This is a genomic window from Lysinibacillus sp. K60, assembly GCF_019731275.1.
Classification (GTDB): domain Bacteria; phylum Bacillota; class Bacilli; order Bacillales_A; family Planococcaceae; genus Lysinibacillus; species Lysinibacillus capsici.
Genome location: NZ_JAASJR010000005.1, coordinates 288358 through 403700 on the forward strand (window position 1 = coordinate 288358; position 115343 = coordinate 403700).

Annotated in this window: 106 protein-coding genes, 1 rRNA gene and 3 pseudogenes (1 of these 110 running past the window's edge); 71 read left to right on the top strand and 39 right to left on the bottom strand. The window is 37.0% G+C overall.

Annotated features, from left to right (window positions below):
* Positions 1–434: the beginning of a Na+/H+ antiporter subunit A gene (locus tag HCH28_RS13275; protein ID WP_221681296.1), read on the bottom strand. The gene continues 1981 nt to the left of window position 1, outside the view; the window shows 434 of its 2415 coding nt (coding positions 1–434); its start codon is at positions 432–434; its stop codon lies beyond the left edge, outside the window.
* A 155-nt stretch (positions 435–589) separates the two neighbouring features.
* Here HCH28_RS13275 and HCH28_RS13280 point away from each other — a divergent pair, with 155 nt between their 5' ends.
* Entirely contained in the window at positions 590–1153 is a 564-nt protein-coding gene (locus HCH28_RS13280) for a DUF5366 family protein (RefSeq protein WP_004228386.1), read from the top strand.
* A gap of 292 nt (positions 1154–1445) precedes the next feature.
* Here the strand turns inward: HCH28_RS13280 and HCH28_RS13285 are convergent, their stop codons facing one another.
* Entirely contained in the window at positions 1446–3296 is a 1851-nt protein-coding gene (locus tag HCH28_RS13285) for a transglycosylase domain-containing protein (RefSeq protein WP_221681297.1), read from the bottom strand.
* Positions 3297–3533: 237 nt separating this feature from the next.
* On the opposite strand from HCH28_RS13285, the gene HCH28_RS13290 reads away from it, so the two are divergent.
* Positions 3534–4121 carry a peptidylprolyl isomerase gene (locus HCH28_RS13290; protein WP_004228389.1) on the top strand — a complete coding sequence of 196 codons (588 nt, stop codon included), beginning with the start codon at positions 3534–3536 and terminating at the stop codon, positions 4119–4121.
* A 22-nt stretch (positions 4122–4143) separates the two neighbouring features.
* Positions 4144–4356, top strand: a complete 213-nt coding sequence (locus HCH28_RS13295) for a hypothetical protein (protein WP_004228391.1) — start codon at positions 4144–4146, stop codon at positions 4354–4356.
* 50 nt (positions 4357–4406) lie between these two features.
* On the opposite strand, the gene HCH28_RS13300 is transcribed toward HCH28_RS13295, so the two are convergent.
* Positions 4407–5834, bottom strand: coding sequence for a magnesium transporter CorA family protein (locus HCH28_RS13300; RefSeq protein WP_221681298.1), 1428 nt, complete (start codon positions 5832–5834; stop codon positions 4407–4409).
* 109 nt (positions 5835–5943) lie between these two features.
* Complete coding sequence (locus tag HCH28_RS13305; protein WP_221681299.1) at positions 5944–7116, bottom strand: MalY/PatB family protein; 1173 nt, start codon at positions 7114–7116, stop codon at positions 5944–5946.
* A 73-nt stretch (positions 7117–7189) separates the two neighbouring features.
* Between HCH28_RS13305 and HCH28_RS13310 the strand changes: the two genes are divergently transcribed.
* Complete coding sequence (locus tag HCH28_RS13310; RefSeq protein ID WP_004228396.1) at positions 7190–7450, top strand: DUF1871 family protein; 261 nt, start codon at positions 7190–7192, stop codon at positions 7448–7450.
* A gap of 76 nt (positions 7451–7526) precedes the next feature.
* Here HCH28_RS13310 and HCH28_RS13315 read toward each other — a convergent pair whose 3' ends face one another.
* Positions 7527–8867, bottom strand: a complete 1341-nt coding sequence (locus tag HCH28_RS13315) for a sodium-dependent transporter (protein ID WP_221681300.1) — start codon at positions 8865–8867, stop codon at positions 7527–7529.
* 199 nt (positions 8868–9066) lie between these two features.
* Here HCH28_RS13315 and HCH28_RS13320 point away from each other — a divergent pair, with 199 nt between their 5' ends.
* From HCH28_RS13320 to yugI, 3 genes are all read left to right on the top strand, one after another.
* Complete coding sequence (locus HCH28_RS13320) at positions 9067–9615, top strand: RNA polymerase sigma factor (protein ID WP_221681301.1); 549 nt, start codon at positions 9067–9069, stop codon at positions 9613–9615.
* Positions 9608–11242 (top strand): hypothetical protein, encoded by a 1635-nt coding sequence (locus tag HCH28_RS13325; protein ID WP_221681302.1) that lies wholly within the window; start codon positions 9608–9610, stop codon positions 11240–11242. Before HCH28_RS13320 ends, HCH28_RS13325 begins: the two co-directional genes overlap by 8 nt.
* 83 nt (positions 11243–11325) lie before the next feature.
* Positions 11326–11703 carry a S1 domain-containing post-transcriptional regulator GSP13 gene (yugI, locus tag HCH28_RS13330; protein WP_004228409.1) on the top strand — a complete coding sequence of 126 codons (378 nt, stop codon included), beginning with the start codon at positions 11326–11328 and terminating at the stop codon, positions 11701–11703.
* Positions 11704–11744: 41 nt separating this feature from the next.
* On the opposite strand, the gene HCH28_RS13335 is transcribed toward yugI, so the two are convergent.
* Positions 11745–13052 carry an AAA-type ATPase lid domain-containing protein gene (locus tag HCH28_RS13335; RefSeq protein ID WP_221681303.1) on the bottom strand — a complete coding sequence of 436 codons (1308 nt, stop codon included), beginning with the start codon at positions 13050–13052 and terminating at the stop codon, positions 11745–11747.
* A gap of 145 nt (positions 13053–13197) precedes the next feature.
* On the opposite strand from HCH28_RS13335, the gene pruA reads away from it, so the two are divergent.
* From pruA to HCH28_RS13360, 5 genes are all read left to right on the top strand, one after another.
* The gene (pruA, locus tag HCH28_RS13340; protein WP_103118703.1) at positions 13198–14742 is read left to right on the top strand and encodes an L-glutamate gamma-semialdehyde dehydrogenase; all 1545 of its coding nucleotides are present in this window, start codon (positions 13198–13200) and stop codon (positions 14740–14742) included.
* Between the two features lie 241 nt (positions 14743–14983).
* Positions 14984–16177 (top strand): ornithine--oxo-acid transaminase, encoded by a 1194-nt coding sequence (locus HCH28_RS13345; RefSeq protein ID WP_004233780.1) that lies wholly within the window; start codon positions 14984–14986, stop codon positions 16175–16177.
* Between the two features lie 83 nt (positions 16178–16260).
* The gene (locus HCH28_RS13350) at positions 16261–17505 is read left to right on the top strand and encodes a Glu/Leu/Phe/Val family dehydrogenase (protein WP_004233781.1); all 1245 of its coding nucleotides are present in this window, start codon (positions 16261–16263) and stop codon (positions 17503–17505) included.
* A gap of 367 nt (positions 17506–17872) precedes the next feature.
* Positions 17873–19036 (top strand): iron-containing alcohol dehydrogenase, encoded by a 1164-nt coding sequence (locus tag HCH28_RS13355; protein WP_221681304.1) that lies wholly within the window; start codon positions 17873–17875, stop codon positions 19034–19036.
* Between the two features lie 359 nt (positions 19037–19395).
* Complete coding sequence (locus HCH28_RS13360; protein WP_221681305.1) at positions 19396–20094, top strand: hypothetical protein; 699 nt, start codon at positions 19396–19398, stop codon at positions 20092–20094.
* Positions 20095–20147: 53 nt separating this feature from the next.
* Here HCH28_RS13360 and HCH28_RS13365 read toward each other — a convergent pair whose 3' ends face one another.
* Positions 20148–21131 carry a cation diffusion facilitator family transporter gene (locus HCH28_RS13365; protein WP_221681306.1) on the bottom strand — a complete coding sequence of 328 codons (984 nt, stop codon included), beginning with the start codon at positions 21129–21131 and terminating at the stop codon, positions 20148–20150.
* 14 nt (positions 21132–21145) lie between these two features.
* Positions 21146–21868 (bottom strand): MgtC/SapB family protein, encoded by a 723-nt coding sequence (locus HCH28_RS13370; protein WP_221681307.1) that lies wholly within the window; start codon positions 21866–21868, stop codon positions 21146–21148.
* A gap of 132 nt (positions 21869–22000) precedes the next feature.
* On the opposite strand from HCH28_RS13370, the pseudogene HCH28_RS13375 reads away from it, so the two are divergent.
* Together HCH28_RS13375 and rrf are read left to right on the top strand one after the other, a co-directional pair.
* A pseudogene (locus HCH28_RS13375) lies at positions 22001–22881 on the top strand (DMT family transporter).
* 460 nt (positions 22882–23341) lie between these two features.
* Positions 23342–23457, top strand: a 5S ribosomal RNA gene (rrf, locus tag HCH28_RS13380).
* Between the two features lie 104 nt (positions 23458–23561).
* Here rrf and HCH28_RS13385 read toward each other — a convergent pair.
* Complete coding sequence (locus HCH28_RS13385) at positions 23562–24233, bottom strand: LytTR family DNA-binding domain-containing protein (protein ID WP_221681308.1); 672 nt, start codon at positions 24231–24233, stop codon at positions 23562–23564.
* A gap of 214 nt (positions 24234–24447) precedes the next feature.
* Here HCH28_RS13385 and aceA point away from each other — a divergent pair, with 214 nt between their 5' ends.
* Positions 24448–25731, top strand: a complete 1284-nt coding sequence (aceA, locus tag HCH28_RS13390; RefSeq protein WP_221681309.1) for an isocitrate lyase — start codon at positions 24448–24450, stop codon at positions 25729–25731.
* Between the two features lie 112 nt (positions 25732–25843).
* Entirely contained in the window at positions 25844–27442 is a 1599-nt protein-coding gene (gene aceB, locus HCH28_RS13395) for a malate synthase A (protein WP_039885193.1), read from the top strand.
* A 274-nt stretch (positions 27443–27716) separates the two neighbouring features.
* Here the strand turns inward: aceB and HCH28_RS13400 are convergent.
* A pseudogene (locus HCH28_RS13400) lies at positions 27717–28124 on the bottom strand (O-methyltransferase); the annotation flags it as partial.
* Between HCH28_RS13400 and HCH28_RS13405 the strand changes: the two are divergent.
* Complete coding sequence (locus HCH28_RS13405) at positions 28039–28236, top strand: helix-turn-helix domain-containing protein (RefSeq protein WP_221681311.1); 198 nt, start codon at positions 28039–28041, stop codon at positions 28234–28236. The pseudogene HCH28_RS13400 and the gene HCH28_RS13405 overlap by 86 nt on opposite strands.
* 328 nt (positions 28237–28564) lie before the next feature.
* Here HCH28_RS13405 and HCH28_RS13410 read toward each other — a convergent pair whose 3' ends face one another.
* Positions 28565–29383 (bottom strand): hypothetical protein, encoded by an 819-nt coding sequence (locus HCH28_RS13410; RefSeq protein ID WP_221681312.1) that lies wholly within the window; start codon positions 29381–29383, stop codon positions 28565–28567.
* 29 nt (positions 29384–29412) lie between these two features.
* A complete protein-coding gene (locus HCH28_RS13415; protein WP_221681313.1) occupies positions 29413–29949 on the bottom strand; it encodes a matrixin family metalloprotease in 537 nt (178 codons plus the stop codon).
* A 314-nt stretch (positions 29950–30263) separates the two neighbouring features.
* On the opposite strand from HCH28_RS13415, the gene HCH28_RS13420 reads away from it, so the two are divergent.
* The 9 genes and pseudogenes from HCH28_RS13420 (at position 30264) to HCH28_RS13460 (ending at position 36062) form a co-directional block, all read left to right on the top strand.
* On the top strand, positions 30264–30662 hold the full coding sequence (locus HCH28_RS13420) for a hypothetical protein (protein WP_288579718.1): 399 nt from the start codon (positions 30264–30266) through the stop codon (positions 30660–30662).
* Positions 30663–30866: 204 nt separating this feature from the next.
* A pseudogene (locus tag HCH28_RS13425) lies at positions 30867–31127 on the top strand (recombinase family protein); the annotation flags it as partial.
* 258 nt (positions 31128–31385) lie between these two features.
* Positions 31386–31547 (top strand): hypothetical protein, encoded by a 162-nt coding sequence (locus HCH28_RS25050; protein WP_231595767.1) that lies wholly within the window; start codon positions 31386–31388, stop codon positions 31545–31547.
* A gap of 54 nt (positions 31548–31601) precedes the next feature.
* Entirely contained in the window at positions 31602–31895 is a 294-nt protein-coding gene (locus HCH28_RS13435) for a LysR substrate-binding domain-containing protein (RefSeq protein WP_231595768.1), read from the top strand.
* A 72-nt stretch (positions 31896–31967) separates the two neighbouring features.
* On the top strand, positions 31968–32363 hold the full coding sequence (locus tag HCH28_RS13440; protein WP_221681315.1) for a GntR family transcriptional regulator: 396 nt from the start codon (positions 31968–31970) through the stop codon (positions 32361–32363).
* Between the two features lie 4 nt (positions 32364–32367).
* Positions 32368–33465, top strand: a complete 1098-nt coding sequence (locus tag HCH28_RS13445; RefSeq protein WP_221681316.1) for a DUF1648 domain-containing protein — start codon at positions 32368–32370, stop codon at positions 33463–33465.
* 73 nt (positions 33466–33538) lie between these two features.
* The gene (locus tag HCH28_RS13450; RefSeq protein WP_221681317.1) at positions 33539–34210 is read left to right on the top strand and encodes a response regulator transcription factor; all 672 of its coding nucleotides are present in this window, start codon (positions 33539–33541) and stop codon (positions 34208–34210) included.
* The gene (locus HCH28_RS13455) at positions 34207–35580 is read left to right on the top strand and encodes a HAMP domain-containing sensor histidine kinase (RefSeq protein ID WP_221681318.1); all 1374 of its coding nucleotides are present in this window, start codon (positions 34207–34209) and stop codon (positions 35578–35580) included. Before HCH28_RS13450 ends, HCH28_RS13455 begins: the two co-directional genes overlap by 4 nt.
* 74 nt (positions 35581–35654) lie before the next feature.
* Positions 35655–36062 carry a hypothetical protein gene (locus tag HCH28_RS13460; RefSeq protein ID WP_221681319.1) on the top strand — a complete coding sequence of 136 codons (408 nt, stop codon included), beginning with the start codon at positions 35655–35657 and terminating at the stop codon, positions 36060–36062.
* 44 nt (positions 36063–36106) lie between these two features.
* Here HCH28_RS13460 and HCH28_RS13465 read toward each other — a convergent pair whose 3' ends face one another.
* Entirely contained in the window at positions 36107–38023 is a 1917-nt protein-coding gene (locus HCH28_RS13465) for an SEL1-like repeat protein (RefSeq protein WP_221681320.1), read from the bottom strand.
* Positions 38024–38262: 239 nt separating this feature from the next.
* On the opposite strand from HCH28_RS13465, the gene HCH28_RS13470 reads away from it, so the two are divergent.
* From HCH28_RS13470 to HCH28_RS13485, 4 genes are all read left to right on the top strand, one after another.
* Complete coding sequence (locus HCH28_RS13470) at positions 38263–38976, top strand: glycosyltransferase family 2 protein (protein ID WP_004233095.1); 714 nt, start codon at positions 38263–38265, stop codon at positions 38974–38976.
* Between the two features lie 84 nt (positions 38977–39060).
* Positions 39061–39321 (top strand): metal-sensitive transcriptional regulator, encoded by a 261-nt coding sequence (locus HCH28_RS13475; RefSeq protein ID WP_004233098.1) that lies wholly within the window; start codon positions 39061–39063, stop codon positions 39319–39321.
* 253 nt (positions 39322–39574) lie between these two features.
* On the top strand, positions 39575–40711 hold the full coding sequence (locus HCH28_RS13480; RefSeq protein WP_221681321.1) for a transglutaminase domain-containing protein: 1137 nt from the start codon (positions 39575–39577) through the stop codon (positions 40709–40711).
* Positions 40712–40801: 90 nt separating this feature from the next.
* Positions 40802–42106: a transglutaminase domain-containing protein gene (locus HCH28_RS13485; RefSeq protein ID WP_274771171.1), complete on the top strand. Its 1305-nt coding sequence runs from the start codon at positions 40802–40804 to the stop codon at positions 42104–42106.
* A gap of 21 nt (positions 42107–42127) precedes the next feature.
* Here the strand turns inward: HCH28_RS13485 and HCH28_RS13490 are convergent, their stop codons facing one another.
* From HCH28_RS13490 to HCH28_RS13520, 7 genes are all read right to left on the bottom strand, one after another.
* On the bottom strand, positions 42128–43075 hold the full coding sequence (locus HCH28_RS13490; protein WP_221681323.1) for an N-acetylglucosamine kinase: 948 nt from the start codon (positions 43073–43075) through the stop codon (positions 42128–42130).
* On the bottom strand, positions 43072–44586 hold the full coding sequence (argH, locus tag HCH28_RS13495) for an argininosuccinate lyase (RefSeq protein WP_221681324.1): 1515 nt from the start codon (positions 44584–44586) through the stop codon (positions 43072–43074). Before argH ends, HCH28_RS13490 begins: the two co-directional genes overlap by 4 nt.
* A 27-nt stretch (positions 44587–44613) precedes the next feature.
* Positions 44614–46320 carry an ABC transporter permease gene (locus HCH28_RS13500; protein ID WP_221681325.1) on the bottom strand — a complete coding sequence of 569 codons (1707 nt, stop codon included), beginning with the start codon at positions 46318–46320 and terminating at the stop codon, positions 44614–44616.
* A gap of 12 nt (positions 46321–46332) precedes the next feature.
* Complete coding sequence (locus tag HCH28_RS13505) at positions 46333–47403, bottom strand: ABC transporter ATP-binding protein (RefSeq protein WP_009371494.1); 1071 nt, start codon at positions 47401–47403, stop codon at positions 46333–46335.
* A gap of 83 nt (positions 47404–47486) precedes the next feature.
* A complete protein-coding gene (locus tag HCH28_RS13510) occupies positions 47487–48593 on the bottom strand; it encodes an extracellular solute-binding protein (RefSeq protein ID WP_221681326.1) in 1107 nt (368 codons plus the stop codon).
* 199 nt (positions 48594–48792) lie between these two features.
* Entirely contained in the window at positions 48793–49707 is a 915-nt protein-coding gene (locus tag HCH28_RS13515; protein WP_221681327.1) for an EamA family transporter, read from the bottom strand.
* Positions 49708–49725: 18 nt separating this feature from the next.
* Positions 49726–50289, bottom strand: a complete 564-nt coding sequence (locus tag HCH28_RS13520) for a GNAT family N-acetyltransferase (protein WP_221681328.1) — start codon at positions 50287–50289, stop codon at positions 49726–49728.
* A 156-nt stretch (positions 50290–50445) separates the two neighbouring features.
* Here HCH28_RS13520 and HCH28_RS13525 point away from each other — a divergent pair, with 156 nt between their 5' ends.
* The 5 genes from HCH28_RS13525 (at position 50446) to HCH28_RS13545 (ending at position 53827) form a co-directional block, all read left to right on the top strand.
* The gene (locus HCH28_RS13525; protein WP_221681329.1) at positions 50446–51393 is read left to right on the top strand and encodes a carbohydrate kinase family protein; all 948 of its coding nucleotides are present in this window, start codon (positions 50446–50448) and stop codon (positions 51391–51393) included.
* 20 nt (positions 51394–51413) lie between these two features.
* On the top strand, positions 51414–51845 hold the full coding sequence (locus HCH28_RS13530; RefSeq protein WP_221681330.1) for a protein-tyrosine phosphatase family protein: 432 nt from the start codon (positions 51414–51416) through the stop codon (positions 51843–51845).
* A 118-nt stretch (positions 51846–51963) separates the two neighbouring features.
* On the top strand, positions 51964–52167 hold the full coding sequence (locus tag HCH28_RS13535; RefSeq protein WP_004233126.1) for a PLDc N-terminal domain-containing protein: 204 nt from the start codon (positions 51964–51966) through the stop codon (positions 52165–52167).
* Entirely contained in the window at positions 52164–53048 is an 885-nt protein-coding gene (locus HCH28_RS13540; protein WP_221681331.1) for an ABC transporter ATP-binding protein, read from the top strand. Before HCH28_RS13535 ends, HCH28_RS13540 begins: the two co-directional genes overlap by 4 nt.
* Positions 53045–53827, top strand: coding sequence for an ABC transporter permease (locus tag HCH28_RS13545; protein WP_221681332.1), 783 nt, complete (start codon positions 53045–53047; stop codon positions 53825–53827). The genes HCH28_RS13540 and HCH28_RS13545 overlap by 4 nt, the downstream gene beginning before the upstream one ends.
* Before the next feature lie 50 nt (positions 53828–53877).
* On the opposite strand, the gene HCH28_RS13550 is transcribed toward HCH28_RS13545, so the two are convergent.
* Together HCH28_RS13550 and HCH28_RS13555 are read right to left on the bottom strand one after the other, a co-directional pair.
* Positions 53878–54531, bottom strand: coding sequence for a GAP family protein (locus tag HCH28_RS13550; protein WP_221681333.1), 654 nt, complete (start codon positions 54529–54531; stop codon positions 53878–53880).
* The gene (locus tag HCH28_RS13555; RefSeq protein WP_312129265.1) at positions 54528–55298 is read right to left on the bottom strand and encodes a MerR family transcriptional regulator; all 771 of its coding nucleotides are present in this window, start codon (positions 55296–55298) and stop codon (positions 54528–54530) included. The genes HCH28_RS13550 and HCH28_RS13555 overlap by 4 nt, the downstream gene beginning before the upstream one ends.
* Before the next feature lie 170 nt (positions 55299–55468).
* Between HCH28_RS13555 and HCH28_RS13560 the strand changes: the two genes are divergently transcribed.
* A complete protein-coding gene (locus tag HCH28_RS13560) occupies positions 55469–56173 on the top strand; it encodes a CBS domain-containing protein (protein ID WP_221681335.1) in 705 nt (234 codons plus the stop codon).
* A gap of 24 nt (positions 56174–56197) precedes the next feature.
* Here the strand turns inward: HCH28_RS13560 and HCH28_RS13565 are convergent, their stop codons facing one another.
* On the bottom strand, positions 56198–56917 hold the full coding sequence (locus HCH28_RS13565; protein WP_202342701.1) for a YetF domain-containing protein: 720 nt from the start codon (positions 56915–56917) through the stop codon (positions 56198–56200).
* A 102-nt stretch (positions 56918–57019) separates the two neighbouring features.
* Between HCH28_RS13565 and HCH28_RS13570 the strand changes: the two genes are divergently transcribed.
* Positions 57020–58225 (top strand): MFS transporter, encoded by a 1206-nt coding sequence (locus HCH28_RS13570; RefSeq protein ID WP_221681336.1) that lies wholly within the window; start codon positions 57020–57022, stop codon positions 58223–58225.
* Between the two features lie 29 nt (positions 58226–58254).
* Here HCH28_RS13570 and HCH28_RS13575 read toward each other — a convergent pair whose 3' ends face one another.
* Positions 58255–58941 carry an adenine nucleotide alpha hydrolase family protein gene (locus tag HCH28_RS13575; protein WP_221681337.1) on the bottom strand — a complete coding sequence of 229 codons (687 nt, stop codon included), beginning with the start codon at positions 58939–58941 and terminating at the stop codon, positions 58255–58257.
* 564 nt (positions 58942–59505) lie between these two features.
* Here HCH28_RS13575 and HCH28_RS13580 point away from each other — a divergent pair.
* The 7 genes from HCH28_RS13580 to HCH28_RS13610 are packed head-to-tail and all read left to right on the top strand — an operon-like array spanning position 59506 to position 65281.
* Entirely contained in the window at positions 59506–61917 is a 2412-nt protein-coding gene (locus HCH28_RS13580) for a Na+/H+ antiporter subunit A (RefSeq protein WP_221681338.1), read from the top strand.
* Positions 61907–62329, top strand: coding sequence for a Na(+)/H(+) antiporter subunit B (locus tag HCH28_RS13585; protein WP_004233141.1), 423 nt, complete (start codon positions 61907–61909; stop codon positions 62327–62329). The genes HCH28_RS13580 and HCH28_RS13585 overlap by 11 nt, the downstream gene beginning before the upstream one ends.
* A gap of 3 nt (positions 62330–62332) precedes the next feature.
* Positions 62333–62671: a Na(+)/H(+) antiporter subunit C gene (locus HCH28_RS13590; RefSeq protein WP_004233143.1), complete on the top strand. Its 339-nt coding sequence runs from the start codon at positions 62333–62335 to the stop codon at positions 62669–62671.
* Positions 62664–64169 (top strand): Na+/H+ antiporter subunit D, encoded by a 1506-nt coding sequence (locus HCH28_RS13595; protein WP_048395766.1) that lies wholly within the window; start codon positions 62664–62666, stop codon positions 64167–64169. The genes HCH28_RS13590 and HCH28_RS13595 overlap by 8 nt, the downstream gene beginning before the upstream one ends.
* A complete protein-coding gene (locus tag HCH28_RS13600; protein ID WP_221681339.1) occupies positions 64169–64651 on the top strand; it encodes a Na+/H+ antiporter subunit E in 483 nt (160 codons plus the stop codon). Before HCH28_RS13595 ends, HCH28_RS13600 begins: the two co-directional genes overlap by 1 nt.
* Entirely contained in the window at positions 64651–64935 is a 285-nt protein-coding gene (locus tag HCH28_RS13605; RefSeq protein WP_004233151.1) for a Na(+)/H(+) antiporter subunit F1, read from the top strand. The genes HCH28_RS13600 and HCH28_RS13605 overlap by 1 nt, the downstream gene beginning before the upstream one ends.
* Positions 64913–65281 (top strand): Na+/H+ antiporter subunit G, encoded by a 369-nt coding sequence (locus HCH28_RS13610; protein WP_004233152.1) that lies wholly within the window; start codon positions 64913–64915, stop codon positions 65279–65281. The genes HCH28_RS13605 and HCH28_RS13610 overlap by 23 nt, the downstream gene beginning before the upstream one ends.
* Positions 65282–65447: 166 nt before the next feature.
* Here HCH28_RS13610 and HCH28_RS13615 read toward each other — a convergent pair whose 3' ends face one another.
* Positions 65448–66161, bottom strand: a complete 714-nt coding sequence (locus tag HCH28_RS13615; RefSeq protein ID WP_009371508.1) for a DNA-binding response regulator — start codon at positions 66159–66161, stop codon at positions 65448–65450.
* 14 nt (positions 66162–66175) lie between these two features.
* Complete coding sequence (locus HCH28_RS13620; protein ID WP_221681340.1) at positions 66176–69184, bottom strand: ATP-binding protein; 3009 nt, start codon at positions 69182–69184, stop codon at positions 66176–66178.
* A gap of 423 nt (positions 69185–69607) precedes the next feature.
* Here HCH28_RS13620 and HCH28_RS13625 point away from each other — a divergent pair, with 423 nt between their 5' ends.
* The 3 genes from HCH28_RS13625 (at position 69608) to HCH28_RS13635 (ending at position 71910) form a co-directional block, all read left to right on the top strand.
* The gene (locus HCH28_RS13625; protein WP_004233155.1) at positions 69608–70402 is read left to right on the top strand and encodes a transporter substrate-binding domain-containing protein; all 795 of its coding nucleotides are present in this window, start codon (positions 69608–69610) and stop codon (positions 70400–70402) included.
* A 133-nt stretch (positions 70403–70535) separates the two neighbouring features.
* Positions 70536–71195, top strand: a complete 660-nt coding sequence (locus tag HCH28_RS13630) for an amino acid ABC transporter permease (protein ID WP_036075291.1) — start codon at positions 70536–70538, stop codon at positions 71193–71195.
* Positions 71188–71910 carry an amino acid ABC transporter ATP-binding protein gene (locus HCH28_RS13635; RefSeq protein ID WP_221681341.1) on the top strand — a complete coding sequence of 241 codons (723 nt, stop codon included), beginning with the start codon at positions 71188–71190 and terminating at the stop codon, positions 71908–71910. Before HCH28_RS13630 ends, HCH28_RS13635 begins: the two co-directional genes overlap by 8 nt.
* Positions 71911–71961: 51 nt before the next feature.
* Here the strand turns inward: HCH28_RS13635 and HCH28_RS13640 are convergent, their stop codons facing one another.
* The 3 genes from HCH28_RS13640 to HCH28_RS13650 form a co-directional block, all read right to left on the bottom strand.
* On the bottom strand, positions 71962–73005 hold the full coding sequence (locus HCH28_RS13640) for a saccharopine dehydrogenase family protein (protein WP_221681342.1): 1044 nt from the start codon (positions 73003–73005) through the stop codon (positions 71962–71964).
* On the bottom strand, positions 73002–73706 hold the full coding sequence (locus HCH28_RS13645; protein WP_221681343.1) for a class I SAM-dependent methyltransferase: 705 nt from the start codon (positions 73704–73706) through the stop codon (positions 73002–73004). Before HCH28_RS13645 ends, HCH28_RS13640 begins: the two co-directional genes overlap by 4 nt.
* 241 nt (positions 73707–73947) lie before the next feature.
* Positions 73948–74259: a hypothetical protein gene (locus HCH28_RS13650; protein ID WP_221681344.1), complete on the bottom strand. Its 312-nt coding sequence runs from the start codon at positions 74257–74259 to the stop codon at positions 73948–73950.
* Between the two features lie 74 nt (positions 74260–74333).
* Here HCH28_RS13650 and HCH28_RS13655 point away from each other — a divergent pair, with 74 nt between their 5' ends.
* The 9 genes from HCH28_RS13655 to HCH28_RS25055 all read left to right on the top strand — a co-directional run bounded on the left by HCH28_RS13655 (position 74334) and on the right by HCH28_RS25055 (position 87423).
* Positions 74334–75386, top strand: a complete 1053-nt coding sequence (locus HCH28_RS13655) for a helix-turn-helix transcriptional regulator (protein WP_221681345.1) — start codon at positions 74334–74336, stop codon at positions 75384–75386.
* 841 nt (positions 75387–76227) lie between these two features.
* A complete protein-coding gene (locus tag HCH28_RS13660) occupies positions 76228–76689 on the top strand; it encodes a GNAT family N-acetyltransferase (protein ID WP_221681346.1) in 462 nt (153 codons plus the stop codon).
* 65 nt (positions 76690–76754) lie between these two features.
* On the top strand, positions 76755–77819 hold the full coding sequence (locus HCH28_RS13665; protein WP_221681347.1) for a hypothetical protein: 1065 nt from the start codon (positions 76755–76757) through the stop codon (positions 77817–77819).
* Between the two features lie 19 nt (positions 77820–77838).
* The gene (locus HCH28_RS13670; RefSeq protein ID WP_221681348.1) at positions 77839–78951 is read left to right on the top strand and encodes a hypothetical protein; all 1113 of its coding nucleotides are present in this window, start codon (positions 77839–77841) and stop codon (positions 78949–78951) included.
* Between the two features lie 27 nt (positions 78952–78978).
* Positions 78979–80097 (top strand): hypothetical protein, encoded by a 1119-nt coding sequence (locus HCH28_RS13675; protein ID WP_221681349.1) that lies wholly within the window; start codon positions 78979–78981, stop codon positions 80095–80097.
* The gene (locus HCH28_RS13680; RefSeq protein WP_320939649.1) at positions 80087–80614 is read left to right on the top strand and encodes a GNAT family N-acetyltransferase; all 528 of its coding nucleotides are present in this window, start codon (positions 80087–80089) and stop codon (positions 80612–80614) included. Before HCH28_RS13675 ends, HCH28_RS13680 begins: the two co-directional genes overlap by 11 nt.
* 199 nt (positions 80615–80813) lie before the next feature.
* Positions 80814–81464: a phage tail protein gene (locus HCH28_RS13685; protein ID WP_221681350.1), complete on the top strand. Its 651-nt coding sequence runs from the start codon at positions 80814–80816 to the stop codon at positions 81462–81464.
* 46 nt (positions 81465–81510) lie between these two features.
* Positions 81511–82161: a phage tail protein gene (locus HCH28_RS13690; protein WP_221681351.1), complete on the top strand. Its 651-nt coding sequence runs from the start codon at positions 81511–81513 to the stop codon at positions 82159–82161.
* A 78-nt stretch (positions 82162–82239) separates the two neighbouring features.
* Complete coding sequence (locus HCH28_RS25055) at positions 82240–87423, top strand: S-layer homology domain-containing protein (protein WP_255601391.1); 5184 nt, start codon at positions 82240–82242, stop codon at positions 87421–87423.
* Between the two features lie 49 nt (positions 87424–87472).
* Here HCH28_RS25055 and HCH28_RS13700 read toward each other — a convergent pair whose 3' ends face one another.
* A complete protein-coding gene (locus HCH28_RS13700) occupies positions 87473–88180 on the bottom strand; it encodes a response regulator transcription factor (RefSeq protein ID WP_221681352.1) in 708 nt (235 codons plus the stop codon).
* 501 nt (positions 88181–88681) lie between these two features.
* On the opposite strand from HCH28_RS13700, the gene HCH28_RS13705 reads away from it, so the two are divergent.
* Positions 88682–89497 (top strand): metallophosphoesterase, encoded by an 816-nt coding sequence (locus tag HCH28_RS13705; protein ID WP_221681353.1) that lies wholly within the window; start codon positions 88682–88684, stop codon positions 89495–89497.
* 14 nt (positions 89498–89511) lie between these two features.
* On the opposite strand, the gene tatC is transcribed toward HCH28_RS13705, so the two are convergent.
* Genes tatC through HCH28_RS13725 form a run of 4 tightly spaced genes read right to left on the bottom strand, consistent with a single transcriptional unit; the run spans position 89512 to position 93075 of the window.
* Positions 89512–90357: a twin-arginine translocase subunit TatC gene (gene tatC / locus HCH28_RS13710; protein ID WP_048390786.1), complete on the bottom strand. Its 846-nt coding sequence runs from the start codon at positions 90355–90357 to the stop codon at positions 89512–89514.
* An 11-nt stretch (positions 90358–90368) separates the two neighbouring features.
* Complete coding sequence (gene tatA, locus HCH28_RS13715; RefSeq protein WP_048390784.1) at positions 90369–90572, bottom strand: twin-arginine translocase TatA/TatE family subunit; 204 nt, start codon at positions 90570–90572, stop codon at positions 90369–90371.
* A 27-nt stretch (positions 90573–90599) separates the two neighbouring features.
* Positions 90600–92312: a GMC family oxidoreductase gene (locus HCH28_RS13720; protein WP_221681354.1), complete on the bottom strand. Its 1713-nt coding sequence runs from the start codon at positions 92310–92312 to the stop codon at positions 90600–90602.
* Between the two features lie 13 nt (positions 92313–92325).
* Complete coding sequence (locus tag HCH28_RS13725) at positions 92326–93075, bottom strand: gluconate 2-dehydrogenase subunit 3 family protein (RefSeq protein ID WP_131522166.1); 750 nt, start codon at positions 93073–93075, stop codon at positions 92326–92328.
* A 329-nt stretch (positions 93076–93404) separates the two neighbouring features.
* On the opposite strand from HCH28_RS13725, the gene HCH28_RS13730 reads away from it, so the two are divergent.
* Positions 93405–95402 (top strand): methyl-accepting chemotaxis protein, encoded by a 1998-nt coding sequence (locus HCH28_RS13730; protein ID WP_221681355.1) that lies wholly within the window; start codon positions 93405–93407, stop codon positions 95400–95402.
* A 282-nt stretch (positions 95403–95684) separates the two neighbouring features.
* On the opposite strand, the gene HCH28_RS13735 is transcribed toward HCH28_RS13730, so the two are convergent.
* Positions 95685–96860 (bottom strand): alanyl-tRNA editing protein, encoded by a 1176-nt coding sequence (locus HCH28_RS13735; RefSeq protein ID WP_221681356.1) that lies wholly within the window; start codon positions 96858–96860, stop codon positions 95685–95687.
* 156 nt (positions 96861–97016) lie between these two features.
* On the opposite strand from HCH28_RS13735, the gene HCH28_RS13740 reads away from it, so the two are divergent.
* The 7 genes from HCH28_RS13740 (at position 97017) to HCH28_RS13770 (ending at position 103574) form a co-directional block, all read left to right on the top strand.
* The gene (locus tag HCH28_RS13740) at positions 97017–97304 is read left to right on the top strand and encodes a DUF6509 family protein (RefSeq protein WP_004233902.1); all 288 of its coding nucleotides are present in this window, start codon (positions 97017–97019) and stop codon (positions 97302–97304) included.
* Between the two features lie 151 nt (positions 97305–97455).
* Positions 97456–98601 carry a VanZ family protein gene (locus HCH28_RS13745; RefSeq protein ID WP_221681357.1) on the top strand — a complete coding sequence of 382 codons (1146 nt, stop codon included), beginning with the start codon at positions 97456–97458 and terminating at the stop codon, positions 98599–98601.
* 13 nt (positions 98602–98614) lie between these two features.
* Positions 98615–99949, top strand: coding sequence for an FAD-dependent oxidoreductase (locus HCH28_RS13750; RefSeq protein ID WP_221681358.1), 1335 nt, complete (start codon positions 98615–98617; stop codon positions 99947–99949).
* Between the two features lie 14 nt (positions 99950–99963).
* On the top strand, positions 99964–100440 hold the full coding sequence (locus HCH28_RS13755) for a glutathione peroxidase (protein ID WP_004233894.1): 477 nt from the start codon (positions 99964–99966) through the stop codon (positions 100438–100440).
* Between the two features lie 150 nt (positions 100441–100590).
* Positions 100591–101358 carry an ABC transporter ATP-binding protein gene (locus HCH28_RS13760; protein WP_221681359.1) on the top strand — a complete coding sequence of 256 codons (768 nt, stop codon included), beginning with the start codon at positions 100591–100593 and terminating at the stop codon, positions 101356–101358.
* The gene (locus HCH28_RS13765) at positions 101345–103213 is read left to right on the top strand and encodes an ABC transporter permease (protein ID WP_221681360.1); all 1869 of its coding nucleotides are present in this window, start codon (positions 101345–101347) and stop codon (positions 103211–103213) included. The genes HCH28_RS13760 and HCH28_RS13765 overlap by 14 nt, the downstream gene beginning before the upstream one ends.
* 1 nt (position 103214) lies before the next feature.
* Positions 103215–103574 (top strand): YxeA family protein, encoded by a 360-nt coding sequence (locus HCH28_RS13770; RefSeq protein WP_004233888.1) that lies wholly within the window; start codon positions 103215–103217, stop codon positions 103572–103574.
* A gap of 96 nt (positions 103575–103670) precedes the next feature.
* Here the strand turns inward: HCH28_RS13770 and HCH28_RS13775 are convergent, their stop codons facing one another.
* Both HCH28_RS13775 and HCH28_RS13780 read right to left on the bottom strand, forming a co-directional pair.
* Positions 103671–105062 (bottom strand): sensor histidine kinase, encoded by a 1392-nt coding sequence (locus tag HCH28_RS13775; protein WP_221681361.1) that lies wholly within the window; start codon positions 105060–105062, stop codon positions 103671–103673.
* Positions 105059–105781 (bottom strand): response regulator transcription factor, encoded by a 723-nt coding sequence (locus HCH28_RS13780; protein ID WP_221681362.1) that lies wholly within the window; start codon positions 105779–105781, stop codon positions 105059–105061. Before HCH28_RS13780 ends, HCH28_RS13775 begins: the two co-directional genes overlap by 4 nt.
* A 191-nt stretch (positions 105782–105972) precedes the next feature.
* On the opposite strand from HCH28_RS13780, the gene HCH28_RS13785 reads away from it, so the two are divergent.
* The 4 genes from HCH28_RS13785 (at position 105973) to HCH28_RS13800 (ending at position 110459) form a co-directional block, all read left to right on the top strand.
* Positions 105973–106587 (top strand): PH domain-containing protein, encoded by a 615-nt coding sequence (locus HCH28_RS13785; RefSeq protein WP_048390761.1) that lies wholly within the window; start codon positions 105973–105975, stop codon positions 106585–106587.
* 84 nt (positions 106588–106671) lie between these two features.
* A complete protein-coding gene (locus HCH28_RS13790; RefSeq protein WP_221681363.1) occupies positions 106672–108030 on the top strand; it encodes an acetamidase/formamidase family protein in 1359 nt (452 codons plus the stop codon).
* Positions 108031–108229: 199 nt separating this feature from the next.
* Complete coding sequence (locus tag HCH28_RS13795; RefSeq protein WP_221681364.1) at positions 108230–108784, top strand: HPP family protein; 555 nt, start codon at positions 108230–108232, stop codon at positions 108782–108784.
* 199 nt (positions 108785–108983) lie between these two features.
* Positions 108984–110459, top strand: coding sequence for a hypothetical protein (locus HCH28_RS13800; protein WP_221681365.1), 1476 nt, complete (start codon positions 108984–108986; stop codon positions 110457–110459).
* Positions 110460–110497: 38 nt separating this feature from the next.
* Here HCH28_RS13800 and HCH28_RS13805 read toward each other — a convergent pair whose 3' ends face one another.
* Positions 110498–111682 (bottom strand): CaiB/BaiF CoA transferase family protein, encoded by a 1185-nt coding sequence (locus tag HCH28_RS13805; protein WP_221681366.1) that lies wholly within the window; start codon positions 111680–111682, stop codon positions 110498–110500.
* Between the two features lie 506 nt (positions 111683–112188).
* Here HCH28_RS13805 and HCH28_RS13810 point away from each other — a divergent pair.
* Complete coding sequence (locus HCH28_RS13810; RefSeq protein ID WP_221681367.1) at positions 112189–113757, top strand: sensor domain-containing diguanylate cyclase; 1569 nt, start codon at positions 112189–112191, stop codon at positions 113755–113757.
* A 356-nt stretch (positions 113758–114113) separates the two neighbouring features.
* On the opposite strand, the gene HCH28_RS13815 is transcribed toward HCH28_RS13810, so the two are convergent.
* Positions 114114–114470, bottom strand: coding sequence for a winged helix-turn-helix transcriptional regulator (locus HCH28_RS13815; protein WP_048390751.1), 357 nt, complete (start codon positions 114468–114470; stop codon positions 114114–114116).
* Between the two features lie 125 nt (positions 114471–114595).
* Here HCH28_RS13815 and HCH28_RS13820 point away from each other — a divergent pair, with 125 nt between their 5' ends.
* Positions 114596–115222, top strand: coding sequence for a nitroreductase family protein (locus tag HCH28_RS13820; protein WP_221681368.1), 627 nt, complete (start codon positions 114596–114598; stop codon positions 115220–115222).
* Positions 115223–115343 lie beyond the last annotated feature (121 nt).

Consider the following 115343-nt stretch of genomic DNA (forward strand, 5'->3'; position numbering starts at 1 on the left):
GATGATATGGATGTTAGCTCCCAGAAGAAATAGAGTGTAATTAAATGATCTGATTGTACTACTCCCAGCATGGCTGACATAAATAACAGTAAGTAAACATAAAAGTTATGTAATTTTTCTTTATGTTTATCTAAGTAAAAAATGGAGTAAAGCACTACTAACGAGCCAATTCCAGTAATGAGTAATGAGAATAATAAGCTAAGTCCATCTAAATATGAGCTGATGGAAATATTAAGCGATGGAATCCAAGGTAGCTCTGCAGTAAATACCTCACCTTTAGCAACTTGAGCAATATATGTTGCATAAATAACAGCAAGCGTAACAGGTACAGCAAGAACAAACCAACCTGTGTGAATATTATTCATGCGTTTATATAATAATGGCACTAATATTGCAACAAGCATTGGAATAAAAATATAAAGTACTTGTAACAAAAAAACCCTCCTTTATGCAGGTAAGTAAATCAATTATAACGTACTTTAATTGAGAATGCATATGTACTATAGGGATTTAGCTTGCGGTCATTGGAGAATTTTCGTTATATTATAAATAGGAAGTTATCAATAAAAATAGAGGAAAAAAATTTTTTATGAAGAACCCATATATCTATGGTTATCTACCATTAATTACAATTTTATTGTTTAGTTTGACATTTGGGATGTATGCTGTTGGTAAATCTTTGCAGATTTTTCAAGCCATCGGTGTGTATTCAGGAATGCGAGAGTTTTTATCAGATTTTGAATTACGTGTATTTCTTCTTATCGTCTTTGCCATTGTTTTTTTTATGTTATTTTCTGCTCTTAAACTTGTAGGCGAAACTATTCATGAAGTAGGAATGCTGTTCTTTTCAAAGGACAACGAAGGAGCCACAGTTAGTCAGGCTCGAGGTGGCTATATTATTTTATTTGTAGGTGCTATGTGTTCTGCATTTGCCATCCAATTTATTTATGTTTTAATAGGTATTTTTGTCATAACGATATTTACCTACTTTATTTATCTGATTTATAAAATGAGCCATTTTATATCAATGGGTGGCACAATCGGACTATTAATCTTTGAGCTTTTTATGTGGACGATTCTTTTAACATTAATTGTTTATGTCGTATTAAAGCTATATAATGGCATTTTGGCAAGTTTGCCATTTGCAAATTAAGACATACTATTAAAATAGTGATGTTAATAGCAGAAAAAGCGAGTTTGCAAGGCGAGGGGTTGATTTCCGTTACGCCAGCTAAGTCCCCTAGGAGTGACGCTGGCTCCACCCCAATTAGTAATGTGTAAAAGTGTCTTTTCTTTATTTTCATACTAGCTGTAGTAAACAAAATAACTCATTATCTGTATGATTAGAGAGGGATAACCTTTCCCAAAAATTTTATTGATCGTTTTGTTTTTTAACACTATGAAAAGGTAATAGTCTCAGTGACTACTACCTTTTATTTGTTTTACTATTCAAGCAACACATTAAATAATTGATGATGAATTTTGTACTCTTCTAATTGCTGCATCGATTGAGGTTTATCATACCCTAGCCATACAGCAGCAGTATATTCATTATTGAGTCCAGCAAGCCAGTAGTCACGATAGTCATTCGTTGTCCCTGTTTTTGCACCAACGTAGCTGCTGTTACTATAGACACCTTGACCCGTACCGTTTGCTACAACATCCGCAAGGAGTTCACGCATGTATTTTACTGTTTTAGGAGACCAAATTTGTTCACGCTGTGAATCCCAACTATAAAGCTCTGTTCCATCTATTGCTGTGACTTTGCGAATACTATGAGCAAGTACATAAGAGCCATCAATAAAACTAGTATAAGCATCTGCTAGTTCTAATGCTGTTACACCATAAGTTAGTCCTCCTAATGATGCGGCATAATTATAATCTTTCTCTACAATCGAGCGGAAGTGAAAGCGATTAAGGTAATGAAAGGCTGTCTCGACGCCAACGGTTTGAAAGAGACGAAGTGCTGATGTATTATAGCTATGTCGAAAAGCAGTACGAATTGACACATCACCATACGTATAGCCCCCATAGTTTTGTGGACAAAACGAGCCCACACAATAACGCCCACCATTGACAATCGAATCAGGTGTATGAGATGTTGTTTCGAAGAATGGTGCATAGACTGCCAGAGGCTTAAAAGCTGAGCCTGGCTGACGTGTTCCTTGGAATGCACGATGGAAATCAAATTTTTCATAGTTTTTTCCTGCATACAGACTGACTATTTCTCTTGATTGGTTTTCAATGGCTGCACCTGCTGCTTGCAATGGGTTAGTACCTAAAATAGCTGACATTTTTTCCTCATCATGCTGCTGTTTAGTAGGATCAAGTGCTGTGTGAATGATGAGTCCATTTTGAAATAAAGTATTGAGTCGATTGTCTAATTGTGCTTTAATTTTTTTCTTTTCTTCCTCATTATCTGTAGAGCTTAGTCTATCCGCATAACCTTCTTTTTCTGCAATAAGCCATTTTAGCTCTTGAAGAACATAAGTGCTATACATTGGATAACTTTGAATTTTATCTTTCACATTTAATGTAATAGGATCAGCTTTATAGTCTTTTGCCTCTTCCTCTGTAATAGCCCCATTTGCTGCAAGGGTATCTAACAAACGCTCTTGCCTTGCTTTAGTTTGATCATAATTCTTTAAAGGATTATAAAGGGAAGGGTTATTTGGGATAGCAGCAATGAAGGCTATTTCAGCTATGGATAATTCTTGGAGTGGCTTTTGAAAATAATAGGTGGCTGCTCCGCCAATGCCATAGACTTGATTACTGAAATAGGACTCATTTAGGTACATCGTTAAAATGGCTTCTTTATCAAATTCTTTTTCTAATTCATATGCATAAAAAAGCTCTGTTAATTTTCGTTCATATGTTTTTTCTTCAGATAAATAACGCATTCGAACAAGTTGCTGTGTGATTGTACTACCACCTTGAGAGGTTGTGTTGCTATTTGAATTGGCTACAACTGCACGAATAATCGCACTTAAATCAAAGCCAATATGCGTATAAAAATCAGCATCCTCACTGGTAATGAATATTTCCTGGGCAATTTGTGGAATTTCCTGTAAACTTAGTGGCTGCCGCCATTCGACATATTCCTCACTAAATGTTTGCCCATTTCGATCAATAAGGGTAACAGGTAGCTGGGCCACTACCTCAGGTAAATGTATAGCATTAGTCATTTGTTCCTCATGTGCTTGTGCAATATTGATTTCTGTTTTAATGTTTGTGCTAATCCACCATAAAGCAGGAAGGGATAGTACTATAATAAAAAAACCAAAAGCCTTTTTCATGTGTGCCTCCACTCTTTCTATAAATCCTTCATCAGAATAACATATTTTGGATTGATTCCAAATACTCGCTCAGACCTATTTACATAGTTTTAAAAATGAATAGTAAAAGTGCAAAAATCGTCAATACTTAGATGGAGAAAACCAGTAGGAAGTATGTTAGACTAAAATGAGGTCAGAAAAGGTGCAAGGGCATCTTTTTCATTGAAACTGAAATTTATCATTAAAGGAGAGACTTCCATGTTTCCACAGTTAACAACAGACGTACAAGCAGGCGAAGTGCTTGTAGAAATGAACACAACATTAGGTGCTATCAAAATTAAATTATTCCCAGAGCACGCACCGAAAACGGTTGAGAATTTTTTAGGTCATGCTAAATCAGGCTACTATAACGGTATTATTTTCCACCGTGTTATTCAAGACTTTATGATCCAAGGTGGCGACCCAACTGGTACTGGTATGGGCGGAGAATCAATTTGGGGTAATTCCTTTGAAGATGAGTTCTCAGAGCAATTGTTTAACCTACGTGGAGCGCTTTCAATGGCAAATGCAGGTCCAAACACAAATGGTTCTCAATTCTTTATTGTACAAATGAAGCACCTTCCAAGTGATATGCTTCGTCAATTACAAGGGGCGGGCTTCCCTGAAGAGATCATCGAAGCTTATGCTCAAAATGGTGGTACACCTTGGTTAGACCATAAACACACAGTATTCGGTCATGTAGTAGAAGGTATGGACATTGTGGATAAAATTGCAGATGTGGAAAAAGATTTCCGTGACAAGCCATTAGAAGATGTGAAAATTGAGTCAATTACAGTCTTTGAATAATACGTATAAGGACGTGTAGAACATGCAGAACTTTATGTATCAATTTTTATATTTCCCAGAAGATAAATCAGGTTATATTCCAGCAGCATTTGAATTTTTAATTATGCTTATTTTATGTATTATCGTTTTTACGCTTTTCAGAAAAATTTCTAAGAAACAAGAATTAAAATCAAAAGAAATTGAAGCACGTATTTTAGCAGAAAAGAAAAACACAAACAATCAACAGAATATATAAGAAAAAGAATCCGCTTGCCACAGAGGGCGAGCAGATTCTTTTTTATTGTATCAATTTTTTTTAAAGCGTCGGATAGTATTTTGCAGGGCCTTGACGGCAGTGAAACAAACCAGTACAAGTGACAAGCCAATCCCACTCAATGCAGTAATAAAGGCTACCCACTCAAAGAGTGTATAACTACCGATGCTATCGAAATCACTGCTATCTTTCCAACCTTCAATGACTAAGTTCATCCCATAAATGCCGGATACCACTGTAAAGACTGTTAAAATAAATAGTAAATTATTACTTCGATTATCGGATTGATCTTCCTGTGTTCGATACAAACTATTCAATGTTTCTTTCGTTTCTACATAATGTTCATTTATACGGAAGAACTTTCGTAACAATTGAGCAATTTCTCTACCTTCTGTTCGTACGATGACTTCTTCAAAATAATAGCGTGCAGAAAATTTTGTAATCAGCTCGATTAGTTCATTGACAACCTGTTTATCTTTGCCCCACTTTATTTCACTATACTCATAGGAAAGCTTTAAGAGCATCATTTTATAAAAATAATGAATGAACAAATTGTAATAGTGTGTACCCATAAATTCTTGAATACTATGTGTACATTTGGCAAACGGCCTATTTGTAATCGTTATTTGTGCTTGTGACGAGGTGATAATATAACTGTTAGGAGCCCAGCGTGTATGGGCATGCTCTTGTACATAATTAGAGATATATGGAGGATTAGTGCTAGAAATAAAAGGTTTGCCAGCAGGAGTCCTACCGTCTACTTGCCCTAATCGAAATAAATGCTCGGGTATAATTTTAGCTTCTTCCTCTGCAATTAAATAAGCTGAGGCAAACATTCTCTCATCTTCAAAGAAAGGTAAGCCTTCATAGCTATGGTCTTGTTGATGTAATAGAAAGGGTTTTAAATAAGGTATAAAATACTTAAATAATAATTCACTCGTAGAAGAACAATGACCAAATGAAAAATGATGACTTGCACCTTTCTCCTCTCTTAGTTTAGCCTCTAATACTCTAAAATAGTGAATAAAATTTAATATATCACTTAGATCATGTGATTGATCTATAATATTTGTTCTTACTGTTATAATCCCATTCCCAAAAGGACATAATGTCACATCAATACTCATCACTTCGTAATCATAATTGATTTGACTTTCTTGAAGATGTAAGGCGCCTTGTGTATAAAAAGCTTTCGAAAAACGAATAAAGTCAGGGTTATTCATATCGTTCGGAAATAATTTATCCTCCAAAAAAGGATAGAAAAATTGGGCAAGTTCCTCATGTATAATCGTCATATCACCATAAAAAGCGTCTTCAAGAGATGTATTTTTTAAGGTGAAAAAGGAAAAGCCCTCATTTAGTAGTACATCACTGATTTTTTGACGATTTTTTTCGGAATAGGCGAAGGGAAATAGGAATGTCATATAAGCACGTTTAATCGTTAATGGGACAATGTCCATGTAAAATCACCTCTTTATAAATCCGATTGATAAGAACCTTTTCCACAAAATTTTGATTTTAAACATAGAAAAAGGATATCTCCAAGGGAGAGATATCCTTTCAACCATTTTATTGCGCAAAGACCTTTTTAAAACGCTCGACTCCATCCTTCACAGTATCAAATGAACAAGCAACATTCATACGTAGGAAGCCACGACCTTCTTCTCCGTATTTTGTACCTGGTTCTAGAGCAAGCTTTCCGATTTCAAGTAAGCGGTTCATGATCTCCTTCTCTTCAAGCGTTAGCTCTCGGTAATCAATCCAGATTAAATAAGTGGATTGAGGAATCGTAACACGAATACCTGGAATCTGCTCTAACTCAGCTTTCACATATTCCATATTGGCAGAAATATAAGGGAGTAATTCATCTAACCAAGGAGCCCCTTCTGTGTATGCTGCATGAAGGGCAACGGAGGCAAATGTATTTAATGAGCCTTGACCACTTGCCATATTGATGGCCTCTAGCTTCAAGCGTTTTTTCTTATCTGTTACGATCATATATGAAACTTGAATTCCTGCTAAGTTAAATGTTTTTGTAGGAGCCATACACGTAACAATGCGATTGATTTCATCACCTGCAACTTTAGCTAAAGGAATATGTTTATCCCCATTGATCATTAAATCAGCATGGATTTCATCAGAGATAATAATGACATCATATTTAGCACAAAGTCGTACAATTTCCTTTAAAGTAGCTTCATCCCATACATAGCCTCCTGGATTATGCGGGTTACATAGTATGTAAGCTTTCACATCTTGAGCTAATGCCTGCTCGAAGGCTTCAAAATCATAGACAAACAACCCGTCTTTTTCTGTTAATGGACAGCTCACAACTTCACGACCATTACTTTTTGGTATGTTAAAGAATGGCGGATAAACTGGAGGTGAAATGAGTACTTTGTCACCAGGGTTAGTTAGGGCAACGACGCTGTTAGCTAATGCAGCCACCACACCATTACAGAATAGGATGGCTTCTTTCTCAATGTGCCAGTTATGGCGAGTATTTTGCCAGTCTATAATGGATTGAATCGCTTCTTCACTCATATAACTATAGCCAAAAATAGTATGTTCAGCATGTTGTTGTAAAGCCTTTGAAACGGCTATTGGAGCAGCAAAATCCATATCGGCTACCCACATTGGCAAGATATCTGAGGCATCGTTTAGGCCATAAACCTTTTCCATTGCGTCCCATTTGACAGAGTTTGTACATCGACGTTTGATAGTTTGATCAAAAATAGACAAGTAAAATCACTCTTTTCTTTTTTTTTTACTATGGTATCATACGAGTATGATCAAAGGATAATAGGTGAGTATTTTGGAAAATATAAAAATGAATCAAGCAGCTGTCCATCTGCTAGAGGAGTGGGATCCATTCCACTTAGGTCCAGACCATTATGATACAGAAACAGCAGATGTAGTTGCAGCACTGCAAGGGATTGATGATCCATCAACACTTGCAAAAGTTATTCAAGAAACATATGAGCATTCGTTTGAGCAATGGATACCGTTTGAAGATTGTGTAGCCATTTCTTACAAACTAATTGCCATTAAATTTGAAGCGAAATGTATTATTTAAAATATTTTGCATATTCCTTATAAAAAAGGGGTTGTCAATGGACAACCTCTTTTTTAATGTATCATGAGGCTAATACTTATTTAAATAAAGGCAAAATCCCCTGGATGAAAATAATAAAAATGGCGAGTGGGGAGACGTAGCGAATTAAAATGTACCAAATATTAAACATGAAGCTAGACGCAGCTAATTCTTTACGTGAAATATCCCTTGTATAATAATAACCTGCAAAAATTGAAATCAACATAGCTCCAATCGGCATACCGATGCTATTAGTCATAAAATCAACAAAGTCAAAAATAGAGCGATCTACTATTTTTACATCTGCTAATATACCAAATGAAAGGGCACTTGGAATACCAAAGATGAAAATAATGATTCCACCAATCCAAGCAATTTTTCTGCGTTTTTCTGTTTTATCACCAATTGCGATTGCCACGACTATTTCTAACATGGAAATGGAAGAAGTGACTGTAGCAAAAAGCAATAGAATGAAGAAGATTATTAAGAATAAGCCACCAAGAGGTAACTGCTCGAATACAGCTGGCAAAATAATGAATACTAAGCCTGGCCCTTGATCAGGCGTATAACCAAGCGCAAACACTGCTGGGAAAATAACAAGTCCTGCAAGTAAAGAGATAATAATATTCATAGATGCTACATTAATCGCAGAGTTACCAATCTTCTCTGTTTTAGATAAATAGGAAGCATATGTAATCATAACCGCAATACCTACACTTAATGAGAAGAAAGCTTGTCCTAAGGCCATTAAAAATGTTTCAGCATTCAAATAGGACCAATCAGGTACAAACATAAATTTAACGCCTTCCATAGCCCCGTCTAAAGTTAGAGAGCGAATAACTAGGACAATAAAGAAAATAAAGAGGAGAGGCATCATCCATGTGCTGGCTTTTTCAATTCCACCCTTAATACCTGCTGACACAATGACCACTGTTAATAACATAAATAGTCCCTGTACAAGTACTGCTTCAAAAGGGCTTGAAATAATATTGCCAAATAAATCAGCGTAGTTGATATCAGAGCCAGCATTCGTTAGCTTAAATGTAAAGGCACGACCCAAGTAGCTTAAAATCCATCCACCAACAACGCTGTAGAATGATAAGATAAGACCTGCGATTACCATACCGCCCCAGCCAATCAAATACCATGGCTTTCCTGGCGCTTGTTCCTTAAAGGAAGTGACAGCATCCTTTTGACCTCGACGACCAATCATGAACTCAGCAATGAGGACGGGTAAGCCAATAAAGAAAGTACATAAAATAAATAATAAAATAAAGACACTACCGCCATTCGTACCCGCCATATAGGGGAATTTCCAAATGGCTCCTAACCCTATAGCACTTCCTGCGGCAGCTAAAATAAACCCAATTTTTGTTGTAAATTGATCCCTCGAAGACACGAAAATAAATCCTCCTTATACTAAAGTATTATTTTACCTCAATATTCTCATAACACAAGCAAATATCAGAAAATTGATGATAGCAAGAAAGACATTTGAAGGAGTAAAAATATAGAGAGATGACATATGAGGAAGGACATTTAAATTATGTAACAATTAGGTAGAATGCTTCGTTTCATTATTAAAAGGGGGGGGAGCTATGACGGAGGTTGAACTAATAGCAAGGGCTCAGCAAGGAGATAAAGATGCCTATATTGAGCTTATCCGTATACATCAGCAAACCGTTGAAAAGTTTGCCTTTCAATGTGGCGTACATACAAATGATTTAGCTGATGTTTCACAGGAGGTATTTGTTAAACTGTATCGCTTTTTACACCAATTTAAACAGGATCGATTTACCACGTGGCTCTATAAAATCACATTAAATGCTACGCGTGATTATTATCGTAAGGAACAACGGCAGCAGGCTAAAGAGGACAAGCTACAAGCCCAACAGCAAAAGACTCATTCATCTGCTGAAGAGGATGTTCTTTTGTTTGAAGAGGACAGGCATCTACATCGTGCTATTCAGGTCCTTGACGAAAAATACCGTTATCCTCTCGTGTTGTATTACTTCCACGAATTAAAATACGAAGAAATCGCTGAGGTCTTAAATATTTCGTTATCGACGGTGAAAGTGCGATTATTACGAGCAAAGGAAAAGCTAAAGGCAGCATTAACGCAAGATGGGAGTGTTGAAAATGGATGATAAGCAATTTGACCAACGTATGGCACTACTGAAAAAATCCTATGAACGAATGGAACCGAAGCTTGACCCACAACGAGTTCTTCAGCAAATTGAAGCTGAGGATAATGTAAGGGAGTCTCTAGAAAGTATGAATACGGTTCGAAAGTCTTCTGCTAGATGGCAAAAATCGGCTGTATGGATCGCAAGTATTGCCAGTGTGTTTTTGGTAGGTATTCTAATTTCGTCTTATATGTTCCATCCTTCAGCACTCGTTCATTCAGATGAAGAAAAAATAGAAAGCAACTATGAAGATTGGTTTTCTAGATTTCAAAAGAAGTATCTTGAAAAACGTGAAAAAACACGCCTTGAGCTCAATATACCTGAGGGAAATTTTAAGAAACTAACATTTGTTGTATCTGCTGATAATATATACAATGATAAAGCTAAAAATAAAAAAATAGTTTTAAATAGAATGGCTGATGATCCAAAATATTTAACACAATTAGAGCAAGAAATATTAGACTGTTTGCAAACACCTCGAGAACTAATAGAGCAAATTGAAACGTATGAAAAACCGATGTCATTTATCGAATCTAGATATTTCTTTAGCAAATATTACTACGCAACGAAAGATGTTTTGGAATATTATACAAAGGAACTTTCCCAATATAATAAAGTACTGTCACAAAAAAAGAAAGATTATCCTAAAGAACTAAATCAATTAATTGCAACGGCAAAAAAACAATATTTCGAGTTGTCTTATGATGGGCAAAACTATAGTTTTAGAACGAATCCGATTTTTATGAAAGATGCACCAGTATCCATTGACCGTCTTCATCCTGATATATTAGGTTATTTTAAATATTTGGCTACAGGCTCTTTATTCAATGGTGAGGATTTACGTTTTTCTGCAGAAGAATCTGCTCGTATTTTAAAATTATACGAAAGAACATTAGTTAACGATTTATCAAATTCATACCTCGATTTCCAATTGCGAAATTTAAACAAAGAGTTTGAAAATACGTGGCTTGTACTTTTGAAAGGTGATCACAAAACTAGATACTCACCAGAACATATAGAGCTATTAAATGATACGGCTAATGGGAAGTATGGGGAATCGATGCGTTTGACCGCACAATTCATCCTCGAAGAATTTAAGAGAGAAGGAACATCCAAAACCATAGACAAACTAACAAGACAGGATATTAGGATGGAGCTTTCATATTTGAGTAATGAAGTCTATATAGAAATATATGATGGTTCAACAGGTTTACAAATTGATAACCGTTGGATTATCCAAACGGAAGGTTTATACAACGCGTATGTATCAAGTAAAGATGATACCATCCTAGATTCATTAAACCCAATGAATGTTGTGAGCCTATTCTTATATGCACAAGGAAAAGGCGATCAAGAAACAGTAAAACAGTTAGTGTCTCAAGCTGTAGATGTGGATAAATTGGTTCAATTTGATGGTATGCAACATTTTACAGTTCTATATGCAACAGATACATCCCAAACAACCATTAAAGTAGGTGTTAAACCAGAATCCATTCAAATGATTGGCCAGCGCTTAACCTTCCAATTAGGTACAGTGACTACAGGAAAAGGTGAAAAACGTTACATCATTACAGCCATTGCCGAATAAGGAGATTTTTTGCCCCGTTTTTACACGTATGTTATAATTTAAGCGATATATACGTAGCAAACAAGAGAAAGTGGGCAAAGGTTATGGTAAAAAAATATGAATTAGGAGACGTGTTGACCGGAAAAGTTACAGGTATTCAACCATACGGTGCATTTGTTGCACTAGATGACAATACGCAAGGCCTTGTGCATATTTCGGAAATCACATACGGCTTTGTGAAGGACGTTAGTGAATTTTTAGCTGTTGGGCAAGAGGTTGAAGTCAAGATTCTTGAGATCGATGAAGAGGCCGAAAAAATTAGTTTATCGATGAGAGCGCTACAGGATCGCCCAGCAACAGTAAGAAAAAAAGATGCACCACCACGTAAATCATTGCAGGACCGTGTAGATGAATCGGATGCCAATGGTTTTAATTCCTTAAAAGATAAATTGCAGGACTGGATTGAACAATCTGGTCAATAAAGAAACGAGGATGCTTTCGAATGAAAGGATCCTCGTTTTTTCTATTGTTTTTTTATTTTACGGATTCGATATTGTAGATTTTGTCTGCTCATACCAAGTGCATTCGCTGCCTTTGTTATATTGCCCTCATATAAATTTAAGACATTTTGCACATAATATGATTCGGCTTCACGCAAATAGGCATCGAGTGGCATGACATTGTGATTTTGATGGAACATAAAAAATTCTGGTTCACGATTATTTGTATCTTGCTGTTGCACTTTGAAGCGAAAATGTAAAGGTAATAAATCTGAGGTAACAGTGGATTCCGTTGTCATAAATGAAACAATTTCATCCAATAGTAGCTCAAGCTCTTTTAGATTTCCTGGCCAATCATATTGTAAAAATAATTCCTGTACATCTGGTGCAAGTTCAGTGACTTGTGAGGCAAATCGTTCTCGATGTCGACTAAAATAATCTTCTACAAATGGAAGAATGTCTTCTTTTCGATCCGTTAAATTGGGAATAGTAATAGCCATTGTTGCAAAGAAATAATATAGAGATTTTGACAGCTTCTTTTCGGCAATCAATGTAATGGGATCACTGCCCACACTGCCAATTAGCATATATTTGGACTGTGGAAGTGAATGTAGTATATCTAAAAGTTGCTCTTGAATGTCTAAGCTTAAAAAATCTATACGTTCGAAGAAGAAGGTGTAATCTTTATCTTCTTCTAATAATTGCTGTAATTTATCAAGCACCGATTGAGCTGAACGGCGACTAACGAGTGTCACAAAGGCATCAGGATCAGGTGAAGCTGCGTGGTGAATTCCCTCTGCTACTAAATCTTTCCCTGTGCCAGATTCACCAATTAATAATACTGGTAATTTTACAGCAGCTGCTTTTTTAGCGTTGTCAATAACCTGCTTCATTGATTCAGAATCAGCTTTAATCATATCAAATGTTAATGGTTCATCGTACCTACGAAGGGGCTGATAAACAAGCTTTTCCAGTGAAGTAATATCACGTGCAAATTCGATTGCTCCAATCAGTTTGCCTTCAACAAAAAGTGGAAAAGTATCATTAATTGTTGTAATTTCATGACCATTTTTATTCCAGTAGGATTGTTTAACATTCATTTCTTTTTTTCCTGTTTGTAAAACACGCATTAACGTACTTTCATGTTGACGGAAGGAAAACATTTCAATAATGGAACGATCCGCAAGTTCATCAAAATGAAATCCTTCAATTTCTTTCATTTTCGTATTGTAAATAATCGTTTTGCCAGATAGGTCTACTGCATGAATACCAACGGATACATTTGTTGCAATAAACTCATAAAAAGGTAGTAAAGGTTCAGAATTTTTCATAAAAATGTGCACCTCAAAAATTTTTTACTTGAAATATGCAACGAAATTTTGCATTATAATAAGTGTAAGAATATTTTATACGCAAAGATATTTTGCGTCAATGTTTTTTGCATACCCAAACACATCTCACAAGGGAGGATTAAGTATGATTCCATACAAACACGAACCATTCACAGATTTTTCACAAGAGGCAAACTACAATGCTTATGTAGAGGCTTTAAATAAAGTTGAAGGTTACTTAGGTCAAGACTACCCACTAATTATCGGTGGCGAACGCATTACAACAGAAGACAAAATCGTTTCGTACAATCCTGCAAAGAAAACAGAAGTCATTGGTCGCGTTTCGAAAGCAAGCAAAGATTTAGCTGAAAAAGCGATGCAAGCGGCAGATGAAACATTCAAAACGTGGAAAAAAGTTGATCCAGCCATTCGTGCAGACGTTCTTTTCAAAGCGGCAGCGATTATCCGTCGTCGTAAACATGAATTCTCAGCTTTATTAACAAAAGAAGCTGGGAAACCATGGGCAGAGGCTGATGCAGATACAGCGGAAGCAATCGACTTCATGGAATACTATGGTCGCCAAATGCTACGCATTAAAAACGGTCAGCCAGTTGAAAGCCGTCCAGGTGAATACAACCGTTATGACTATATTCCACTAGGAATCGGTATTGTCATTTCTCCTTGGAACTTCCCATTTGCAATCATGGCTGGTACAACAGTAGCTGCTTTAGTAACAGGGAACACAGTGTTATTAAAACCAGCTTCCACGACGCCAGTTATAGCGTATAAGTTTATCGAAGTATTAGAAGAAGCTGGTCTTCCAGCAGGTGCGGTGAACTTCGTACCAGGTTCTGGTGCTGAAGTAGGTGACTACTTAGTCGATCATCCAAAAACACGCTTCATCAGCTTCACAGGTTCACGTGATGTCGGCTTACGTATCAACCAACGTGCATCTGTGCTAAATGAAGGCCAAATTTGGATTAAACGTGTCATCGCTGAAATGGGCGGTAAAGATACAATCGTAGTGGATAAAGAAGCAGATTTAGAATTAGCTGCACAATCGATCGTGAAATCAGCATTTGGTTTCTCAGGTCAAAAATGTTCAGCATGTTCTCGTGCTGTCATCGTAGAAGATGTATATGAGCAAGTGGTAAATCGTGTAGAAGAGTTAACAAACGCTTTAACAGTGGGTGACCCAACTGATTACAGCAACTTCATGGCAACAGTTATTGACCAAGCAGCTTTCAACAAAATTACTGAGTACATTGAAATTGGTAAAGGCGAAGGCCGTCTAGTAGCTGGTGGTACAGCGGACGATTCAGTAGGTTACTTCGTACAACCAACTGTATTTGCTGACGTAGATCCTTCTGCACGTATTATGAAAGAAGAAATCTTCGGACCAGTTGTAGCCATTGCAAAAGCAAAAGATTTCGACCATGCGATTGAAATTGCAAACGATACAGAATACGGTTTAACAGGCGCTGTTATCACAACTAACCGCATGAACCTAGAAAAAGCGCGTGAAGAATTCCATGTAGGAAACCTTTACTTCAACCGTGGCTGTACAGGTGCAATCGTTGGTTACCAACCATTTGGTGGCTTCAACATGTCAGGTACAGATTCAAAAGCAGGTGGCCCAGACTACCTACAACTGCATATGCAAGCAAAAACAACTTCAGAAATGCTTTAATTTTCACACTGACGTGAGGGCTATTCAAAGTAAGTAGAAATTAAGGCATTTTGAATAAATTTGTGACACTTCTCCAGGTAACGCTACCCTGGCTAAAACCGTAAACTTTCATGACGTAGTTTATCTTGGAGAAGTTAGCAAATTTCTCGTTTGAATTGTTGCTATATTCTTAATCATTCTACTTATAGTGATACATAGTCCCTTTCTTTTATAATGATGATTAGTAAGGAGAGAATAGGATATGACAAAAACTCAACAAGTTATTGAACAAACACAAAATTTTGGTGCGGCAAACTATCATCCACTGCCAATCGTTATTTCAGAGGCTGAGGGTGCTTGGGTTAAAGATCCAGAAGGTAACAAATATTTAGATATGTTATCTGCTTATTCAGCAGTAAACCAAGGACATCGTCACCCAAAAATTATCGCTGCTTTAAAAGAGCAAGCTGATAAAGTAACGTTAACTTCACGTGCTTTCTATAGCGAAAATCTTGGTGAATGGTATGAGCTAGTAGGGAAATTAACAAATAAAGAAATGGTATTACCGATGAATACGGGTGCTGAAGCAGTAGAAACTGCGTTTAAAGCAGCTCGTCGTTGGGCATATGATGTAAAAGGCGTAGAAGAGGGTAAAGCTGAGGTTATTGCATGTAATGGTAACTTCCATGGTCGTACAATGCTAGCTGTATCTTTATCTTCTGATGAAGAATACCGTCGTGGTTTCGGTCCAATGCTACCAAATGTTAAATTAGTAGATTATGGTAATCTTGAAGCTTTAAAAGCTGCTATTACACCAAACACTGCTGCATTTTTAATTGAGCCAATTCAAGGTGAAGCGGGTATCGTAATTCCAACAGAAGGCTTCTTAAAAGCAGCTCGTGAACTTTGCCGTGAAAACAATGTACTATTCATTGCTGACGAAATTCAAGCTGGTTTAGCACGTACAGGTAAAATGTTTGCTTGTGATTGGGAAGAAGTAGAACCAGATATGTATATCTTGGGTAAAGCTCTAGGTGGCGGCGTGTTCCCAATTTCTTGTGTGGCTGCAAACCGTAGTATTTTAGGTGTATTCAACCCAGGTTCACATGGTTCAACTTTTGGAGGTAATCCTTTAGCTTGTGCAGTTTCAATTGCATCTATTAAAGTATTATTAGATGAAAAATTAGCAGAGCGTTCACACGAACTTGGTGAATACTTCAAAGGTAAATTAAAAGAAATTAACAACCCAGTTATTAAGGAAGTACGTGGTCGTGGTTTATTTATCGGTATGGAGCTAACAGAAGCAGCTCGTCCATACTGTGAAAAACTTAAAGAATTAGGTCTATTATGTAAAGAAACACATGATACAGTGATTCGTTTTGCACCACCACTTGTTATTTCTCAAGAGGATTTAGATTGGTCAATTGAACAAATTGAAAAAGTATTTAAACTTTAACAAAATGTTCACATTTTAATTCGGAAGTATGTTACAATGATGCCGATAACTATCATTAAAAAAAACAAAGAGGCGATTTAATAATGTCTGAAAACTTAAATCTTTTCACATCAACACAAGATGTCATTCAAGATGCTCTAAATAAACTTGGCTATGATGAAGCAATGTATGAATTACTAAAAGAACCGCTTCGCATGCTACAAGTACGTATTCCAGTGAAAATGGATGATGGTACAACAAAAGTATTTACTGGTTACCGTGCACAACATAATGATGCTGTAGGACCAACTAAAGGTGGGGTTCGTTTCCACCCACAAGTGTCTGAGGAGGAAGTTAAAGCGCTTTCAATGTGGATGACATTGAAATGTGGTATTGTCGATCTACCTTACGGCGGTGGTAAAGGCGGTGTCATTTGTGATCCACGTCAAATGTCAATGGGCGAAATCGAACGTTTAAGCCGTGGCTATGTTCGTGCGGTAAGTCAAATCGTAGGGCCAACAAAAGATATTCCTGCGCCAGACGTATTTACAAATGCACAAATTATGGCATGGATGATGGATGAATATAGCCGCATGGATGAATTCAACTCTCCAGGCTTCATCACTGGTAAGCCACTAGTACTTGGTGGTTCTCAAGGTCGTGACCGTGCGACTGCACAAGGTGTTACAATCGTAATAGAAGAAGCAGCAAAAAAACGTGGTATTGATATTAAAGGTGCTCGTGTTGTTATTCAAGGATTTGGTAACGCAGGAAGCTTCCTTGCGAAATTCATGCATGATTTAGGTGCGAAAGTAATCGGTATTTCAGATGCTTATGGTGCACTTCATGATCCTGAAGGTTTAGATATCGACTATTTATTAGATCGTCGCGATAGCTTCGGAACAGTAACTACTTTATTTGAAAACACAATTTCTAACAAAGAATTATTAGAGCTTGATTGTGATATTTTAGTACCAGCTGCTATTGAAAACCAAATTACTGCTGACAATGCACATAATGTAAAAGCAAATATCGTAGTAGAAGCAGCAAATGGTCCAACAACAGCTGAAGCAACTAAAATCTTAACAGAGCGTGGCATTTTACTTGTACCAGACGTATTAGCCTCTGCAGGTGGGGTTACAGTTTCTTACTTTGAATGGGTGCAAAATAACCAAGGTTATTATTGGACAGAAGAAGAAGTGGAAGAGCGTCTATACAAAAAAATGGTCGAAGCATTTGATAATGTATATACAACAGCAACAACACGTAACATCAACATGCGCTTAGCAGCTTACATGGTAGGTGTTCGCCGTACTGCAGAAGCTTCTCGCTTCCGTGGTTGGGTTTAAGTAAAATAAAGATAATGAGTCATTCCTATATTAATGGGATGACTCATTTTTTTCATTTTTATTCGATTGAAGAAGGTGGTCTAGGCGCTGTTCTAGTAGCATCTTTTTTTCGTTCCTTATTTTTTTGATTTTAAAAAATCTTAGCAGAAAAAAGCCCGAAATTATAGTTATGACAACAATTATAATAATAAGCATGTGCAAAAATTCCTTTTATTTTATGTAATGTCTAGTACTATACAACTATTGCCTGAACAAAATCTAAACAACTTGAAAAAACGCCTTCGAAATAGCAAAGTGTTGACAGCGTTTAATCTTTGCTTTCTCTAGCGTAATTATGAGAAAATCCAACTAGAAAGGGGCGAATTAGATGGATTCATTTACTTTTTTTAACCCAGTGAAACTACATTTTGGTGAGGATGCACTTGAAAAATTACCGAAAGAATTAGAGCAATTTGGAAACAAGGTATTAGTTGTATATGGTGGCGGAAGTATTAAATCGAATGGTGTATACGATGCTGTTATCGAGAAATTACAACAGGCGGATAAGACCGTATTTGAATTAGGTGGTGTAGAGCCAAATCCACGAGTGGAAACAGCTAGACGAGGTATTGAAATCTGCAAAACAGAAGGAATTGACTTAGTTCTTGCTGTGGGTGGTGGTTCAGTAATCGATTGTTCTAAATTAATTGTTGCTGGCGCTAAGTATGATGGCGATGCTTGGGATATCGTGAAACGTAAAGTGTTTGTAGAACAAGCTATACCACTAGGAACGGTATTAACACTTGCTGCTACAGGCTCAGAAATGAATGCTGGATCAGTGATAACGAATGCTGCTACTGAAGAAAAACTAAGTTGGGGTAGTCCAGCAGCCTTCCCGAAATTTTCAATACTAAATCCAGCATATACAGTGACTGTACCTAAAAATCACACTGTATATGGAATAGTGGATATGATGTCACATGTATTTGAGCAATATTTCCACAATACAACGAATACTCCTATCACAGATGAAATGTGTGAAGGGGTATTGCGAACGGTTATTTCGACAGCTCCAAAATTATTAGAGGACCTAGAAAATACGAAGTTACGTGAAACCATTCTATTAGCAGGGACAATTGGTTTAAATGGATTCCTATCAATTGGTTCACGAGGGGATTGGGCATCTCATAATATTGAACATGCCGTATCTGCTGTTTATGACATTCCACATGCAGGTGGTTTAGCCATTCTTCAACCGCATTGGATGCGTTTAAATGTACCAGTAAATCCTGAGCGTTTTGCAGGTATAGCAACACGTGTGTTTGGAGTCGAGGCAACAGGCAAAACCGTAGAAGAGGTTGCTTATGAGGGGATTGATCGTTTATCTGCATTTTGGACATCATTAGGGGCACCTAGTCGTTTGGCAGATTACGATATTGATGATTCGAAATTCCAGCAAATTGTAGATCATGCTATGCAAAATGGCCCTTTTGGCAACTTTAATCGATTGCAAGAGGAAGATGTAAGAACTATTTTACAAAATTCTCTTTAATACATTAAGTATGAGACTATGCTTATAGCCTCATACTTTTTTTATTGCAAGGTTAAGAAAAATTAACGATAAATGTAGAATTTTGTCGTAGAAGTTTCTTTAGTCCTGCAATATAATAAAATAGATAGATAATAAAGGGATTGCAAATACATTTTTCTTTATTTTAAGTGAGTAAAGTCATGTTTTTATTGAGTCATTCAACCTATATTGTAGATTGTTTTACTATAAGGTGATTTATTGAATGACAGAAAAGAATGGTTTTTTGTCGTAATCAGTCAATTCGTGTGTCAATGTTCAGAAGTTGTTCAGCCACCTTTACTAAAATAATTACAATATTAAACAAAGAGGAGAGGGATCAAATGTTGAAACAATTGCTACAGGACCGTATTGTTACATTAAGTTGTATAGAAATGCCATTTCAGCAACATGTTTATAAAATGCAAAATTGTGTAGAAGTATTAGGAATTGAAGCGAAATCATTGCAAATTGAAAATGATAAAATTATCACTGGATACATTGTAGATCAAAGTATATTTTTTAAAAGCGTGCGTTTTGGGCAAACGAATGTTATTTTTTCGGATGGTGTAAATAAAGCAATTGTACAATTATTTGTTCGTCCTTCTGGAGAAATTGTTGTAGAAGTTAAGCCGTATTTGGGGGGTGCTGAGATTGTTCCTGTTTATTATCGAACAATTTTAGCAGATACAGCTATTGCAATTGATTTAAAAGGTGCTTTAAAACATTATTTGGTAGCCCATCAATTCATGAATTTAGAAGATTCAATTGCTGAAGTACATTATCAATCCATGCATCCGAATGTATTAAAGGATTCTTTTGCAGGAAATTTTGTGTTGGGTTGTCATGTGGATGGCAGAAATATTCTCAATGCAGAAGAGTATGCATTAGCTAATCGTCAAGCCTCCTTACAATTTTCAAAAATTGTTATTCATCAGAATGGTAAAAGACAAATGATTGCTTGTAATAAATTACTTACTTTTATGATTACAAACCATGTTTATGTAGGTTATGAGGATATTCCTAATTTAAAATTAGTCTAACAAATAGCCAACTGCCTGAAATACGGCAATTGGCTATTTGTTTTTATAAAGTATTAAATGGAGTTATTTGGTTTCTCACCAACGTGTATCCAGCTAGCTTTCCCGTCATCCTCGTCGAATAAAATAGCTACTTTAGATACTCCTTTTTGGCTTAGGATTACCTCTGTTAAATGATCACGTACATCATCTAAAAAGGCTAACGATAAAAGCGGATCTGCTTCAGCTACTAATTCAACATGTAAAAACTCTCCTTCTTTAATCACTTCAAGACGCACAATATCTTTTATATTCGGATCATCCATTACGAGGTGAGCGATATGGTTTAACATCTCTTCATCAGTCTCGCCAATGACGCCACGTGCATTATCGAGGAATACCTTACCAACTACATAAAACATCATGACCCCAATTATCATCGAAACTAGTCCTTCTATTCGACCCCAACCTGTAAAATAAGCAATTAAAATAGCAGCAAAGGCTAAGAAGTTGCCCCCAGTAGCAACTAAATCTTCCATAAAAACTAATTTTGTTGCCGGTTTTGCCCTATTCAAGTATGAGAAAGCTTTGGGAATAGCTGCGATACCTGCCTTTTCTTGACCTGCTTCATGTAACACTTCTGCAGCCGCTTTAGCTAGAACCGTCCCTTCTAAAACAATCCCGATGAATAATACTCCTAGGGCGATCAGTATCCCGCTCGACTCTCCTGCGGGATGAATAAAATGATGCCAACCTTCTTTTATTGTTTCATAAGAAAGGATAGCTACAATTATTACGGCAAAAAGGCAAACTAAATTGACAATACGACCGAAGCCACCAGGAAATTGTTTTGTAGGTGCCTTTTTAGAGAGTGCTGAGCCTATATACACAAATAATTGGTTTGCTGCATCGCCTAGAGAGTGCATCATTTCTGCAAACATCGCCACGTTACCTGTAAAGAAAAAGGCGATTCCTTTAATAATTCCTAAAAAGGCATTTACACATGCAGCCATGAGAGAGGGTTTGTTACCGTCTTTTAGTAGTTTTAATAGTTCTGCCATAAAAAATCCTCCAACTAGTTTAAAATTTCCATTTCGATTTTTTCTATATAAGATAGTGCTCGTAATGAACGATAAAAGGACAACAAATTATCCGAGACGATTAAGGAAAGGCGTAAATCTAACTCATGTAAAACACTATCATTTTTTAAGTGCACATCTTTAATGCGTATATTTTCAATGATAATGTTGTTGTCCTTTAAAAATAATAGAAATGCTTCTGTATGGTTGTCATCATCAATTTGAACTTTTAATAAAATTTCCCGCATACGAATTCGCTTGGGTCCGATTTTCATAAGAAAAGGTGATAGTACTTCAATTCCAAAAACAATGATCACAACAGCTAGTGTTGCATCCATGTAAAAACCTGCACCAACCGCAATACCGATACCAGCGGCTCCCCAGATCATAGCAGCGGTAGTTAAACCCGTAATGCTGTCATTCCCGCGTCTTAGAATGACTCCTGCACCAAGAAAGCCAATTCCACTAACAATTTGTGCTGCTAAACGAAGAGGGTCCATCGTAATATTAATATCTTCTCTAGCGGGGGTTGAGTAGGCTGTTTCAATGGAGATAATCGTTAATAAGCAGCTGAAAGTAGCAATAACTAAACTTGTTTTTAATCCAACTGGTTTTTTCTTTAATTCCCTTTCGATACCGATTACTAAACTTAATGTGGCTGCAATAACTAATTTTATGCCAACTTCATATGTAATCATATTTTCGAATAATGTTTCCATACACAACCCTCCAATGTTATTTCGTATTGCTAAGAGATATGCAAACTGTCATTATTATATGTGCATCACTTTTTTGTATTGTACAACATGAAGTAAGGACATATAAGTATTTTTTTAGGAAGGTGGGATTTTTTGGAGCAGCCAAAAATTCATCCATACATCCCAATTGTGATCGGTGTAATTTCAGTATCGATGTCAGCAATTTTTGTGAAATTAGCATCGGCGGAAGCGGGGATTATAGCATTTTATCGCATGCTATTTTCCGTTTTAATCATGGCGCCATGGTTTTTAAGAGGATATACAAAGGAGTTAGCAACTTTAAAAAGACGTGATTGGCTATTTTCTTCAGTTGCTGGGATTTTTTTAGCTTTTCATTTTATATTATGGTTTGAATCACTCAACTATACTTCAGTAGCAAGTTCAACAGTTTTAGTAACGCTACAACCTTTGTTTGCGTTTGTGGGCACTTACTTTTTCTTTAAAGAAAAAATTACGATGAAAACAATCGTAGCAGGATCCATTGCAATAATAGGAAGTGTTTTAATTAGTTGGGGCGATTTTAAAGTAAGTGGAACAGCCTTTTATGGAGATGTACTGGCGCTCGTTGCATGTGCACTTGCAACAGCTTATTTTCTATTAGGACAGGATGTACGTAAAAGATTATCACTTGTGACCTATACAATGGTTGTATATGTTGTAAGTACCATCACTTTATTTATATATGTAATGGTTAAAGGGGAATCATTTGGTCCATATTCTTCGATGGATTGGTTATGGTTTATCTTATTAGCATTAATCCCAAATTTACTTGGTCAATTAAATATGTTAGTACGAATGTTGTTTCAATTGCTATATTATTTGAGCCTGTAGGAGCTGCTCTTTTAGCTTTGGTGATATTTAAAGAGTATTTAATCATGACACAAATCATCGGTGGATTGATTGTATTAGCAGGAATTCTATTGTTTGTAATAGATATTAAAAAGATTTTTAATTTTTTTATGAAAAATGCTTGATTTTTAAAATGCTATATTATATATTATTACTTGTCCTTAACAAGAAGAAACGCTTGAAAATAAAGTTTTAAAAAGTTGTTGACTTATAGTTAAGAATGAGATAAGATAATAAAGTCGCTGAAAACGACTTGAATAAAATGAACCTTGAAAACTGAACAAGCAAAACGTAATCAATAAAGTTTTAAGTAACTAGTTTAGCTAGTGAACGAAACACAATTTTGGACATCAAACATGATGCCAGCAAAACAATTTGAGCTAATCAAATTTCTTTTGATTTCCCATTACGCAAGTAAGTAAGATCCCTCAAAGACGATGAGGTAGATAGGTTCGAGGTGGAAGTGTGGTGACACATGGAGCTGACGAATACTAATCGATCGAGGACTTAACCAAAAAAGTTTGAAGCATTCAATGCACCGTTTATCCAGTTTTGAAAGAACAATTCTTTCAATTAAATACAAAGTCTAGTGATGATGGCAAAGAGGTCACACCCGTTCCCATACCGAACACGGAAGTTAAGCTCTTTAGCGCCGATGGTAGTTGGGGGCTTCCCCCTGTGAGAGTAGGACGTCGCTAGGCAAATGAAAGATCAGAGAATAAATTCTCTGGTCTTTTTTTGTTGTACACAAATTAAGAAGATAGTTTAAATTAGGCTGTCCCCCGAAAAAGACAGCCCTATATACTTAAAATTCAAGAGCACTCCGAAGATCAGTTAGATAAGATTGACTCACTGGCAACTCACTTCCATCAATTAAAGTGACAATAAAATTTGATGTTAAATCACGTGCCATTTTTTTTATGAAGTGTATATTTACAATGTAAGATCTATGGATACGAATAAAATATGATGGTAATCGTAATTGAAGTTCTTTGAGTGTAATGCTCGTTTTATACTGATCACCCTCTACATAAAACCATGTTTTTTTCTGTAGGCTTTCAATATGAGATATTTTATTAATTGCTACAGGATTCCATTCCTCCTCTTGCTTTCCAGTTAAAAATTGAAATGGTTCTGCTCTTTTTGCTGTAAATGATGACGGTAGGACAATGACGAGAGCAGCAGGCTTATTTTGAATGTATATAGGATAACCAATGCCGTAATATGGCGTATCGAATAGGGAATTATCTAATATAGCATCTGTTCTTTTTTGAGTCTGTAATACTTGGTCCGCAATACTCCCAGGTAAGACTTGTTGACCTATCTCTAAATGAATACTTTGGTGACCAGAGTGAAAATAAACATAAGAATTTTCAACAGCAATCGCAATGGATGAATCAGCAGGTATCCAGTCTTTCAACATAAAAATATATTGTTGTGAAATATCTTTTACGAAAGAATTTAACTCATTGTTCATTGTGAATATCCCCCTTGTTTGTAAACAGTCTTCCAAATTTCATCGTCAAAAAAGGTAGTTTTATCCTTAAAATTTGATCTTTTATCGAAAAATAATGAAAATTCAAATAGTCTGTTATATATTAATTTACAACAAATAAACCTGTTATGGAACAGATAATTAAAAGTTTTTTAACAGAGTATATTGTACACAAAGGGGAAGGTGGAATTTCAATATGTCAACTCGTCAAGAAAGAATCGAAACTTTAGAAAAACAATGGGCTGAAAACCCACGTTGGGCTGGTATTGAACGCACATATTCAGCTGAAGAAGTTGTTAAATTACAGGGAACAGTAGTAATTGAACAAACACTAGCGCAAAAAGGTGCTACTCGACTTTGGAATTCATTACATGAGGAACCGTTCATCAATGCATTGGGGGCATTAACGGGGAATCAGGCAGTACAACAAGTAAAAGCTGGCTTAAAGGCTATCTATCTATCAGGCTGGCAAGTAGCTGCTGATGCAAACCTGTCTGGTCAAATGTATCCTGACCAATCATTATATCCAGCTAACTCTGTACCAGCAGTAGTAAAACGAATTAATCAAGCGCTTCAACGTGCAGATCAAATTGATCATGCTGAAGGACGTGTTGATCAATTTGATTGGTTCGCGCCAATCGTAGCAGACGCAGAAGCAGGTTTTGGTGGGCCTCTAAACGTATTCGAGCTTGTAAAAGGTATGATTGAAGCAGGAGCAGCTGGTGTTCACTTAGAAGATCAATTAGCTTCTGAAAAGAAATGTGGACACCTTGGAGGTAAAGTATTACTTCCAACACAAAATGCTGTTCGTAACTTAGTAGCTGCACGTTTAGCAACAGATGTTATGGGTGTAGATACAATTTTAATTGCACGTACAGATGCTGATGCTGCTGATATGGTTACATCAGATATTGATCCACGTGATGCAGAGTTCATCACTGGTGAACGCACACCTGAAGGCTTCTTCCGTACAAAAGCTGGAATCAAACAGGCAATTGCTCGTGGTTTAGCTTACGCTCCATATGCAGATTTAATTTGGTGTGAAACTTCTAAACCATCACTTGAAGAAGCTAGAGAATTTGCTGAAGCTATTCATGCTGAGTTCCCAGGTAAAATGCTTGCGTACAACTGCTCACCTTCATTCAACTGGAAGGCAAATCTTTCAGAAGAAGAAATTGCAGAGTATCAACGTGAACTTGGTAAGTTAGGTTATAAATTCCAATTTGTTACTTTAGCAGGTTTCCATGCACTAAACCACTCTATGTTCGAGCTTGCTCATGACTATAAAGATAATGGTATGGCTGCATATTCTAAGCTACAACAAGCAGAATTTGCTTCTGAGTCTAAAGGCTATACAGCTACACGCCACCAACGCGAAGTAGGTACTGGATACTTTGATGAAATCTCTCAGGTTATCTCTGGTGGTACTTCTTCTACAACAGCAATGGCTGGTTCTACTGAAACAGAACAGTTTGTATAAGTCGTAGTTTAAATACGTGTTTTCCTAGATTCATAATCATAGAATAGTCTCCTCCGCTCCTCCTAAAGCGGAGGATGACGAAACTAAAATGACAAAGGTGGGTAAACAGCTAATGGAACAAGCAACGACAGGTAAGCTTAAAATTGTTGGAGAACAAAATGAGCAAACTAATGAAATTTTGACACCTGAAGCTCTTGAATTTGTTCTTGCTCTGCACGAAAAATTTGATGCTCGCCGCAAGGAGCTGTTGGAGGCTCGACAAGAACGCCAAAAACGACTTGATGCGGGAGAGAAGCTGGATTTCCTACCAGAGACAAAGCATATTCGTGAAGGTGATTGGGTAATCGCACCACTTCCAAACGACTTGCAAGATCGCCGTGTTGAAATTACAGGGCCTGTTGATCGGAAAATGGTTATTAATGCGTTAAATTCTGGAGCAAAAATGTTCATGGCATGCTTTGAAGATGCATCTTCTCCGACATGGGAAAATATGATTGGCGGTCAAATTAATATGCGTGATGCTATTAATAAGACCATTGAGTTTACACAAGTATCCAATGGTAAAACATATAAATTAAATGATGAGACAGCAGTGCTATTAGTTCGTCCACGTGGTCTACACTTGCTTGAGAAGCATGTCCTGGTGGATGGAGAGCCGATTTCAGGCAGTTTCTTTGACTTCGGTTTATATCTATTCCACAATGCCAAAAACGCACTTGCACAAGGTACAGGGCCATATTTCTATCTACCAAAGCTTGAAAGTCATTTAGAGGCTCGACTATGGAATGATGTCTTTGTGTTTGCTCAAGATTATATTGGTATTCCACAGGGGACAATAAAAGCTACTGTATTAATCGAAACGATTTTAGCTGCGTTTGAGATGGATGAAATTTTATATGAGCTACGTGAACATTCAGCTGGTTTGAATTGTGGTCGTTGGGATTATATTTTCAGCTACATTAAACGTCTACGCAATCAAGCTGATGTTATTTTGCCAGACCGTGGGCAAGTAACGATGACAGTACCTTTTATGAAAGCCTATACATCTTTATGTATTCAAACATGTCACAAGCGAAATGCACCAGCAATGGGCGGAATGGCAGCTCAAATTCCAGTTAAAAATGATGATGAGGCGAATGCAGTGGCATTTGCAAAGGTGGCAGAAGATAAACGTCGTGAGGCAACAGAGGGGCATGACGGTACATGGGTAGCACATCCTGGTATGGTTGCAACAGCGATGGAGCAATTTGATGCTATTATGACAACGCCTAATCAAATTCATAAAAAGCGTGAGGATGTACAAGTATCAGCCGAAGATTTAGTAGCTGTACCAGAAGGAACAATTACAATTGAAGGTCTACGTATTAACTGTAGTGTGGGTGTACAATATATTGCTTCATGGCTTCGAGGTAACGGAGCTGCACCAATTAATAACTTGATGGAGGATGCTGCAACAGCAGAAATCTCTCGTACACAAGTATGGCAATGGATCCGTCATCCGAAAGGAATCTTAGATGATGGACGCGGTATTACATTAGCATTTGTTTTAGAAATATTGGAAGAAGAACTTGTGAAAATTAAAGAGGCTGTTGGGGAACAAGCTTATAACAGTGGTCGCTATGAAGAAGCTGCTGAACTGTTTAAATCCTTAATTGAACAAGATGAATTTGCGGAATTCTTGACACTTCCAGGGTATGAAAAATTAGCGTAAAATACAAGTCTACTATCCAACATATCAAACTTTCCTAATAACTATCTAAGGATTGCACTCGGGTACAATCCAGCCTATTCCACTAACATAACGTGACGGGGTCTGTTCCCCCGTTTAAAGAGATGAGCACGATTGAATTAAAAGGGGTCTATAAATAAAAGTTAAGAGATTTTAAGGGGTAAAGATGTCTTACTAGCTTAGATGGGGAGCAGTAAGGCATCTTTTATATAGTACATCCGTGTAACTGTTTTTTTAGTTACGCGGTTTTTCTATGCTAATTTACTACAGCTAGTACAAAGCCGTCATACCCTTTGACACCAACTGTTTGTATAGCTGTTGCTTCAATTCTCGGGTTTGCTTTTATTAATTCCATAAATTCTTGAACGCCTCTAACACGTTCATCCTCACTATTTTCATCAGTTACCTCACCATTACGTACAACATTATCTGCAATGATAAGAGCGCCAGATTTTGCTAATTTTAAAGCCCACTTCAAGTAAGCGGGGTTATTAGGTTTATCAGCATCAATAAAGATAAAGTCAAATAATAGTCCAGCGTTTTTTAAGTTTGGTAATGTATCTAGGGCATTTCCTACAATGACCTCAACCTTTGGTCCATACCCTGCATTCGCTATATTTTGCTTGGCAACTTTGGCGTACTCTTCATTAATTTCTAATGTCACGTTGCTGCATTTAAAAGATGCTGGGAAAAGTAATCGAGAAATTGCACGATTATTTGGCGTTTCGGAAGCTACCATTCGGAGAAGATTGAAAGAGAATAAAAGTGAATTTTAGACATATTAGCTGTATATATTTTGTATATATACTTCCTGATAAATGGATATGAATGTATATAAAATGTATATCTTTCTTCATTTCATTGATATCACGAAAAAGCTTTGCCCTGCCTAGCCCCCCGACTAGGTTGGGGGCACTTTTTCCTTATGCTCTTTCTAACTTTTCCTGGGGATTTCCAGAAGTATTTTTAATTAAGGATCATCCGTAAATTTTTTTACGGATTTGATTTTACAGATCTTTTTCTGTTTCAGAGGGATAATAATTGAACCTTTAAAAAACACTAATGCCTTCCAATTCTAAACGGAAGGCATTAGTGTTTTGTTTATTATTTACTCTTTAAAAAATTAATCTCTTTCTTTAAATCTTCTAGTGTCTTGCCTGCTATAAAATCAGTTATTTGCCCATTAACTTCATTTGAAATAGAGAGAGTTGTTGTATCACTTATATTTATATCATCTGTAAAATCGTCTGGATTATAATCAATTAGATTACTATTTAATGTAGCAGCTTTATTAACTGTATTGGTATCAATACTAATTAAATAAGGTTCAATTGCTCTTAAGTAGATATTATTGTTGGTATCAAAACTTTTCTTTAAGAATACAATGTATTTTTTGTCATATTCTGGTTCTATGAATGAAGGATCCTTATTTTCTAATTTATGAATGGTCACTTCTGACGGTTCCTTTATTAAAATACCTTCTGGAGAAATGATTTCATCACCAGATGTTTCTTCATAGTCAATTATTTCTGAATATCTATGATTAACTCTTATTTCTTTAGTTTGCAAATCTCCTGCTAATACTTCATCAACTGTAAAGTTATATAATTTTCCTTCGATATAATGATCCGTAGCTTCTTTGTATAGATCATCAGAATTACGAGCCATATTCCATGAAGAATCAAAACTTTTATATGTACCTAAAACAACTACATCAGATTGTTCAACCATATCGGAAAAATCACTTGCTATCGCAAAATCATGCGATACTAATAGACTTTTCTTTTGATTGTGGTTTTGTATAGATTTTGCATTTGAAGAATTAGCCATTTCCTCATCGTTTAGATTATTTTGATATAAGTAAGCACTGCCACCTATTATTAAAAAAGTTGTTAAAATCAATAATTTGTTCTTTTTTTTCATTATTCTCCCTCTTCCTTCTATATCTAATATTAGAATTTAAACCCATAAATAGCTTTTATGCCATTTAAATCATCAGTTTGGGGAGTTGTCATTTTAGTTCTATCTCTGCTGCTATCCATAATAGACTTTCCTGATGAATTGTGGTCTAAACCTAGAGCATGTCCTAATTCATGTACCGCTGTACTTTTTGCGACAGAAGCAGATGCTACTGCATTATCATTTAAATAACCTTTGAATAGAGTTACCCTGTTATTAGGAGCAGTTGTTACCATTTTTCCAAAAAACCCAGTATCTGCATCGGTGAATCTAGTTAAGAAATTTACTGATTTTGAATCATTAAAAAATCGTACGTTCTCCGATGTTGATGTTCTCCACGATGATGCTCCGTCTATCCATCCGGTTTTTATAACGCCATTATTGAGGCTATCTCCCCATTTATACGAAATAAAGTTCGTACTAGTAAAACGCCAACCAGTTAAAGAGTATGCTGAAGCTGTGTTTTGAAATATAGAAAATAATAAAACAAAAGACAGAAGCATAACAGCAAGTTTCGATTTTGATTTCAAGTTAAAACCCCCTAGGTATTTTTCAAACAACACCATTTTATACCAATAATTAAAATATATAAATAGTTTTTTATAAATTAGTTAATTTTAGTAAATTAAGGTAATTCAAAAGTCTTGGCTCAAAAGCAAAATATTTTTTTTTTTTTATAAATAACTCTGCCATGTTTACGAATGTATGGGGCGAATACCCATACTTTCCCATCAGCCTTGATATCAAAACTTAAAGAGTTGCGGAACGGATTCTTGTTCAACTAACGAAGAAATTTAGTTGAATATGTAACTTTTAGGAGATAATAGGTGTCTATATAAAAGAGGTGGGTAAATTGAAAATAAAAAAATTATTCTATGGTTTGATCGCATTAGCTTTTTTCATGATAACAGGATGCAATATTCAAGGGGGAACTACAACAGTATCAATTGACAGTATAGATGCCGAAGAAGTTTTAACATTAGATTCGGATGCTGATATTTTTCAGTATGATGGAGTTATCTACAAAACTAATATTGATTGGGTTGAAGAATTATCTTTAACAAAAGATGTTCAAATCGGTGAAATAAAAACAAGAAATGATGCTAATACAGATTTTAGAGATGAGATGTCGAATAAACTTCCTGTTGGTACAAAGATTTTTTCCACCAAAGAACGGGGAGATATTTTAATTGTTGAATCTGAAGGAGAAATCAAAAAATATCTTGCAATTGTTGAAGGGTAAACAAAATTCCTTGTTCAACAAGCGTGGTGCTTTAATTGAATAGATAGAATGATGTATCCATCTCATACGAGGTGGTCTTTTTTATTTATACAGTGCCAAAACTTAATAGTTTTGACACCAGTGTGTTGTTGCAGTAATATCAAGGTGTAAAAAGGTGTCATAACTTAGGTCGATAAATGTAGTGCAGAAATGAGGTATTTTTCTATGATTTACGGTTATGCAAGGGTATCGACTGTATCACAGGAATTAGAGGTTCAGCTTCAAGCGTTGGAGAGTGAAGGAGCGACTGTTATTTATAAAGAGAAATTCACAGGAACGAAAACAGACCGACCACAATTAAATGAGCTGCTGTCTAAATTAAATAAAGGTGACAGGCTTGTTGTAACCAGATTGGATCGATTGGCTCGAAACACTAAAGAAGGCATCGAGATCATTGAACGGTTATTCGCCAAAGGCGTAAATTTATTAAAAAGTTTCCGTCATCGAAAGCGTTTTGCATCGTTACTACAGCGATATAAAACGCTTTTTTGCTTCAAAAAAGGAGCAACTATCATGAAAAATAAACTAAAAACTACACCAAACCAAGCAGTCTAAACATTTATTACATACGGCAATCAAAAAGGAGATCAGCAACTCAAAGAAGAACGCCTGCAGCAACTAGAAGAAACTTTAGCAGCACAAGGTATTTATCCTGGTGAGAAAGTACATAGGGTGCTAGAAAAATTGATTTATGATTTTACATACAATGGCATTATCAAAGTAAGCCGAGAGCATTTGAGTAACAAATTAGAGGTAGGATTAAATACAATTTCAACAGCTTTTAAGTATATGGAGCAATCTAAGAGCTATTTATCCTTTCCAGAAACAAATCAGAAAGACGGATAGTGGGTGTCGTGTCATTATAGATGCGCAACATGTGAATTTTGAAAGCATTTTAAAATGAGGGAGCATCTTTTCTCATTATGTCAAACATACCAAGTGAGACCACCAAATATCGCACTCCAATTTAATGGTATTCATGAAACCATTCGCTCAGTCATGGCGGGCTATGGTGCAAATTTTATTTCTTCTCTTGCTGTTAGAGAGTATGTAGAGAGTGGGCAATTGGCGAGAGTTTATGTGAAGGATATACATGCCATTAAACATAAAATTGCAATTTGTACAAGGAATAATGAGAAGCAGAATTTACTTGTGCAAAGATTTATTGAAACCATAAAAAATTCCCCTATTTAAAAATTTCAATCTCATGCAAGGTGGAGAGAAATTTGTTATATTAGTTGTATAACAAATATGGAGCTGATAAACATGTTTATTCAAATAGAATTTCAATCAGACGTACCTATTTATGAGCAGGTAACACGTCAAATTATCGAAGGAATTGCTAAAGGAGAAATGAAGCCAGGTGATACTTTACCGTCTGTGCGAAGTTTAGCTGCCGATTTAGGTGTTAATATGCATACTGTTAATAAAAGTTATCATGAATTAGAGGCAAAAGGGATTATTACCATTCGGCCAAAATCTGGAGCTATTATAAGTTCAGCAGAGGAGAGAGCTTTATCACCTGAGCAACTGCGACAAATCGAAAAGAATTTGAAACCTGTTGTGGCAGAAGGAATGGTGCTCGGCGCAACAGCTGAACAAATTGAGCACATGATGAAAAAAGTTTTTGCCGATTTGCAAATTCCAGCAGAGGGAGTGTAGCAAAATGCTACTTGGCGTTTTTATAACCATTTACATCATGACATTAGCTTTGCAAATAGTCGTTCCCTATATTGTACGAGAGACAGTCGTTTTTGGAGTCACAGTGCCTGATCAAAATATTAAGCATCCCATCTTAGCTCAGTTGAAAAAACAGTATGTGCAGTTCGTAGGGGGAACAGGGATAGTTTTTCTAATCATCATGATTATAAGTTACAATCAATTTGCTCCTTCTGAATCTATTCAAAGTATTGTTTTATTAAGCTGTTTGTTTAGTATGCTTGCAGTAAGTATGGCGTTGTATTGGATAAATCATCAAAAGGTATCGAAGTTGAAAAAACAAGAGCAGTGGGGCGCAAATATTAAACAAGTACGGGCAGTGGATTTAACTGCAAGAAGCCGTGATGAAATGCTTCCTTGGTCTTTTTTTGCTGTTCCATTAGGAATATCGGTATTTTTGATCATTTACACATACCTTCATTACGATCTCATGCCAAATGATATAGCAGTACATTGGGGGCCGAGTGGCGAAGCGGATGCCTGGAGAAACAAGACCTATTTTACAGCTATTTCACTGCCACTGGTAATGCTAATGATGCAGTGTATGATGTGGGGAATTACCGACTCCATTAAACGTTCTGCAATTAAATTAGCTGTAAATCGCAAAGAGGAATCGTTGGAGGATCAGCTAAAAACACGAAAATACATGAGTTGGCAAATACTACTGATAAGTTCTGCATTAACAGCTTTATTAACAATTTTACAATTAAGCAACATCTATCCTTCTATGACAGTAGGCTATAAGCTATTACCAGTATTTATTTTGTTCTTAGTTGTTTTGCTGGGTTCATTACTGATATATGTGGTGAAAAAGTATAAACATAAAGTACGCTATGAAGCAAATATAGATTCCCAAGTAATGGATGTGGATGAGGATCGTTATTGGAAGGGCGGCTTAATTTATATGAATCGACAAGACCCATCCGTTTTTGTGGAGAAACGCTTTGGGGTAGGATGGACCATGAACCTTGCCAATCCTAGAGGCTATATTGTTATTGGATTACCTTTTCTCTTATTGCTGTTGATTTCTATATTTTCATTATAAAATAATAGTAATTTATGATGAAAAAATTTGTTCTATATGATCGGTTTTTTTCTTATTAACTGGAGGTGGGCAGGTGAAGATCCTTGTTGTCGATGATGATGTTCATATTTTACAGCTAGTCAATATTTATCTTACAAAGGAAGGCTACCAAGTGCTACTTGCTGAAAATGCAAAGCAGGCACTAGCCTTACTCGAAGGGAGTCTGCCTGATTTAGCTGTTGTCGATGTGATGATGCCAGGAATGGATGGTTTTACACTGACAGAGTATTTAACTCAAGATTATGATATTCCTGTTTTATTATTAACAGCAAAAGGTGAGCTAGAGGATAAAGAACGTGGCTTTTTAGCAGGATCTGACGATTATGTTATAAAGCCCTTTGAACCAAAGGAATTATTATTTCGTATAGCTGCGATATTGAGGAGATTTGATAAAAAAAACCAAGTAACCATCCAAGTAGGTAAACTAGTAATTGACCGACGAAGCTTTGAGGTTGTAATAGGGGAAAATACACTTATATTACCTTTAAAGGAATTTGAATTACTGGCTTTGTTAGCATCACGTCCCCATCAAGTGTTTACTCGTAGCTATATTATGGAACAAGTATGGGGCTATGACTATGATGGAGATGAGCAAACGTTAAATACGCATGTGAAGCGGATTCGTGAAAGATTAAACCGATATGACACGGCTGTTGAAATTACAACAGTAAGAGGTGTTGGCTATAAGCTAGAGGAAGCAACATGAAAACCTTATATAGTAAATTTGTTGTAACAACAATGCTGGTAATGATAGGAAGCTTATGTATGGGCTTTTTGGCAACGAATACCTATTACCATCAAGTTATAAAAGAAAAAAATGATGCAAAAAACGTTAGCATAGCACAGGATATTGTGCATTATATTGAGACAGACAAACCAGAGGATTTAAATAGCTATCTGACAACATTGGGTGAAATCGGCTATCAAATTTATGTGACAACTGGTGAGGAGGGGCAATTTTTTGGCGGTCCATATCGTGATAAAACATTGTCAACGTCTGTGGTAGAGCGTGTTTTAAATGGGGAAACCTATCATGGTATGCGAGATTTTCCTAAAGAAACCTTTGTAACAGGATTTTTTGCTAATGAACTGAATAATACAATTGGTGTGCCATTTACCTATGGAAGCAAGTCCTATGCATTATTCATAAGACCTGATATTCGTTTATTGTTTTCTGAGGTGCATACAATACTTGCAGGATTAATGTTGGTTATGACAATACTGAGCCTACTTGCCATGCTACTATTTGCTAAAGCATTAATTCGCCCCATTACAAAGTTAACAGCAGCCACTCAACAGCTAGCGCATGAAAAATTTGATACAGTTCTAGATATTGATCGTGCAGATGAAATTGGTCAATTAGCATCAAGCTTTAATAGGATGACCGAGAGATTACAGGAAACTGATCGTACAAGGAAGGAATTTATTAGTAATGTATCACATGATTTTCAATCACCTTTATTAAATATTCAAGGGTATGTAGATTTACTGAAAAATCCTTCCCTTACTGAACAGGAAAGACAGGAATATGCAGCAATCATTGAACTAGAAACAAAACGCCTATCTACATTAACCAAACAGTTATTATTATTAACCTCCCTTGACCAATCGACAATAATTGTAAAACGTGAGTCTTATCGTTTAGATGAACAGCTAAAGGAAACTGTACGAAAGTATCGTTGGCAAATGGAAGAGTCACAGCTTCAAATATCATATAAGCTTGAGCAAATTATTTTTGATGGCGATGCAGGGCTTTTACAAAACGTATGGGATAATTTACTGACAAATGCCATTAAATATAATGTAGAGGGTGGGCAAATACATCTACATTTACAAAAAAGATCTGCCTTAGTTGAAATTCTTGTGGAGGACAGTGGGATAGGAATGACTGAGGATCAGTTAGCAAAAGTATATGACCGTTTTTATCGTGCCGATGCGTCTAGAACCAAGCAAGGGACCGGACTAGGCTTAGCGATTGTCAAACAAATTGTTGAGCTACATGGAGGGACCATTCAGATGCAAAGTACGGTGCATGCGGGCACAAAGGTTTATATCCATCTACCAATTTTGTCATAAGGAGTTCATGTAAAGTTCATGTTCACAAGATAAACTGCTACTTAGTTGAAACACGACTAGGGGGGAGTTATCGTATGGAACAAAAGTGGAGCATACGCCTTATTCGATTAGCGGCAATTTTTGCTTTAATCGGCACGTATTTAGGTTCACATATGTCGGGATCAGGTAGTTATGAATATAGACCGATACATGCACATATTTTACTTGTTGGCTGGCTTAGTATGTTTGCCTGGGGTATTTTTTATAAAGCCTTCAAAGTGAAATCACAAAAATTAGTAACCATTCATGGTTGGACAGCTATTGTGGGTGTTCTGGGCTTAACGTTAGGCATGTGGTTTTACAATATAAATCCATTTAATTTTGGTAGCACTTTTACATTAGTCTTCTTTATTGTAGGAGGAACTACGCTATTAATTAGCTTTGCTTTATTTATTGTTGTAACATTTATGATTCAACAACAAAAGGATAATAGCAGTCATTAATAAAACCTACCGTGTCTTATGTGATGCGGTAGGTTTTTTAATATTTATTTAATTTCTTCCAGTGACTTTTTCAGCCATCTTGTCGCCTCTTGATAGTCTTGTGCAACACCATGCCCTTTTTTGTAGAGCATACCAAGCTGGAATTGGGCTTTTTGATGCCCTTGATTAGCAGATAGTCGATAAAGCTGGGCGGCCTTTGCAAAGTCCTTTGGTACGCCCTGTCCATGAATGTGCATTTGGGCTAATTGGTATTGTGCCTTCATATGTCCTTGTGATGCAGCCTGTTCAATCCATTTAGCTGCCTCTGTGTAATCCTGTTCTACGCCTTTACCTTTATCAAATAAATTGCCCAGTTGATACTGCGCACCTGCATGGCCTTGAGTGGCTGCTAGTCGATAACATCTGCGTGCCTCCTCAAGATTTAAGGCTACCCCTAATCCCTGTTCATAAAGTAGGCCTAATTGATATTCAGCTTGAATATGTGATTGATCGGTTGCTGCTCGCCACCATTTAACGGCCTCCTTATAATTTATAGGAACACCAGTGCCAGATGTCAGTAATAGGCCAAGCTCATACTGTGCATCTGCATAACCCTTTTCAGCGGCTGTCCTAAAATATGACATTGCCTTGGCTGGGTCTTGAAGCTGATATGCATATAGACGCCCAAGCTCGAAGCCAGCGCTGATATGGCCATTGTCAGCAGCTTGCAGTAGCCACTTTTCTGCTGACACAAGATTCTGTTCTTTTTCATACAGCAGGCCAAGACAGTATTGAGCATTTAAATGTCCTTTATGTGCCGCTAGCTTGAACCATTTTAAAGCTTCTATATGATCCTTCGTCATTCCTTGCCCAGTATTATAGAGCATGGCCAGTTGAAACTCTGCGTTCACATGGTCCTGTAAAGCAGCCATATGAAACCATTTTGCTGCTTCTTCTTGGTTTTGGGGAATACCACGCCCTTTAAGATGCATATAACCGAGATTGTATTGAGCACTTGCATCTCCAGTTAAGGCAGCCATTTTGAAATAAGCGACGGCCTTATCATAGCTTTGCTCCACACCCGTGCCATTATGATAAAGAAAGCCTAGATTGTTTTGGGCACTTGTATTCCCTTGATTGGCTGCTAAGGTATACCACTTGGCAGCTTCATTAAAATTTTGAGATAGGCCTAAGCCTTGATTATAGAGTACACCTAAATTGTATTGGGCGTCAGCATTCTCTAAATCAGCAGCTATTTGGTAATGACGTGCAGCCTCTAGATAATCCTGTATAACACCTTGGCCTAGATGATAAAGTACACCGAGGCTATAGTGAGCATTTGCGTCATTTTGTGCGGCAGCTCGTTCATACCACATTTTTGCAAGCCTATAGTCCTTTTCTACACCTCGCCCATGATTGTAAAGAGCACCTAAGTTATATTGAGCACTTGCATCTCCATTCTGGGCAGCTACTTCAAACCATTTGACAGCATGTTCGTAAGCCTCTCGTGACTGCTCATGCTGAAGTATATTTTTATCAAATATAGAAGGAAGTTCTGTGACATGAGAAGACAGGCGGTTCGATTTGAAACTACGATCATAGCGCTTCATAAACCATTCAACAATATCGCTAAGATAGTCTAAAACAATTTTAGCTGCTTTGGCTTCTACAATGTCATTACTAGTATGGCTTGTCATTTTATGAATTAGATTCATCAATAAATAAATTCGACGAGGATGAATTTGCGCCACAAAACTTCGATTATTTAATAGCATTCGGACATTTTTGAGTTTAGGTTCGGTATGCATTTCCAATCGATAAATCTCATATAAAATTTCCTCTAATACAAGAAGTGACTTCTGTAAGGATTCTGCTGGGGTTGAAATGGCGAGCAAACTAGCATCCTGTAAATTTTTGGATAATGTTGTGAAGGACAGCTGTCTTAATTTTTGACATTGTTCTTCAAGGTTTTCATAATGCATGACGAAAGAACTCACCTCTTTCAGTTAATTACCTCGGTTTTTATTGCAAGCATTTTACTTTTAAACCTTTTTACAAAGCGCCTCTTCATCTCTTTGTTCATATATCGGAGAAAAATCGATATTATTGATATGTTTTAATGGGATTGATCAGTTGAATTGTTGGTGTTACATGATACTATTTGATATAAGGGAGATTCGTAGCTACGGAGAACCTGTCAGCCTTTAGGTGGGGGATCGAAATGAAAAATATTGCAGCTATTATACCAGCATATAATCCACAACAATCACTCATTACCTATGTACATCAATTATTAGCAACGACTATTACACAAATCATCATTGTCAATGATGGGAGTGATCAAAAATATAAAGATATTTTTGAAAACCTAGATAAAATTGAACGCTGCCAAGTACTACAGCATGATTGCAATATTGGTAAGGGTGGCGCACTTAAGACCGCCTTTGCATATATACGAGAACAACAAGCAAGGTGCCATGGTATCCTTACAGTTGGGGCTCATGGGCAACATACTTTACAAGATGTTAAGCTTGTTTTAACCATGACAAAGGTGTTTTCTGAAGGGATTGTGCTAGGTGTGCGTAACTTTCGTTCAACTGATAGTACATTTCTTTCTTACTGGGGAAATCGTGCAACAAGCTTATTTTTCGAGATACTGTATCATAAGAAATTAATGGATACACAAACAGGTTTACGTTATATTTCCATCAATGAGTTGCCTTGGTTAATGAAAGTAAAAGGTGAACGCTATGATTATGATACAAACATGTTGATTGCTGCACTTAAAAGAAAGTGTCCAGTTTTCGAGGTAGAAATTGGGCAATTACGTATAAAGAAGAATTCAATAATTCAGTACGATGAAATAACAAACGCTGGTACCATTATTACGAGAATGCTCATCAATTATCTAAAACCAAGGAATAGTAATGGCTAGGTTTAAATTTAAAATAATGAGCTAGGATAAAGAATAACGATCACTCATTAGAGCGTAGCGAGTATAAGAGAAGGAGCAATGTATATGGAATATTCAGATCAAGTGAAAAATCGTGTGAAACGGATGGAAGGACAGCTACGTGGCATTTTGAAAATGATGGAAGAGGAAAAAGACTGTAAGGCAGTCATTACACAATTATCAGCAGTACGCTCTGCTGTAGACCGTACAGTTGGGGTTATTGTTAGTACGAACCTATTGGAATGTGTACAGAATGCTGAAGGGGATGGTGAAAAAATGAACGAAGCCATTCAGGAAGCAGTTAATTTAGTGGTGAAAAGTAGATAATTTACTAAACGCCTGAACAATTACAGAATCTAAATCGAAATAAAACTCACTATTAATTAGGTGAGTTTTATTATTTTGCAAAAAAATAGTTATATTCGCTAATTATATTTTATTAGTAGGTATTTTATATTATATAAAATTTAATATATTTTTAGTTAAAAGTCTTAGTTAGTGAACTTGTATGATAGCTTAGTAGGTACATTCTTTGCTATGCTAAATAGTAAAGAAAGAATCAAAGGGAAGGTGATGAGTGATGAAAAAATTATTGTTATGTGGTGCGGCTTTATTGATGTTAAGTCCAACTGCGGTCTATGCAAAACAAACAGAAAATACCTCCCCAATTTATCCTATGGTAGCTAACTCAACAGTAGCAAGTTGGGATCAATTAACAGAAGAACTTGCAAAGCAAATACAAAACTTTGAGACCGATATAAAAATTAAGTATACAGGCAAAATAGGCGACCTAAAAAAAGAAATGATGGACGCACTTGAAAAAGCTAAGCAACAAGCCGTTTATGCAAGTGGACATATAGAAAGTACCATGGTTTCCGCAGATTCTCTAGGGAATGTAACCTATAAAATGAAGTACCTGACAAGTCAAACTCAAGAAGCAGCTGTACAAAAAAAGATTAATCTAATTCTGAAAAATATTATCAAACCTTCTATGACAGATTTTCAAAAAGTAAAAGCTATTAACGATTATATTGTATCCAATACTATGTACGGAACTAAAACTAAGGCAAGTCCACATAGTGCTTATGCTTTGTTTTTTGAAGGACAAGCTGTATGCCAAGGTTATGCATTGGCAGCACATGCTATGTTAGAGCAATCTGGGATAGAGACAAAATATGTTGTAGGCTTTGTAAATGGGAATGAGGCACATGCTTGGAATTTAGTAAAGGTTGATGGGGAATGGTATCATTTGGATACAACGTGGAACGATCCTTTGCCAAATCGCGTTGGTGCGGCGTCCTATGACTATTTTTTAGTGTCGGACAATCAAATTAGCAAAGACCATACTTGGATTAAAGGAAATTATCCTACTGCTACAAGCACTAAATACAGTTATATGCTTAATGTCCATTTCGCACATCAGTTAAATAATATTGTTTATTTTAGTAATACTGCAGATAACGATAAACTGTATAAGCTTGATATGACTAGTGGTAGTAAGTCAAAGGTATTAGATAAACGTTCGTTGTATATTACAGGGACTAATCAAAACCTATATTATAGTGATTACAGTAACGGTGGGTATTTGACAAAGCTAGATTTAAAAACGTTAAAAGCTGAGGTGCTAGTGAAGCAGCCAGTAACAAATTTAAAGGTTAGTGACAATTATTTACTGTATAATGTCCAAACAAAAGAACATAAACTTAAAATTAATTAAGTCAACAAACAAATATTAACAAGCACAAATGGACCCTTAAGTGAGTTCTTTGTGCTTTTTTTGTATATAATGTAAGGAAGACGGTTGGAGGTGAGGAGTTTGTGGAAGAAATTAGCTATAATTGCCATTATTGTTATTTTTATTGATCCTATTTATACAGCTGGTAAGGCAGTTATTCAACAGGTGGTGGATTGGACAAATAATGATGAAATAGAAACGATGCTACTTTCAACAAAGGAGAAGATCGTAGATGTTACTGCAAGACTTTCAGATAATGCCTCAATTGAAACAGCCCTACCTATAGAAGATGTACATGAAGCGGAGGTAGCCCCTACAGCTCCACCTATTCAGAAACCTGAAACAAAGTTAGTCGTGACAAATGCCAAGGAACTGGCTGATGCGATGTATGCGTATTATAATAGCTTTTCACCAAAGTTTGAAATTCAATATAAAGGGAATACACAGAGAATTGAACAAATTGTAGAAGAGGCCTATAACAATGCTATCAAACGCGATGACTATGTTTACGGCCATGTAAGTAAACATTCAATTCGATATGAATATGGGCGAAATAAAGCAACTATTTTTGGAGAACAGAGCTATTTAATGACGCCAGAGCAGGCGGCATATGTAGAGATGAATGTTCAAGAAATTATTGCTAGGATTAGTAAAAAATCTATGACGGATGTAGAAAAGGTACGAGCTGTCAATGACTATATTGTTGCCAATACTTCCTATACAGAACAAACGAACTCTAGCCCACACAGCGCTTATACCGTTCTTGCTGAGCACGGGGGAGTATGCCAGGGCTATGCTTTACTTGCTCACTCTATGCTTCAAAAATTGGGTATTGAAACAAAATATATTGTGGGCTATGTAGGTCAAGAGGGACATGCGTGGAATCTAGTCAAGCTGGATGGACAGTGGTATCATCTCGATACGACATGGAATGATCCAGTACCAGATCGTAAGGGTGCAATACGCTACCAATACTTTTTAGTAGATGACCGTACAATGGCGAAGGATCACTCGTGGATTGCTGAAGACTATCCAAAAGCAACAAGCACACTGTATAGTTATTATCATGATATAGACTTCCCAGCACAGGTTGGAGACCAATTGTTTTATAGTAATATTGCAGATGACAATAAGCTATATGTACTAGATATGAAAACTGGTAAGACGAAACGTGTCACAAATTCCCGGGCGCAATATATCGTTTATTCAGATGGTTGGCTCTACTTTAGTAATTATTCCCGAGGGGCGTATTTAACAAAGATTCGTCCAGATGGTAGTGGAGAAGAGGTACTAAATAGGGAGGATTCGAAGGATTTATTTATAAAGGATGGCTATCTCTATTTTACGACGAAAGAATTGAAGAGACTGGCACTTTAAAAGCAAGAAAAGGGCAATGACTTATAAACAGTCATATGCCCTTTTTGTTCGTTCAATTAAATAAGTAATAGGCTGGTGCTGACAAAGGGTAATGTCCACTTGAGGATACATGAAGGTTATTTCCTCTGTAAAGATCTTTAAAATGAGTGGATTATGCTTGATGGCACCACCATTACAAAAAAAAGTAAATGGTTCATTCTGATAGTCAATATTTTTCAATACAGCGCTTGCTAGAAGGACTAGTTCATGGGCAGCTTGTTGAGATATTGCGATGGCACAAGCATCTTCTTGCTCGACTGCTCTTGCCACAAAAGAGCCTATCTTGGCCAGTTGTGCATTTGTATAGGAAGGTTGGAATAGCCATTCGGCAAGCTCTGTAACATCTTGTATACCTAAAGACTGATAGACAGCTTCCTTTAAGATTGTTGGTTTCCCACGACCATCCTCCATTTTAAATATAGCTCTTACGACTTCCTGCCCTAACCAATACCCACTTCCCTCATCGCCAGCCCGATGTCCCCAGCCCCCTGCACGTACAATTCGCTGCCCATCAAAGGCATAGGCAATAGCTCCTGTTCCAGCAATGAGCAGTGCACCTGCCTGTCCAGCAGTCACACCTAATAGTGTGGCCTCTGCATCATTTTCAATAATCATTGTGTCTATTTGTAGCTGTGTGATCTTAAGAGCATTTTGAACAATAGTCACGACGGCTGCATGATCCTTCGGAGAATCAATGCCAGCTAAAGCAAAGGTGGCTACAGCAATTTGAGAATTAGGATACTTTCGCAAAAATCTTTCAACATTTGCTAAAAGCTCTTGTAATATTGCCGTAGCCGATTCAACACCAATGGCTTGATAATTAGAGCCTTTAGCGGATGTAGAATACTCAATGTCACCAGATTCAGCATGAACAACTGCACATGCTGTTTTTGTCGCCCCACCATCAATAATTAATAACCATTGCTTCATTGATTCCATTCCTCTAGAAAGGCTGTTAGTTCTTTTTCTGCTTCAATAATGGAACTTTCCTTTAAGCGAATCCATTCATAAAAATCATGGGCGTTCAGTTTGGAACGTTCAAGAGCAGCCTTCATAGTGGCTGGAGCGGGACCACCTAGTAATGTTCGCACACCAACAAAGGATTCTGGCCTTAACGTCTTATAAAAATCCTCTTCTGAAATAGTTAATTCCTTGCCCGTGATCAATTTCGATTGTGTATTTGCAAGTCCCCATGTAAGACTAGCTAATGATTCCTCTCCATGAGCAAGTAGAACCTTAATACATTTACTAACAATACTATGTGCTTGACGGAAGGAAATTCCCTCTGAACGGACTAATGTATCAGCTAGCTCAGTGACATTCGCAAAGCTATTTTCAGCGCGACTTTTTAACTTCTTCTTATTGACATCCATTGTAACAACAAGCGAACCAAACAACTTGTAAATACCAATTAAGCGGTCAATGGCACGCCATAAATAAGGCTGCATATCATCCTCAGTGTCTACGATATCTCCAAAAGGTGTATTATGTACCATCTGTAATACTGTACTTGCATCTCCTACAACCGCAGATAGTAATGAGCGTGTATGTTCTATAGAAACAGGATTACGCTTTTGAGGCATAATAGAGCTTATTTGCACATATGGACTTGCGAGTGTAAACGCATTAAACTCCTGAGTAGCCCATAACAAAAAATCTTGAGAAGTACGGCCAAGATTGAGTGCAGCAAGCTGTACAATACTTGCAGCCTCGGCTATATAATCTGCTCCTGCAACTGCATCCCATGCATTTTCGATAATATCATCAAAGGCAAGTAGGTCACGCATACGTTCTCTACTAATATTAAAGCCTGTCGTTGTTAAGGCAGCGGCTCCCATACTGCTACGATTGACCGTTTTATAGACATGCTGCATTCGTTCAAAATCACGCTCTAGCTGGTCGATGACGGCCTTTAAATAATGGGCGAAGGTTGTAGGCTGGGCCTGCTGTGTATGTGTGTAGCCAATCATAATGGTATCGATATGTTCCTCTGCAGCAGCGATTAAATCATCACGTAATGTTAGTAACTCGCGCATTAATAATAATAATTTTTTTCTTAATGTCATTCGATAGATGGCGATACCCATATCATTTCGGCTTCTGCCAATGTGAAGATTTCCAGCAACATCACCAGCAAGCTCTATTAATTTATTTTCAATGCGGAAAAATAAATCCTCATATTGGGGACTGTAATCCTCTAAACGATAATAATTTAAGTCAATTTTTTTTAGAGCTATCCCAATTTGCTTTGCTTCATCTTTTTTTACAAGTCCTTGTTCTTCTAACATTTTTAAATGAGCAATATTGATTTGTAGCATAATTGTTAAAAAATTTTTCTTTGCCTCATCATAAGCTGGCTGTAAAACGATTTTTCGATAGATGTTAGAAGGGAATATCATCCCATCTTCCAGCTGTGTTTTATTGCGAAAATCTTCAAACATTGTCAAGGCCCCCTAATAGATTGGCAGTTAGATGGCTGTACCAGCACTGCCTTTTGATAGTTTTTCAGAAATAATAAGGACAACTAAAATTAAACAAATTTGTAAGACACCATAAGCACAGGCGGTCCCAAATTTAAATGCATATAATTTTTGGAATATCGCTACAGACAATGGAATAGTGGATGTACTGTAAATTAGAATGGATGCAACAAATTCACCAAAGCTTTGCACGAGGGCTAAGAGTGTCCCTGCTAAAATCCCGGTGAATGTTAAAGGCACGACAATACGTCTAAATGTATACCACCAGTTGGCCCCTAAGCCACGTGATGCCTCTTCAATTGATTGATCTAGCTGTACAAGAGAGGCGGATGTTGATCGAAAAACAAGTGGTAAATGTCGAATAAAGTAGGCTAATGGCAAAATCCAAAATGTCCCGATCAATACTTGATTAAAACTAAAGATACTTTCTGTACTAAAGGCTGCAATTAAATTAACAGCAACAACTGTTCCTGGCAAAGCCCAAGGTACCATTATCAAAATATCGAGCAAGGTTTTCCCTTTAAAATTTAAGCGCACCATAGCATAAGCTGCCGCGACTCCAAAGATGATATTGCCCAGTGTTGCAATGACACCCATTTGAATGGAGTTCCAAATAGGTCGCCATGTGCGTTCATCGGTAAAAAGGGCAATATAATGATCGATTGTATAATCGGTCGGGAGAATTTGCGTTTTCCAAGCTCCATCCACAGAAAAAGAGATCAATATCAACACTAAAATAGGCAGTATCAATATTAATGTGCCAACAAAAGAAGCAATGGTTGCTATAATTTTTACCTTTTTTGAGGATACCTCTGAACGATGAACACTAATTCCCTTACTCAGATTTTGATAATTTCTGCGATTTTGATACCAACGCATAATGATTAAAAAAGTGATAGACACAAAAGATAATATCATCGACTGTGTTGCCGCCATCTCAAGATTCCCATTTGTACGTGATAAATAAATTTGCATCGTCATAGTACGCTCCACACCAAACATCAAAGGTGCAGTATAAGAAGCCATAGAAATCATAAACACCAATAAGGATGAGGCGACAATAGAAGGTGTGAGCATCGGTAAAATAACCTTTGTCCATACGCGAATACGCCCTGCACCCAGACTAGTAGCTGCCTCTTCAAGAGCAGGATCAAGCCCCTTAATAGCAGCAGAGGCAGTCAAATAGAAGTACGTATACATTGTGAATGTATGAACAACGATGACGCCCCATATTCCCTTCAAGGCAAAAGGAACGTGATCCAACCCAAATAGATGCTGAAAAATTCGTGGGAAAATCCCGCTATCGCCATATAAAAATGAAAAGGACAAAACACCTACTAGAGGAGGAAGTGCCATTGGAACCAAAACTAAAATAGACAATATCCGTCTCCCAGGGAAATTATAGCGTTCTAGTAAAAAGGCCATTGTTACCCCAACAAGTGCACAGCAAATAACGCTGATAAATGAAATATAAATACTGGTCCACAAGGCCTCTAAATTTGCTGGACTAGCTATATCAAAAAATTTCTTATAGTGGAAGAATGCTTCATCACCAGCAAAGCTTTGGATGAAAGTTTGATAGAAGGGATAAACCACATAGGCGAATAACACTAAAAATAATGGCGATATTAAAACATAGACAAACCAATTGGCATGCAAAATTCGCGTCCACGTACTTTCAGACTGTTTCCCCATATTGGCTTCCTCCTATTCCCCTAAAAAGTACAGTGAATCTTGTGCCATATGGATTGTAATATCTTCACCGATCTTTTTGATTTGGTCATAAGAATTAATAAGCATTACTTTAAGTGAGAACGCAGTAAAATCTACAATGTAATTAACGCTAATACCTGTGAATTCAACAAATGTAATTTTTCCTGTTAATGTGTTTTCACCAGTACCAAGTTGAATCGATTCTGGACGAATAGAAATAAATACTTTGTCTCCAATCATATGCGTTAAAGAGGGAGAGCTTTGTTGCTTTCGCCCAATTAAATTATGTCCATTCACTGTTCGTACTTGTACATTTTCCCCATCAATAGCTTGGATTGAGCATTCAATTAAATTAGTTTCACCAATAAAATTTGCCACAAAACGATCCTTGGGTTGATGATAAATTTCCTGAGGAGTACCAATTTGTTTGATATAGCCATTTTCCATAACCATAATTCGATCCGACATAGACATGGCTTCCATTTGATCGTGAGTAACGTATATCGTTGTGACTCCAAGCTCAGATTGGATTCGTTTGATTTCAATACGTGTTTCCTCACGCAATTTTGCATCTAGATTGGATAGAGGTTCATCAAGCAATAAAATATCTGGCTCTATCACGAGTGCCCTAGCTAAAGCAACACGCTGCTGTTGCCCACCAGATAGCTCATTTATTTTTCTGTTGCCGTAAGCAGCAAGATGTACTTGACCTCTAATTCGATCCACCTTGTGCTGAATCTCAGCTTTTGAAAATTTTCGAACTTGTAAACCAAATGCAATATTCTCATCAACCGTCATATGGGGGAAAAGGGCATAATTTTGAAATACCATGCCGATATTGCGCTTATTGGGCTGAAGTCGAGTGACATCTCGATCATCAAAAAGAATTTTGCCTTTAGTAGGGTAATAAAAGCCTGCAAGCATCCTTAAAGTGGTTGTTTTGCCACAGCCGCTAGGACCCAGAAAGGTAAAAAATTCACCAGCTTTTATTTCAAGATTTAAGTCCTTCACGCTATACACTTGACCAAATTGCTTCGAGACATTTTCGATTCTGACACTTCTCAATCATTAGCTCCTCTCTAACAAAGAATCTAGATGATACAGGAAGGTAAAAATTCGCTGTATAAGCCGAATTTTTACCCGTTCTACTATTTACCGCGCCCTTTAATATTGTTATCCCAGTATTCCATCCATTCTGCTTCTTTGTCAGACATTAGCTGCCAATCAATATCAAATGTTTTTAAATCTAATTCCTGATACCATTCTGGCATGGAGCCTTTGTCGATATCTGAACGTGTAGGAATTTGATAATAATCATTAGCTAATTGTGTTACCATCTCTTTTTCAAATAAAAACTCTACAAAAAGTTTCGCATTTTCTAGGTTCTTCGCATTGTTTACAACTGCTACACCGTCTACTAAAATAGGTGCACCACTTTTAGGATAAATATAATCAAAAGGATAATCTGTCGTATATTTTTTTAACAAAATATCTTGTAGATTCCATAGGGAGACACTGCCTTCTTGACGTGTTAGTTTTAAATACAAAGCATTAGGGTCTTGTGTGTACTCCTTTGTATTGGCATCTAATTGTAGTAACCACTCGTAGCCTTTATCAGGTGAATCCGCACCTTGTCGTACAATCATGGAAGAATAAATCGTACGCATTGTGCCTGACGCCAGTACACCTCTGATTAAAATTTGATCCTTCCATTTAGGATCTAATAAGTCATCCCAGTCCTGTGGACCAGTTTCTTTTGTTAGTAAATCACTATTAATCATAATTACTTCAGGTAACAGCATCTCGCCGAACCAACGTCCATCTACATCTTTGTGTGCGGTATCAATAGCGTCAATAAAGCTCGGCTGCCAAGCATGTAGTAAGTCTTCATTGGCGCCAACAATGAGTGCGGATTGCGTTCCGCCCCACCAAAAATCTGCTTGAGGATTGGCTTTCTCTCCACGAAGACGTTCTAAAATCTGTTGAGCACCCATTGTTAGAAATTCTACTTCAATGTCTGGATATTTTTCATTAAACTGATCGATCACATTTTGCACCATTTCTTCGTCACGTCCAGTGTAAATTACTAGCTTGCCTGAAGGCGACGTTGTTGCTACTTCTGTTTGTTTACCATTCGATGCCTCGTCATTATTTGCTGCATCATTTGTAGAATTTTGCTGATCTTTGCCATTACAAGCAGCTAAAACGACAAGCATTAACATAAGGAAAAAACCAAGAATATAGGCTTTTTTCATCAACTTCCCCTTTCTTAAAGTAAGTTACTTGCATATTGCAGTATAATACCGAAGGGGAACATTAATGTTAGAATTATTAAAAAATTACATTTGCATTCATCATAGCGAAGTGCATAATGGTAAGCAATGGCATTTCATTAAAGTTCAAAAAAACTCCTTAAAAAGGAATCATTCCATTTTTAAGGAGTTTTTTGTCGATTTATAAATGTGCTTCTAATAAGCTATCCTTTTGTTGACGTTGTGCAACAATGGTTGGCAGCATCATGCCAGCAATCACCAGTACAATCCCGATAATTTGTACAGCAGTTAAAGGTTCATGCAAAACAATAACGGAAACAGTAACAGCCACTGGTAATTCAATGGCGCTTAAAATAGAAGCAAGCGCACCACCAACTTTAGGGATAGCAATCGAAAATAGATAAATCGGTAAAATGATACCGAAAAGACCTAGTGCTAGTCCATATTTCCACAGGCCTTGCATGAATAGTTTACCGTTCCAAATAACCTCGGGGCTTAGGAAAATACTGATCATAATAAGGGCTATAGAGGAAACGATTAATACCCTTGATGTGGTAGTCACGCCCTCGACAGGTCGAGAATTAAATTGAATAAAACATGCAAAAGTAACGGCTGCTGTAAAACCGAATAGCCATCCTTGAATAGGAATGTCACTTAAATCTACATTTAATACACCTGCAGCTAGAATCGTTCCGATAAATAAGATGACGATTGAAATAACTTCAGGTCTACTTGGTAATCTTTTATGGAGGGCACAATCAATCAGTAGACCAATCCATGTAAATTGGAATAACATGACTACTGCAAGAGAAGCAGGAAGATACTTTAAAGATTCTCCGTACACGATACCTGTTGTCCCTGTAAAAATTCCCGCACATATTAAAATAAGTAAACCCTTCTTGGACGGTCTTGGTAATTTTCTGTCAGTAAAAATAAAGATGGATATTACGAGTAAAAAGCCAATAATATATTGGCTTGATACAGCCTCTGCTGATGTAAAGCCATGCTGCATAGCTACTTTGACAATAGTCGACAAGATCCCGTAACTACTAGATGCAATAACAATCAAAAGAGGGTAAATCAAATTGTTTTTCATATATTAGTTATTCACTTCCTAAAACTGTTTAACCATATGGTGAAAAGGCTCATCAATAATTGACCAAGGCTCCGTAATAACAAAGCCTAGTCGTTCATAAAGACGGCGAGCTTCTTCTTTTTGGGTTTCAACATTTAATGATAATTTTGTATAGCCACGCTGCTTTGTCAGCTCTTCGGCAAATTGTAATAGCAATGTTCCGATTCCTTTACCACGTGCAGCTGGTGCAACACAAACTGTATCAATGTAAGCCTCGTCTTCATGGGCTTCTTTGTCAATAACAATGGATGGTGCATTTTTTGCTTCAAGCCATTTAACAAGGTTAGCATCCATATGAACAGCTTGTTGACCGTGATAATAAACGAGAATCCCCAAAATCTGTTCACTTTCAGTAGCGACAAAAGTATTTAAATAAGAATGTCGATTGTCTTCTTGTTGAAAAAGAACAGTCAGCTCTTGTATCACAGCCTCCGTTGATTGCTCACCAGTTAACCGATTAGCAATATCGCCAATGGCGTCGATAATTAAAGGCACAACAGCATGGGCATCTTGTGGTTGCGCTTGTCGAATTGTAATACTCATTTTGATAATCCCTACCTTTCTATAGGCAAGTATAACAAAGATAGGGGATGACTCAAGTTATCCATCCTCTCGTAAAGAAATGCCAAAAGTAAAAACCTTTATAGAATGACAATTTTCGTGTTAATCTATAATGACTAGACTTTCAGGAGGACTATCATGACAAAGCAAGAGAAGGATTTTATATTAGTCTATGGAGATGCTTTTATTGACTATATTGCTGATGATGTAACAAACTCATCATTTACTAAATATATGGGTGGCGCAACGGTCAATGTTGCAGCGGGTATTAGCCGCATTGGTGCGCCTTCCGCATTAATTACAATTACGGGTGATGATGAGGGCTCGCAATTTGTGAGAGATGGGCTTGCCCAAGAGGGTGTGAAACTGGATTATGCCGTATTTGATCCAGCAAAACGAGTAAGTGGTGTTTATGTGCATCTAACAGAAGCATGTGAGCGAATTTTTAAGGATTATGTTGATGAAACACCCGATTTACAAGTTGAACCATCACAGCTAAATGAAGCAGCTTTTAAGCATGCCTCTGCTTTAACGGTGTGTTCAGGCACAATGTTCCATCCAACAGCTCTTGCTACAACACGAGCAGCAGTAGAAATGGCTAAGGACAAGGGTGCGATTATTGCAATGGATGCAAATATCCGTCCTTTACGTTGGAGCAGTGAAGAAATTTGTCGAGATACGATTACATCATTTTTCGAGGATGTTGATATTTTAAAGGTGACGGATGATGAGTTATTCTTCCTGACAGAGACAAGTAGCTTAGAAGAAGGTATCGAGCAATTAAATAGCTATTTAGTGCCTATTATTTTAATTACCGTAGGAGAGAACGGGACTTATGCAGTCCTTAATGGTGATGTTATCCATGTACCGACTGAGAAAGTAGTGCCTGTGGATACTACAGGTGCGGGAGATGCATTTATGGCAGGTGTCCTACGTGATGTCCATTATAATGGTTTACCTACAACAAAAGCAGAACTAGTGCGTTGTACAAGCTTTGGCAACAAATTAGGCGCTTTTGCCGCAACAAAAGCAGGTGCTTTAACGGCTCTACCATATTATGAGGATATTAAGCATTTACTAAAATAAACATGTGAGGCGTGGAGAATATGGAGAAAAACTACGATGTTTTAGTAAAGGATCAACTGTTCTTTGGCGGTGCAAAAGATGCAGAGGCTGCATTTACACAAGAATCCGTTGATGTTGTGATAGATGTTCGTGTTCAAGGGCTATCCCTTCAAGAGCAGGAAATAGTTCCTTATTCTTATAAACATATGCCTATAGCAGATGAAGATAGTGAGGTAGCATCATCCATCCAACAAGTAGCGCAAGAAGTTGCTATAGCCTTTGAGACAGGGCAGAAAGTATATGTTCACTGTGGAAGTGGGGGTGGACGTGCAGGTGTTGCAGCTACTGCTATCTTAATGGAGTTGGGAATGGCTGATTCGTTAGAAGCAGCACAGTCAGCTGTCAAAAAAGCTCGTCCAGTAGTAACTATACGCCCTAAAATGGAAGATGCTTTGCAAAAACTTTATAAATAATTGAGAAGATGTACTAATTAAGGTACATCTTTTTTTATGATGTAAGAGATACTTTGTTCTATACATATTAGAACAAAGTTGTTATAGTTAGTGTATAACAAATAATGAGGTGATCTGTATGATGGAGGAATTAGCAAAAGTTCCATGGGCAGTTATAGCACCGCTCATCATCGTTCAAATTATTTTGATGATCGTAGCACTTATTGATTTACGAAAAATTCATGCAACAAACGGCCCTAAAATTCTTTGGGTGTTTATCATTCTATTTGCTAATCTATTAGGGTCAATTGCGTACTTTATAGTGGGGAGAAAGCAGTCATGACAACTTTACTTCAAGTTACAGGTTTGACCAAGCAATTTGCAGAGCACAAAGTTGTAGATGCTATTCATTTCAACTTAGAGGAAAAAACTTCTACGGCTTTAATTGGTCCGAATGGAGCTGGCAAGACAACCACTTTATCTATGTTAACGGGACTTTTGAAACCGACTGCTGGAAATGTAAAGATGCTAGGTAATGATTTACGTGCGAATATAGGTTTTTTACCACAATATCCACAATTTCATCCTTGGCTAACTGCGTTAGAGTTTACAGAAATGGCTGCAAAGTTGAATGGTGTAGCAGCCAAAAAGGCTAAATTAGAAGCCCAAAAAACCTTAGAATTTGTAGGGTTAGGGGATGCCCAACATAAAAAAATAGCCTCTTTTTCAGGTGGGATGAAGCAGCGACTTGGTATTTCCCAAGCAATAGTGCATAAGCCTAAATTACTGCTATTAGACGAACCTGTTTCAGCATTAGATCCAGTTGGCCGTAGAGAAGTACTTGATTTATTAAAAGGACTACAGCAAGAGACGACTATTTTATACTCAACGCATATTTTAAATGATGCTGAAGAAATGACAGATCAACTATTATTCTTGCAAAATGGAAAACTAGTAGAGCAGGGAACATTACGTGAAGTACGGCAACGTTTTGATGAGCAAAATTATGTCATTGAATTTGGCAGTGAAGAAGAAGCTAAGCTTTTTGCAAATCCGTCTAATCATGTAATAGGTTGTAATGTGTATATTGAGATCGTGAATGAGGAGCCGACGATGAAAATGTTGCTTCAACGGTTAAGTGAATGTCCTTATACAATTAGAAAGGTAGAGCGACAGACAGCATCTTTGGAAGAAATTTTCATGAAGGTGGCGAAAAAGGCATGAGAGGATTCAATGTACTTCTGCAAAAGGAATTTAGAGAAGCATGGAGGAGTTGGAAGTTTCTATGGATTCCTCTAGTGTTTGCTCTGCTTGGAATGAGTGATCCACTAACAAACTATTATATGATGGATATTTTAAATGCTGTTGGGAATGTACCAGAGGGCTTTGAAATGTTGATGCCAGAATTAATGCCACTGGATTTAATTCAAGCTTCTATCGGGCAATTTCAAACGATTGGCTTATTGGTGATGATGGCTTCGTTTGTAGGAGCTATTAGTAAGGAACGTGCTAATGGTATGGCAACATTACTATATGCTCGGCCCATTTCATTTGGCGCATATTTTTTAGGTAAATTTGTTGTTATGAGCACCATTTGTTTGGTTAGTATTTTAGCTGGGTTTGCTGCAAGTGTCTATTATACAACTATTCTATATGGAACGTTGGACGTGAGTGCACTGTTAGTAAGCTTTTCTACGTACTATATTTGGTTGCTATTTGTGATAGCTGTTACGTTAATGATGAGTGCCAGCTTTAAAACAGTTATTGCTACAACGTGTGCATTTACAGTGATCTTTGTTGGGCAAATTATCGATATGATTATAGGAATCTTTTGGACAATATCACCGTGGAAACTAGCAAGCTACGGAATTGCAAAATTTCGAGGAACAATAGAGATATCAGATTACTGGTGGAGCTTAGTCATTACGCTAGCATTGACAATTATCTGCATCGGCATTGGTATCGTGATGATGAAAAGAAATGCGTCTATGACAAAAATCTGAAGAGAAAACGGTAAAAACCAACTTATAATGGATTTTTACCGTTTTTTATTTTAAATCATCCTACCATTTATAAGTAAAATCAATCCCACAAAGAACATAATCCAAGAAAGGGTCGAACTTGTTCTTTGATCAAAAAGTTTTTGAATTTTTCTTAAAGGTTTATTCATAAATCGGCGGAATAATAGATGTAAGCATAGTAGGATGATCCCTGGTGCAATCATTACTAAATTGTATCCTGCCAATAAAGGTAACCATTCATAAAACACTATTTGATTACTCGTTAAAATACCTATTGCCGCGAAATAAGGAAGAGCGGTTGCAACTTCTAAAATAGAAGTTGTGAAACCTAAAGCTACCATAGAGCTCACATGTAAAGATTTTGGTTTAGGTGATCCATTTGCCGTTCTTTTTGGTACTAACCAACTGCCAATAAATAAAACTCCTCCTACAATGGTCATGATTAATCGAGCTGAGTAACTATCTAGTAAATTAGAAATAGGGCTGAATATGACACCTAGACCTAACATTAAAAAAATCCCAGTACTAAAGTAAAACAACCCAACAGTCATTAAATAGGTTAATAAAAGGCGGGTCTGCTTTTTTTTAGCCACAAGCAATATATAGACGGATACGCCAATTATAGAAGGACTAAACATGTCTAACAAAGCTAAGGTGCCAATCAGTAGCAACATTTCTATGTTCATGATTGTGACTTTCCTAACGCCTGTTTTTTTGTTTCATAAACATGAAAAGCCTGCTCTATAAAATGTAGAAATTCTTCCTCTAAAGGATATAATCCTATTTGTTCAGATTTATAAGTAGATTTTCTTATCGTCCACATCTTCTCTAAAAATTCATCATTTCCGTTATATTCTACCTTGGCCTTTTCCATCATTCGTTTAATAATAAACTGCACGGAATCGGCTTCAGGGCTTTCCTTATGAAGCTGCTTTAATTGACCTAATAAACCAATCCACTCTAAAGAATTAGGATCATTTTGATTTAAATTGGGTAATTTTCGGAAAAGTTCTATTTCCGTAGCTGCAAAAATCTGCTGGCGGAAGGCTTGCTTATTATCTCGTTCTTGATTTGAAAGCTTAATGTACTTTTGGATAAGGGACTCTGTTAACCCACCTTCGATAGACGAAGCATTCTTTAATCCAAGGATGGTGTTCTTCATCTGCTGTAGTTTCTTTTGCTCTTCTGCTACAAAAGCTAACTGATGGTCTAAACTTGCTTCCCAATTCCATGAATTATGGATAAGTGTCTGAATTTCTTTCAACTTGAAGCCTAATGCCTTTAAAAATACAATCTGTTGTAACTTTTTGAGCTCGTTCTCTCCGTAAATCCTATGTCCTCCCTCAGTCTTTGCTATAGGAAGTAACAAGCCGATCTCCTCATAGTAACGTAATGTTCGAACAGAAATGCCAGTTTGTTTTGATACATTGTGAATCGTAAGCAAAGTAATCACTCCTCCTTTCATGCCATTATATAAAATGACGTAACGTCACTTTCAAGAGGGATTGTAAAACTACTTCCTTGGAATCTCTATAACTTAGGAATATAATGGGTGTGTAACTCGAAATTTGTCAAATAACTCGGAAAATATATAGACTACTATAGAAAGAAGGGACATGAAAAGTGGGAACTGAAAATTCCGATCGTTTCCTGACAGCGTTTAATCGAATAGATCATAGACTGAGAGATATTGTAGGTGCTAAGGATTTTATGCCTTTTTATCGGCTGATTGATCAAGCGAAGAAAAAGGATGTCTTGGTGAAGAAATATGAAGATGATCTGCGCTCATATGCAGACTTACGAAATGCGATTGTGCATCATCGTACATCATTACATTATGTGATTGCAGAGCCCCATACTGATGTTGTAGAACGAATTGAATACATAGATGCTACCCTTGCTAAGCCAACGCTTGTAGGGCAAATGTTCCGTAAAAGAGTATTGATTTTTCAAGAAAATGATTCTTTAAGACATGTTTTAAAAGTGATACGTCAGCGCAAATATACACAATTTCCTGTTTATTATAATAAGCAGTTTAAGGGGCTAATCACAACAGTTGGAATCACAAATTGGCTTGCGTCAAAGATGGGTGGCGATCATTTACCGAAAAAAATACCAACACTGCATGATATCTTATTGCATGAGAAAAATAGAGTGAATTACAAATTTGTCAGTAGAACGATATCCATCTATGAGGCTGAGGAAATATTTAAACAAGGAGTCGAAAGAGGGAGACGCTTTGAGGCATTATTAATAACGGAGCATGGTCAACCACATCAAAGATTACTCGGTATTATTACGCCCTTAGATATTGTCAAAATTGATTAACAAAAAACGAGACTAGACAAGCAATTAAGGGCTTGAATGTCTCGCTTTATCTTTTAAGCTGATGTACAAGGAACCATTTGTTTGGACTTGAGCAAAATAAACTTCTTCTACAGAATGCACATTTTGCTTTTTCAATTTCTTTAATACCCAGTCTTCTGTCAGCTCAAGTTCAACAATATTCTCAGTAATAAGTTGACCATCAGAAATAACTTCAGTAGGAAGATAGGTAGGTGGTGATACATCTGCTTTAACATCCTGCTTTGTAGCCACTTGTTCAGAGGTTTTTTGTAGCACACTGAGCTTTCCATTCGTTTCTAGTAAGGCATACTCAACATCTTGTACGGAGAAAATGGCTTGTTCACGTAGCATCATTGTAAGCTCATCTAGATGAAGACGGTTTTTTTGCAATGCAGATTCTAATATAAGACCCTTTTGAATAACAATCGTTGGTTTATCATCAACGAGAACGCGAGCTTTTTTAGATTTAATCGTAATAACGGTCATCAAATACGTTAAAGCACTCCACCAAACGAGCGAAATCAAACCATCTAAAAATGGTGTTTCTTCCTGAGAGGCAATTTCTGAAGCGATCGAACCAAATGTAATACCTGTAATATAATGGAAGAATGTTAACTGGCCTAGTTGTTTTTTCCCAAGTATACGTGCCAAAATTAGTAAGGCAAAAAACGAAAGTGTTGTGCGTAGAATCATTTCCCAAAAGTGAGCATGAATAAAGCTTTCCATGCATATATCAACTCCTTTTACAGCTGTCGAACTATAGCTTGTGCAAAATGGTCGATAGTATGCGACAATCCTGTTTAAACAAAATAAGAGTGAGGTGGCAACATGAATAAACAATTAAATGTAACAAATCCAATCTATCCAATTATGATTGCAATCGGTGTTGCTCACCTTATCAATGATACGATGCAAGCTGTTATCCCAGCGATGTTTCCGATATTTAAGAGTGAATTAGGATTGACCTTTACACAAATTGGAATGATTTCTTTTGTATTAAACATATTTGCTTCTGCATTGCAGCCTGCGGTAGGCTTTATCAGTGATAAAAAACCAATGCCTTATGCTTTACCTATCGGTATGATTAGTTCATTTATAGGGATTGCTATTATAGCGTTCACAACGCAGTATTGGATTATTATTATTGCAGTATTATTTATAGGCTTTGGGTCAGCTATCTTTCACCCTGAGGGATCAAGGGTTTCCTTTATGGCAGCTGGATCTAAACGAGGACTTGCGCAGTCTATTTATCAAGTGGGGGGAAATTCAGGGCAAGCACTGGCACCATTAATAAGTGCTTACATCTTTGATATTCTTGGACAACGTGGGGCTGCGATCATATTAGTCATTGCTACGTTTGGTATTATTTTATTAAGTAAAATTGCTACATGGTATAAAAAACAATTGGAGCAGGAGCGTACAACCAAGAAAAAGCGTGTACTCGTTTCAACATTGCCTCCATTAACAAAGAAACAAGTTGGCATCGCATTAACATTATTATTTATAATTATTTTTGCACGATCATTTTATACAACAAATATAACAAGTTTTTATGTGTTTTATCTAATGGATCACTATGAGGTTAGCCTTCGACTAGGGCAAATATTAATATTCACATTCATGGCATTTGGTGTAGTAGGTACCTTTTTCGGAGGCTCTTTATCAGACCGTATTGGTAGGAAAAATGTCATCATCCTTTCTGTAGTTGGCCCTATGCCATTTTGTTTGGCATTGCCATATGTACCATTATGGGCGGCTATGATATTTTTAGTTATTATTGGTACGTTGATTATGATTAGCTTCTCCGTAACGGTGGTCTATGCGCAAGAGTTAGTCCCAACAAAAATTGGCACAATGGCTGGTTTAACAACAGGATTTGCTTTTGGTATGGGCGCAATAGGGGCAATGGTTATCGGCGTTTTAATGGATCATAAAGGCATTGATTTTACAATGATTGTTGTTTCATTATTGCCTTTATTATTACTAGTTGCCTTCTTCTTACCGAAGGATAAACCTGCTTCAGCTGCTGTCTAATAAAAAAAACGCGTATCTACGCGTTTTTTTTATTGTCTCAATGGAGCTAAAAATTCTGCGGGCAATTTTTCCTGATCGATTACATAGCCCTCTGAAATATGAACTTCATGCATTTTATCGTTGTAAGTAAACTTAAAGATGCCGTTGTCAAAATCTGTGCCAATTTCTTTGAAGAATATACCTTCAATCGATACATACTTAGGACATGTAAATGCTACTTTAAAGTGCTCATGTTCTTTAATTAAGTAAGCACGTACTCCTTTTTCATATGTTTCATTTGCATCATCGTCTGTTGGGCGTTGAACAGCTACGATATGAAAATCAACAAAGGGAACTTCCTTTAACAGTACGTTTAGGAACGAGCCTTTAGTGATTTCCTCCCAACGGCTTTGTGCGCTTTGCCCTACGATAATTTGCGAAATGCTATAATTCTTTGCTACCTCTGCAATAACCTTTTGTATGGGGCGTTTTTCATTATCTTGCAGAATAAATTTTTCGACCTCAAGTTCATCTGATAACTTTTTCCATTGCTCTATATAACTAGATTTCTCTGCGTCAAATGCATCAAGGGGTTGCGAATCGACTGAAAGAATATAGAGTGGGCAATCAAGCATTGTGGCCATCTTATGACCACGACGAATCAAACGTTCGCCATTTAAGCCGTAGTAAACACAAACTAATATACTTTCATCCAAACGCCCTTTTACATGCTTCATAAAAAATGTACACCTCTTATCTGTTGGTATTTTGTTAATTTCACTGTTGATTTTGAAAAAATTATCCTAAAACAGCTAAAATCAATGCTGTTACAGTGCATTATGCTCATTTATATTGTATACTTAAAAATGTATAAAAGTTAACGAAAATGTATTGGAAAACCCTTGAAGGATTAAGCTTAAATCAATAATTAGAGATTATTTAATTTATGCATTCTGTGCATCTATGCTAATTTGCTTTCATATGCCACACTATTATGCAGTGAGTTAAATAGATAGTCAAGTGTCTTCATTAAGCTGATATTAACTGAGTTGTAACTGTATAAATTATCTGATTTTCCACAAGTTATTTAGGCTTGCATCGGGTTAGAAGTGACTAAATAACTAAAATAACCGTTTTTATAAACAATTAAGCACTTTAACACCCCACCACATTCCATTAAATAATTTCAAGAATACATCTAATATGTTCCTTAGCTTGAACAAATTTCTAAAGTCTTAGCACTTTACATACCCATCACCACAAAAATTTGCTAGATGATTTAGATAGTAGGAGGTTTTCATTTGGTCACAGTTCTCATTGCGATACTTTTGCCATTTGTTTGTGCTGCTCTAATTCCATTGCTTTACAGGCGACTAAGGCGTGTCACACATCTTGGCTGGTTTGTTTTATCTGTTCCATTCATCTTGTTTCTTTTACTCGCTCGCTATATTCCTCAATTAGCCGAGGGTAAAACCGTTATTCATACATATGAGTGGATTCCCTCTTTTAATATAAATTTCACAACTTACCTGGATGGACTCAGTATGATTTTTGGTCTGCTGATTACAGGTGTAGGTAGTTTAGTCATTTTATATTCTATTTTTTATTTATCAACGAAAGAATCTCTTCATCATTTTTACTGCTATTTATTACTATTCATGGGCGCTATGCTTGGCGTTGTTTTTTCAGATAACCTAATGGTATTATACACATTTTGGGAATTAACAAGTGTGTCATCATTCCTATTAATCGCATTTTGGCATCATAGAAAGGCATCTCGCGCAGGAGCTAAAAAAGCGATGATGATTACAGTCTTTGGCGGACTCTCAATGCTTGCAGGTTTCTTAATGCTCTATGTAGCTTCTCATACATTTAGTATTCGTGAAATTGTAGCTAATGTAGAGGTTATACGAGATCATGCCTTATTTACGCCAGCCCTTATTCTAATTTTACTAGGGGCCTTTACAAAATCTGCACAATTTCCATTCCACATTTGGTTGCCTGATGCTATGGAGGCCCCAACACCAGTTAGTGCTTACTTACATTCCGCAACAATGGTGAAGGCAGGTATTTATTTAGTTGCTCGTTTTTCACCAGTTTTTGGAGGAGAGGCAGAATGGTTCTGGCTAGTTAGTGTTATCGGCCTCGTTACATTATTCTGGGGCTCATTTAATGCTGTCCGTCAGACGGATTTAAAAGCATTATTAGCCTTTTCAACAGTGAGTCAGCTTGGTTTAATTATGAGTCTCTTTGGTCTTGGGTCTGTTGGTCATTATTATGGCTATGAGGAAAACTCAATTCTTTACACTCAAGCAAGCTTTGCAGCGCTATTCCACCTTGTGAATCATTCGACCTTTAAAGGAGCTTTATTCATGATGGTTGGCATTGTCGATCATGAAGTAGGTACTCGTGATATTCGTCGTTTAGGTGGCTTAATGTCTTTCATGCCTATCACTTTTACAATCGCAGTGATTGGTAGCTTCTCAATGGCAGGATTGCCACCATTTAATGGCTTTTTAAGTAAGGAAATGTTTTTTGCAGCAGTATTGGCTATTCGTGATGTAGAAGCATTCTCTATTGCTGATATAGGGCTGTTTTTCCCAATAGTAGCATGGGTGGCAAGTATCTTTACCTTTGTCTATAGTTTGATTTTAATTAGTCGTACATTTTTGGGCAAACTACAGCCAGAGAAGATTGATAAAAAACCACACGAGGCTCCACTTGGCATGTTAATATCGCCAATTATTTTATGCTTGTTGGTAGTTGGTATCTTTTTCTTCCCTAATATATTAGGTCATTATATTTTAGAGCCTGCTATGGCTAGTATTTATCCAACATTCCCAACTACAAGTGAGTTAACACCACATATTCATGCATGGCATGGCATCAATGCAGAGTTATTGATGACAGTAGGTGTCATTATTATAGGCATTATCTTATTTAAAACATTAAAAAGCTGGAAGCCACTTTATCGTCTATTTTCACAAAAGTATACGTTTAATACGTACTACAATCGAATGATAGAGATGAGTGAAAATGGCTCACAGAGGCTTACCAATAAATATATGACAGGTAATTTAACACATTATTTTATCTATATATATGTATTTTTTGTTGCACTTATCGCTGGTTATTTTGTTTGGTCAGATGCCATGACCTTTAATTTTGACAAAGATTCCGCTATAGAATCCTACGAGTTAATCCTTGTCTTTGTCATGATCTTTGCTGCTGTTTGGATGATTTTCGCAAAGGGGCGGGTGACAGCCATGTTGCTAAATGGTGTACTAGGCTATTCTATTGCCTTCTTCTTTGTTATTTTCCGTGCACCAGACCTAGCTTTAACACAATTAGTTGTTGAATCGGTCACTACAGCTTTATTCCTTTTATGTTTTAAATATTTGCCAGATTTAATGCCAGAGCTACCACGTAAAAGAGTTCAATGGTCAAAAGCATTGATTTCTATTTTTGTTGGTGCAACCGTAACAATTGTTGGTTTAGCCGTCGTACACTATGATCGCTTTGAACCAGTGGCTACTTACTTCAATGATGCCTATGAATTGGCTGGCGGTTCCAACATCGTTAATACAATACTAGGGGATTTCCGTGCTTTTGATACGATGCTAGAGGTTGTTGTTCTTCTAATTGCTGGCTTAGGGGTCTATGCTCTAACAAAGCTTAAGCCACGAAAGGAGGAAGCAGATCATGAAAATTAATGATGTGATATTAAGGACCGTTACCAAAGCGGTCGTGTTCATTATTTTAACACTCGGCGTGTATTTATTCTTTGCTGGGCATCATGCTCCTGGTGGTGGCTTTATAGGTGGTCTGGTGTTAGCCTCGGGCATTGTTTTATTATATCTAGCCTATGATATTGAAACTGTTCATAAAGGGATGCCTTTCGACTTTAAAAAGGTTGCAGCTCTTGGTGTATTGCTTGCAACTGGAACTGCAATAGGTTCGTTGTTTTTCGATGTACCATTTTTAACACAAGCACATACGTATATAGATGTTCCTATCTTTGGGAAAATGGGCTTTTCAACTGTCACTATATTTGAAGCGGGTGTAGCTTTAACAGTGGTGGGGGTTGTTGTAACAATTATTTTAAGTATAAGTGAGGATGAGTAGCCAATGGAGTCTTTAATACTTGTTTTAGTAGGTATATTAGTAGCTGTTGCGACGTACTTAATCCTCTCAAAGCAGTTATTACGTGTTATTTTAGGAACCGCTGTTTTATCTCATGCTGCCCACTTACTGATTCTGACTATGGGAGGTTTAAAAAAAGGGGATGTCCCGTTATTAGGAGAATCAGAGGGACCATATACAGATGCATTACCTCAAGCATTAATATTAACAGCGATTGTGATTAGCTTTGCTGTCACTGCTTTTGTTCTCGTTTTAGGGTATCGTGCGTACAAAACAAATGGTTCAGGGAATTTTGATGAATTGAGAGGTACGCCTGATGAGTAATATGATTGTTTTACCATTAATTGTACCAGTAATTACGGCTATTTTACTGGTGTTTTTAAAAGAGCATGTGACGCTACAACGTATCATCAGCTTATTGACATTGAGCTTTATTATTATCATTAGCGTCATTTTATTAGTAGAGATTCAAGAACAGGGTGTGATGCGCATTGATTTTAGTGGATGGGCACCACCATTTGGAATCTCATTTGTAGCCGATTCATTTGCGACACTATTAGTGTTAGTTGCAAATATTGTAGCCCTCATTTGTATGCTATATGCAATTTTTACAATGGAGCTAAGATATGAAAAAATGTATTTTTATCCATTTACCTTGCTGATGATAGCAGGTGTCAATGGCTCATTTTTGACGGGCGATATTTTTAACTTATTTGTGTGTTTTGAAGTAATGTTGCTCGCTTCCTATGCATTGATTAGCTTAGGTGGCGAAAAAATTCAGCTACGTGAAGCATTGAAATATGTGCTCATCAACATTGTTGCCTCTTGGATTTTCTTAGTAGCACTAGCTTTTCTGTATGGAACGGTAGGCACATTAAATATGGCACATATTTCAGTTCGTGTAATGGAGGCAGGAGCTAATCCTCTTATTACAACAGTAGCGCTTATTTTCTTAATCGTCTTTAGCTTGAAGGCTGGACTTTTATTATTCTTCTGGTTGCCAGGATCTTATAGTGTACCACCAACTGCCATTGCTGCTTTATTTGCTGCTTTATTAACAAAGGTAGGGATGTATGCACTTGTACGTTCCTTTACATTGCTGTTCCCTAACAATCCTGAAGTCACACACACAGCTCTTGGCATCATGGCTGGACTCACAATTATAGCAGGCTGTATCGGTGCACTTTCAGGTCGTGATGTTAGAACAATAGCCTCTTACAATGTACTAATTGGCGTTGGTTTTATAATAATTGGGCTAGCTGTAGGCACAGAGTCAGCCTTACAAGGTGTTATCTACTATTTAATGCACGATATGATAGCTAAGGCTATGTTGTTCTTAGCTGTTGGCATGATGATCTATCTCACTGGGGAAACAGTAATTGATAAGATGAGTGGACTTATTCGTAACTACCCCTTTTTTGGATGGTTGTTCTTTATAGCAATGTGTTCACTAGCTGGTATACCCCCACTGAGTGGTTTTTTAGGAAAGGTTTTAATTGGACAAGGTGCGATCGAAGGTGGCCATTTCGTTCTATTAGGTCTAGGGTTTTTCTCTAGTTTAATTGTTTTATATTCATTGTTAAGGATATTTCTTTCTTCCTTTTTCGGCGAAACCATTATTAGCTTAGAGGATGAAAAACCTTTACCTAAACGTATATTGTTGCCATTAACATTACTAGCTGTTTGCACATTTGGGTTAGGTATTGGGGCAGAAAAACTGGCACCATTTGTCACAGATGCAGCTGAAACACTTTATACACCATCTATCTATATCGATGCAGTTTTAGATGGCGAACAATGGCAAGGTGAGGTGAATAAATAATGGCGATGCAGTTTATTTTAAATTTATTTATCGCAACACTTTGGTTACTTCTACAGGATGAAGTGACACCACAATTTTCAACATTTTTAATGGGTTTTGTTGTAGGTATGGGTATTCTATATGCGATGCATCGCTTTTATGGTACTCAATTTTACATGAGGAGAGTCTTTTCCATTATCAAGTTATTATGGCTGTTTAACTGGGAACTATTTTTATCAAGCTATAGTGTATTAAGACAAATCACTACACCTAAGCTAAATATTACACCGGGTATTTTCACATATAAAACTGTATTAGAGGGTGATTGGGAGATTACAGCTCTTGCCTTACTGTTAACGTTAACACCTGGCTCTGTCGTCATGGAGGTATCGGAAGAGGGAGATGTCTTTTATATTCATGCTATGGACATAGAAGAGTCAAAGGATGCAGTTATACGATCAATTGGAAAATTTGAACAAGCAATAATGGAGGTGACACGCTAATGATTAACAATATATTACTTCTTGCACTTGCTTTCTTCAGTATTTCCATTGCGCTGTCGTTATATCGTGTTATTCGTGGTCCATCAATGCCTGATCGAGCGATAGCTCTCGATACAATTGGTGTTAATTTATTATCGGCTATTGCGATTGTCTCTATTATATTGAAGACTAAAGCATATTTAGAAGCTATACTTATTTTGGGCATTTTAGCGTTTATCGGAACGATTGCATTTACAAAATATATAGAAAGAGGTGTAATTGTTGAACGTAAATCAAATGATTGAATGGGCAGCAGTTATCCTTATTCTTATAGGTTCCATTGTGAGTGTTATTAGCGCATTTGGAATGATTCGCCTACCAGATGTTTATACACGATCACATGCTGCTACAAAAAGCTCTACATTATCTGTCTTAACCTGTTTGTTAGGAGCGTTTATCTATTTCTGGGTGCATGACGGTTTTGTTAGTGTACGGCTCATTTTAGGTATTCTTTTCGTCTTTGTGACAGCACCCGTTGCAGGGCATTTAATTTGTCGTGCAGCCTATCGTTCTCGCGTTCCATTAGCCAAGGGCTCTGGTGAAGATGAATTAAAGTCAAAACTGTTCCCTGAAGAACATACGATAAAATAGAAGGAGAACTGCTTTGCCCTAAAGCAAACATAGATTGTTCAAAGAGAGCGGGGAAATCCCTGCACAAGAGATGAGAGAGCATTGGCTAGAAGGTAGTAAACATTGGACATTTCATAACATTCAAGTGAAAGGGAAGTTGATTGGTTTAATCAACTTCCCTTTCAAATTATTCTTGAAAAACTAATTGATACCCAGAGCCTCTTACCATAACAATTTTAGCTGTATGACCTGGAATCGTTTCAAGTTTTTTTCTTAAATTGCTGATATGAACTCGTAAGGCTTGTGTTTGTCCAAAGCTATCCTCGTCCCAAATAAGTCGGTACAGCTCGGCAGCTGGAAAAGCTTGATTACAATGCTGTGCTAAAAAGAATAAAATTTGGAATTCCTTTGTTGATAAAGTTAATACAGTATCACCAATTGAAACTTTTCCTGAGTGTATATGGAAGTGTAATGTATGAATAATTTTGGTTCCTTCATTTACAGAAGTATGTTCAATTGGTTGTATTAATTTTTTATGCTGCCTTCGTTCAAGTAGCCGCTCAATTGTTTTTAAGAGTCGGTTGTGGTCAATGGGCTTTAAAATATAATCTATAGCCTGTACATTAAAGGCCTCTAAAGCATAATTTTCGTAAGCTGTAACAAAGACAATATCTATATAGCTTGAAACATTTTCTATTTTAGAAGCAAATTCAAGACCAGTCATTTCAGTCATTTCAATGTCTAAAAACAAAATATCAGGTTTTAACATATCAATATTTACTAAACCATCTTTAGGATTCTGGAAGGTTCCAATAATCTCAATAGAGCCACTTGCCTTTAGCATGGATTCTAATAAACGAATGGCTAAAATTTCATCATCTATAATAACTGCTTTTAACAAGCTGCTCACATCCTCTATAAAGTAATTATTGGAAATCTTATTTCAACAGTCGTTCCTTTGTTTTCGTGGCTATCAAAATGGATAGTAGCGTTGTCGAATTTTTTTAATCTTTTGGAAATATTTAAAATACCAATGCCTTGACTAGCTGTTTTTTCACCATTTTGAATTTGCCTTAAAAGCTCTGAAGATATACCAATGCCGTTGTCAATCAGTTGGAAAATTACCATATGCTCTTCCTGCCTTATAACTAATAGTAGCTCGCTAAGCTCTTTTCTGATTTTCAAACCATGAAGAAGGGCATTCTCTACTAAAGGCTGAAGCAGTAAAGGAGGAATAAGGCATTGGATAGGCTCATCCATGCAAATATTAAATTCTAATTGCTCAGGATATCTAGTGCGATGAATATTTACATAGGCCTCAATAAGACTAAGCTCCTTTTCCAAAGGGACGAGACTGTTGGCATTTTCAAAGGCAAAACTATTACGTAAAAATGTGGCAAAATCTGTAATCATTGCCCGTGATTTATCTAAGTCTAAATAGCTTAGAGACAGAATGGAATTTAAGACATTATAAATAAAATGCGGTTTAATTTGTGCCTGTAAAAATGCGGTTTCCATCTTCACAGCTGTTTCTGCAGACTCCTTCAATAAAAGAAGATTGCGTACCCTTGTCTTTAGCTCGGTAGCATCTAAAGGTTTATGTAAAAAATCATTTGCACCAGTTTGAAAGGCTGCAATCATATCCTCTGGGCGAACCGCCGCAGTCAACATTAGAATAGGTAGCTCTGTAGACGTGTAATTTTGTCTAACTTGTTGACATATCTCATAGCCAGAAATAGAGGGCATCATAATATCTAAAATTAATAAATCGATACTAGGTTGTTGTGTAAGGTACTCAAATACATGATGTCCATTATCAATTGCTATAATAGAATAGTTTTCTTGTGTCAATATATCTATTAGTACCTTTAAATTAACAGCATCGTCATCCACAATAAGAATTTTTTTCTTTCCTATTTTTTCAACAATATGTGGAAATGTTAGAAAAGGATGCTGGTATGTTTGGATTGGGATTGATGGTAATTCCTCATTTGTCGGCTGACCTTTTCGTAATTTGAATGAAAAGGTAGTACCTTGTCCGACAATAGAATCCACAAATATTTTTCCACCCTGCCGCTCGACAAGCTCCTTTGTAATATGTAAACCTAATCCACTGCCACCGATTGAATAATTGAATTGTTGGAATGGGTTAAAAATGGTTTTTAAATTTTCTGGTGCTATCCCACACCCAGTATCCTTAACCTCAATTACTAGGAATGACTGTTTCTCATAACAAGTTATATCAATTTTTCCTTCATTTGTATACTTCACTGCGTTATGAATTAAATTATATAAAATTTGGCGAAGACGGTTTTCATCAGCTTGGACAAAGGTTCCCCGTTCTATATGATTATAAATTTTGACATTCTTGCTAATCGTGTAGGAAAGCACTTCTACAGTCATATGTGCAATGGCATATAAATCTACAGATGTCATCCGCAATGTTAATTCATTCTCCTTCAGCTTTGAAAAATCAAGTAAATCATTGACTAAATAGGATAGACGTTCTGCAATATTGAAAATAAGTGATACTTTTTCTTTTTGTTCGTCCGCTGAGATAGGTAAACTATTATCCTTTAGCATAGACTGCGAAATGCCTATAATGCCATGTAAAGGCGTTTGGAATTCATGAGAGGTTTTAGCGAGAAACTCATCCTTTAATTTATCTACACGTATCAGTGCCTCTGTTAGCTTGCCTTTTTCTAAATAAGAATCTGCAAAACGATGAGAAATATATAGGGAAAGCATTGTCAGGCAAATAAATGGTAACAATGGTGGTAGAGCACTCAGTTCAAGATTAATATTTGTATTTAGCGTTGCAACGATAAAATAAAGCAAAATGGCTAGGGAGCTTAATGTTAAATACATTACTCCAGTCGCACGTTTGTAAATTGCTATAATTTGCACATAGAAAATATAAACAATATTTGCGAATACATACAATGAGTTGATATTCTGAAATAGTGAATTAATGGATGTTGGAAGCAATGCAACAAGCATTAGAAGGGTACCTATTGCGCAAAACACTTTCACAACTAAACGGTTCATATGGTTTATTAGAGCACGGTAAAAATATAACAATATAAAAAGGCCTACAGCTATACTAGAGATCATTTGTATTTTCTGAAATGGAGCATAGGGAATATTTATAAAGTCTAGTAATAACTTTTCCCCATGAGTAAGGGTGTAGACCCCACTTGCAAAACAAAATATAGAGAAGTAAAGCTGTTCTATACCAAATTTTGAATAAAGATATGAGCCAAAAAAATAGATAAACATTGTTAAAAAACCTGCTAGGGTAATTAAATCGTAGAATATGGCACCCTCTCGAAGCTTTGCAATACTAGATTGATCCCCTAAAAAAATGGAGCTAATAATTCCTCCTCCTGGTGCATAATCAAAATTGGCAACATGTACAATCAATTCAAGTTCTTTTTTATCAGGCGAAAAATAAGCGGTATATGGGGTATTGTGGGGTATATAGCTGCTATCCTCAGCTGGCTCTCCACTATGTCCAACTCGCTTTCCGTTAATATACAATGCGTTCGACATTCGAATGTTACTCGTTTTAATTCCTAAAATATCTTCGGTATCATCGATTAAAACCTTGAGACGATAAGTCCCACTTTCAAATACAGGTATTTGTTGCCCATCAATTGTATATTTTGTCCAAGCTGAAGGGACATTAACAAGATAGCTTTGATAGGAATCAAAGGCTTCACCGTCCACTAAATGATTCGGGATAAATTCCCACTCCCCATCTAATTTGATAGGCGTATTATCGTGAAATGAATGATGACGTAAATCCATCACACCTTCAATCGCTTGCGGCCCATGCGACTTAGGTTGAGTTAAGAAAAAGGTAATGCCTGCTATCAGCACTGAGCCAATAATAATTGCGAACAATAACGATAATTTTTTCATCGTAAAAATCCCTTTCAAATGATTTATTTGGATTATACAAGATAACTTACGGCATTAATACAAAATTCCTACTAGCGATGAAATCTAAATATTGCGAGCTTAAAGGATGGCGATAATCTCTATCTCTGAACTGTTGAAATTAAGTTGTTTTTATGATGGAGGAATAAATAATGCTAAAACGGAAAATAGTAAAGTTACTTTGTAAAATGAATGAAAACAAAAAATAAATTGACTTATCAGAAAATTATGCATATAATATTTAGCTAAAATTTTTTTAGTTTATCTTGATTATTATTTCAAAAGAGTATATCTTAATTAGCAGATAGATTTTTTATTCTTCAACATGAATAAATATCCAATCAACTATATTCGAGAAATGTATTCTCATACACAATAAATTATAAATAAAAGGAGTTACAATTTATGAAGAACAAGTTATTCATCATGATGCTGGTACTAGTAATAGGTGTACTTGCAGCATGTGGCACTAAAGACAATAATGCAAGCGATACAGGATCTACTACGGATACAGAGGGTAAGCAAGTATTAAAAGTTGGTACATCAGCCGACTATGCGCCATTTGAATATGTGGATGCAGCAAAAGGCGAAGAAATTATTGGATTTGATATTGATCTAATCAAATTAGTTGGAGAAAAAATAGGCGTTGATATGCAAGTGCAAGATATGGACTTTAACAGTTTAGTGCCAGCACTACAAGCAGGGAAAATTGATGTCGTTATTTCTGGTATGACACCGAATCCAGAGCGTGAAAAAGTGGTAGATTTCTCAGATAAATATAATGAAACAGAGCAAGTAATCCTTGTTAAAAAGGATAGCGGTATTAAAAAAGAAGCTGACTTAGCTGGTAAAAAAATAGGTGTACAAACTGCATCTATTCAGGAAAACTTAGGTAATGAAATTGCGAAAAAGGTTGATGTAACAGTAGAAGGACGTACGCGAATCCCTGAGATTGTGCAAGATATGATGTCTAAACGTTTAGACGCAGGTATTTTAGAGGGTGGCGTTGCGAAAGGCTATTTAAAAACGAATGATCAATTAGAGGCTTTCCCAGTGGAAGAACAGCCTGAAGATTTCAAAGCAATCGCTGTTCCAAAAGGAAGCGATTTAAAAGATAAAATTAATAAAGCTTTAAAAGAGCTAGCTGAAGAAGGCAAAATCAAAGAGTTAGAAGAAAAATGGTTAGAAAAAGTTGAATAATAATTGCGTGCGATAGCTCTACTTTTGGGCTATCGCTTGTGCTTTTCATTATTATCCTTTAAGCCTCTTCTAAATTTGTGTTTGGTACAAAAAACAAAGCTACATCATGATGAAAAAGAAAGGAGGGAGCGCTGTGAATTTAGATTTTACAGCTATCGTTCCCTCTATTCCTTATATTTTAAAAGGGATAGGTGTGACACTTCAAATTGCAATCGGTGCATCCATCATTGGTTTTATCGTAGGTATACTTTTAGCATTATGTAAAATTGGTAAAGTGAATTTTTTACGTTGGTTTGCTGATTTCTATACGTCGATTTTCCGCGGTACACCTCTTGTATTACAATTACTAATTATTTATTATGCAGTACCACAATTACTAGATATCCAAATTGAGCCTATTCCAACAGCAATTATTGCTTTTGGTTTAAACTCAGGAGCATATATTTCAGAGATTATCCGTGCGGGTATCAATGCAGTTGATAAAGGACAAATGGAAGCTGCACAAGCATTGGGTATTCCATATGCAAAAATGATGAAGGATATTATTATTCCGCAAGCAGTAAAAAATATTTTACCATCCTTAGTAAATGAATTTATTACATTAAATAAAGAAACGGCAGTTGTGACAGTAATCAGTGCATTAGATATTATGCGTCGTGCCTACATTGTAGGAGGCTCGACATACCGTTATCTTGAGCCATTACTTTTTGCAGGGGTAATCTATTACATCATGACGCTTGTTTTAACGTTCCTTGGTAAACGAATTGAGAAAGGAATGAGAAAAAGTGATTAAAATTGAAGATTTACACAAATCTTATGGGCAGAATGAAGTACTAAAGGGTATATCAACTGAAGTTAAAGAAAAAGAAGTAATTGCTATTATTGGACCTTCAGGATCAGGTAAATCGACATTTCTTCGTTGCTTAAATTTATTGGAAACTCCGACAAGTGGGAAGGTAACGATTGCAGGGGATGTCCTGACAGATAAAGGGACAAATATAATGAAAATACGTGAAGAAGTAGGCATGGTATTTCAGCATTTTCATCTTTTCCCTCATAAAACTGTGCTTGAAAATTTAACATATGCGCCAATCAATGTGAAGGGTTTGAATAAGGCTACAGCTATCAACAAAGCAGAAGAGTTACTAAAGAAAGTAGGTCTGTTTGAGAAGCGTCAAGAATATCCAAATCGCTTATCGGGAGGACAAAAGCAACGTGTTGCTATTGCGCGAGCACTTGCCATGGACCCTAAAGTTATATTATTTGATGAGCCTACATCGGCACTTGACCCTGAAATGGTTAAAGAGGTATTGGCCGTTATGAAAAACCTCGCAGATTCTGGGATGACCATGTTGATTGTGACACATGAGATGGGCTTTGCTCGTGAAGTTGCTGATCGTATTCTTTTCCTTGATGGCGGCAAGCTCATTGAGGATGCTCCTCCAGAACAGTTTTTTTCAGCGCCATCAACACAGCGTGCAAAGGATTTTTTAGAGAAGGTTTTATAATAAAACAACAGGCATTTAGCTTCTCCGTTAGATGAGAGCTAAATGCCATTTTTATTGAAAGGACATATCAAATTGAGTCTGTAAGGTTTCTAATGTAAATAGTTCCTCAATATGATAGGCTCCTGCTGGATGTTTATTGTTAAGGAGATCGTTAGCTATAAATGCTGCAACTTTCGCTGTTACAAGTGATTCATCGCGATCAAGAAAGTCTAAGGTGAAGCTTGCTTCTTTGTGATGTTTTTTCCCAATGGCTTCTATTTGTATTCCACACACATCAGAACCAATTTTAATTTTTTGAATAAGTGAAGCGAGCATGATTTGTAGACGATTAAATTTTAATAAGCATGCAATTCTACTCTTTTGTAAAAAGGATACAAATTTATTGAGTGGCTCAACATCAAAGCCTAATCTTGTGACGATAGGAATAGAAGGGAAATGCTTTGTTAATGTATGCTGGTCAGAGAAATTAAATTGATACACACTTCGTTTCCCAATCTTTTTAAATTTAACGGTTCTCTTATTAGTAAAATTAGCAACCTTCTGATTCTTGTAGCTACTAAACGGTTTATTTAATTGATGCAATATCCAAAGAATTGCCGCGGTGCCATGTGTATCACCTGCCCCAAGTAAGATGGAAATATGCATCTTCTCGAGGCTGGATAATTGCCTTGCAGCATGCATGACCATTAAGTTGGTCAAACCTGGAGCCATACCAACACTAAAAATGGCTGTAGAATGTTTCTGTACAGCTAGTAAGTGGAGTGCCTCTAACTTTTTAAGGAAGGTATAACTTGCAGTAATATCGATATAGATAATCCCTTTATTTAAGCAAAGCTGTGCAAATGTAGTATCTTTTTGCTCTAGACACATAATGACCAATGATACATTTTCTAATTGCTCTGGGTGCACTTTTGCCAACACATCCAATTGAAGAGGTCTTACTAAGTTTTTGTGCTGGACACAGAAATCCTTAGCCTTTTCTATATTTCTTCCTGCAATCCATATTCTGTTGGGATAGCTTTGCAACAATAATTTTGCAATTTTCCCTCCCACTTCACCATAGCCTCCGATGATTAAGATATTCCCATTTTTCATATAGCAGTTCCTCCCTTAATAGCAACTAAAGCGTCAATCATATGTGTTTTAAAATAGGGAAGGATTGTTGTAAAGCCAGCCTCTTTCAGTAAATTAATAAGCAATTCAAGAGTAATCGGATGGGTTGTTACGCTAAAGGATTGCTCAAAGCGTTGCCAATGATCCTCACTTATTCCGTTATGAAGCATGGAGCTTCGCCAATAACAAAGCTCATGTTTGAACGTTTGTGAAGTTAAATCAGCATTTATTGACGAAATAAATAACACACCATTTTCTTTTAAGCTATCCGCAATCTTTTGAAGCATTGTTCTCTTTCGGTCAAGGCTTTCTATGAAATGTAAAACCAAATGACAACTAGCTACATCGAAGACCTCATTTACTCTTAAGGATAGTAGATCCTTCTCAACCCACATAATAGTAGGTCGTTGTGGTAGCGAGTCAATTTGCTTAGCAGCCAGCTCCAGCATTACCTTTGAGGAATCCACTGCTGTGAAATGGGCAGAAGGAAATGATTTGCCTAATGTGAGTAATTCCTGTCCGCCTCCAGCGCCTACCACTAAAAATTTATTTACAGTAGTAAGATCCTGAAGTATATTGACCATCATGTCATAAATAAGGTTATAGCCTATGATTTTTTGTCGAATGGACTGTTGATAAGTGTTGACAGAAGGACTGTCCCAGCTATGTATAGATCTATTCATTAAAATACCTCCAAAAAAATTATTTTTATGCGTTAAAATTTCGAGAGCAATTCCTTCATCTTTAAGCAATCATTCTGATGAAAGGCTGATGATTGTTTAGTGAAGTCACCTAGTATCTGTGTAGGACTATTCCCTAAAAATATCTGGTGGACCACCTTAACTAGGTATGAAAATAGTTTGATGTGCTAGACCTCCTATAAGTTGTAATGGCAATCTTTTTGCATATAGATTAGCTCCCATATTAAGAGGAAGTACCATAAATTGTGCTTGTTTTTTGTATTTGAGCTAAAAGGGTATCTACTGTTTCCCAGGTAATAAGTTCATTATCCTTCTGTTGTTTTGCCAATAGGATGCTTGGCAAAATAGCAGGCGATTTAGGTGCACGAATAGTAGCTTTAAGAGTTTGCTGTTCTTCTGAGATCTCACCACCCACAATTGTTTGAGATGATTTCTCTGAGCAGTCACTATTAACGGAAGTAGCTAGCAAGACAATAATGAAAAATAATTTTTTATAAAATAGTATTCCTCCTTGTTGAACTTCTGTACAATTCAATTAAGAATTATTCTCAATTATAAACTTTCGAAAAAAAAGAACTATCCCATATTTCTGGGGGGAGGTGGGTGTTTATGAAGGAAACACAATATTGGCAACGAAAATCTGACCAATGCTTAAAGCACAGCAAAAATTCATTTGAATATCGGCAATTGATGATTGAAGCTCTACGGAAACATATAAATTTTGATGCGTATTGCTGTACATTAACGGATGTACATACACTTTTTTCGGTAGGAGCAGTTACTGAACAATCAATAGAGGCGATTCATCAGAAGATTATGGAATTGGAATATACGACAGAAGATGTAAATAAATATGGATTCTTAGTACAAAGTGGGCAAAACATAGGCAGGTTAAGCGATTCCTCAAGTCGAAGCTTTCGCTATAGAGAAGTTTTAATGCCCAATGGCTATAGTGATGAAGTAAGAGCCGCATTAACTTACCAAGGACAATGCTATGGTTTTTTAACACTATTCAAAAGAGCTGAAAATGATCAGCCTTTATTTAAAGATCAAGATGTGGTGATTATAAAAAGACTGATACCAATTATGGGTGAATCATTAAAGAAGTTCTATCATTATATTATTGAGGAGAGGATTCCAGCTGTAGAAGGAGAACAAGGCATTGTTATTTTTGATAAAGAGTTAAAAATTCTTTCAAGTAATACCAAAGCTTGTGAATTGCTATCCATTTTAAGAAAGTATGAAAGTTTAGCAGAAATTCAAGTTCCTAAGCCTATTCAAGCTCTCTGTGCAAAACTACTTGCTGACAAGTACAATTCAAATACTTCTTTAATAGTACCTATCAAAGATACAGGCTATATTGCTATTCGGGCATCACTTTTGCTGACAAGCCAACAAGAACAGCAAATTGCTTTATTAATAAATGAAGCACCATCAAGAGAAATGCTCAATTTCTTAATAACGGCCTATAACCTTACCCCCAGAGAAAAGGAAGTAGTATTTGAAGTTATTAAAGGGATTCCTACAAAAGAGATTGCTTATAATCTTAATATTTCAACCTACACAGTACAAGATCATTTAAAGGTAATTTTTCAAAAAGTAAATGTCTCAAATCGAAATGAGCTAGTATGGAAAATTTTTTCCCGCTTCCAATTAGATTAATAAGTTGAACTAACGAATCTGCTAGCTCTCTAGCAGATTCTTCATGTTGCTGAAAAAAGATGATGTCAACGGCATAAAAAGCGACTTTGCAAGGTGAGCGGATGATTTCCGTTCCGCCAGCGTCCTTTCCAGGAGGCGTCCGATGAGCTGCTTCAATCACTAGCGTTGGCTCTAGGGTATCCACTGTGACGCTAAATCCCTTAGGAGTGACGCTGGCTCCACTCCAATCAAAAGTGTCTTTTCCTTATCTTTCATACTTAGCTGTAGTAAACAAAATAGCCCATTATTTGTATTACTAGAGAAAGGATAGGATTTTTTTCATTGTAGAGAAGTGATGGGTGACAACACTCTTCATAAAGAGTAGTGAAGACCTCCACCTTATTTGAAAACCTTTGCTAAAAAGGTAACACTTTTGTGGGGCGGATTGGAAGGCTACTTGACTCCGGTGGGATAGCGAGACAGGCGAACCCTGCATGGAATGGAAGCGGATCAGCGCTCGCCTACAGGAAAGTAAGTATAATGGAATTAAATCCATTTGATAGTTAAAAAGAAGCCAATAACTACACTTTAGCTACTAGTATCACTAATCATAATAAAAGGTTAAGAAAAATTAACCTAAAAAATGGAATAAATTCATAGTGAAATCTATTGACCTATAATATAATGAAAAAAAGGCTAAAAGCCACAAAATAAATGCAATAACAGACTTTTTATTTGGGTATTAAGTAATATTTATTACTAGGATTTTAAAAATCTGAATTTTGTGATAAATGAAGTATGGGATATATAGGATATGACTCTATAATTAGTAAGCTATTCAAGAAAAGAAGGGGGCGAGAGGATGGAAGTAGAGCTTAAGTCTATTACGAAAGACGACGAGCCATTCCTTTACGAAGTCTATGCTTCTTCTCGTAGGAAAGAAATAGATTCATGGGGATGGTCTGCTGAACAAATACAGCACTTTTTAGAAATGCAGTGGTGCGCACAACAAACCTCATATAGACAACAATTTCCACATGCAAGCCATTGTATTATTACTTCAGATGAGCAATATGTGGGGAGATTGTTAACAGAAGATTTACCTGAGCGACTATATATAATTGATATTTCTATTTTGCCAAGTTTTCAAGGTAATGGAGTAGGATCTTATCTCATTAGCAATCTTCAGCAAAAGGCAAAAGAAGAAAATAAACCAGTGATATTACAAGTTCTTCATACAAATCCTGCAAGAAATCTATATGAGAGACTAGGATTTCATGTAGTGTCAACTGATGAACTCTATTTAAAAATGAGGTGGCAATAAACGTATCAAGTCTTTTAAAGCTGCCTCTCGTCCATTATTAAAAACTAAAGAGAGGTGAATGTGAAGTGCCAATATCAAATTCGGCTTTACAGACATATGAAGAAAATTTACGGCAAACGATTCAGTACTTTTTTAATTTAGAGGGACAAATCGAAAGTGTCATTGTACACATTGACAGCAGTATCAAAAACTATATTCAAAAAAAAGAAAGGAGATTTTTATTAGCAAGTAAAAAGAAAGAGAAACATCTCGAAGAAGTAAGAATACTACAATCGGATTTACAAAAATCTTTAATTGGTATGGCACATATTAAACAGCTACTTGTCAATGAAATAAACACTTTGCAAAAAAATAACAGAGAATTACAGCAAACTTTTAAGGAAATGCTTCCCCTACTTCCATTTGCAGTATCAAGCATCCCTTTTGAGACAAGTTTTTCTTCAAATGTTCAATTCAACATATTGCTGTCCCTCTTAATTCAAAAAGAGATAGTAACAAAATTACCCCTTCTAACTGCAACAATTGAATCGAGTCAAGTAAATGAAATAATAGTAACCCTAGACAAGTTTGATGTGAACATAAAAGAGCAAATAAATGAAGCAAAAAGCAGTGTTGCTAAACTAATGTCAATCATAATGGATACTGAAAATGAATTGGACAAACTATTTGGCGATGTCGTCTCTAATTTAAATCAAAGTGATAAGTTGTCAGAATCGCCCTATACGCAACTTGATTTCATTGCTGAGATTAAAAGCAAAGGTGAGCAGTTGAAAATATGGGCCGATCATTATCAAATGCTTCATACAATGCTTGAAAAAGATATGGAATTCCAAGAAGCTGTACAACTAACGGCAAAAGTATTAAGCGAAAGTTTAGAGGAATCAGCGCAAATCTATCAAAACCAGAGAGTTTTACAAGGAGCTTATCTACTTGAAACAGGCGCGACCTATGTGACATTAGCAGAAGATTTAAAGCTTTCTGAACAACAGGCAAAGCTAATAGTAGCAGCATACTTATTGCTAAACCAAGAGAGCTTAGTAGTAGTTGCTGAACAAGTGAATTTGGAATTGATGGAGATTGAAGCTTTTTATAAAGAAAATAAAGAATTTTTTTCTTTAATTATTTCCTAAACAGAAAGGAGAAAATGCTATGCCAATTTCGGAATACCAATTAGACAATTATGTGAAGGAACTTCAACCCAGTATTAAAAATATAATTGAACTAGAAGACAAGCTTGGAAAAGCCGGTGGAGATATAGACAGTATTTTATCCAAATTAAACGATGAAGGATTTGATCTAGGTGCATGGCTTGGTGACAATCTATTTCGGACAGATAACCCGAAAAGGAAAGAAACAGCTATTCAACTGTTAAATGACTTAAACAATGAATTAAGTAATGCAAAAATTGATTTAAATATTTTAAAGCATGATATTCAAGACGAATTAAATACTTTATTAAAAGAGTATGGGGACTGGAAAACTTACTTTGATAATAGGTTACCATTTATTGCGTTTTCCATAGCTGTACCTAAATTCCAAGCTTTTAATCCCTTTCATCGATTAATGCTAGGGTTTGTATTAACCGTCGTATTGAAAGATATATTACTACCAATATTTGAGGTATTAGGGTTAGGTGTTGTAGGTCTTATTGTTGTTGTGGTGTTAATAGATGGAATAATTCAAGGCGAAAAAAGAATGGAGCTATTTGAAAATATCCAAAAAGAAACAAAGGCTGCAATGGAGGATGTTAAAAAGCTAAGGCAGGATATCAATGATGTGCAGGTGCAAGTAAATGCCTTTTTTGAAGATGTGGCAAAGAGCTTTCAAGAAACAGGCATGTTAACAAAGCCATATACAAACCATCAGGAGCTAGTATCGTTCGTTAAACAACAGGCTGGCACATTAAGACGTTGGTCGGATCAATATGATTCGATGAAGCGAATGATTAATAAAGGCTTAGATATTGAATTTTCAGCAGAAGTGGTTGCTGCAAATCTAGTAAATAAACAAGATGATGAAAATGAATTAGACAATTACAGCAAACTGTTAATGGGTGCCTACCTTATTGAAATGGGAGAGCCCAATAGTGTAGTTTCTCAAAAGCTTGATATGTCCCTAGAAAGAATTAAAAAAGTAAAAGCAACCTACATGTTATTTAAAATGCATACACCAGATGAAATTGCACAAGTCTTGGAAATGGATGTAAACGAGGTCATGACAATTCAAGAGACAAATAGCGATTTAATAGCAATTGTTAGCTAAAAAATAATCTTAGAATGGATGGATAATATGGCGATTACAGAAGCGACATTAGCAACCTATGTAGAAGAATTACAGCCCGCACTAAAAAACATTTATGAAGTAGAAGATAAGCTTGCTGAATGTAAAGAGGGAATTGATAGCATCATTTCTAAGCTATTGGACGAGGATTTAGAAATTAGTGCATGGCTTGGTGATAATCTATTTCGTACAGATAACCCAGAGCGAAAGGCACAAGCAATTAAGCTTTTAAAAGAGCTGAAAAGTGAGTTAAGTGAAACATCAATTGACTTAAATATTTTAAAGCATGATATCCAAGATGATTTAAATAGTTTGCTAATGGAATTCCTCGAATGGAGAAAATGCTTTAAAAATACGTTGCCACTGATTTCTTTATCAATCGTTGTGCCTTCTTATAAAAAAATAGCTTTAGATAAGTATGTGGCGCTTACATTATTTGTAGTTAATCAATGGATTGGAAAAATAAAAGTGCTGGATAGCTTAGTTGCGAAACTAGGTACGCTTGGTGCAATAGCCGCTGTCCTCTACCTTATTACAGGAATTATTCAAGGAGAATTGCGGAAAGAGTATTTTGAAAATATTCAAGCAGAAACGAATAAGGCAAAAGAGGATTTAACGAAGACTAAACAAGAGATTTATCGTGGACAAAGTCAAGTTAATGCTTTCTTTAAAGATCTTGCAATGACATTTAAAGAGACAGAACTTTTACAAGATACTGTTGTAAATCATCGAGAGCTAGTTTTCTTAGTAAAGGAACAAAATTATACATTACGCAAATGGTCTGATCAATTTAATGCGATGAAACGTATGCATGAAAAAGGGATGGATTTATCAGTGGCAGCGAGTATAGCTGCAGAAGCATTATGCAAAAATGCTATGGATCAAAATGAGTTACAAAAAATCACTAATACTTTATTAGGATCGTATTTGATAGAGAACCATACGGATTTAGCTGAAATCTCCAATATTTTAAAAGTTTCTGGAGATCAAGCAAAGAAAATAAAAGCTATGTATATGTTATTTACAAAGCATACACCATCCGAGATAGCAAGAGTTTTAGAAATGGAAATTCAAGATATCGAAGCTATACAAGAAGAAAATAAGGATATTTTAGCGAGTGTTGCTTGATATTGTTTGCAATTTCAGGAAAGAGGTGAGTGGCAAAGCAAAAATGAAAGATAAAGTGAAATTGCAAGTGGCATTAAGTGAAGAGGAAGGTACCCTTTATTCATTATTTGTATCTACAAGAAAAAATGAATTTGCCATATTAGAATTGGATGAGCAACAAATAGAAGGTTTATTACGTATGCAATACGATGCTCAAAAAGCTTCTTATCAGCAACAATTTCCTAATGCTAAATATGAAATCATAATGTACGAAAATTTAGGAATTGGTAGATTGATCACCGAGATACAGCAAGAAGCAATACGTCTGATTGATATTTTTATAATTCCCAAATATAGAGGGAGAGGAATCTGTACAGCGCTATTGAGGGAATTTCAGCATGTAGCTGCTGAATTGAGGTTGCCTATAGAACTTAATGTGTTGATGGGAAATCCTGCACAGAGGTTATATGAGAGATGTGGGTTTGTTGTGACGGGAGAGGTAGGGCCGTATGTGATGATGGCGTGGCATAGGAATTAATAAATGGTTTTTTGAATTTGAACTTGCTAAGTAGTTTTTAGCATTGGAGTTAAAGTGAGGGAATGCTGATTTTTATAAGATCGAATACTAATACGAATTTTTAAGTTAACGTGAGTGTCGGAGAACCTTTTCAAGCATATTTGAATTAAAGGAACTTTCCCACTGTAATAATAAATAAAATTAAAGTGAGGTATAAATTATGGCCGAAATGTATATAGGATCTATTGTGGCATGGTCAGCACCATTTGCTCCAAAGTACTGGGCGTTTTGCAACGGTCAAGAACTTCCAATTCAACAGAATCAAGCTTTATTTGCTGTATTAGGATTTCGATATGGTGGAGACGGACAGAATACTTTTTGCTTACCAAACCTGAATGGACGTGTACCAGTAGGTGCTTGTGGGAAATGGGGAATGGGAGGAACTATACCTCAAGGGGTCACGCCATATAATTTAGTACAGACTGGCGGTGTGGAGAAAGTAACACTTTCTCCATTAAATATGCCACAGCATACTCATAGTGCAACTACGTCTACATCTAATTTAACTGTAAGTAATATGAACGTTGCAATCCCAGCCGCCTCTCAAGGGGGAGGAAGTAATTCACCAAATAATGCAAGTCTTGCAGCTTCTGTAGATCACGGTATGGGAACAGCAGATTTTTATACGACAGGAGCTACGGATACAACCTTGAAGCCATTTCTCATCTCTGGTGGAACAGTAAGTGGGAATGTAACAACTACGATTTCTCCAGCTGGACAATCGGCGCCCTCTGCATTGGATATTCGGCAGCCTTTTCAAGCAATGAACTATATTATTTGTATTCAAGGTTGGTTCCCTACTCCAGAATAAATAAAATCTATTTTTAAATTTAAATAAAATCAAAGTGAGGTATATTATGGCGGAGAATTACACAGGAACGATTGTAGCATGGCCAGCATCATTTGCTCCACAGGGCTGGGCATTTTGCAACGGTCAAGAACTTTCAATTCAACAGAATCAAGCTTTATTTGCTGTATTAGGAGTTCGTTATGGTGGAGACGGAAAGAATACTTTTTGTTTACCAAACTTGAATGGACGTGTGCCAGTAGGCGCGTGTGGGAATGGGGGAATGGGAGGAACTATACCACCAGGAGTCACTCCATGTAATCTAGGACAGACTGGTGGTGTGGAGAAAGTAACACTTTCTCCATTAAATATGCCACAGCATACTCATAGTGCAACTACGTCTACATCTAATTTAACTGTAAGTAATATGAACGTTGCGATTCCAGCCTCCTCTCAAGGGGGAGGAAGTAATTCACCAAATAATGCAAGTCTTGCAGCTTCTGTAGATCACGGTATGGGAACAGCAGATTTTTATACGACAGGAGCTACGGATACAACCTTGAAGCCATTTACTGTCTCAGGTGGAACAGTGAGTGGGAATGTAACAACCACGATTGCGCCAGCTGGTCAATTGGCGCCTTCTGCATTGGATATTCGACAGCCTTTCCAAGCATTGAATTTTATCATATGTATTCAGGGAATATTTCCTAGTCAACAGTAGGTGGTGCAAAATGCTAGATTCGTATACCATTTCTTTATTTGGTACATAGAGGGAATAGTTTTGTTGGAGGAGATATTTATGAGACAACGTTATAAGAAAATAGTAAGTATCCTACTAATCTTTCTATTATTTTTTCAATGGATACCCAGTGCATTTGCTGATTTTACACTAGCAACACCTCCAAGTGTAAACTATAAAGCAGTGGCTTATGGTGATGGTAAATATGTAGTTACTGATACTACTGGTAAGGCTTATTATTCAACAAATGGTTCATCATGGACACAATCAACTATTATAACTGCCTTACAAACAATTAACTCAGTAGTTTATGAAAATAATCATTTTATGGCAGTTGACAATTCATCTAATTTTTATACGTCATCAGATGGGCAAACATGGACAACAGCTACTTCAGTAGATAGTAGTACCCCTCTTCATTCAGTAACATATGGATATAATAAATATGTTACTGTTGGTAATTTAGGTAATATGTATGTTTCAAGCAATGGGGTGACATGGCAAAAAAAAACCCCACAGACAAATCATCTTTATGGTGTAATATACGCTAATAATCAATTCGTCGCAGTAGGTGCTGGTGGAACGATATTAACATCTCCAGATGGGGAAAATTGGTTATTGCAAACCTCTAATACCAAAAATATTTTAAGATCTGTAATTTATGCAAATGGTCAATATGTGGTCGTTGGTCAAAATGGAACGATTCTCACCTCACCAGATGGGGAAAATTGGACAATCCAATACAATTTACCAGTAGATGCGATGTCTTTCCTCTTAACTAGTGTATCTTATGGAAATGGTCATTATGTAACAGTTGCAGCTTCTGGTAAAGTATATTACTCTAAAGATGGAATAAATTGGTATGAACAAGCGGTTGGTTTAGGTAAAACTATTTTACAGGGGGTTACTTATGGAAATGGCCAGTTTGTAGTAGTTGGTAATAGTGGAACTATACTGTATGGGAATCCAGATGTACCGACTCAAGCACCCGCAGTTATAACCTTAACCCCAGCGACAAATATTACGAGTACAGGTGCAACGGTAGGTGGGGAGGTAACTTTTGATGGAGGGGCCGAGATTACAGAACGTGGAATTGTGTATTCAACGAGTACCGAACCAACTACGGAGAATAGTGAGAAAGTAACTGCTATTGGAACAACGGGAGCGTTTAGTGTTGATCTATCAGGTCTTAATCCAAGTAGTACTTATTATTACCGAGCGTACGCGAAAAATTCGGTGGGAACTAGTTATGGTGAAAATGAGATGTTTGAGACACTAACTGTTTTGCCAGAATTGGGAGGCACGGTAAGCATCACAGGAGAGGCTAAGTATGATGGTGTGCTAACCGCGGATATTAGTGGTATCACGTATACACCAACAACGACAGCGGATGTGCCGACCTATCAATGGTATAGAGGGAACACGGTAATTCCAGGAGCGACCTCATTCACATATACGTTGGTAGAGGCCGATATCGGTGAGAAACTCAAGGTTACAGTTAGTGCCGATGGAACGCATGCGACAGGAAGTGTAACGAGTGGAGCGACGGCAACTGTGGAAAAAGCGAATGGTCCAAGTGCACCGTCAGCACCAACTGACGCCAGTAAAACGCCGACAAGTATTACGCTAAATGGAGTAGCAGGTCAAGAATACAGTAGAGATAACGGGACGACCTGGCAGGATAGTCCGATCTTTAGTGGACTCACTCCAGATACGGAATATATGTTTATCACGAGAGTGAGAGAAACTGCGACTCATAAGGCATCACTAGTAAGTGCAGGGGCACCAATCCAAACTCAACCTGTAGCGATTCCAGTAATAGGAGGCACGGTAAGTATTGCAGGAGAGACAAAGTATGGAAACGTATTAACCTCGGATATTAGTGGCATCACGTATACACCAATAACGTCATCAGATGTACCAACCTATCAATGGTATAGAGGGAACACGGTAATTCCAGGGGCGACCTCGTCCACGTATACATTGGTAGAGGCGGATATTGGTGAGAAACTCAAGGTTACAGTTAGTGCCGATGGAACGAATGCGACAGGAAGTGTAACGAGTGAAGTGACGGCAACTGTGGAAAAAGCAGATGGACCAAGTGCTCCATCAGCACCAACTGAAGCCAGTAAAACAACAACAAGTATTATGCTAAATGGAGTAGCAGGTCAAGAATATAGTAAAGATAACGGGACGACCTGGCAGGATAGTCCGATCTTTAGTGAACTTACTCCTAATACTGGGTATATGTTTATCACGAGAGTGAAAGAAACGGCAACTCATAAAGTTTCGTCAGTGAGTATAGGAACACCGATCCAAACTCAACCTGTAGCGATTCCAGTAATAGGAGGCACAGTAAGCATCGCAGGAGAGACAAAGTATGGCAGCATGCTAACCGCAGATATTAGTGGGATCACATATACGTCACCGACGATAGAAGATGTGCCAACTTATCAATGGTATAGAGGGAACACGGCCATTTCAGGGGCGACCTCACCTACGTATACGTTAGTTCAAGCAGATATTGGAGAGACGATTAAAGTTACAGTCACTGCCGATGGAACGAATGCGACAGGGAGTATAACGAGTGGTGAAACAGCTTTCGTGGAAAAAGCGGATGGACCAAGTGCTCCGCCAGCCCCAACCGAAGCCAGTAAAACATCGACAAGTATTACGCTAAATGGGGAAGTAGGTCAAGAATATAGTAAAGATAACGGGGCAACGTGGCAGGATAGTCTAATTTTTAATGGACTAATCCCTGAAACGGAGTATACATTTATCACGAGAGTGAAGGAGACACCCACTCACAAGGCATCACTGGTAAGTACAGGAACATCGATCCAAACACAAACTCAAACTCAAACTGTAGCGGTTCCAGAAATGGGAGGTACGATAAGCATCACGGGAGAGACGAAGTATGGAAGCGTATTAACTGCAGATATTAGTGGGATCACGTATACGCCACCAACGACAGCAGATGCACCAACCTATGAATGGTATCGAGGGAACACGGCCATTTCAGGAGCGAACTCTTCCACATATATGTTGGTTCAAGCAGATATTGGAGAGACGATTAAAGTAAGAGCCAGTGCCGATGGAACAAATGCAACAGGAAGTGTAATGAGTGGGGAAACAACTATTGTGGAAAAAGTGGATGGACCAAGTGCTCCGCCAGCCCCAACTGTAGCCAGTAAAACATCGACAAATATTACGCTAAATGGGGTAGTAGGTCAAGAATATAGTAGAGATAACGGAACAACGTGGCAGGACAGTCCGATCTTTAGTGAACTAACGCCTGATACAGAGTATACGTTTATCACGAGAGTGAAAGAAACGGCGACGCACAAAGCTTCATTAGTAAGTGCAGGAACCCTAGAGAATACTTCTGTGATGAGTACGTTTACTATCACCTACAACGGCAATACAAACACAGGAGGCACAGTTCCAACAGATAGTGTAACGTATGAGCAAGGAGAAACTGCAACAGTTCTGGGTAATATAGGAAATCTAGTAAAAGTGGGTTACACGTTTGAGGGCTGGAACATGCAAGCAGATGGAAAAGGAATAGATTATGCACCAGATTCAACTTTCATAATGGGTAGTGGAAGTATAATATTATATGCAAAATGGAATCCAGTGACTGTGACACATACGGTAAGCTTTGATGTGGCTGGCGGTAGTGCTGTCTCAAATCAGACGGTAGTACATGAAGGAAAAGCAAGTCAGCCAACGAAAGCGCCAACGAAAGCGGGCTATACATTTGGTGGCTGGTATACAAGTAATGCCTACACAACACCATATAACTTTAATACTGCAATTACAGCAAACACAGTGATCTATGCAAAATGGATTAGTAATAATACAGGTGGGGGCAATACTGAGCCTTCACCAAATCCTGATTCTGGTTCATCAACACCTTCAACTAATGTAGAGGAAATTGTGGTAGATGTTGAGTCTGGTGATGGTGACCTAGTTTCTAAAACAACAATAAAACGAACAAAAAATGTAGATAACACTATAAACGATGAAGTGACATTAACGGCACAGAGTGCAACAGAGACAATTAGAAAATTAAAGGAACAAGGAAATGATAAAGCAAGGATTATTATCCCAGACGAGAAGGATCAAGTAAATCAAGTCCAAGTGTCCATTCCTAAACATGTGCTGTCACTTTTGCAAAATGGAGCAGTCCATCTCGAAATTGTTACCGATAACGTTAGAATTGAAGTTCCAAAAACTTCATTGGAAATGTTTAGTGAAAATCTATACTTCCGACTCGTTCCGATAAAAGGGCATGATAAACAGCTAGAGATTGTAGAACAAGCCAAAAGGGAAACCGTTGTGCAGCAATTGGTAGAAGGTGCGGTTGTAGAGTTACTTGGTCGTCCAATGAGCATTGAAACCAATATGCAAAGCCGTCCTGTTAAATTAACATTGCCGTTGCCTACAGATTTAACAGATGAACAATTTGCCAATTTGGCGATCTTTATCGAGCATAGTGATGGCACAAAAGAAGTTGTACGTGGGAAGATTGTAGAATATCAAAAGGGAATAACAGGTTTACAGTTTGAGGTGAATAAATTCTCCACCTTCTCCATTCTCTACTTACCAGAGAAGGAAGAAGAAGTGAAGGAGCCAATTACTGAGGGTGTTACCCATCTACCTTACATTCAAGGCTATCCAGATGATACCTTCCGTCCAAATGCTCCTGTTACACGCGCACAAATGGCGAGTATGTTTGCACGTCATATAACTAACAATGACATCCCGGAGGCAAGTGCAACATTTACGGATACTGTGAAGCATGATGCTAAAGATGCTATAGAATTTGTAACAGAAACAGGACTATTTAAAGGAATTACTGCAACAAGTTTTCAGCCAAACGGTTCGATTACGCGTGCACAGATGGCTACAGTGGCAGCCCGCTGGATAGAACAGCAATGTGTAGAACGTCCTGATGCCGATTTCTGTCCACCAACCTCACAAAGTCCAGCATTCAAAGATGTGAGCGTCCATCATTGGGCAGTGAAAGCAATTGATACTGTCAATGCAGCGGAAATTATGACAGGAATAACAGCCGATACATTCAATCCAGATGGATTTTTAACACGTGCACAAGCAGTGAAGGTATTAAATCGACTGTTTGAACGTCAAGTTCTTATTGAAGATCAAACACCATTATTTAAAGATGTTCCAAAACACCATTGGGCATTTTATGAGATTCAAGAAGCCGCAAAAAAATAACCAAAAAGAGGGTACGCGATTCGTAATGTAATCGCAGTGCCCTTCTTTTTCATGGCTCGAAATGGAATTTATATCCCGAACCCCTCACTGTTATAATCTTTGCTCTATGGCCAGCAACGGATTCTAGCTTTTTACGTAAATTACTAATATGAACCTTCAATGCCTGTGTATGCCCGATACTTTCCTCTGCCCAAATAAGCTTATACAGCTCTGATGGGGGAAAAATTTGTCCTGGTCGTTGTGCTAGAAAGAAAAAAATTTGAAATTCCTTTGTAGATAGGGCTAATGCTGTGTTACCGATATATACTCTTCCAGAATGAACATGAAAGTGAAAATCCTCTATTATATGAGCTTCTTCCTCTATGTGGTGTACAGCAGCTTTAACTTGAAATTGCTTTCTACGCATGGATATTCTCTTGATTGTCTTCATTAAACGCTCTTTCTCAATAGGCTTTAAAATATAGTCAACAGCCTGTACATTAAAAGCTTCTATTGCAAAACGCTCATAGGCAGTGACAAATACAATATCCATTAAAAAAGGAAGGTCTGCAATCTTACTAGCAAATTCAATACCATTCATTTCCGCCATATCTATATCTAAAAAAAGAATATCAGGTTTGAGTGTAGAGATGTTTGCTATAGCTTCTAGTGGATTTACGAATTTTCCGATAATAGTAACAGCGCTATTATCATGTAATGTAGCTTCTAATAAATTGATTGCTAAAATTTCATCATCAACTATGATGGCTTTTAACATTTTTTCACCTCTTATCATCTAAATTTAGAATATTATGTAGGGCGACTTTTCGTCATCAATTCTATACTTGCCTGTAGCAATGGAGGGTAGAATCTAAAATTATTCATTTCTAGATATTGTGTAATTTTTTGGAGGTTAATAATCATTTACCCTCCAATCTAATAGATCATTACCTGCAGTAAAGCAATTCTTTTCTCCTTTAACTGATTTAAGTTTATTAGTATTCTCGCACTTTAGTAAATGAGATGCATTTCCCAAATCGTGATGTATTATGAGTGGATAATAAAATATGCCTTTCTACCCATATTATAGCATGCCAATAGTTAACGAAAAATAGATTAAACCGTGTATCATAATCTAATGCTAAAAATTTTAAGTTAAGTGTATTTGTGCATTTTGTGTATTTAAAGTGCATATACTTACAATCACTCTGTTTTTTGCTTATAATGAGAAAGTCAGAATTATTTCTGAAAAAAGTAGCCACAAAGTGAGCGATTGCGATTGAAAAAATTATTATATGGTATCTTCTTTGTTGTTTTTATAGTCATTTTTTTGTACGTAAACAATCACTGGCTAGTCGTAAGTAAACATGTGTTTGAATCAGAAAGTGTGCCTGACAGCTTTGATGGGCTACGCATTGTACAAGTTTCGGATTTACATGACGCTGTCTTTGGTGACAAGCAACAAAAATTGATTGCTAATGTAAAGGATACAAAGCCTGATTATATTTTTATCACAGGTGACGTGATCGATAGTAATCGCTATAATTTAAAACAAAGTCTACAAGCAGTGGAAGGACTAGTTAAAATAGCGGATGTTTATTATGTACTAGGAAACCATGAGGTAGCGTCAAATAAGGTGAATGAAATTTATGAGGCGCTGTCATCGTTAGGGGTACATATTATGTCCAACGAATCGACCGTGTTAGAGCGCGACGGGGAGCGCTTGGCGATTGTTGGTATTGAGGATCCGTTAATGGGTAGAACAACAGAAGATATGCTGGACATTGCAACGGCCTATTTGCCAGACGATATGTTTAAGTTGTTACTAGCACATAGACCAGAACTATTTAATACGTATGTAAATTACCACATAAATTTAGTATTTTCGGGACATGCGCATGGTGGGCAAGTTCGTATTCCTGGGCTTGGAGGACTTGTTGCACCAGGACAGGGGCTGTTTCCAAAATATACAGCTGGTGTCTACGAAGCAGGCGCGACGAGAATGGTAGTTAGTAGAGGGTTAGGTAATAGCTCAGTACCATATCGCATTTTTAATCTACCAGAAATTATTGTGATGGATCTAAAGAAAAAATAAGCACTGCGTAAAATTTACGCAGTGCTTTCAATTTGTTTGCGTTCTATACGTTTAACGAGGTAAATACTTATTTCATACAAAATAATCATCGGTATTAATACGAGTAACTGACTTATAAAGTCTGGAGGCGTGATAACAGCAGAGCCTACGCCCATTGCGATATAAGACCAGCCTCGTATTTTTTTCATGGATTCAGCAGTCAGTACACCAATGGCTGATAAGAATAGGGCAACAATCGGTAACTCAAATAATAGACCAAGCGGTACTGTAGTCATGATTAAAAAGTGCATATATTCATTTGCTGATACCATGACATCGAAATTGGTAGCTCCAATGCTTACTAAGAATGTATAGCTAAGTGGGTTTACGACGAAATAACCAAAAGCTACTCCTACTAAAAATAGAACTAACATGATTGGTGCATAGAGGCCTAAAAATCGACTTTCCTCTTCTTTTAAGCCTGGTTTAATAAAGCTCCATAGAAAGTGGACGAGGAAAGGCATTGCAAGACCAAAAGCTAAAGTAGTTGAAATCGTCATGTAAAATTTAACTACTTCTAGCGGTCCTAAAATAACGAGTGAGTGACCTCGCGTTATAAATGGAAACCAAATATTAATAGTAGAAAAGACAACAATGAAAAATAAAATAAAAACCGTTAACCCTTTGATAATTTGCTTACGTAAATCACTAAGATGCTCCAATAATGAGGTAACAGGTATCAGGGGTTCATCTGACACATGATCCTCTTCAATTGCTACCGTAGGTATTTCAACTAAAGCCTCCACTGGTTTTGGAGGCTCGGCTTGTGGTTTATCTAGAGGGCTTAAATATTTTCTTTTTCCGTCTTCATATGGATCCATAGGAAACCCTCCTACGAAGCATCAGATTTTTTTTCGACCTTTTTCACGGTATCATCTTCATCATCCATAAGTCCCTTAGTAGACTTTTTAAATTCTGCAAACGTTTTACCAACCGCTCCACCGATTTCTGGTAATTTTTTTGGGCCAAATACAATTAATACAATCACTAAAATAATGATTAATCCAGGTACTCCAATTGCTCCTAGACCTCCCATAAGTCTTGCCTCCTTTAGAATGATTTTTTATACTAATGAACCACCTGATTGACTGTATTTGATGACTCCCTCAGCACAACGGTAGGCAAGTGCCCCTAATGTGCCGGTTGGATTATAACCACTATTGTGTGCAAAGTTGCCTGCACTTACTGCGAAAAGGTTATCAACATCCCAGTGCTGTAAGTAATTATTCACAACACCTTGTTCTGGTGTTAAGCTCATTACCGTACCACCAGTATTATGCGTTGTTTGGTAAGGTACGATATTGTAATCGGTAATTTCTGCGTTAGGGACAATTGTTTTTGCACCCATTTCCTTCATAATGTCAGCTGCACGTGCAGAGATGTATTTATGAAGAGCTCGATCTTGATCAGTAAAATTGTATGTTAACTGAGTTAATGGTAGCCCGTAAGCATCCTTATAGGTAGGATCCAGCGATATATAGTTTTCCTTATGTGGCATAGATGCTCCTTGCGCACCAATCCCAAATGAACGTGTATAGTAATAAATAGATTGCTTTTTAAATTCTGGTCCCCAAGTAGGCGTATCAGGCGGGGTTGGATTTGAGCCGATTGGTCGTGTACCTGTCTGTGTAAGCGCAATATTACCTCCGTGAATAAAATCTAAATCACTATGGTCAAAATTATCCCCATTGTAATCGTCTATACACATGCCTAACGAACCTGCACCCATAAATGTATTGTATTGTTCCTCGAAGAACCCAGCGGCACCAGGCAAGATTTGATAACAATAGTTTCTGCCAAGTGTTCCTTTGCCAGTAGTAGGGTCATATCTTTCACCAATGTCAGAAACCATTAATAGCTTGGCATTATTAAAGACATAACTAGTTAATACAACAGCGTTAGCTGGCTGAATGAATTCTTCTCCCGAAACAGTATCGATATATCTTACACCTGTAGCCTTGTTACCTTGCTTTAAAATTTCAACAACATTGGAATTGAAGCGTAAATCAAAATTTCCTGTCTTGAGGGCTGTAGGGACAACTGTAATTTCTGCAGATGACTTTGCACCATATTCGCATCCAAAGCGTTCACAAAAACCACAATATTGGCAAGCGTTGATCGTTTCGCCATCTGGGTTTTTATAAACCTCTGATACGTTAGCTGATGGAACCATATAAGGTGTTAGCTTCAGGTTTGTTGCAGCTTTTTCGAATTGTGCAAGCATAGGCGTTTTTTTCATAGGCGGTGTTGGATAGGGATTCGAACGCTTTCCACTAAATTTATTTTTATCATCACCCGAAATACCAGCTGTTTTCTCGAACTTATCGAAATAGGGCTCTAGCTGATCATATGTTAAGCCCCAATCCTGAATCAGATAATTCGGTCCCAGCTTATTAGGTCCATAACGTTTATCTGTTAATGTTTTGATTTGGAAATCATAGGGTAAAAATCGATAAGTCATGCCATTCCAGTGTGTTCCTGATCCACCCAGACCCTCTCCAAGTAGGAAGGAGCCAAGCTGACGCATTGGTAATGCCTTCATATTGCGATCATTACGAAAGCTTACGGTCTCTTTAGAAAGATTTTGCATTAAATCATATCGGATGGCATAACGGTATTCGTCATGAACATTTAAATAATCCTCGGTCCCACGCTTTTGACCTCGCTCTAAACCGACTACCTTTAAGCCAGCTTTAGCACATTCTGCAGCAACGATACCGCCAGTCCAACCTACACCAACTGTTACTACGTCTACACTCGGTAATGTTTTAGCCATTTTTTATCCCCCCTTAATGGTTGCCTAATGGATTAGGCTCAATTTTTTGGAACTTGGCATCTTCTATTTGTGTAATATAAGCCATCTGGTGACCAGGGAAGCCCTTCATACGCCAGCCATCCATATTGCGATTTCCTCCATACATAGGGTCAGAATAAGCTCCCTCTAATGTTGCTGCTCGTAATAATGTAAAGAAGAACGCGGAAGTAACCCCAACCATTTCTATGTCACCTTTTTGGAAGGCAGTTAATATTTCATCCATTTGTTTGCCATCTAAATCGTTAAAGCTTTTCTTATAACGCTTTTGTGCTTCATCCTCCATTTTTTGGATACCCTGTCTAAAAATTTCCGCTCGCGTTAAACGGCTCTGGTAGCCTTGAGTTGGGGCACCTACATCAAATGGACCTTGCATATATTCTTTAGAGTTACTCCCATAATTTCCTGCAAGTTGATGATCGATAAAATAGGGAACGTCTAAACCAATAGCTCCTGGTCCCAAATCGTCCTCTGGAAAGATACGTTCCGTGGCCTTTGATAAGATACTAAAATCTTTTTCATTTCTGAAAAACATCTTAGCTTTTGGTGAGCCTGTGGCCTCATTCGTTGTTTCATGACCACCATGCTCTAGGGTAGAAGTACCTTTACCATTGATGTTGTAACCAACTAATCCTCCAATTAAACCACCACCGACTAATGTACCAGCAGCAATACCTGTAGTTTTTAAAAAGTCTCGACGAGAAACATTATTTTTGTCTGAACTCATGGAAGTCCTCCCCTCAAAATGTGTTAAACGGATCCTATCTTTAATAATCAGCAAAAAATGTGAATTATAATCAATTTTTGTTGGAAAATGTTTTAATTTCCTCCATTAGCATGATGTACTCTCCTTTTAAATGACAAGAGGGATCTATGAATTGAAAATTTTGTAGAAAATTGTTAGCACTATAAAGGTAGTGTAAATGGTATCATTATACATTTATTAATCATATTGGAAAACTTTTGTTGACTTCTACTTTTAGTGACTTTACTCTGAAGTTATGTAAAAATATGCGGATTGTATAGCTAAAAATGGAAGAAGTGAGAAAAAGAGAAATGTGGTTAAAAGGAATTGGCGGTAAATTAATTGTTGCAATTATAGCTCTTGTATTTGTAACATGTGGCACGCTTGGGCTATCTACTTGGATAAATAGTACAAAAGCCGTGAATGAGCAAGTGGAATCTAATTTGGTATCTAGAGCAGAGGATGTTTCCCAATACATAGAAGAACACTTCCAATTAACACTAGTGGAGGTGGAGGCAATTGCAGAGCAAGAGGCAGTTCGGAGCATGGACTTTGAAAAGCAAAAGCAGTATCTATCGAAACGTCTTGCCGGTAATGAGAATTATTTAGGTTTTGGCATTATCGATGCTAATGGAGTTGCCCATTATCTGGATGATACAACAGCTGAACTAGGGGATCGTGATTACGTAAAAGAAGGTTTTACTGGTAAGTCTGTCATGTCAGAAATTACGATTAGTCGTGTAACAGGTGAACCAGTCATTTTAATTGTTTCTCCAATTGATACAGTGACAGGTGAAAAAGCCTTATTATTAGCACGTATTGACGGCTATTACCTATCTAAAATTGTAGAAGACATTAAGGTTGGAGACAGTGGCTATGCATTTATGTTAGACGCTAACGGAACAATTATTGGACATAATAATCACTCGTATGTGAAGGAGCAATACAATCCAATTAAGGAAGCAGACAAAACAGGTATCAAGACAGGCAGAGCAATGGCTGCTAAAGAAATGATTACTAATGATAACGGTTATTTTACTTTTAAAACGGAAGATACAGGAACTAGTCTAATGGGCTATCATACCCTCGATAATGGTTGGAAAATGGGGGTTATCGCACTAGAAGATGAGATGCTTTCAGGGCTTACTAAGCTTAAGACCAACTTCATTGTCACTACGATCATTGTTTCGATACTTGGGCTATGCATCTCATTTGCCATTTCTCGCTCTGTTAGTAGACCACTTCGACATGTACTTCGCATTAGTGAGGGCTTATCGAATGGAGACTTTACACAGGAGATTCCAGAAAAATATTTGAAACGTATTGATGAAATGGGAACGATGGCACGTGCATTAGATCGCATGACTGATAATATGCGGGAAATGATAGCCAAAGTGAGTCAAGAAGCAACGGCAGTGAATGAAGCTGCGTGTGATTTAATGGGAGATGTAAATGGAGTAACAAAGCGTTCAAAGCAAATTGCTGGTGCAATAAGTGAAGTAGATCGAGGGGCACAAAGCCAAACTGTGATGGCAGAGGAAAGTGCCTCAGCAATGGAACAAATGGCAATAGGGATACAAAATGTAGCTGAAGTTGCCTCCTCAATTGCTTGTAATACAGATTTTATTTCCCAGAAAATTAGTGAAAGCAATCATGCAGTTCAACAATCCGTTCTATGTATGAATGAGATTCAGCAAGGCACAACAGATGAACTATCAATTATTCACAAACTAGAAAAAGAGTCAGAAGAAATTAGCTTAATTTCAAAAATGATTACCGATATTTCCGATCAAACAAATTTATTGGCATTGAATGCCTCTATTGAAGCAGCACGGGCTGGAGATGCTGGTAAAGGCTTTGCCGTTGTAGCAGAAGAAGTTCGCAAGCTATCGGAGCAAACAGCAGAATCAGCTACTAAAATTAATGTGCTCATCGAAAGAGTTCAATCTTATACATTAGAAGTAGTAAAAGCAGCGGAATCTGGTGAAGATAATGTTGAGCGTGGTTTAGCTTCCATTGAGGCAGTAGGAGAACGCTTCGAGGAAATGGTTCAAGCAGTAGGAGAAATAGCAGGTCAAATTGAAGAAATGAATGCTTCAGCTGAACAAATGTCTGCCAACACGGAGGAAGTTTCCGCGTCTATGGAAGAAATGGCAGCTACTGCACATGCGGCCAGTGATTATGTGCATGAGGTAACAGATGCAACAGCGGAACAGTTGAAGACGGTAGCAGTAATGAACAATCAAACTGAAAAACTATCAGAAATGGCAAAACGTTTATATGAAGCCATTCAAAAATTTAAATATTAAATTAGAGAGGAACTGTCTATTAATGATAGCTCCTTCAGAGTGTTAAAAAACAAAATCATTCATACAATTTTTGTGAAAGGTGAAGATGGATTACCGCTCCATGCAGGGGCTCGTCTGTCTCGCTATCCCACGGTTGTCAGACACCCCCTGGAAAGGACGCTGGCGGAACGAAAATCAACCCCTCACCTTGTCAAAAATTCTTTTTCTGCTAGTAACATTGTCTTTTTTCAACAATATAGGAGGAGCCGTAATTTTAATAACAGCTCCTCTATTATAATGCAATTAAGCGTCTTGCATCGCTGCTAGTAATTCTTCTTTCGAAACGGTGCAATCGCCACCACCTTGTACCATTTGGTCACTTCCGCCACCTTTACCATTAATAAGAGGTAGTGCCTTTTGGGCAACATCCTTCATGCTTTTTGAAACATTATTCCCTCTTGCTGCGACGAATTGTAGTTTGCCTTCATTTTCAGATACAAGTAGAGCTATTACATCTTTTTGTTCCGTAACAATCAAACGTGCTATTTTTTGTAGCTCTTGCATTGTTCGCTGATTAAAAGCAGCTGTTACGACACCTTCGCTATTAACAAGTGCCCTTGCTTCATACGTGAGTAATTCCTCTTTCGCAGCAGCGAGAGCCTTTTCTGTAGTTTTTTGAGTAGATAAAACTTTTGAAAGTGCTGTGGCAGCTTCAATCTCAGGGACACTTAATTGACGAGCAACGTCCGCTAATACTTTTTTACGCATGCCAAGCTCAGTCAAAACGCGTTGACCACACACAAAAGAAACGCGCACATTGCCCTTCATTTTCTCCGTACCTAATATTTTGATGGTACTAACTTGCCCTGTGGATGTAGGGTGAGTGCCACCACAACCGTTGTAATCAAAATTAGGGATAATCACAAGTCGGATGTCTCCCGTCACTGCGACTTCTTTACGAAGATTATAGTTGCCCAGCTCTTGCTCTGTAACCCAGGTAGTTTGAATAGGGCGGTTCTCTAAAATTATGTCATTGGCTCTTGCTTCTGCCGCTGCAAGCTGTTGCTCAGAAATCATTTCTATAGCAAGATCAATTGTTACTTGCTCACTGCCTAGATGAAAGCTTACAGTCTGCGCATTAAAAAGCTCTACAAAAGCAGCTGTTAAAATATGTTGGCCAGCATGTTGCTGCATATGATCAAATCGTCTTGGCCAATTTAATTTGCCATGTACGACACCATCTAAAGTCGATAGATCACCTTCAATATAGTGACGAATTTCATCATCCACTTTTTCAACATCTATGACCTCCAACGCATTCAATGTACCTGTATCGTGAGGTTGACCACCACCAGTGGGATAGAAAGCGGTGTTCGATAGTACAACATACTGACGGTCGAATTCATCAGTTCCTTTACTAATAATAGTTGCATCAAACTCTTGTAACATAACGTCTTGATAATATAATAGCTCTTTCATGAAAAAGCCTCCTCGTATGTAGGGAAATTTAGTTCTAAATTAATTCCATTTCATTGTGGCATAATTAACTACAGGTGTATACGGGTTTTCTAGTTGACCCATGCTGAAATTGATTTAATATAGAAAAGAACAGCTAAAGAAAAAGGAGCAAATATAATGGAAATTACACAATTCTCAATGGAAGAAATTTTAGACCCAACAAATATTATTGAAGGTAAGCGTTATGAATTTATTCTGGATGTAGAAATTGATGAAGAGGATGAGCTTTACCACGAAGCTGGTATTGAAATTCGTGTCCTTATAGGTGAAAAAAACGAAGAACCATTTATATTAAATTACTTCATCATGGAAAAGGCTGAAGGTGAATATTTAGACTTTGCATTAGAGGATGATGAACTAGAAGAAATTTTGACATTCTGTAAAGAAGAAATAGCAAAAGCATAGTAAGTAACAGGTAGAGAGTATATATTCTTTACCTGTTTTTTTATTGAATTAAGGATTATGTAAGCTTGATGAAATATACATGTAGTATTGAAGGACTAAACTTAGTTTTAGTGTTCAGAAAATAGGGCAATTTAAAGAGAGAGGTGTTTCTATGTCAACGTACACACAATCCATTTTTATAGCATTTTTCATAACCATTATTTTATCCTTTGTACTATTTATACCATGGCTAATTTATACGTATCGCAAGTATGGATACTTATCGATGTCCAAAACCATTATCATGTTCTCATTTATTTTTTACTTTTTATCTGCGCTTTGCTTAGTATTACTACCATTTCCGTCTACAAGAGATACTTGCTCACTTCAATCCGCAGACACCGTTCATACTAATTTGCGACTTTTTCAATTTGTTGATGATGTTTTAAAGGATAGTGGCGTTGTTGCCACAAATCCATCTACATGGCTTGCTATCACAAAACAGCAGGCATTTTTTCAAGCCTTCTTTAATTTCTTACTATTAATGCCATTCGGCGTTTACTTGCGATATTTTCTTAAAGAAAGAAGGTACTGGAAACGTGCATTTTTAATTAGCTTTTTGCTAACATTGTTTTATGAGGTCACACAAAGAACAGGCATTTATGGCATCTTTAATTGCGCATACCGAATCTCTGATGTCGATGACTTATTACTAAACAGTATAGGTGCGCTCCTAGGTTTCTTCCTAGCACCAATTGTTTGGGCATTATTCCCCTCTCATGAAGAGGTTGAGACTAAAGCTGCTGAAATGGAAAAAAATGATATTGTTAAGCCGATTTCTATTTTACTAGCATTGGTCATTGATTTATTTATCGCCCAATTGGTTTGGGTGATTATTGGTGTTCTGACAGGGTATAGCGGTACTTTTGAATTTTTAGTGAAAATGGCTCTGTACATTATACTCTTTGGTTTGCTACCAAGTATGATGAATGGCGCAACGCTTGGTATGAAGGTGATGCGTTTTACAATGGTCAACAAGAATGGTAAAAGTATTGTAAAGCAATCATGGCGTCGTTGTATTGCTATTATCGCTACCTTGTGTTTATCAGATGCCATTACAACATTAGGTGACATTCAATTAGATATGGATTCATCATTTTATGTTCTACAAATTGTCATTTCTCTACTTGCCGCAATAGCAGGTTTTACACTTACAATGATATTAGCCGTTCATGTAGTAAGAGTCATCGTAAGTGGTGGAAAACGACGTTTGTATATCGATCAATATGCTGATTTAATGGCAACAAGGAAAAAATAAGGGGGCTTGTAGAATGAAATACGTCATCATTGGGGGAGATGCTGCAGGTATGTCTGCAGCAATGGAAATCTATCGAAATGTTCCAGGAGCAGAAATAACTACTTTAGAACGTGGTTTTATTTATTCATATGGGCAATGTGGATTGCCTTATGTTGTAGATGGTCGTATTTCATCAACCAAACGTTTAATTGCGAGAGATGTCGAAACTTTTCGAGATAAGTATGGCATTGATGCAAGAGTTGGCTATGAGGTAGAGAATGTAGATATAGAGAAGAAGGTTATTACAGGTACACAAGCAAGTGGCGACAAATTTGAGATTACCTACGATAAACTTCTTATTGCAACAGGTGCTAGTCCAGTCATGCCTGTGAAAAAGGGGAATGAGCTAGATGGTATCCATACGGTAAAAACAATTCCTCAACTGGAAGATTTGATGGCAGATTTAACACCAGAGATTGAGCAGGTAACCATCATAGGTGGTGGCTATATTGGTTTAGAAATGGCTGAAACAATACATGCCTGTGGGAAAAAGGTAAGACTTGTTCAGCGCGGAAGTCATGTGGCCCGTATTTTAGATGAAGAACTTGCTCAGCATGTGCATGAGGAAGCGAAAAAGAACGATGTAGAGCTGTTATTAAATACGAGCGTTGAGGCTTTTGAAGGAAATAAACGAGTGGAACGTGTTATAACAGATAACGGCGTTCTAGAGACGGATTTAGTCATTGTCGCTTCAGGCATAAAACCAAATACACAGTTTTTAAAGGATACTGGGATTGCACTTGCAAAAAATGGGGCGATCATTGTAAATCGTCATTTAGAGACTTCCCTTGAAAATATTTATGCAGCTGGCGATTGTGCAACTCACTTTAATATTGTGAAAGAACGTTTAGATTATATACCGTTAGGAACGACTGCCAATAAGCAAGGTCGTTTAGCAGGTCTCAACATGTCAGGCAAATTTGCTCCGTTTAGAGGAATTGTGGGCACATCTATTTTAAAGTTCTTCAATTTAACTATTGCTACAACAGGCATTAATGAGCGCGATGCTAAAGAGCTTGGTTTTGACTATGAGGCATTTAAATTATCTGCACGCCATATAGCTGGGTATTATCCCGGTGCACAACGTATGTTTATAAAAGTGGTCGTTCGCAAGCGCGATCAATTGTTATTGGGTGCGCAAATCGTGGGACCAGTGGGAGTCGATAAGCGTATCGATGTGTTTGCGACAGCATTATATAGTAAAATGACCTTACCTGATTTGCTAGATTTAGATTTGGCCTATGCACCACCATTCAACGGTGTTTGGGACCCTTTGCAGCAGGTGGCAAGAATGAATGGACGTTTATAATAGGAGGTAGAGAGATGAGCATTTATGATATTAATGTAACTTTAGAAGATGGTACTATCTATAGCCTTGAACGTTATAAAGGAAAGCCGATGCTAATTGTTAATACAGCTTCTAAATGTGGCTTTACACCACAATTTGAAGAATTAGAAGGTCTCTATGAAAAGTATCAGGAGCAAGGTCTGGTTGTACTTGGTTTTCCATCAAATCAATTTAAACAAGAGCTAGCGACAGCTGAAGAAGCGGCCTCCCAATGTCGATTAACCTATGGTGTGACATTTCCCATGCATGAGATTGTTAAGGTGAATGGTAAAGAAGCACATCCTATTTTCGATTATCTTACTTCCCACTCCAAAGGATTTTTAGGCAATAGTGTTAAATGGAACTTTACAAAATTCCTTGTAAACCGTAATGGAGAGGTTGTTGGACGCTACGCCTCAGCAGATAAGCCAAGTAGCTTTGAGGAAGATATTCAAAAAGTATTAGCTCAATAGATTAGAAAGGTTCATGCACAACTTGTGTATGAATCTTTTTTTGTTTATAAATTCCAAAAAGCAGTGGATTTAAGGTTGCTGTAAGCTTGCGACAAATTTGCTGTAAGTTTGGGGTCGTATACTAAAGTCAGAAAGAAGAGGTGAGCGTATATGACGCCATTATTAAAGGTACAAAACGTTGGAAAAACTTACGGCAAAGGCGCAAATACTTTTACAGCGCTATCGAATATATCATTTGAAGTAGCAAAGGGAGAGTTTGTTGGGGTAATGGGTCCTTCTGGGGCTGGGAAATCTACGCTTCTTAATGTATTAGCAACGATTGATACGCCAACGACTGGTGAAATTATTATTGAAGATACTAATTTGGCACGTATGAAGGATGCTGAATTAGCAGATTTTCGTCGAGATAATTTAGGGTTTATCTTCCAGGATTATAACTTGCTTGATTCTTTAACAGTGCGCGAAAATATTGTTTTACCACTAGCGATTGCAAAAATGCCGACAAAGGCTATTAATGCGAGAGTTGATCGCATTGCTGCATTGTTTGGAATTAGTGATTTATTAAACAAATATCCTTATCAAATTTCAGGTGGGCAAAAGCAGCGTACAGCCTCATCGCGAGCATTAGTGACACAACCGAAACTAATTTTTGCCGATGAGCCTACAGGTGCGCTAGATTCAAAATCTGCAACCGATTTATTAGAAAGCTTAAGTGATTTAAACCAATCTCAAGCCGCAACGATTATGATGGTTACTCATGATGCCTTTGCAGCTAGCTTCTGCCAGCGCATTCTATTTATTCAGGATGGACAGCTATCTAAGGAAATTCAACGTGGGACTCTAACGAGGAAGCAATTTTTCCAAGAGATCTTGCAGGTGCTATCTAGCATCGGGGGTGGAGTAAATGACGTTATTTAGTTTAGCGCGTAAAAATGTTCAACGCAATTTATCGAATTACTTTTTATATATTGCCTCAATGGTATTTAGTATCGTTATTTACTTTACGTTTGTGACACTCAAATATAATGATGACCTTTCAGCCTTAAAGCAATCGTCACAACAAATTAAAGGATTGATGAGTGCCTCGTCAGTCGTACTTCTGTTCTTCATTGTCATCTTTATGGCCTATTCCAACTCGTTTTTTATGAAGAAGCGGAAAAAGGAAGTAGCCCTTTACTCGTTACTAGGCGTACGTAAGCAAAAAATTGGCTTAATGCTCTTTTTTGAAAATTTAGTCATAGGGCTTGTCTCTCTTGTGTTTGGTATCCTTCTAGGTTTCTTTATGTCCCAAGGGCTATTAATGATACTAGTACGCTTAATGGGCTATGAAGTGGTTGGTAGCCTGACATTTTCAATGGAGGCACTAATTAATACAACGGGCATTTTTACACTACTGTTTTTATTCACATCTTTACAAGGTTACCGTGTAATTTATCAATTTAAGCTAATTGATTTATTCCACGCAGACAAACAGGGAGAGCAAATTCCACGTGCTTCATTAGTAGCTGCTCTACTCGGCACTGTACTTATTGTATTTGGTTATTATACAGCTGCCTCTGATATGTTTACGAGTGAAATATGGCGATTCTTTACGGTGTTAGGTACGCCATTAATGGTTATAGGGGTGACAATTGCAGGGACATACCTTCTATTCCATAGTGTGAGTGTCTTTGTGTTAACAGCATTAAAGAAAGCAACATCATGGTCCTGGAAGGGTTTAAATTTAATCGGTGTTTCTCAATTATTGTATCGTATTCGAGCCAATGCCAAATCGTTGTCAATCATTGCAATTTTAAGTGCCACTACGATTACAGCAGGTGGCGGTGTCTTCGGTATGTATTATAATGCAGAAGCTTCTGTACGTCAGATGCTGCCAAACACATTTATGTGGAAAGGCGAGACAGTAGAATTTTCACAACAAGATGTCTTATATAATGAAGCACTGGCTGTGAAAAATTTACGTGTAGATAATGAATTCTCATTTTTCGAATATACATTACTTAAGGAATCGGACTATAATCGTTTAGCGAAATTACAAGGCAAGGATAAAGAGCTACACATTCCAGAGGGTTCTACGGTTTTACTTGATGCAGCCTATGATGAACGATTTTCACATGATTATACAGGTGAGGACTTTAAGCTACAAAACGGAGACTCCTTCCATGTAGAGAAGATGTACACGGAAAGCGTGTTAAACTTTATAGCAGCTGGAATAGTTCTCGTTGTGAATGATCAAGAGTTTAAAGCTACTGATGCCGATGAAATTATGATGCAGGTTGTTGGATTGGACAATGATTTGAAACAACAGGATGTGTCGAAAGACATTTACCAGCAGTTGTCTTCTGAACAACAAGAATCATTTTCTAGTGTACCGCAAAGCTATGAGGATAGTTTAGCAACAGTTGGTGCTCTATTGTTTGTGGGAAGCTTCCTAGGATTGGTTTTCCTAGCAGCAACGGGCAGTATCATCTACTTCAAAATTTTAACGGAAGCCGAAGAAGATCAGGCAAAATATGCTATTTTAAATAAAATTGGTGTAAATAGTAAGCAAATCTTAAAGACAGTAGCAGGACAGGTCGCTGTTATCTTTAGTGCGCCACTTATTGTGGGGATTGCACATAGTGTGTTTGCATTACTAGCATTTTCACAGCTATTTAACATGAATATTACAAAACCAGTCATCTTGTGGATGATTGCATATTCAGCTATTTACTTTATTTATTATATCTTTACCGTTCGTTCGTTTTATAAAATAGTGAGACAGGGGAATTAATATGAAAAAAGTATTTTTCGGAATAGGTGCATTGTTCATCTTATTCGTAGCAGGGTTGATTGTATTGATGACTGTAGATTTTAACCGATTAAATAAAGATACCTACTATGTTCATATCACGGCTGATGGTGAGGTAGAGGAGTATAAGGCAGATAGTGGTGAAATCTTTAAAATGTATTGGTACGAGCTACCTACTTACGATAAAAATGGGGAAGAAAAAACATTAAAGTTTTCCGCTCATAAAAATTTACGCCAGGATGCTTATTTAAAGCTTTACGTGAAAAAGGAAACAGAAGTTACTTCATTTGATGAAGTAAAATTCCATGAATTACCTGCTAAAGTACAGGATCAAATGAAATAGCACAAAGTAGGAGTCTCAAAATTTGAGACTCCTTTTTTTCCACACGAAAGTTCAGTGCAAAGTATTTAGCGTTTAAATCAACTTGTTAAATTTAGTTTATTTATTTAGTTCCTTTTGTAGATCAATAATAACGCATGTACCTTTTCCTTTTTCCGAGGTGATGGTCACTGTTCCTCCATGGGCCTCAATGATATCTCTAGCAATAGCTGTACCTAAACCAGTCCCAGCAGTATTGTCCGTATTTGTGCCACGGTAATAGCGTTCAAAAATATGTTCTAGATCCTCTGGGTCTATCCCTTTGCCATTGTCAGAAATTGTAAGAGTATGCTCATCAACAGACACGTGGACAGATACATCGGGAGCATTATGAAGCAATGCATTGTGTAAAAAGTTCATGATAGCTCTGCGCATAAAATGTTCATCGATTTGATGAAGACTGTTCGCAGTTGTCGCCTCAAACGTTAGATTAGCTTGTTCATATTGTGGTGTATTTAATGTTTCAATCACTATCTCTCGAATAAAAGGCACCATGTTAACTTCATTTAGTGTAAGTGGAAGCTGTTGATGTCTTAAACGCATCGTTAAATTTAAGTCATCCAGTAGATTTTGCATATGCAATGATTGTTTTTCTATAACTTTTGCGTACTCGATTTGCTCAGTATTTGTTATTTGTGCATCATTCAATAGTTCTGCATAACCTCGAATAGAGGCAAGTGGCGTTTTCATATCGTGGGAGACATTACTAATCCATTCTTCACGCATAATTTCTAGTCTCTTTCGCTCCTGTTCATGGGCTGCCAATTCTCGTGATACTTCATTTAAGTTTTCAAAAACCGGCTTGTAGACACCACCAGGAGTCTTAATAGACGTATGATCATGATTCTTTAAATGGTGAATGCGATCTATCATCGCATAAAGAGGTTTCGTTAATGTACGACCAAAAAGCCATCCTACTAATGTAGCTACTAACAAGTCCGCAATCACGATGAACAGGCCAAATTTCCCTATAAACTGTAAGAGTGATGTACCAGAAACATGCGTAACAAGCCTTGTAACACCGCTACCTTTAATACCAATTAAATAACTAAAGGGATCCTTACTGCCAATATACACCGTAGTATCAGAATCGAATTCTTTATATTTATATACTTGAATTAAGTCGATAGGTGCATAGTGCAATGGTGCTTTATCTGGTGCAAAATGAGAATCAATCACTTGACCATTTTCATCAAGCAATTGTATCCAAGCATTTCTTTGATGCAATTGTTCGAGTCCATCTTCACGTATGGAGGTTGCTCCATTTTTTATCTCGATATGTTTTTGAAATTCTCGCACAAAGTTTTCCTCTTCGGTGGCAGAAACACCTTCAGAGTCAGTTGTTAGCCGATAAGTAAGGAGTCCCATGAAGATAGCTGTATTGACAAAAATAACAATGATGACGATAGAAAGTACGGAAAGGAGAAAGCGAGCGGTTAATTTCCACTTCATTCTTGTGCCTCTTTGGGCATGACAAACTTATAGCCAAGTCCTTTTACAGTTGTGATATATAGAGGATTAGACGCATCCTGCTCAATTTTTTCACGCAACCGGCGAATATGCACCATAACAGTGTTATCAGAACCGAAGAAATCCTCTCCCCATACACGTTCAAACAATGTTTCTTTACTTAAGATTCGATTGGGATTGTGCATAAAGCACGCCATTAACCCAATTTCCTTAGCTGTTAACTCCAATAACACGCCATTTTTATGCACTTCAGTTTCATCGGCATTCAACTGAAATGGTCCAATTTGTAGTGTTTTTTCAACAATATTCGTTATGGTATCTTGTGTTTGATAGCCAGCTCTACGTAATTGCGCCTTCACACGATAGGCTACTTCTTTCGGGCTAAAAGGTTTTGTAATATAATCGTCTCCGCCAATGGCTAGTCCTAAAATTTTATCAATTTCCTCATTTTTAGCAGACATGAAGAGCACAGGGACATGGGATACTTCACGGATACGTCTACATAAATCGTAACCCTCACCATCGGGAAGCATGACATCTAGAAGAATAATATCGGGTGTTGTTTGTTGAAAGCTTGTCCAAGCATCGCGAATGGTACTAGCTGTATAAATTTGTTTGTAGCCCTCTTTTTGTAAGCTTACTTTTAGTAGATTCGCTAAATCTGCCTCATCATCCACTACTAAAATGGTTGGTTCTTGCACTTGTTCACACGACCTTTCGATTTGGAAGAATCTTTACTGACAATTATTATAAATGAAATGTATAGAAAAGAGGAAATGTTGGGTTGTATTCTACAAGAGAGGAAGTACATTTTTTATATAAACCACTACAAGGTGAAACCTTTACAGATTCTAAAGCGTAAAAAGAGTATTACAAATTAGGAGGAATGGCGATGTTTAAAAAAATAGCAGCAGATGCACTTGGACTTTCAGATATTGGTGTGGTTGTGCCAAGAGAGGACTATGATAAGACAGATGCAGATGATTTTATCTTACATGAAATTGATGAAAAAATTTACTTTTTAATTAAAACGAAGGCTGATGAGTATTGCTTTACAAATCGTGCAATTATTCATGTAGATGGCGAAAGTGCTATGAGCAAGAAACGATTACTGCGACGCTATGACTATTCAATGTATACTGTGACAGAAGTTTTTCTCGAAACAGCAGGAACAATCGACCTTGATGTCGAAATTAAGTTTACAATCGGCAATTCCCCACTGTCCATCGACATTCATAAACGCTTTATTGATGACATTAAAGATTTATATAAAGCACTACATGCCATTAGCTATGAACAAAAGAACAATGCTTATAAGCTAGAAGTAGCGGAAAAAAGTTTAAACATAGCATCATCATCACTTGGTCGAATTGGCAATGACAATATATCTCCTGCGTCGTCATTCAAAGAAATTACAAGCTTTGCGAATACCTGGATGATCGATCATAAAGATAAGTATAAAAAAGAAGACTTCTCACATATTTTTGATTTATATATGAACAATTGATAAAAATAGCTCTCTGCAAGTGTAGAGAGCATTTTTAACATATAACGATATACATAAAAATTATTCTAGGAGCGTGATTAGAAAATGACAAACGACATGCATGTGCTAGAAAAAGAAGAGGTAGAAAGTGATGATTTTATACAGCAACCTCAAGCCGCTGAAACATTGTTCGTAAATGAGTTTATTGATGGTATTTTAGATCCATCACAGAAGATGTTAGGACCACTTAAGGATGGTGGAACGATTATTGCCAATACAACACCTGGATGTTGGGGCCCCATGCTTACACCTACTATTCGCGGAGGACATGAAGTAACGAAGCCCGTGTTTGTAGAAGGGGCAGAGGTGGGTGATGCTATTGTTATAAAAATTAAATCTATTCAGGTCACATCTCTTGCAACTTCGTCTGGCCATGATGAGGCAATTGTAGATCGATTCATTGGTGATCCGTTTGTTTCTGTAAAATGTCCAGGCTGTGGCAAGCTTCATCCAAGCACAGTTATAAAAGGAATAGGCCCACATGCAATTCGATGTTCTACATGTGATACAGAAACGGCACCCTTTAAAATGACAAACGGTTATACGATGGTACTAGATCATAAAGGGCAAATGGGTGTAACGGTTGGACGAGAGGGTGCTAGACGAATTGCACTTGATGCTAGAACCTACATGAGAACACCTGAAAATTCTGTACAAAATCCTGTTGTAGCATTGGCTCCAAGCGATTTAGTAGGTGTATTGGCGAGAATGCGACCATTTTTAGGTCAGCTTGGTACAACCCCTTCTAAAGCGATGCCTGATTCACATAATGCAGGTGACTTTGGTTCATTTTTAATTGGAGCACCACATGAATATGCTTTTACTCAAGAAGAATTGGATTTACATCGTACCGATGGACATATGGATATCAGCCGAGTACGAGAAGGTGCGACTATTATTTGTCCAGTCAAGGTACCAGGCGGTGGTGTATATATTGGAGACATGCATGCTATGCAAGGGGACGGCGAGATTGCAGGACATACAACTGATGTAGCGGGTATTGTACAGCTTGAAGTTAAGGTCTTGAAGAAAGTAGCTTTGGAAGGCCCAATTTTACTACCAAATGTAGAAGATTTACCTTATACAGCAAAGCCCTTTACAAAGGAAGAAAAACGTCGCGCACGTGAGCTAGCGGAGGAGTTTGGTGTTAAGCAGGTAGAGGATGCATTCCCAGTGTCGGTGGTTGGTTCTGGTAAAACGTTAAATGAGGCGACTGATAACGCGATTAGTCGAGCTGCGAAGCTATTTGAGATGAGTGAACCAGAGGTTTTAAATAGAGCAACAATCACAGGCTCCATTGAAATAGGACGCCATCCAGGGGTTGTCACAGCCACTTTCCAAGTACCTAAAACTGTATTGAAAAAGGTAAGAATATATAAAACTATTAAAAAACAATATGACTAATAAATGATTTCTTAAAAAAGCAAACTTTTAAAAGTTTGCTTTTTTGTATGAGCTATAAGTCAGATAAGTAATTGTTTGTCTGAAATTTGAAGTTTGGATTGAAATCTATTGTTGTGTTGATATAATAGTTAAAGTTTAACAATGATGAACAGGACCTTATATAAAATAGATGAGTATAGAAGAGAAAAGTTGGTGTCTAATGACAGAAATTATAGGTGTGGAAAACAAAATAGAGAAAAAGAGTAGTATAAAACCTTTTATATTAAAAATGAGAGGGGGAGGTCATGCTCCTTCTCGAACAAATTTCGCTGATGCCTTTACTGGAGCAATGGGAGGATTAATATGCATTTTTGTGTTGCTATGGTTAACTAACATTACCGATTCACCTTGGTTAATGGCATCATTAGGTGGTAGCTGCGTTCTTATATTTGTCGTTTGGAATGCACCTTTGTCCCAGCCTCGAAATATAATTGGAGGCCATTTCATTTCGGCATTTATCGGGTTGGCCATGTATTCATTACTAGGCTCCAATATATTGTCTATTAGTCTTGGTGTGGGATTAACTATATTTTTTATGGCCTTTTTAGGTGTCATCCATCCACCAGCAGGCGCCAATCCTATAATTATTATTTTAGGAGGTTATGGTTGGAGTTATTTACTAACCCCTGTATTAATTGGAGCAGTCATAATTGTATTTTTCGGTTTGTTGATCAATAATTTACGAGAAAAAAGGAAATATCCGTTGTTTTGGTAAAGATGATATCCATCTATGAAGTGTATCCGCTTATATAGATGGTTTTTTATATTTGTTAACGTTTTTGCTATACATACCCATATTTTTTTAGCATATGTTAGTTAAGATTTGTTATATTGAAGAAAGAGTGTAAAAATCATGTATTTGAATGATAGGGGAAGATCTTTGTTGGTAGAAATTGATGGGAGGATCCATTTTTATGCTGTTGGACTGTGATGAGCAATTATTCATGGCTTATAAACAAAGAAGTAAAAAGGGTGCTGAAAATATACTAGCAACTTGGCTGGAGGCAGAGTCAAATCTGCAAGAAGACCCAAAAATACTTGGTACTTCGCTTTCACCCAATCTATTTTTAGTAAACGAAGAAACGGCTAAGAATATTGCCTTTTCCACAGCACGTAAATATTGGGGTCATGTATCAACAGAAATGCAAATATATTTTGACAAATATGGTTTAGATTCAAAATTTGTGAATGAGCGTCTCAGTGCTTTTTTCTATACCCAAAAGGGTAAAGATACTTTTTTTGAGCAGCTTTTTGCACAACATACAATAGACTTAGAACGATTAATTTGGTTAGTCTTTGGGAAACGAATGCAAATAGCTATGCCAGTTAATGAGCTACAATCAATTATCTTATATAAATTTCAAGATGAATATTTAGTGCATATGATGTATAAAGAGCATGTATCTTTTTGGCATTGGCTTTTCACAAAAAAAGTTTATTCACTGCTTATCCACAAACCTTTAGAGCAATTCACATTTCTTTATGAAATAATGGGACATTTCGAGCATTCTGTGAGAGAAAATTGTGAACATGTGGATAACTTTGTGAATAACTATAAAGCGATACTGGATAAGTGTATAACTCATGTGGATAAGCATAATGCTAGCTGTTTGGCAAAGAAACAGTTACGTCTTTATCAAATTGTTACTCATTATCGCTTATCAGAAGGTGATTTTAAAAGTGTCAAAGCGCTTATTACCTCATTTGAAGCTGAATGGCGCTACTCAATGTATGCACTATCAGAGAAGGAAAAAGTGTTAATTGCCTATATTTTATTTCATATAGCAAATAGAGAACAGCAGAGTGAAATGGTTATACAATATGGTGAATATTTATTAGAGGATGAGCGAATAAATAATTATGCTATTGAAATATTACTAGAGTATAAAGAGCTATTACCAAATCGTAAACCAACACCACCTGCCATTATTAAAAATTATCAGCTAAATTATTTAGAAAACTTATATGCCATTCTACTAGAACACTATGTAAAAATGGCACGTTATGAGGATGGCTTACTTTTATTAAAAGAGCATGTTTTAGCATCGAATAAAAAAATCAATTCTTCATTAGTACACAAAAACTTTAGTAGTGAACAACTTATTGCAATTGAGGCATATGTTCAACAGGATATAGCACTTCATGTGAATAACTCTCTACAACATATTGGTTTGTCTGTGGAAGAGTGGCGACGCAATTATCGTCAACCAAATGCACCATACTATGTTGTCGCACAAAGTGCATCCCTGCATATGTTAAATATTTTAAGAGTTTTGTTTGTAACCGAGCAGTACGAGCTTTTTGAAAAGTTAATGGAGATTTACAAAAAATATCTACTAATAGATGATCATTTTGAAAACCTACGTATGTTTATTAGTGCGTATGTATAAAAAAGGTGTCTAATACATCACAGTATTAGACACCTTTTTTACTCTAAAACACCTTTTTCCTTCAAAGCCTTGATTTGTTCAGCATTAAAGCCCAGAGATAGTAAAACTTCCTCATTATGCTCGCCTAATTTAGCACCAACATGCTTGTATTCAGGCTGCGTACCATCAAATTTAAACGGAGAGGCAATTTGTTTTTGCATAGTGCCATCGCTTTTGGGTATAGTCACAATCATTTCTCGTGCCTTTAGCTGTGGATGCTCACATGCTTCAGGAAATGTTAGAACTGGCTCTACACAACCTTCGAAATCCTCGTTAAACACTTCAAGCCATTCCTCATATGTCTTGGACAAGAAGGCATCGTGAACAGCCTCTTTAAAACGAATTTGCGTATAGTAGGAGTCATTGAAGGTATTATCGATCAATTCGGGAATATCGAGTGCTTCACAGAGCAATTTGCGAAATTGAGGCTCTAAACTACCGACAGAGAAAAAGCGCCCATCCTTTGTTTTGTAAAAATCATAGTAACTGCCTCCATTTAAAATTTCTTGCTCTGGCTGTGGTACACGTCCACCTCCAATAAATGCTGCACCATACATAGCATTAAGTGAAAAGACAGCATCTGTCATACTAATATCGATGAACTGTCCTTCTCCTGTTTTTTCACGATGAAGGGCAGCAGCCAGCACACCTATTGCTGCATGCATTGTCCCTCCAGCTATGTCTGCTAATTGAACGCCCATGGAAACAGGCTTTTTATCCTTATGGCGGGAATAGTCGAGTAAGCCAGCTAAGGATAGATAGTTATTATCATGTCCTGGTCGATTACTATAAGGCCCTGTTTGTCCGTAGCCAGTAATCGCACAATAAATAATCTTAGGATTTATTTCTTTAAGCGCTTCATAGCCGATGCCAAGTCGCTGCATTACACCAGGTCGAAATCCTTCGATAATAACGTCATACTCCTGTACAAGTGATTTAACAATGTCGATAGCTTCTGGTGATTTTAAATTTAGCGTTATAGATTTTTTTGATCGATTTAAATGTTGATGGATATATGCCTCATGATCATCGTCATAGGGAGGCATAATTCGTGTTAGATCAACCCGCTTTGAAGATTCAACATGGATGACATCTGCTCCTAAATCAGCAAATATCATTGTCGCCATTGGTCCTGGTAGTAATGCAGAAAAATCGAGAATTTTTAACCCCTTTAAAATGCCCAAATCTTCCAACCCCTTTTTGTGTAGGCTACACAACCATCTGTATGATGATGGCGAGTAGCGCTTTTCTCATAATCCCCATTGTGTGAAAAGCGTATTCTATATACTGTATTATTACAGTTTATTATATTTTAATGAGTATTATAACAGATTAAATCTTAACTTGCCTATGCTAATTTTTATTATAAAATAAACGCTTCAACTTTTATATGTCAGAATAACAATAAAAGTAAAAAAATTTAGAATTTAGATTTTCTATCAAATTTCAGATAATTAGCGTCAGCTGTTGCAATTTTTAATCTAAATAACTAAAATGTTGGAATTTTGTTTGCCAGATTCTATATGATACAACCCCGTTTATTGATACAATCCTAGAGGTGTGTTGGATTCTTCTTACACAATTAATACATGTTACTTTTACCTATAGGAGTCTTTGCTTATAATAGGCACTAATTGTTTAAGAATCTCTCAAAATATACATATAAAAAATCATAAATAGGAGGGGAAAAATGAAATCGCACCGATTAAAATTAAAGCATCTTATAATGGGCGTAGCAATGGCAGCATTCTTTTTAACAAGCATAGGTAGTGTTTGGGGCGGCTATAGGATGAACATTGATTCCATTAAGGAAAATACGCTAGAAACGAATAGAGTTTATGCTCAAAAATTGGCCTCAACTGCTGATTCCTATCTAAATGAAGCTTTTCAAATCTTAGGATATAGCGCGGATCAGGTTAGGACGAAAATGGATGATGAACAAGTATTGAATCAGGAAACAGAGCGTTTGAGATTGCAAAATCAAATGTTCAATTCGGTGGTTATAACAAATTCAAAGGGACTTGTTTTATCTGTCTCTCCGCCATCTATAGAAATTAAAGGAGAGATTTTAACATCAATTGGCGCTAAAGAGGCATTAGCCAAAAAGACACCCATTATTTCTAAGCCATATGAGGCGATGACAGGGCGGCTCATCATTTTTATATCGCATCCTATTTTCTCGGAGTCCAATGAATATCTAGGAATGATTGCTGGCACTATCTATTTAAAGGAACCTAATGCCTTTAAAACCTTGTTGGGAGAACATTATAGTAAGGATGGTTCTTACGTATATGTAGTTGATTCAGATGGACGAGTTATCTATCATCAAGATCCAAGTCGTATTAATGACATTGTAACGAAAAATAAAGTCGTTCAAGCTGTTACATCTGGCAAGGATGGTGCCCAACTAGTTGAGAATACAAAAGGAGTGAAAATGCTAGCAGGCTATAGTGCAGTGGCATCGACAGGGTGGGGAGTTGTTGCGCAGAAACCTTTAGAAGTAGCATTAGCCCCTTCATTTGATCGTGTACAGGAGGTCATTATAAAATCTGTGCCTCTTATGTTATTTTCCATTATCATTGTACTTTGGGCTGCAACACGTATTGCGAATCCCTTACAACAATTAGCATCATTAACAGAAGAAAGTTTAGATAAGAAAAATGTAGAAGGTTTAAAATCTGTTAGTGGATGGTACTTTGAAGCCTATTCTTTGAAGAATGCATTGGTTCGAAGTTTATCGTTTCTACATGGACAGGTCTCCTTTTTCAAAGATCAATCTACTGTTGATCCACTGACGGGGATTACGAACCGACGTACAATGGATTCAATGCTTGCTGAATGGTTAGCAAGTAAGGTACCACATGTCATTATTTTGTTAGATTTAGACCACTTTAAAAGTGTGAATGATACATATGGACATGCAGTAGGCGATAAAGTTTTACAATTTTTGGCTAGACAAATGGAATCAGTAGCTCGTGAAGGCGATGTATGTTGCCGGTACGGTGGCGAGGAATTTGTCATACTTCTGCCGAACACGACGGTAGAGGAAGCCACACTAGTCGCAGAACAACTACGAAAAACTTTGGCCGATACGGTCAGTCCATGTGGTAGACCAATAACATTATCTGCAGGAATAGCAGCCTATCCAGCAATGGCACATACAACTGAAGCGCTAATTGAAGCGGCTGATGACGCACTTTACCTTGCGAAACAAGAAGGGCGAAATCAAGTAAAAGTTGGAGTCTCAAAAAAGGGATAAAAAAATATAACAAAAGAGCTTACAACCCTAATTTTTGGGGTAATGATTAATGCAAACATCATTTGGGCAAGCTGTATATAAGTCATCAGCCACATGACTTTTAAATTATGTTCAAATGATATGTAACTCGGGCCACATCTCTTGATCGACTTGACAAGACGTAAGGTTATCCCCCTTTCCCTTATGACACCCCAAGTACGACTAGATGTATGCCTATATATCGTCAAAAGCCAAGCGAGCACCGATGCTCCTTGGCTTTTTTTTACATTTTATGGGATATTCTAACGAAGTGACAAGCTGTGGTTTTGATACGAATTATAGAAAGGTGATTAGTACAAGGAGCCATTAAGGAAAACTTAGCTTTCCTTTTGATGACAACAAATTTGTTGCTCCTTGGCAATTCCCTTTAAACGTGCATAATCATTTCCCCATGTACACATTGTATTTAAAACGGGTATAAATGACTCTCCTAAGTCTGTTAAGCTATATTCTACTTTTGGTGGTACTTCTTTAAAAATTTCTCTCCGAACAAGTCCGTCTCTTTCTAACTGCTTCAATTGATCGGTTAGAACTTTTTGCGTAATTCCGGGTATTAATTCATAAAACTCTTTCGTCCTTACTGATTGTTGACTCAAGAAAAATAGTATTAAACCTTTCCATTTGCCACCTGCAATATCCATAAAAATATTGATTCCTGTATTATAGTTAACCATGTGCTTCCTCTCCTAAATAGGCACAAAAAAGTGGCTATACCACTTTTTTGTGCGTTATTTTCTTATTTATTATTGCTTACTATAATTAGAGGCGCAATACAATAAAAACTTAGGAGTTGTTCATAATGAATGTAAAAGATATTTTAGAAAAAAGACGTTCAGTTAGACATTATGATTCAAATTATAAAATTAGTTCAGAAACATTGACTGCCTTAGTTGAAAGTGCAAGTAAGTCGCCTAACGGGAATAATATTCAAGCAACGCGATACTTAATAATCGAGGATGCGGACTTAAGAAATTTAGTACTACCTATAGCTTTTAATCAACAGCAAATAGTAGAAGCTTCAACGTTAATCGTCATGTTGGGCGACTATCAGGCATTTAACAAAGGAAATATTATTAAAATTCATGAGGAGGGGTACCAAGCAGGTTATTTTGATGAATCATTAAGAGACTATCTTGCGAATGCTGCAATAAATTATTATGAAAGTAAGACAAAAGAAGATCTAAAGTTAGAGTTAACTAGAGATGTAAGTCTTGCCTCAATGTCCTTAGTTTTGTTAGCGAATGAAGCTGGTTTTGACACAATTACGATGTCAGGCTACGATTCTAAGAAATTGAAAGAGATCTTAAATATTTCTGATAGGTATCTTGATGTTATGCTGATTGCTATTGGTAAAGGTATAAAAGCAGGTCATAAGACTGTTAGGCATAATATAAACAAGGTAATTTATAAAAATGAAATAATTTAGTGTTTTTAAACTAACCGAACTTTTAAAAGTCCAAAATTAATAGCTAATAAAGAGAAGCCAATTATGAATCTATCTTTAATGGCTTCTTTTTTATGTATTGCAAACTATGAATTTTTAAATA

Bases quoted from the DNA above. Each gene is read 5' to 3' on its own strand.
- HCH28_RS13280 (WP_004228386.1), top strand. From the start codon at position 590: ATGAAGAACCCATATATCTATGGTTATCTACCATTAATTACAATTTTA.
- HCH28_RS13285 (WP_221681297.1), bottom strand. From the start codon at position 3,296: ATGAAAAAGGCTTTTGGTTTTTTTATTATAGTACTATCCCTTCCTGCT.
- HCH28_RS13290 (WP_004228389.1), top strand. From the start codon at position 3,534: ATGTTTCCACAGTTAACAACAGACGTACAAGCAGGCGAAGTGCTTGTA.
- HCH28_RS13295 (WP_004228391.1), top strand. From the start codon at position 4,144: ATGCAGAACTTTATGTATCAATTTTTATATTTCCCAGAAGATAAATCA.
- HCH28_RS13300 (WP_221681298.1), bottom strand. From the start codon at position 5,834: ATGGACATTGTCCCATTAACGATTAAACGTGCTTATATGACATTCCTA.
- HCH28_RS13320 (WP_221681301.1), top strand. From the start codon at position 9,067: ATGACGGAGGTTGAACTAATAGCAAGGGCTCAGCAAGGAGATAAAGAT.
- HCH28_RS13325 (WP_221681302.1), top strand. From the start codon at position 9,608: ATGGATGATAAGCAATTTGACCAACGTATGGCACTACTGAAAAAATCC.
- yugI (WP_004228409.1), top strand. From the start codon at position 11,326: ATGGTAAAAAAATATGAATTAGGAGACGTGTTGACCGGAAAAGTTACA.
- HCH28_RS13335 (WP_221681303.1), bottom strand. From the start codon at position 13,052: ATGAAAAATTCTGAACCTTTACTACCTTTTTATGAGTTTATTGCAACA.
- pruA (WP_103118703.1), top strand. From the start codon at position 13,198: ATGATTCCATACAAACACGAACCATTCACAGATTTTTCACAAGAGGCA.
- HCH28_RS13345 (WP_004233780.1), top strand. From the start codon at position 14,984: ATGACAAAAACTCAACAAGTTATTGAACAAACACAAAATTTTGGTGCG.
- HCH28_RS13350 (WP_004233781.1), top strand. From the start codon at position 16,261: ATGTCTGAAAACTTAAATCTTTTCACATCAACACAAGATGTCATTCAA.
- HCH28_RS13355 (WP_221681304.1), top strand. From the start codon at position 17,873: ATGGATTCATTTACTTTTTTTAACCCAGTGAAACTACATTTTGGTGAG.
- HCH28_RS13360 (WP_221681305.1), top strand. From the start codon at position 19,396: ATGTTGAAACAATTGCTACAGGACCGTATTGTTACATTAAGTTGTATA.
- HCH28_RS13365 (WP_221681306.1), bottom strand. From the start codon at position 21,131: ATGGCAGAACTATTAAAACTACTAAAAGACGGTAACAAACCCTCTCTC.
- HCH28_RS13370 (WP_221681307.1), bottom strand. From the start codon at position 21,868: ATGGAAACATTATTCGAAAATATGATTACATATGAAGTTGGCATAAAA.
- HCH28_RS13385 (WP_221681308.1), bottom strand. From the start codon at position 24,233: ATGAACAATGAGTTAAATTCTTTCGTAAAAGATATTTCACAACAATAT.
- aceA (WP_221681309.1), top strand. From the start codon at position 24,448: ATGTCAACTCGTCAAGAAAGAATCGAAACTTTAGAAAAACAATGGGCT.
- aceB (WP_039885193.1), top strand. From the start codon at position 25,844: ATGGAACAAGCAACGACAGGTAAGCTTAAAATTGTTGGAGAACAAAAT.
- HCH28_RS13405 (WP_221681311.1), top strand. From the start codon at position 28,039: ATGACCTCAACCTTTGGTCCATACCCTGCATTCGCTATATTTTGCTTG.
- HCH28_RS13410 (WP_221681312.1), bottom strand. From the start codon at position 29,383: ATGAAAAAAAAGAACAAATTATTGATTTTAACAACTTTTTTAATAATA.
- HCH28_RS13435 (WP_231595768.1), top strand. From the start codon at position 31,602: ATGAGGGAGCATCTTTTCTCATTATGTCAAACATACCAAGTGAGACCA.
- HCH28_RS13440 (WP_221681315.1), top strand. From the start codon at position 31,968: ATGTTTATTCAAATAGAATTTCAATCAGACGTACCTATTTATGAGCAG.
- HCH28_RS13445 (WP_221681316.1), top strand. From the start codon at position 32,368: ATGCTACTTGGCGTTTTTATAACCATTTACATCATGACATTAGCTTTG.
- HCH28_RS13455 (WP_221681318.1), top strand. From the start codon at position 34,207: ATGAAAACCTTATATAGTAAATTTGTTGTAACAACAATGCTGGTAATG.
- HCH28_RS13460 (WP_221681319.1), top strand. From the start codon at position 35,655: ATGGAACAAAAGTGGAGCATACGCCTTATTCGATTAGCGGCAATTTTT.
- HCH28_RS13465 (WP_221681320.1), bottom strand. From the start codon at position 38,023: ATGCATTATGAAAACCTTGAAGAACAATGTCAAAAATTAAGACAGCTG.
- HCH28_RS13470 (WP_004233095.1), top strand. From the start codon at position 38,263: ATGAAAAATATTGCAGCTATTATACCAGCATATAATCCACAACAATCA.
- HCH28_RS13475 (WP_004233098.1), top strand. From the start codon at position 39,061: ATGGAATATTCAGATCAAGTGAAAAATCGTGTGAAACGGATGGAAGGA.
- HCH28_RS13480 (WP_221681321.1), top strand. From the start codon at position 39,575: ATGAAAAAATTATTGTTATGTGGTGCGGCTTTATTGATGTTAAGTCCA.
- HCH28_RS13490 (WP_221681323.1), bottom strand. From the start codon at position 43,075: ATGAAGCAATGGTTATTAATTATTGATGGTGGGGCGACAAAAACAGCA.
- argH (WP_221681324.1), bottom strand. From the start codon at position 44,586: ATGTTTGAAGATTTTCGCAATAAAACACAGCTGGAAGATGGGATGATA.
- HCH28_RS13500 (WP_221681325.1), bottom strand. From the start codon at position 46,320: ATGGGGAAACAGTCTGAAAGTACGTGGACGCGAATTTTGCATGCCAAT.
- HCH28_RS13510 (WP_221681326.1), bottom strand. From the start codon at position 48,593: ATGAAAAAAGCCTATATTCTTGGTTTTTTCCTTATGTTAATGCTTGTC.
- HCH28_RS13515 (WP_221681327.1), bottom strand. From the start codon at position 49,707: ATGAAAAACAATTTGATTTACCCTCTTTTGATTGTTATTGCATCTAGT.
- HCH28_RS13520 (WP_221681328.1), bottom strand. From the start codon at position 50,289: ATGAGTATTACAATTCGACAAGCGCAACCACAAGATGCCCATGCTGTT.
- HCH28_RS13525 (WP_221681329.1), top strand. From the start codon at position 50,446: ATGACAAAGCAAGAGAAGGATTTTATATTAGTCTATGGAGATGCTTTT.
- HCH28_RS13530 (WP_221681330.1), top strand. From the start codon at position 51,414: ATGGAGAAAAACTACGATGTTTTAGTAAAGGATCAACTGTTCTTTGGC.
- HCH28_RS13535 (WP_004233126.1), top strand. From the start codon at position 51,964: ATGATGGAGGAATTAGCAAAAGTTCCATGGGCAGTTATAGCACCGCTC.
- HCH28_RS13540 (WP_221681331.1), top strand. From the start codon at position 52,164: ATGACAACTTTACTTCAAGTTACAGGTTTGACCAAGCAATTTGCAGAG.
- HCH28_RS13545 (WP_221681332.1), top strand. From the start codon at position 53,045: ATGAGAGGATTCAATGTACTTCTGCAAAAGGAATTTAGAGAAGCATGG.
- HCH28_RS13550 (WP_221681333.1), bottom strand. From the start codon at position 54,531: ATGAACATAGAAATGTTGCTACTGATTGGCACCTTAGCTTTGTTAGAC.
- HCH28_RS13565 (WP_202342701.1), bottom strand. From the start codon at position 56,917: ATGGAAAGCTTTATTCATGCTCACTTTTGGGAAATGATTCTACGCACA.
- HCH28_RS13570 (WP_221681336.1), top strand. From the start codon at position 57,020: ATGAATAAACAATTAAATGTAACAAATCCAATCTATCCAATTATGATT.
- HCH28_RS13575 (WP_221681337.1), bottom strand. From the start codon at position 58,941: ATGAAGCATGTAAAAGGGCGTTTGGATGAAAGTATATTAGTTTGTGTT.
- HCH28_RS13585 (WP_004233141.1), top strand. From the start codon at position 61,907: ATGAAAATTAATGATGTGATATTAAGGACCGTTACCAAAGCGGTCGTG.
- HCH28_RS13590 (WP_004233143.1), top strand. From the start codon at position 62,333: ATGGAGTCTTTAATACTTGTTTTAGTAGGTATATTAGTAGCTGTTGCG.
- HCH28_RS13595 (WP_048395766.1), top strand. From the start codon at position 62,664: ATGAGTAATATGATTGTTTTACCATTAATTGTACCAGTAATTACGGCT.
- HCH28_RS13600 (WP_221681339.1), top strand. From the start codon at position 64,169: ATGGCGATGCAGTTTATTTTAAATTTATTTATCGCAACACTTTGGTTA.
- HCH28_RS13605 (WP_004233151.1), top strand. From the start codon at position 64,651: ATGATTAACAATATATTACTTCTTGCACTTGCTTTCTTCAGTATTTCC.
- HCH28_RS13620 (WP_221681340.1), bottom strand. From the start codon at position 69,184: ATGAAAAAATTATCGTTATTGTTCGCAATTATTATTGGCTCAGTGCTG.
- HCH28_RS13625 (WP_004233155.1), top strand. From the start codon at position 69,608: ATGAAGAACAAGTTATTCATCATGATGCTGGTACTAGTAATAGGTGTA.
- HCH28_RS13640 (WP_221681342.1), bottom strand. From the start codon at position 73,005: ATGAAAAATGGGAATATCTTAATCATCGGAGGCTATGGTGAAGTGGGA.
- HCH28_RS13645 (WP_221681343.1), bottom strand. From the start codon at position 73,706: ATGAATAGATCTATACATAGCTGGGACAGTCCTTCTGTCAACACTTAT.
- HCH28_RS13655 (WP_221681345.1), top strand. From the start codon at position 74,334: ATGAAGGAAACACAATATTGGCAACGAAAATCTGACCAATGCTTAAAG.
- HCH28_RS13660 (WP_221681346.1), top strand. From the start codon at position 76,228: ATGGAAGTAGAGCTTAAGTCTATTACGAAAGACGACGAGCCATTCCTT.
- HCH28_RS13670 (WP_221681348.1), top strand. From the start codon at position 77,839: ATGCCAATTTCGGAATACCAATTAGACAATTATGTGAAGGAACTTCAA.
- HCH28_RS13675 (WP_221681349.1), top strand. From the start codon at position 78,979: ATGGCGATTACAGAAGCGACATTAGCAACCTATGTAGAAGAATTACAG.
- HCH28_RS13685 (WP_221681350.1), top strand. From the start codon at position 80,814: ATGGCCGAAATGTATATAGGATCTATTGTGGCATGGTCAGCACCATTT.
- HCH28_RS13690 (WP_221681351.1), top strand. From the start codon at position 81,511: ATGGCGGAGAATTACACAGGAACGATTGTAGCATGGCCAGCATCATTT.
- HCH28_RS25055 (WP_255601391.1), top strand. From the start codon at position 82,240: ATGAGACAACGTTATAAGAAAATAGTAAGTATCCTACTAATCTTTCTA.
- HCH28_RS13700 (WP_221681352.1), bottom strand. From the start codon at position 88,180: ATGTTAAAAGCCATCATAGTTGATGATGAAATTTTAGCAATCAATTTA.
- tatC (WP_048390786.1), bottom strand. From the start codon at position 90,357: ATGGATCCATATGAAGACGGAAAAAGAAAATATTTAAGCCCTCTAGAT.
- tatA (WP_048390784.1), bottom strand. From the start codon at position 90,572: ATGGGAGGTCTAGGAGCAATTGGAGTACCTGGATTAATCATTATTTTA.
- HCH28_RS13720 (WP_221681354.1), bottom strand. From the start codon at position 92,312: ATGGCTAAAACATTACCGAGTGTAGACGTAGTAACAGTTGGTGTAGGT.
- HCH28_RS13725 (WP_131522166.1), bottom strand. From the start codon at position 93,075: ATGAGTTCAGACAAAAATAATGTTTCTCGTCGAGACTTTTTAAAAACT.
- HCH28_RS13730 (WP_221681355.1), top strand. From the start codon at position 93,405: ATGTGGTTAAAAGGAATTGGCGGTAAATTAATTGTTGCAATTATAGCT.
- HCH28_RS13735 (WP_221681356.1), bottom strand. From the start codon at position 96,860: ATGAAAGAGCTATTATATTATCAAGACGTTATGTTACAAGAGTTTGAT.
- HCH28_RS13740 (WP_004233902.1), top strand. From the start codon at position 97,017: ATGGAAATTACACAATTCTCAATGGAAGAAATTTTAGACCCAACAAAT.
- HCH28_RS13745 (WP_221681357.1), top strand. From the start codon at position 97,456: ATGTCAACGTACACACAATCCATTTTTATAGCATTTTTCATAACCATT.
- HCH28_RS13750 (WP_221681358.1), top strand. From the start codon at position 98,615: ATGAAATACGTCATCATTGGGGGAGATGCTGCAGGTATGTCTGCAGCA.
- HCH28_RS13755 (WP_004233894.1), top strand. From the start codon at position 99,964: ATGAGCATTTATGATATTAATGTAACTTTAGAAGATGGTACTATCTAT.
- HCH28_RS13760 (WP_221681359.1), top strand. From the start codon at position 100,591: ATGACGCCATTATTAAAGGTACAAAACGTTGGAAAAACTTACGGCAAA.
- HCH28_RS13765 (WP_221681360.1), top strand. From the start codon at position 101,345: ATGACGTTATTTAGTTTAGCGCGTAAAAATGTTCAACGCAATTTATCG.
- HCH28_RS13770 (WP_004233888.1), top strand. From the start codon at position 103,215: ATGAAAAAAGTATTTTTCGGAATAGGTGCATTGTTCATCTTATTCGTA.
- HCH28_RS13775 (WP_221681361.1), bottom strand. From the start codon at position 105,062: ATGAAGTGGAAATTAACCGCTCGCTTTCTCCTTTCCGTACTTTCTATC.
- HCH28_RS13785 (WP_048390761.1), top strand. From the start codon at position 105,973: ATGTTTAAAAAAATAGCAGCAGATGCACTTGGACTTTCAGATATTGGT.
- HCH28_RS13790 (WP_221681363.1), top strand. From the start codon at position 106,672: ATGACAAACGACATGCATGTGCTAGAAAAAGAAGAGGTAGAAAGTGAT.
- HCH28_RS13795 (WP_221681364.1), top strand. From the start codon at position 108,230: ATGACAGAAATTATAGGTGTGGAAAACAAAATAGAGAAAAAGAGTAGT.
- HCH28_RS13800 (WP_221681365.1), top strand. From the start codon at position 108,984: ATGCTGTTGGACTGTGATGAGCAATTATTCATGGCTTATAAACAAAGA.
- HCH28_RS13810 (WP_221681367.1), top strand. From the start codon at position 112,189: ATGAAATCGCACCGATTAAAATTAAAGCATCTTATAATGGGCGTAGCA.
- HCH28_RS13815 (WP_048390751.1), bottom strand. From the start codon at position 114,470: ATGGTTAACTATAATACAGGAATCAATATTTTTATGGATATTGCAGGT.
- HCH28_RS13820 (WP_221681368.1), top strand. From the start codon at position 114,596: ATGAATGTAAAAGATATTTTAGAAAAAAGACGTTCAGTTAGACATTAT.